Raw genomic sequence first — 115,343 nt, 5'->3', positions numbered from 1 at the left:
GGCCAGGCTTCGCTCGGGATCTTGACCAGATGCCACTACAAAGAGAAGGTCCGCCAGTTCTCATACCTGAACGGACAACCCAGCGGGCCATGCATTGTTCAGCTCAATCCTTCAGCACTCGTTCAGGCCTTCGCGAAACCGAATCGCCAGCCCCTTGAGGTTCTGACGCCAGCTCTCCAGCTCTTCCCGGCTCAGCTCTTGTGGAGCCTCTTCTTCATCCAGGTTTACGGCCAGGATCAGCGGTTGCGTCACGTCACCCTTGGGCTTGTGCGGCGCCCGTGGAGGTTGAAACAGTGCAGCATGGGCCGCAAGCAGTTTGGCCAGCCAGGTTTCCGAATTATTGACCAACTCCACCATCTCGGCCATTTCCGGAATCGCGATGGCTTCAAGCACTTCGCGAGTCAGCAACAACTCGGCCCGAGGTGCATTGGCCTGAGGCAAGCGGTAGAAACCGGCGATTTCATGGCACAGCCCCAACAGGGCACCGTACAGGTGAAACAACGCCGACTCGCGTCCGGCCTGAATCAGCGCAAGGGAGTTCATCGCCCGCCCCTCTTCGGCTCTGGCGAGCGCTTCCAGAGACAGACCGGCGAAGTAAATCTTCTGGTTGGTACGGGTATAGAGTTCGTGGGCCATGACGGCAGCCTCCACAACGAAATAATTGCTTCACGCAGGTCAGACAGTGTCGTGGATCAGCTCCGCTTCCCGCAAGTACAAAACAAAAGGCCGCATGAAAACCCGAGGGTTGTCATGCGGCCTTTTCAGTACAGCACCTGTTAAGCCTTGGCAGCCTTCGCCGGGCGCTTGTCTTCAACCGTCCACTTGCCGCCGTCGTAGTACGCTTTCCAGCCAGTCGGCTTACCGTCGACTTCAGTCTGCACGTACTGCTCTTTGGTTTTACGGCTGTAACGGATCACAGCAGGCAAGCCGTCTGGATCTTTCTTCGGCGCTTCGCAGAGGAAGTGGTACTTCGGATCGATCTCATCCTTGTGCGGCACAATTTCCATGACCAGCGGAGCACGCGTCTCGCGGTTTTTCGGAAATTGACTGGCCGCCAGGAACAGGCCGGAAGCACCGTCGCGCAGGATGTAGGTGTCGTTGACCTTTTCGCACTTCAGCTCAGGCATCTTCACCGGATCCATCTTCGGCGGTGCTGCATCACCGCTTTTCAGCAGTTTGCGGGTGTTCTTGCACGTCGCATTGGTGCAACCGAAGAACTTGCCGAAACGGCCGGTCTTGAGCTGCATCTCGCTGCCGCACTTGTCGCATTCCAGGCTCGGACCTTCGTAGCCTTTGATGCGATAAGTGCCCTCTTCGATTTCGTAGCCAGAGCAATCCGGGTTGTTGCCGCAGATGTGCAGCTTGCGCTTCTCATCCAGCAGGTAAGCGTCCATCGCCGTGCTGCAGATCGGGCAGCGGTGCTTGCCACGCAGCACCAGCGATTCCGATTCACCCTCGTCGTCCGCAGCGATTTCATCACCCGGCACGAGGTTGACGGTGGCCTTGCAGCGCTCTTTCGGCGGCAGGCTGTAGCCCGAGCAGCCGAGGAACACGCCGGTCGATGCGGTACGAATTTGCATCGGACGACTGCACAGCACACACGGAATGTCAGTCATCACCGGTTGGTTGGCACGCATGCCGCCTTCGGCGCTTTCGGCTACTTCAAGTTTCTTCTTGAAGTCACCGTAGAACTCGTCGAGCACGTTCTTCCAGTCGCGCTCACCCTGAGCAACGTCATCGAGGTTCTCTTCCATGCCGGCGGTGAAGCCGTAGTCCATGAGATTGGAGAAGCTCTCGGCCAGACGCTCGGTAACGATGTCGCCCATCTTTTCCGAGTAGAAACGACGATTGTGCAGCGCTACGTAGCCACGATCCTGGATGGTCGAAATGATCGCCGCGTAGGTCGAAGGACGACCGATGCCGCGCTTTTCCATTTCTTTAACCAGGCTCGCTTCCGAGTAACGCGCCGGCGGCTTGGTGAAGTGCTGGGTCGGATCAAGCTTGATCAGCTTCATCGCGTCGCCCTGAGCCATGTCCGGCAACACGTCGTCATCACCAGGCTTGGCAATTTGCGGCATGACGCGGGTGTAACCGTCGAACTTCAGGATGCGGCCTTTGGCGCGCAACTCGAAGTCACCGGCACCGACGGTGACAGTGGTCGACAAGTATTGGGCCGGCAGCATCTGGCAAGCGAGGAACTGGCGCCAGATCAGCTCGTAGAGCCGCTCTGCATCGCGCTCCATGCCCGACAACTTGCTTGGCTCGGTATTGGCATCGGAGGGACGAATCGCTTCGTGAGCCTCTTGTGCGCCTTCCTTGCTGCTGTAGACGTTCGGGTTTTCCGGCAGGTATTTCTTGCCGAACTCGCCTTCAATATAAGTACGCGCCATCGTCACGGCATCGACCGAGAGATTGGTGGAGTCGGTACGCATGTAAGTGATGTAGCCGGCTTCGTACAGACGCTGGGCCATCATCATGGTTTTCTTCACGCCGAAGCCCAGGCGGTTACTCGCAGCCTGTTGCAGAGTGGACGTGATGAAAGGTGCCGATGGTTTGCTGCTGGTCGGCTTGTCTTCGCGCTTGACGATGCTGTAGCTGGAAGCCTTGAGCTTCTCCAGCGCGGCCATGGCCTGCGCTTCGTTAAGCGGCTTGAAGGCTTCGCCTTTCTCGCGAGCCACGTCAAAGCGCACGGTTGCGCCCTTCGCGGTGCCGAGGTCGGCATGAACTTCCCAGTACTCTTCCGGGTTGAACGCGCGGATTTCACGCTCACGCTCGACCACCAGCTTCACGGCAACCGACTGCACACGACCGGCGGACAGGCCACGAGCGACCTTGGCCCACAGCAGTGGCGAAACCATGTAACCCACCACGCGATCGAGGAAACGACGCGCCTGTTGGGCGTTTACACGGTCGATGTCTAGCTCGCCCGGCTTGGAGAAGGCTTCCTGAATCGCCTTCTTGGTGATTTCGTTGAACACCACGCGCTTGTAGCGGCTGTCGTCACCACCGATGGCTTCGCGCAGGTGCCAGGCAATGGCTTCCCCCTCGCGATCCAAGTCGGTTGCGAGATAGATGGTGTCAGCATCTTTGGCGAGCCGGCGCAGCTCTTCGATGACCTTTTCCTTGCCCGGGAGGATCTCGTACTTGGCTTTCCAGCCATGATCGGGATCGACCCCCATGCGCGAGACCAGCTGCTTGCGCGCCTTCTCTTTTGGCGTGAGCACCGGACCTTCACCCGCAGCGGCCTTGCCGCGCTTGGCGGCTGGCTCTTTGCTGGCGCTAGCCGAACCGCTGGTGGGCAGGTCTCGGATATGGCCGATACTCGACTTCACCACGTATTGGTTACCCAGATACTTGTTGATGGTCTTGGCCTTAGCCGGGGATTCCACAATGACCAGCGATTTGCCCATGGATCAGAAAATTCCTGAATTCTAGAAGTGAAAGGCGGTTGGCGCCTGACGCGGCACCGCTATATATAGTGGCTACAAGGTGAGGTCAAGCGCAGGGTATTGCGCGCACTCAGCTTATGGCTTGGAAAAAAGGCTCGGTTCGGCTTGCACCAAAGCAAAGCGTGGCACCTGTTCGCCGTCAACCTCGACCGACTCCAGGAACATGCTCAAGGGACGCACCCAAAAGCCGTAATCGCCATACAGGGCTTGGTAGAAGACCACTTCTTCTTCAGTTTCCGAATGCCGCGCAACACTGAATACGCGGTACTGCGGACCTTTGTAATGTTGGTAGAGCCCAGGTTGTATCGGCATGGTTTGGCCCTCGCTCAAATCTTTTCAAAATAAAAACAAAAATAAATTCAGAAAAACAAAAACCGGGGCACTTGGCCCCGGCTTCCTTCAACGAAAACGCTTAAACGCGTTCGAAGACGGTGGAGATGCCTTGGCCGAGACCAATGCACATGGTAGCTACCCCGAAGGTGCCGCCATTTTGCTTCATCACGTTCAGCAGAGTGCCGGAGATACGCGCACCGGAGCAACCAAATGGGTGACCCAGGGCGATCGCGCCGCCGTGCAGGTTAACCTTCTCGTTCATCTTGTCGAGCACTTTCAGATCTTTCAGCACTGGCAGGGCCTGTGCGGCGAAAGCTTCGTTGAGCTCGAAGAAGTCGATATCGTTAATGCCAAGACCCGCGCGCTTCAGTGCTTTTTGTGTGGCCGGTACTGGACCATAGCCCATGATTGCCGGATCTACACCTGCCACCGCCATCGAACGAATCACCGCCATAGGCTGAATGCCCAGGTCCTGTGCACGTTGCGCCGACATCACGATCATGCACGAAGCACCATCGGTGATTTGCGACGAAGTACCGGCTGTCACGGTACCGCCCTTAGGGTTGAACGCTGGCTTCAGAGCCGCCAGGCTTTCCAGGGTAGTTTCCGGACGAATGGTTTCGTCGTAGTCAAACAGTTTCAGGAAACCGTTCTCGTCGTAGCCCTGCATCGGGATGATTTCGTCTTTGAACTTACCTTCCAGGGTCGCCTTGTGGGCGAGCTGGTGGGAGCGCACGCCGAAAGCGTCCTGTTGTTCGCGAGTGATGCCGTGCATTTTACCCAGCATTTCAGCGGTCAAACCCATCATGCCCGACGCTTTCGCCGCGTACAGCGACATGTGCGGGTTCGGATCGACACCGTGCATCATGCTCACGTGACCCATATGCTCGACGCCGCCAACCACGAACACGTCACCGTTGCCGGTCATGATCGCTTGCGCAGCAGTGTGCAGAGCGCTCATCGACGAACCACACAGACGGCTGACGGTCTGGCCGGCAGCGGTGTGCGGGATCTGCGTCATCAGGGATGCCATGCGGGCGATGTTCCAGCCCTGCTCCAGGGTCTGGTTCACACAGCCCCAGATCACGTCTTCGACTTCGCTCGGATCAACCTTGACGTTGCGTTCCAGCAGTTTACTGATCAGGTGCGCCGACATGTCTTCGGCGCGGGTGTTGCGGTGCATGCCGCCCTTGGAGCGGCCCATCGGAGTACGACCGAAGTCGACTATCACGACGTCTCTAGGATTCAAGCTCATATATTCACTCTCACTCTAGTTGGGGGCGCTTAACCGAAGAACCGCTGGCCGGTTTTGGCCATTTCACGCAGTTTTGCGGTCGGGTGGTACAGCGCGCCCAAATCAGCGTACCGGTCAGCCAGGGCAACGAACTCTGCAACACCGATCGAATCGATGTAGCGCAGTGCACCGCCACGGAATGGAGGGAAACCAATACCGTAGACCAGACCCATGTCGGCTTCGGCTGCGGTTTCGACAATGCCGTCTTCCAGGCAACGCACGGTTTCCAGGCACAGCGGGATCATCATCCAGTTGATGATGTCTTCGTCAGTGACTTCGCGCTGTTCAAAGACGATCGGCTTGAGCACTTCCAGCACCGACGGATCGGCGACTTTCTTCTGCTTGCCGCGCTTGTCGGTCTCGTAGGCGTAGAAGCCCTTGCCGTTCTTCTGGCCCAGGCGCTTGGCTTCGTACAGCACGTCGATGGCCGAACGACGGTCGTCTTTCATGCGGTCCGGGAAGCCTTCAGCCATCACGTCGCGACCGTGGTGGCCGGTGTCGATACCGACCACGTCCATCAAGTACGCCGGGCCCATTGGCCAGCCGAATTTTTCCATGACCTTGTCGATGCGGACGAAGTCCACGCCGGCGCTGACCAGTTTGGCGAAACCGCCGAAGTACGGAAACAGCACGCGGTTGACCAGAAAGCCCGGGCAGTCGTTGACGACGATCGGGTTCTTGCCCATTTTCTTGGCGTAGGCAACGGTGGTGGCAACGGCCACTTCGCTGGACTTCTCGCCACGAATCACTTCAACCAGCGGCATCATGTGCACCGGGTTGAAGAAGTGCATGCCGACGAAGTTTTCCGGACGCTTGAGGGCTTTGGCCAGCATAGTGATGGAAATGGTCGAGGTGTTGGACGCGAGGATGGTGTCCTCTTTGACTTTGTCTTCCACTTCAGCCAGAACAGCTTGCTTGACCTTAGGGTTCTCGACGACCGCTTCAACCACAAGGTCAACGTGACCGAAATCACCGTAGGACAAGGTCGGGCGAATGCCGTTGAGCACTTCAGCCATTTTTGCCGGGGTCATGCGACCTTTATCAACGCGGCCCACCAGCAATTTGGCGGCTTCGGCCAGACCTTGCTCGATGCCGTGCTCGTTGATGTCCTTCATCAGGATCGGCGTCCCTTTGGAAGCCGACTGATAAGCGATACCGCCACCCATGATGCCGGCGCCCAATACGGCAGCCTGCTTCACGTCCTTGGCGATTTCGTCGTAGGCCTTGGCCTTTTTCTTCAGTTCCTGATCGTTCAGGAACAGACCGATCAAGCTCTGCGCGGCAGAGGTCTTGGCCAGTTTGACGAAACCGCTGGCTTCGACTTCCAGCGCCTTGTCGCGACCGAAGTTCGCGGCTTTCTGGATAGTTTTGATCGCTTCGACCGGTGCCGGGTAGTTCGGGCCCGCTTGACCGGCCACGAAACCCTTGGCGGTTTCGAACGACATCATTTGTTCGATGGCGTTGAGCTTGAGCTTTTCAAGCTTCGGCTGACGCTTGGCCTTGTAGTCGAACTCGCCTGAGATGGCGCGTTTGATCAGCTCCAGAGCAGCTTCCTGCAGTTTCTCGGGAGCAACCACTGCGTCGACTGCGCCGACTTTCAGCGCATCTTCAGGACGGTTTTCCTTGCCGGCGGCAATCCATTCGATGGCGTTGTCGGCACCGATGATGCGCGGCAGGCGCACGGTACCGCCGAAGCCCGGGTAGATGCCCAGCTTGACTTCCGGCAGACCGATCTTGGCCTTGGTGGACATGACGCGGTAGTCCGCCGCCAGGCACATTTCCAGACCGCCACCCAGGGCGATGCCGTTGATCGCGGCGACAGTCGGGACGTTGAGGTCTTCGAAATCGCTGAAAATCTTGTTGGCTTCCAGGTTGCCAGCAACAAGCTCTGCATCAGGCAGCTTGAAGTTCTCGACAAATTCGGTGATGTCGGCGCCGACGATGAACACGTCCTTGCCACTGCTGACGATCACACCCTTGATCGAAGCATCTGCCTTGATGGTGTCTACGGCCTGACGCAGTTCGTTCAGGGTTAGACGGTTGAACTTGTTGACGGACTCACCCTTGAGGTCGAATTTCAATTCGACGATGCCACTTTCAAGAGCCTTAACCGTGATGGCTTTACCTTCGTAAATCATCAACTGATCTCCACGATATGGAAGCTGAACAGTACACGTCGGACGCAGGCGAATGGCTCGGCAAGGACGTTTAACGTCAATGCTACGCCCATTCACCCGGCACACCCGCCAACGCGATAGTCGGGATTCTGTAGGAGCGGTCTGTAATACAAACGCTCAATTCATACGCCCGTTTGATTTGGGTATGTCACCTTCACGGAATTTCCGACAATTGTCAATCGCCCAAAATACGGGTTGAAATGCGACTTTCCGGTCATTTCCGTACCGCGAAGCCCTGCAACACGCGGCTGCATGTGATTCCATTCATAGGATCAATAGTTAGAAAAGTCGCCCTAATTCGCTGCAGCCTTTGTTTAACAAGCTACGCTGGCGGAACCTTGAGGAAAAAACATGAACGCTTTGGGCGAATGCCGAGCGTAATACCAGCGCCACACAGAATTACCGGCCTGCCTGGCCAACTCCAGCCCGATGATGATGTCGGGCTTTTTATTGCCCGTCTGCCGGACGTTTCGCGCCATTGCGGCCGAAATTTCCGCGATTTATGCCAGCGCCTTCAGCACCGCATCAATATCCTGCAAAACCGTCGCTTCGCCCTTTTCGCCCCAATACAACGTGATCATCTGCTTGTCTGCTTCGACCTTGTAAACGTTGTCTGGCAACTTTTCGAAATGAATCAGCAACGTCGGTTCCTCGCAAACCTCCTGCCATTGATTGACCCACACACCCGGCGCTTTTTGCCAGTAACTCCAGCACGCCGGCCGATTGCCACGCCGCGGTCGATGGTATTGGGCGCAAGGGCTCGGCGGCTCTTTGCTCAGCCAGTGCGGCCAGTCCTGAGGCGCTAGCTGCATCGCCAAACCGATGCGTCGCGCCTCCATGCGCAGGGCCATGCGGCCGCTCTGGTGACGCGACGGTCGCAACCATGCCAGCGGACTCAGTACCACCAACAGGATTGACACCACTATCCAGACCGTCATATCTGTACCCCCGATTCTTGATGAGCGCATTGGGTCACTTTGAAAACAATGCGCTTGAAACCAGCCATACTTACCAATATTGCAACCCTCAGGAGGAGCACCTCATGCCCTACAACCACATTCTGGTCGCTGTAGATCTAACCGAAGAGTGCGATCCTGTAATCCACCGCGCTCGCGAACTGTCGGTGAGTAACGGGGCGAAGTTGTCCCTGGTACACATTGTCGAGCCGATGGCCATGGCCTTTGGCGGCGACGTCCCCATGGACCTGTCACAACTGCAACAACAGCAGTTCGATCAGGCCAAGGAACGCCTGGACCGGCTGATCGTGAAGTATCCGGAACTCTCCAAGGAATACAGCCACTTGACCTACGGCCAGCCACGCCAGGAGATCCATCACCTGGCCAAGGAACAAACCTGCGACCTGATCGTGGTGGGCAGCCATGGCCGACACGGCCTGGCATTGCTGCTGGGTTCGACTGCCAATGACGTGCTGCATGGTGCGCCCTGTGATGTACTCGCGGTGCGCCTGATCAAAAGCTAAACCACAGCTCCTGCGAAAAGCCCGGCGCTCATCACTGAACGCCGGGCTTTTTTTATAGCAGGATCAATCAGGCGTCCAGCTCGGCCCAGCGCTCGACCATTACGTCGTGCTCTGCTTGCAACTGTTCCAACTGAGCGATCACTGCAGCAGTCTCGGCAGCAGGACGCTGATAGAAACCGGCATCGGCCATTTGCGCCTCAACGGTAGCAATCTGCTGTTCCATGGCTTCGATCTGGCCCGGCAACATTTCCAGTTCACGCTGCAACTTGTAGCTGAGCTTCTTCTTCGCCACCGGTGCTTCGACGACAGCAGCTTCGGCTGTGACGACCGCGGAGGTCAGGTCGGCCTTGCCGGACTTGCTCTCGGTCACGCCCAACAGGCGCGGCGAGCCGCCCTGACGCAGCCAGTCCTGATAACCACCGACGTATTCGCGAACCTTGCCTTCACCTTCGAAGACCAGGGTGCTGGTGACCACGTTGTCGAGGAATGCCCGGTCGTGGCTGACCATCAGCACGGTGCCGTTGAAGGTCAGCAAGACCTCTTCCAGCAACTCGAGGGTTTCGACGTCAAGGTCGTTGGTCGGTTCATCGAGGACCAGCAGGTTCGCCGGTTTGCTGAACAGTTTCGCCAGCAACAGACGCGCACGTTCACCACCTGACAGCGCCTTCACCGGCGTGCGGGCACGCTGCGGGCTGAACAGGAAATCGCCGAGGTAGCTCAGCACGTGGCGGCTCTGACCATCGATATCGATGAAGTCGCGACCTTCTGCAACGTTGTCAATTACGGTCTTTTCCAGGTCCAGCTGATGGCGCAACTGGTCGAAGTAGGCCACGTCGATGCGCGTCCCCTCTTCCACTGTGCCGCTGGTCGGTTGCAGACCGCTGAGCATCAGCTTCAGCAGAGTGGTTTTGCCGGTACCGTTGGCGCCCAGCAGACCGATACGGTCGCCGCGCGTCAGGACCATCGAGAAATCCTTGATCAGGAACGGGCCGCCCGGGTGAGCAAAGCTCACGTTGTCGAGGACCATTACCTGCTTGCCAGACTTGTCAGCAGTGTCCAGCTGAATGTTGGCTTTGCCGGTGCGCTCACGACGTTCGCTGCGCTCGACGCGCAAGGCTTTCAATGCGCGGACGCGGCCTTCGTTACGGGTGCGACGGGCCTTGATGCCCTGGCGGATCCAGACTTCTTCCTGGGCCAGTTTTTTGTCGAACAGCGCGTTGGCGGTTTCTTCAGCGGCCAGCGAGGCCTCTTTGTGCACGAGGAAACTCGCGTAGTCGCCGTTCCAGTCGATCAGGCCACCGCGATCCAGTTCGAGAATGCGGGTTGCAAGGTTTTGCAGGAATGAACGGTCGTGCGTGATGAACAGCACGGCGCCCTGGAAATCCTTCAGCGCTTCTTCGAGCCAGGCAATTGCACCGATGTCCAAGTGGTTGGTCGGTTCGTCGAGCAGCAGCAGATCGGGTTCGGAAACCAGAGCCTGGGCCAGCAGGACGCGACGACGCCAGCCGCCGGACAATTCGGCGAGGGTCTTGTCGGCCGGCAACTGCAGACGGCTCAAGGTGCTGTCGACCAATTGCTGCAAACGCCAGCCGTCACGGGCTTCGAGGTCGTGCTGGACGTGCATCAGTTTGTCCAGGTCGGCGTCGGTGACGATGTTCTGGCTCAGGTGGTGATACTGCGCGAGCAGCTCGCCGACACCGTCCAGACCTTCGGCTACCACGTCGAACACGGTCCGCTCGTCGGCTACCGGCAATTCTTGCGGCAATTCGCCAATCTTGAGGCCAGGTGCGCGCCAAACGGAGCCGTCATCAGGCTTCTGGTCGCCCTTGACGAGCTTCATCATGCTGGACTTGCCAGTGCCATTGCGGCCGATGATGCACACCCGCTCACCACGGGCGATCTGCCAGGACACCTTGTCCAACAACGGCATAGCGCCGAAAGCAAGGGACACATCGCTGAATTTGAGCAGGGTCATGAGCTTCTCCAAAAACCGGGCGCGCATTCTACCTGACTTGAGGCTTCAGAAGGCCGGCAATTTCACCTTCGCGACACTCTGCATGACAAATGTTGCGAACTGATGCTGACAGGCCGGCAAAGCTTTCGCCCGCTGCTGGCAAAAGGCTAAGCTACAGATAATTCAGCGCGGGCATTGTCCGCGCTTGTCATGATTTCTCTGCCCGGACGTCTCATGCGCAGTCGCCTTTTCAGTCTTTTATCCTGTTTTCTTCTTTCTGCCACTGCCGTTCAAACCGCCCAGGCGGTGGACCTGTCCACCCAACGCCAGTATTACGATGAAGCCAAGCGTGCCCTCGCCAAGGGGGATACCGGCCCTTATTTCCGTTACAGCCAGGCCCTCAGCGATTACCCGCTGGAGCCGTACCTGGCGTATGACGAACTGACCGCTCGCCTTAAAACCGCGAGCAATGCCGAAATCGAGAAATTCCTCGCCGAGCACGGTGACCTGCCCCAGGCCAACTGGATGAAGTTGCGCTGGCTGCGTTGGCTGGCCGAACGCGGCGACTGGGCGACCTTCGTCAAGTACTACGACCCCAAGCTCAATTTCACCGAACTGGACTGCCTGAACGCGCAGTATCAGATCGGGCATAACCAGAAAGCCGAGGGCTACGCCAACGCCAATAAACTCTGGCTGACCGGCAAATCCCAACCCGCCGCGTGCGATGCGCTGTTCGGGCAATGGGCTGCCCAAGGCCAGTTGACCGAGCAGAAACGCTGGGAGCGCACCAAACTTGCCGCCCAGGCGCGCAACTATCCGCTGGCCAACAGCCTGGTCAACGGCCTGACCACCCTCGCCCCTCGCGGTCGCTTGCTGATTGATGTGGCACAGAAACCCGAACTGCTCAACCAGCCGTCGCGCTTCACCCCGGCTGACGAACCGATGTCCGACGTGGTCAGCCTCGGCCTGCGCCGCCTGGCCAAACAAGACCCGGACAAGGCCATGGCGATGCTCGACGGTTATGCCAGCAGCATGCACTTCTCCCGTGACGAAAAAGTCGCGATCGCCCGGGAAATCGGGCTGACTCTCGCCAAACGCTTCGACGGCCGCGCGCTGGACGTGATGACCAAGTACGACCCGGAACTGCGTGATAACACGGTGTCCGAATGGCGTATGCGCCTGCTGCTGCGCCTGGCCCGCTGGGACGATGCCTACCAGTTGACTCGTCGCCTGCCGCCGGATCTGGCGACCACCAATCGCTGGCGCTATTGGCAGGCCCGCAGTCTGGAATTGGCGCAGCCGCAGAACCCGGAAGCGCAGACGCTGTATCAGGGCCTCGCCCGCGAGCGTGATTTTTACGGTTTCCTCGCCGCGGATCGCTCGCAGCTGCCCTACTCGCTGAACAACAAACCGCTGGTGCTCAGCCAGGCGCTGATCAACAAGGTTCGCAATACCCCAGGTGTGCGTCGGGCGCTTGAGTTTCATGCTCGCGGACAGATCGTCGATGGTCGCCGCGAGTGGTACCACGTCAGCCGCCACTTCAGCCGCGACGAAATGGTCGCCCAGGCGAAACTGGCCTACGACCTGAAATGGTATTTCCCGGCGATCCGTACTATCAGTCAGGCGAAGTACTGGGACGACCTGGACATCCGCTTCCCGATGGCCCACCGCGAAACTCTGGTGCGCGAAGCCAAGGTTCGCGGCCTGCATTCGAGCTGGGTGTTCGCGATCACCCGTCAGGAAAGTGCCTTCATGGCCGACGCCCGTTCCGGCGTTGGCGCCAGCGGTCTGATGCAACTGATGCCCGGCACCGCCAAGGAAACTGCGCGCAAGTTCAGCATTCCATTGGCCTCGCCGCAGCAAGTGTTCGACCCGGACAAAAACATCCAGCTCGGCGCCGCTTACCTGAGCCAGGTCCACAGCCAGTTCAACGGCAACCGCGTCCTCGCCTCCGCCGCCTACAACGCCGGCCCCGGTCGCGTACGTCAGTGGCTGCGCGGTGCGGACCACCTGAGCTTTGACGTGTGGGTGGAAAGCATTCCGTTCGACGAAACCCGCCAGTACGTGCAAAACGTGTTGTCGTATTCGGTGATCTACGGCCAGAAGCTCAACTCACCGCAACCGCTGGTGGATTGGCATGAGCGCTACTTTGACGATCAATGAACCTGCTTTGAAGCACTGACAAAAATGCCCGCATCGATTGATGCGGGCATTTTTTTTTCGCGCCCAGAACGTCTACACCGACTTGAGCCGTGCGGCAATCCGTTTGCCATGCTGGGTCAGACGATATTTTTGAGCCGGGCTGCTTGGCGACTCGGGATTGGTCATTTCAATCAAATCGGCAGCCAATGCGGGCCTGAGGTAGTTAGCCCGAAAGGTCGCTTTGTGAACCAAACCGACCTCGGTCATTAAGTCGCTGATTTTAAGCGGGCCGTTAACATGGAGCGCTGAAAGCAATTTCCCTACTGGGTCGCTTACCAGGTCGCTTACTGGGTCGCTTACTGATTCACTAAGGACCGCTTCCTCAAGCGCGAGACTCAACGCCTGTAGCATGAACTCAACAAAAGGCGTCGATTCAGCCAACTGATCGGCCGCCGACAATACCGCGTAATAAGCGTCCTGCTGCTTCATATCCTTTTCCAGGCTCGCAACTGAGGCCGACATAATGCCCGACCCTGGAAGCATTCAGCAGCTCTCATTCACGCGGCCTCATGCCCAGCGCTAAACTGCAACGCCGCCAACCGCGCATACAGCGCGTTGCTCGCAATCAATTCCTGATGCGTCCCCACCGCCACTAGTTTCCCTTGGTCCATCACCGCGATCCGGTCAGCGTTTTTCACCGTGGCCAACCGGTGGGCGATGACCAGCGTGGTGCGGTTTTTCATCAGGCTCGGCAGGGCTTGCTGGATCAGGTGTTCGCTCTGGGCGTCAAGGGCGCTGGTGGCTTCGTCCAGCAGCAGGATCGGCGCGTCCACCAGCAGCGCCCGGGCGATGGCCAGGCGCTGACGTTGACCACCGGACAAACCGAGGCCAGCGTCGCCCAAGTGAGTCTGGTAGCCGTTGGGCATTTGTTCGATGAAGTCGTGGGCGTATGCGATTTTCGCCGCTTCCTGAACCTGGGCCAGGGTGGCCGTCGGGTTGCCGTAGCGGATGTTCTCTTCGATGCTGCCAAAGAACAGCGCCGGGGATTGCGAGACCAGCGCGAAGCAGCGGCGCAGGTCCAACGGATCGAGTTGAGTCAGAGGCACGCCATCGAGCAGGATGCGACCTTCGGCCGGGTCGTAAAAGCGCAGCAGCAAGTCATACACCGTCGACTTGCCGGCACCGGACGGCCCGACTAACGCGAGGGTTTCGCCGGCATTGATCGTCAGATTCAAACCATCGACCGCAAAGCTTTCGGGACGCGACGGGTAGGAAAAGCGCACGTCTTGCAGCTCCAGGTCACCTTTCACCCGTTCAGGCAAAGTCACCAGACCAGTAGTCGGTGACTGGATAATGTTTTCCGAGCGCAGCAACTCGGCAATCCGCTCGGCGGCGCCAGCGGCACGCTGCAGTTCGCCGATCACTTCGCTCAACGTGCCGAATGCGCTACCGACAATCAGGCTGTAAAACACAAACGCTGCCAGCTCGCCCGCGGAAATCCGCCCGGCGATGACATCCATTCCGCCGACCCAGAGCATCACCCCGACCGCACCAAGCACCAGCACGATCACCACGGTAATCAGCCAGGCACGCTGGAAGATCCGCTTGCGAGCTGTGTCGAAGGCCTCCTCCACCGTTACGGCAAAGCGCTGCTCGTCCTGGACCTGATGGTTGTAGGCCTGCACGGTTTTGATCTGGCCCAGGGTTTCGGAAACATAGCTGCCGATATCGGCAATCCGGTCCTGGCTCAGGCGCGACAGGCTACGCACCCGACGGCCGAAGATCAGGATCGGCGCGATCACCAACGGCAACGCGACCACCACGATGCTGGTGAGCTTAGGGTTGGTGATGAACAGCAGGACGATCCCGCCGATCACCATCAACAGATTGCGCAAAAACAGCGACAGCGAAGAGCCGATCACCGATTGCAGCAGTGTGGTATCAGCGGTCAACCGCGACTGGATCTCGGAGCTGCGGTTGTCTTCGTAGAACCCAGGATGCAGGTAGATCAGATGGTTGAACACCTGACGACGGATGTCCGCGACAACCCGCTCGCCGATCCATGAGACAAGGTAGAAACGCGCAAAGGTGCCAATCGCCAGCCCGACCACCAGCAACATAAACAAGCCGATGGACTGGTTGAGCAAATGCGGTGACTGGGTCATGAAACCCTGATCCACCAGCAGGCGAATCCCCTGCCCCATGGACAAGGTGATGCCCGCCGTGACGATCAATGCGAGCAAGGCGCCGACGGCCGGCCAGCGATAAGGCGCGATGAAACGCAGGGCCAGGCGCATGGCACGCCGTTGACGGGATGAGAGGATGGAGATCATTCGATGGCGCAACCAGTAGGGTTTGACGTGATCAAGCCTACACCGGTCGATGAGATTGAACGCTGTAAATCATAATGAGTCAGGTTAAATATGACCGCAAAGACTAGGTCCTAGACGGTATTGGTCTAAAGTCCGGGTGGCAACACCGCCGTATTTCTGGTGGACTGATGTGACCGCCCCTGGAAAGATCGCAGGGAGTTGTCACAGCCCGGTCACCTGGCGGTTCTACAGTAAGCACACAACCTGATGAGGAGACAGGCAATGTCCTTGCAAAACAGCAGCGAAGGCAAGATTGAAGTGATCCGCACACAGCCAGACCAGTCTCTGGGTTGCTCGATTATCGATAAGGATGGGCACGAAGTACCGATCACCGAAGGCATGATCCAGGACGCTTGCCGCGAACTGGAAAAGCGATTGGTCAAGCCTGCCGAACAAGAGTGATATAGCCACCGTCTTCTTGACCCGGCCTCTGATGGCCGGGTTTTTTATGGGTGCTGATCCGGGATTTGCGGTGCGGCCTTCGCGGGCAAGCCTTGCGCCTACAGGTTTTATGTCGCTCGCCATATCGTGAACGACGCAACCCCGTAGGAGCAAGGCTTGCCCGCGATAGGGCCAGCGCTAATTACGGAATAATGTGCGCACCCAACGCCACCACGATCTGCTGCAATGCCGGCGAATCTCCATCGATCCGCACCGCCAACCCATCAATCTCACGCCGCAGCGGATAATGCTTGCGCAGTGAATCGAACGCCGCACGCTGTTCGTTCACATTGCCTACAAGGCTGCGACGGAAATCCGCATCGTCGCGGCGCGGGTCGTACACGCCACGGCACAACATGGCCAGCGACCAGGCCGGATCACTGTTAGCGTTCAAGGTCACTTGCGACAACCAGGGGGCGGGCAGCAAATCGTTCAAGCTGATCTGTGCCGGTTGCCCGAGAAAATCGCAATACGCCTGATAAATCTGCGCAGTGCCACGCTGTCTGCCATCGAGGCTGTAACCGGCAATGTGCGACGTCGCCAGCACACAGAGTTCGGCCAGTGCCACATCGACCTCAGGCTCACCTTCCCAAACATCCAGCACTGCTTGCAGGTCTTCGCGTTGCAGCAGCACCTGGCGCAGCGCGGCATTGTCCACCACCGGGCCACGACTGGCGTTGATCAGCCAGGTGCCGGGTTTGAGCTGGCTCAAACGGTTTTTATCGAGCAGATGCCAGGTCAACTGGGCGCCGTGTTTCTTCAACGGCGTGTGCAGACTGATGACATCGCACTGCTCGATGATCTGTTCGAGGTTGACGTAATCGCCACCTTCAGCGGCATGCCTTGGCGGATCGCAGACCAGCACTTTCCAGCCCAGACCTTGCAGAACCTTGACCAACCGACCGCCCACTTCACCGGCACCGACGATGCCGTAGGTGCGTTGAGTCAGGTCGGCGCCTTCGATTTCGGCCAGGGTCAGCAGACTGCCGAGCACGTAGTCGACCACGCCCCGGGCGTTGCAGCCGGGTGCGCTGGACCAGGTGATGCCGGCCCGCTGAAAGTAATCCAGATCCAGGTGATCGGTGCCGATGGTGCAAGTGCCGACAAAGCGTACCTTGCTGCCTTCGAGCAACGCGCGGTTAACGTTGGTCACCGAGCGCACCAGCAGCACATCGGCCTGTTCGACGGTGGCGCGGTCAATGGAACGTCCCGGCACCCGGCGGATTTCACCGAAACCTTCGAAGAAGGCATCGAGCAGCGGGATATTTTCGTCGGCAACAATCAGCATGGCAGGCTCCTTTGGCGGATCGGCAGTGTAGGCGGAGATGGCCAGTGTGAGCCAGCAAGCATTGCACAGCCCCTGTAGCAGCTGGCGAAGCCTGCGTTCGGCTGCGCAGCAGTCGTGAAATCAGGCAGCACGGTGTATCAGGTAAACCGCGAGCACAGGGTTTACGACTGCTGCGCAGCCGAACGCAGGCTTCGCCAGCTGCAGGGACCGCGTTGTCGCAACGTCCGGGCATCGATTACAAATCCGCAACACAGGACTTTTCCTGACCACTGCGTCAGGGCGTAGAATGCGCCGCCTTGCGCATCAACATCTTTGGACGTTTCGCCCTTGAATTCCGTGACTGACCGCCCCGCCGCTATTTCTCTCACCCGTCCGGCCCGGGTTCGCCTGGAGCTGAAAAACCTGCTCGGCCTGGCCTTGCCGATCATGATCGCGCAATTGGCGACCACCGCCATGGGCTTCGTCGATGCGGTGATGGCGGGCCGGGTCGGGCCACGGGATCTGGCGGCGGTGGCGCTGGGCAACTCGATCTGGGTGCCGGTGTTTCTATTGATGACCGGCACGCTGCTGGCCACGACCCCGAAAGTCGCCCAGCGTTTCGGTGCCGGAACCCACAGCGAAATCGGCCCGATCGTGCGTCAGGCACTGTGGCTGGCGCTGGTGGTGGGGTTGATGGCGACCGGCATGCTGTTCAGCGCCGAACCGATTTTGCACATCATGAAGGTCGACCCCGAATTGATCGGCCCGTGCATGCAGTACCTGCATGGCATCGCCAGCGGTTTGCCCGCCGTCGCGCTCTACCATGTGCTGCGCTGCTTCAGTGACGGCCTGGGGCGCACGCGTCCGGCCATGGTGTTGGGGCTGTGCGGGCTGGCGCTGAACATTCCGCTGAACTACGTCTTCATCTATGGCCACTTCGGTGTGCCGGCCATGGGCGGTGTCGGTTGCGGCTGGGCCACGGCGATCGTGATGTGGGTGATGGCGCTGGGCATGGCCGGGTGGGAGCGCTGGGCGCCGGCGTATCAGTCGAGTGAGTTGTTCAGCCGTTTTGACTGGCCGCAATGGTCAGTGATCAAACGCCTGCTGGGCATCGGCCTGCCGATCGGCATCGCGGTGTTCGCCGAGTCGAGCATCTTCGCGGTGATTGCGCTGCTGATCGGCAGCCTCGGCGCGACGGTAGTGGCCGGGCATCAGATCGCGCTGAACTTCAGCTCGCTGGTGTTCATGATCCCCTACTCCCTCGGCATGGCCGTGACCGTGCGGGTCGGCCAGGCGCTCGGCCGTCAGGAGCCGCGTGAAGCCCGCTTCGCCGCCGGTGTCGGCATGGGCACCGCCCTGGCGTATGCGTGCCTGTCGGCGAGCATGATGCTGTTGCTGCGTGAACCCATCGCTGCGATTTACACCGCCGACCCGACGGTGATTCATGTCGCGGCGATGCTGATTGTGTATTCGGCGCTGTTCCAGTTTTCCGATGCGATCCAGGTCACTGCTGCCGGCGCATTGCGCGGCTATCAGGACACGCGGGTGACGATGATCCTGACGCTGTTCGCTTACTGGGGGATTGGTTTGCCGGTGGGTTACGCGCTGGGCCTGACCGATTGGTTCGGCGCGCCGAGCGGCCCGAGCGGGCTGTGGCAGGGTTTGATCGTGGGCTTGAGTTGCGCGGCACTGATGCTGTCGATCCGCCTGACGCGCAGTGCACGCAAGCGGATCCGCATCAGCCATTCGGCGGGTTAAGCGAGTTTCTTGCGGATCCAGTAGAGGTAGGTGCCTGCCTCTTCGTGCTGCGCCACCAGTTCGTGGTCGAGAAACACACAGAACTTGGGAATGTCGCGACGGGTCGACGGGTCGGTGGCAATCACCTTGAGCAGACCGCCGGGCACCAGGTCACGGATGTGCTGGTGCAACATCATCACCGGTTCCGGGCAGTTGAGGCCGGTGGCGTCGAGGGTGCCGTCAACCGGCGTATCAATCATTTCACTCATGATTCACTCCTGAAACTTGCCGGCATTGTCGCGCATTGCCGGGTGTTCGGTCATCTGTGGCGTTACACCGATCCCTGTGGGAGCGAGCCTGCTCGCGATAGCGCTGTATCAGTCAACAAAGATGTTGAATGTAATGGCCTCATCGCGAGCAGGCTCGCTCCCACATAGGTCCGTGTGTATCAGCGGGACTTGGGCTTCTTTACGTCGATCCGGCGCAGGTGGCAGGTCACTTCTTCACGGTCGTGATACAGCTGCTTGCAGCCGATCTCGACCCGAATGCCGCGTTCCTTGAACCCGTCGGCGATGCGTTCCAGCAAGCGCTTCACTTCGGCGTAACGCTGTTTCATCGGCAGCTTGAGGTTGACCACCGCTTCGCGACAATGCCCCTCGCCAATCCACTCTTCCAGCATTGCGGCGTTGCGCGCCGGTTTCTCGACGATGTCGCAGACCATCCAGTCCACCGGCTGCTTGGGCTTGAAGGTGAAGCCGTCAGCCATCAAGTGTTGCACCAGACCGGTGTCCATCAGACTTTCGGCCATTGGGCCGTTGTCGATCGCGGTCACCAACATGCCGCGGTTGACCAACTGCCAGGTCCAGCCGCCGGGAGCAGCGCCAAGGTCGACGCCGGTCATGTCGCTGTGCAGGCGCTCATCCCACTGATCGCGAGGAATGAAGTGGTGCCACGCCTCCTCCAACTTCAGCGTCGAACGACTCGGCGCTTCACGCGGGAACTTAAGGCGCGGAATGCCCATTGGCCACATCGCCGAGTTGTTCGACTCGGCAAGCCCCATGAACACTTCGCGACCACTTTTGAAGGTCAGCAGCAGCCGTGGCTTGTGGGCGTCTTCCACCAGTTTGCCAGCGGCCATCAGCGCCTTGCGCAGGTGACCTTCGAACTTCTTGCAGAAGTTCGACAGTTCCTTGCCATCGTTGGTGTCGACCATTTCCAGCCACAGGCTGCCGCACAGCGGGAAGTCCGCCATGTGCGCGAGGATCACGCTGATGCGGTCGGTTTCCGGCAGATCGATGAAAATCCCGCGAGCCCACTGGCGCGGGAAGATCAGATCGGCAAAACGCTGACCACGCATCAGGCGCTCGGCGCCGTCTTCTTCGGTGCAGATGAATTCGGCGAAGGCGCTGGCGGTCTTGGCCTTGGCATAACCGGCCACGTTCAGCCGCGCGGCGTGTTCGGAAATCTCGGAACAGACTTCGCTTTCGAAGCCCGGCCGGCAATGCATAAAGAGGGTGTTCATTCTTACTCCTGGGCAGATGGCGAGACATTCAACCACTGCGCGATGCCCAGACTTGCGTTGAAGCAAAGCCTGTCACGAAAACGGGCGCATGATAGCCGAGTTCGGAACCTCGGACTTGTCGATAGAGTCCAGTTATTAGCCAGCTACTTAAAACAGGGCTAGTTTTAATGCTCTGTTCGTTCCCTCAGTCCGTAGCCGTGCGGACTCAAAGGAGTCATTTCAATGCCGTCCCTCGATAGCCTGAAAACCCTTAAAACCTTACAAGTCGACGACAAGACCTATCACTATTTCAGCTTGCCGGATGCCGCCAAAAGCCTGGGCGATCTGGATAAGCTGCCGATGTCGTTGAAAGTGCTGCTGGAAAACCTGCTGCGCTGGGAAGATGAAAAAACCGTCACCGGTGCCGACCTCAGGGCGATTGCCGCCTGGCTCAAGGAACGTCGCTCCGACCGTGAAATTCAATACCGTCCCGCGCGGGTATTAATGCAGGACTTTACCGGCGTTCCCGCCGTGGTCGACCTGGCCGCCATGCGTGCCGCGATGGCCAAGGCTGGCGGCGACCCGCAGCGAATCAATCCGCTCTCCCCCGTGGATCTGGTGATCGACCACTCGGTGATGGTCGACAAATTCGCCAGCGCCAGCGCCTTCGAACAGAACGTCGACATTGAAATGCAGCGCAACGGTGAACGTTATGCGTTCCTGCGCTGGGGCCAAAGCGCCTTCGACAATTTCAGCGTGGTGCCGCCGGGCACCGGGATCTGCCATCAGGTGAATCTGGAATACCTGGGGCGCACGGTCTGGACCAAGGATGAAGACGGGCGCACGTATGCCTTCCCCGACACCTTGGTTGGCACCGACTCCCACACCACCATGATCAACGGCCTCGGCGTGCTCGGCTGGGGCGTTGGCGGGATCGAAGCAGAAGCGGCGATGCTCGGCCAACCGGTGTCGATGCTGATCCCGGAAGTGATCGGCTTCAAACTCACCGGCAAGCTCAAGGAAGGCATCACCGCCACCGATCTGGTGCTGACTGTCACCCAAATGCTGCGCAAGAAAGGCGTGGTCGGCAAATTCGTCGAGTTCTACGGTGACGGCCTCGCCGACCTGCCACTGGCCGACCGCGCGACCATCGCCAACATGGCCCCGGAATACGGCGCCACCTGCGGCTTCTTCCCGGTGGACGACATCACGCTGGAATACCTGCGCTTATCCGGTCGCCCCAGCGCAACCGTGAAACTGGTCGAGGCTTACAGCAAAGTCCAGGGCCTGTGGCGTCTGCCGGGCCAGGAACCGGCGTTCACCGACAGCCTGGCGCTGGACATGGGCAGCGTCGAAGCCAGCCTTGCCGGACCGAAACGCCCACAGGACCGGGTATCGCTGCCGAATGTCGCGCAAGCGTTCAGTGACTTCGTCGACCTGCAATTCAAACCCACCAGCAAGGAAGTCGGTCGTCTCGAAAGTGAAGGCGGCGGTGGCGTCGCGGTGGGCAATGCCGATCTGGCCGGTGAAGCCGACTACGAATACGACGGTCAGACCTATCGATTGAAAAACGGCGCGGTGGTGATTGCCGCGATCACCTCCTGCACCAACACCTCCAACCCGAGCGTGATGATGGCCGCCGGCCTGGTGGCGAAGAAAGCCGTGGAGAAAGGCCTCAAGCGCAAACCGTGGGTCAAGAGTTCGCTGGCGCCAGGCTCGAAAGTGGTCACCGACTACTACAAGGCTGCCGGCCTGACCCAGTACCTTGACGAACTGGGTTTTGCCTTGGTCGGCTACGGCTGCACCACCTGCATCGGCAACTCCGGGCCATTGGCGGAGCCGATCGAAAAAGCCATTCAGGCCGCCGACCTGACCGTCGCCTCGGTGTTGTCGGGTAACCGTAACTTCGAAGGTCGCGTGCATCCGCTGGTGAAAACCAACTGGCTGGCCTCGCCGCCGCTGGTCGTCGCCTATGCGCTGGCCGGGACGGTGCGCATCGACATCAGCAGCGAGCCTTTGGGTACCGACAAGGAGGGCAATCTGGTTTATCTGCGGGACATCTGGCCAAGCACCAAAGAGATTGCCGACGCGGTGAGTCAGGTCAACACCGCGATGTTCCACAAGGAATACGCCGAAGTGTTTGCCGGCGACGAGCAATGGCAGGCGATTGAAGTGCCGCAAGCGGCGACGTATGTCTGGCAGGACGATTCGACGTACATCCAGCATCCACCGTTCTTCGATGACATCGGCGGGCCGCCGCCGGTGGTCAAGGACGTCGCCGGTGCCAGAGTCCTCGCGCTGCTGGGTGATTCGGTGACCACCGACCACATCTCCCCGGCCGGCAACATCAAGGTCGACAGCCCCGCAGGCCACTACTTGCGCGAGAAAGGCGTGGAACCACGGGACTTCAACTCCTACGGCTCGCGACGCGGCAACCACGAAGTGATGATGCGCGGCACCTTCGCCAACATCCGCATTCGTAACGAAATGCTCGGCGGCGAAGAAGGCGGCAATACGATTTACATCCCCACCGGGGAGAGGATGCCGATCTACGACGCGGCGATGCGTTATCAAGCCTCGGGCACGCCGCTGGTGGTGATTGCCGGGCAAGAATACGGCACCGGCTCGAGCCGCGACTGGGCGGCCAAGGGCACCAATCTGCTGGGGGTCAAAGCGGTCATCGCCGAAAGTTTTGAACGGATTCACCGCTCCAACCTGGTGGGCATGGGCGTGTTGCCATTGCAGTTCAAGCTGGATCAAAACCGCAAGAGCCTGAACCTGACCGGCAAGGAGACGCTGGATATTCTGGGTTTGACCGCCGTCGAGCTGACACCGCGGATGAACTTGACGCTGGTGATCACCCGTGAAGACGGCAGCCGCGAGAAAGTCGAGGTGTTGTGCCGGATCGATACCCTGAATGAGGTGGAGTACTTCAAATCGGGGGGGATTTTGCATTACGTGTTGCGACAGTTGATTGCCTCGTAACAGCCTGCTGACACAGACACCGCCTTCGGGCGGTGTTTTTGTTTGGGTCGCAAGCGTCCTTATAATCGCGCGCCGCTTGATGGGTGTTGTTCACAATGCTGTACCCGACACAAAACCACTGTGGGAGCGAGCCTGCTCGCGAAGGGGCCCCATTCAAAATCATCGCTGGCTGATACAACGCATTCGTCGGAACGCCGCCCGGAGCCGGCTCGCTCCCACATGAAAAGGGGGCAGCCCGCAGAATCCCGACACCGTTTTGGTGGTTTGGGTGCGGCCATCGCCACCCATTTCGGCCTGAACCTGCTGCACTTCGGCCTGTTCACGTATCCGATGCTCGCCGGGTGACGCAAGGGTCGTTTTGCGACGAACCACTGATTATTGAAAAATAATTCAATAAATTCCCGATCATGCCGACACCCTGTCAAAGCCTTGCGGATTGAAACAGCCATGCGTAATAACCAACCCACTACACAACGCGAACGGACCTTCCCGGCTCAGCAACGGTTGATTTCCACCACCGATGCCAAGGGCGTGATCACCTACTGCAACGACGCCTTCGTCGAGATCAGCGGGTATTCTCGTGAGGAACTGATCCGTGCGCCGCATAACCTGGTCCGTCACCCTGACGTCCCGGCCGCGGTATTCGCGCACATGTGGGGCACACTGAAACAAGGCTTGCCATGGATGGGCATTGTCAAGAATCGCTGCAAGACCGGTGATCACTACTGGGTTAACGCCTATGTCACGCCGGTTTTCGAAGGCAATCAGGTGGTCGGTTACGAATCGGTGCGGGTCAAACCCACCGCCGAGCAGATCCGCCGTGCCGAAGCGCTCTACCAACGCATCAACCAGGGCAAGTCGGCGATTCCTTCAACGGACAAATGGCTGCCGGTGCTGCAGGACTGGCTGCCGTTCATCCTCGTCAGCCAACTGAGCTTCATGATCGGTGCGTCACTCAATTCCCAATGGGGTTTTGCGTTGGCCGCCGGCCTGTCGGTGCCATTGGGCCTGTTGGGCTTGAGCTGGCAACAGCGCGGCCTCAAGCGTCTGCTGCAGCTGGCCGGGCAGACCACCTCCGACCCGCTGATCGCGCAGATGTACACCGACAGTCGCGGCGCTCAAGCACGTCTGGAGATGTCGATCCTCAGCCAGGAAGCCCGCCTGAAAACCTGCCTGACCCGTCTGCAGGACACCGCCGAGCATCTGAGCGACCAAGCGAAACAGTCCGACGCCCTGGCGCATAACAGCTCCAACGGCCTGGAACGCCAACGCGTCGAAACCGAGCAAGTGGCCACCGCCGTCAATCAGATGGCCGCCACCACGCAGGAAGTCGCCAGCCACGTGCAGCGCACGGCCGATGCGACTCAGGAAGCCAATCGCCTGACCGGTCGCGGCCGCGACATTGCCGGGGAAACCCGCGAAGCCATCCAGCGCCTGTCGGTGGTGGTCGGTGAAACCGGGCTGACCGTGACCCAACTGGCCAAGGACAGCGACGAAATCGGTGGCGTGGTCGATGTGATCAAAGGCATCGCCGACCAGACCAACCTGCTGGCCTTGAACGCCGCCATCGAAGCGGCCCGTGCCGGTGAGATGGGTCGCGGGTTTGCGGTGGTTGCCGACGAGGTCCGTCAACTGGCGCAACGCACCAGCGAATCCACCGGGCAGATCCACGCCCTGATCGCCAAGCTCCAGCAAACCGCCAGCACGGCGGTGCAAACCATGGAAGCCGGGCATCGCCAGGCCGAAGAAGGTGTGGCGCGGGTTCTGGAAGCGGATCAGGCACTGGTGGGGATCAGCGAAGCGGTGGCCAACATCACCGACATGACCACCCAGATCGCCGCCGCGACCGAAGAACAAAGCGCTGTCGCCGAAGAGATCAGCCGCAATATCAGCAACATTTCACAATTGGCTGACCAGACTTCGGAACAGGCTCAACACTCGGCGTTGTTGAGTGAAGAGCTGACCAAAACCGCGAATACCCAGTATTCGTTGGTGGAGCGGTTTAACCGCTGATTTCTGCAAGCAGGGCAAAAACCCGGAAGGTGATACTTCCGGGTTTTTTATTGCCTCATGGAAAGCATTACCGAGACGCACGATTGGACTTTGGCAAGCGTCATACACATCTAAAACCCGGTGTATAGCTGTCAGATTTGACAGTAGACGCACTCGCGTGGGCGGGATATCAATCGAGTGCCAACATACCCGTCGGCATTTGCTTCATACCCATGTGGACAGAGAAGGATTTCGCAATGAGCACAAAAGATATTTTCATCCCGAAAGCGAACAGTATTCAGGCACCAGGAAACGCTTTTCACTGGAACTTCGGGGGTGACCCGATACCTGCCGAGCACACCACTTTTTACCGAAGCCTGTTCGAGCCTACCGGCGAAAAAAGCTGGGTCTTCAACGGTTCGACTGGCTCAGGCGATGAAGAGAACTTCTACAGTTTTCTGTTGATGGTGCCTTACATCGACGACAACGTGCTGGAAAACACTTACAAGCTGGGAGACGGTCAAAAGCTGCATTTTTCCCATACCTACTCTATTCCAGCTCCTCCCGGATTCACCGGATTCAGAGTCGTCGATGCCGATGATGCGGAACTGACTGTACGACTCGACCCGATTGAGGGAATTGTTCATGGCGATTTTAATGCAACGTTTAAAACCCATCGTTTGAATCCGAACGGCACGTTCCAATTGAAAAGAGACGACCAGTAAATCCGGTTGACCAGGGACAGTGTGCGCTGTCAGTCAGATCGTTATTGCGAGCAGGCTCGCTCCCACAGGGGTCACGCATTCCACTGTGGGAGCGAGCCTGCTCGCGATGAGGCAATGTGCAACACCGCAGAGATCACCGAAGGAATGTAGCAACCTTTTGCGCCGCAGCCGCCAAATGCTGCTCATGAGTAAACCCGGACGCCTTCAACGGCTTCAAGTCATGATCCCCCGCTGCCAGCCAGAACACCTCGATCCCCGGTGACAACGTGTAAGCCTCGACCGCCTCACGATTCCCCAGCGCATCCCGCTCGCCTTGCACGATTAACGTCGGTGTCTTGAGCACGGCCAAATGCTCGACCCGAGGCTTCTCCGGTTTCCCCACCGCATAAAACGGATACCCGAGACACACCAACCCATCCGCCCCCAATTCATCCGCCAACAAACTGGCCATCCTCCCGCCCATGGACTTGCCGCCAATCGCCAGACGCCCAGCGACATGGCGTCGCACCACGGCATACACCTCACGCCAGCACTCGAGCAGTTTCGGCGCCGGGTTCGGTGGACGTTTGCCGCCATCAACACGTCGTTGCGACATGTACGGAAACTCGAAGCGCAACACGTTGACGCCTTTATCCGCAAGGCGTACAGCCATGTCGTTCATCCAGCCACTGTCCATCGGCGCACCGGCGCCATGGGCGAGTATCAGCGTCGCCGATGCCGGCACTGAAGCGGCATTCCACAACCATCCATGATCCCGCACACACCGTGCCCATTGATCCCCGTCAATACTGGCCTTGTGCTCTTTGTCCATGCTTGCCTCGCTTTTAGTCTGCCTATAACTCCAGGCGAAGGAAGCGTCTGCCGTGCGACTTACTCGCAAAGGCGGGCCTTCACTTCGGCTGAACCGTGGATGGGGAACCATGAACACTTCTATCAGTACCGCCTACAACTACAAGGTGGTCCGCCAATTCGCCATTATGACGGTGGTGTGGGGCATCGTCGGCATGGGGCTCGGGGTTTTTCTCGCGGCTCAATTGGTCTGGCCTGAACTCAACTTCGATCTGCCGTGGACCAGTTTCGGGCGTTTGCGCCCGTTGCACACCAACGCAGTGATCTTCGCCTTCGGCGGTTGCGCCTTGTTCGCCAGTTCGTTCTATTCGGTGCAACGCACCTGCCAGACCCAATTGTTTGCGCCAAAAATCGCCGCGTTCTGCTTCTGGGGCTGGCAAGTCGTGATTCTGCTAGCGGCTATCAGCTTGCCGCTGGGTTACACCAGTTCCAAGGAATACGCCGAACTGGAATGGCCGATCGACATCCTGATCACCATCGTCTGGGTCGCCTACGCCGTGGTGTTCTTCGGCACGCTGGCCAAGCGCAAGACCAAGCACATCTACGTCGGCAACTGGTTCTTTGGTGCGTTCATCATCACTGTGGCGATTCTGCACATCGTCAACAACCTTGAGCTGCCGGTGAGTTTCACCAAGTCCTACTCGGTGTACGCCGGTGCGACCGATGCCATGGTTCAGTGGTGGTACGGCCACAACGCCGTGGGCTTTTTCCTCACCGCCGGTTTCCTCGGGATGATGTACTACTTCGTGCCGAAACAGGCCGAGCGTCCGGTGTATTCCTATCGCTTGTCGATCGTGCACTTCTGGGCGCTGATCACCCTGTACATCTGGGCCGGCCCGCACCATTTGCACTACACCGCGCTACCGGACTGGGCACAGTCGCTGGGCATGGTGATGTCACTGATCCTGCTGGCGCCGAGCTGGGGCGGGATGATCAACGGCATGATGACGCTCTCGGGCGCCTGGCATAAGTTGCGCAGCGACCCGATCCTGCGCTTCCTCGTGGTCTCGCTGGCGTTCTACGGCATGTCGACCTTCGAAGGGCCGATGATGGCGATCAAAACGGTCAACGCCCTCTCCCACTACACCGACTGGACCATCGGCCACGTTCACGCCGGCGCCCTCGGTTGGGTCGCGATGATCTCCATCGGCGCGCTGTACCACATGATCCCGAAAATCTTCGGCCGCACGCAGATGCACAGCATCGGCCTGATCAACGCGCACTTCTGGCTCGCGACCATCGGCACCGTGCTGTACATCGCGTCGATGTGGGTCAACGGCATTGCCCAGGGCCTCATGTGGCGCGCTGTCAATGAAGACGGCACGCTGACCTACTCCTTCGTCGAAACCCTGGTGGCCAGCCACCCAGGCTTCGTCGTGCGTCTGGTAGGCGGTGCGATCTTCTTCAGCGGCATGTTGCTGATGGCCTACAACACCTGGCGCACCGTGCGGGCCTCGCAGCCTGCCGAAGCCGCCGCTGCCGCGCAGATCGCCTGAGGAGGCCGCCATGAAACACGAAACAATCGAGAAAAACGTCGGCCTGCTGATGTTGCTGATGGTACTGGCCGTGAGCATTGGGGGCCTGACCCAGATCGTCCCGCTGTTCTTCCAGGACGTGACCAATAAACCGGTGGAAGGCATGAAGCCCTACACCGCGCTGCAACTGGAAGGTCGCGACATCTACATCCGCGAAGGCTGCGTCGGTTGCCATTCGCAGATGATCCGGCCGTTCCGCGCCGAGACCGAACGCTACGGCCACTACTCGGTAGCCGGTGAAAGCGTCTGGGATCACCCGTTCCTGTGGGGCTCGAAACGTACCGGTCCGGACCTCGCCCGAGTCGGCGGTCGCTACTCCGAAGACTGGCACCGCGCGCACTTGTACAACCCGCGCAACGTGGTGCCGGAATCGAAAATGCCCGGCTATCCGTGGCTGGTGGCCAATCAACTCGACAGCAGCCACACCGAAACCAAGATCCGCGCCATGCGCACGTTGGGCGTGCCGTACACCGACGACGACATCGCAGGCTCAGTCGCCTCGCTCAAGGGCAAGACCGAAATGGACGCGCTGGTCGCTTACCTGCAAGTGCTCGGCACATCCATCAAGAGCAAGAGGTGAGCCATGTCCATGCCCTTTGAAATCGTAAGCGTAATGAGCAGCGGAATGATCCGCGGCCTGGGCACGGTCGTGGTGTTCGTGGCCTTCGTCGGCCTGACGCTGTGGGTGTTCAACCGCAAGCGCAATCCGGAATTCGCCGAAGCACGCTTGCTGCCGTTCGCCGATGAACCGCTACCCGATGACGCCACCCAAGAACCTGAAACAAGGAGTACCCGGCCATGACCACCTTCTGGAGTACGTGGATCTGCGTACTGACCATCGGCAGCCTGATCGGCCTGACCTGGCTGCTGATCGGCACTCGCAAGGGCGAAACCAAGGGCAGCGTCGACCAGACCATGGGCCACAGCTTCGACGGCATCGAGGAATACGACAATCCGCTGCCGCAGTGGTGGTTCATGCTGTTCGCCGGCACGCTGGTGTTTGCCGTGGGTTATCTGGTGCTTTACCCCGGCCTGGGCAACTGGAAAGGCATTCTGCCGGGTTACGAGGACGGCTGGACCGGCGTCCACGAGTGGGAAAAGGAGATGAACAAGGCCGATGCGAAGTTCGGGCCGATCTTCGCCAAATTCGCAGCGATGCCCGTGGAAGAAGTGGCCGCGGACCCGCTAGCGTTGAAAATGGGCGGTCGCCTGTTTGCCTCCAATTGCGCGGTCTGCCACGGCTCGGATGCCAAGGGCGCTTTTGGCTTCCCCAACCTGGCGGATAACAGCTGGCGCTGGGGCGGCAACGCCGACACCATCAAAACCACGATCATGGGCGGTCGCATGGCGGCGATGCCGGCCTGGGGTGAAATCCTTGGTGATGCCGGGGTGAAGAACGTCGCGGCCTATGTGCGCCATGACCTGGCCGGCATGCCGTTGCCTGCCGACAGCGGTGCCGACCTGCAGGCCGGACAGCAAGCATTCAGCACGATGTGCGTAGCCTGTCATGGCGCAAACGGCCAGGGCACTGAAGCCATGGGTGCGCCAAATCTGACGCAACCGACCGGTTTTATCTACGGAACAAGCCTGGCGCAACTGCAACAGACCATTCGTCATGGCCGTCAGGGCCATATGCCGGCGCAGAACGAACTGCTCGGCAACGACAAGGTGCAACTACTGGCCGCTTACGTTTACAGCTTGTCTCATGGGTTGAGCACCGAGCGTTTGCAGGCTGAAGGCAAACACGAATAATTCTCGACCGCTCTGCTGCCGCATTCTCCCGAATGCGGCAGTTCCCTGCCTCTTTGCGACCAAGTGTCGCACCCCTCCGTTGGTCCTCCTTTCGGTTCACCAGATTCGGGTCTAAACTTCCCCGGATGCGGACTGGCATGAGCCGGTTCCAGGTCAACCCAACCCGATGTGTTCGACGAATCTGCTCGATGACAGGCCGCAAAGGCTGGTAGATAACGGCTGTCATGCCAATTGCCATCTGTCACCTGATCGTTATGTTTGAACACACCCAGTTACATCCGACCTGACCCCCTCACCATTTTCGTCTGCTGCGACATTTGCCCTTGGGCAATTTTGTCCCTACGCGGCGCATGGAAAGGCCGCAGAATCAGCTTTTGAAAGCATTGACCCAGGTCATGGCGCGTTGCAATGACCCCCCGCTTTCTCCATACTTGCGGCCGATTTTTACTCCTAATAAAACACCTAAACCGTGGAACCTTAGAATGAGCACAGCAATCAGTCCGACTGCTTATAACTATAAGGTAGTCCGCCAGTTCGCCATCATGACGGTGGTCTGGGGGATCCTTGGCATGGGGCTTGGTGTCTTCATCGCCTCACAGCTTGTATGGCCGGAATTGAACTTCGGTCTGCCGTGGACGACTTTTGGACGCTTACGCCCGTTGCACACCAACCTGGTGATTTTCGCCTTCGGTGGTTGTGCTCTGTTTGCCACTTCTTATTACGTCGTGCAGCGAACCTGCCAAACGCGACTGATTTCCGACAGCCTCGCCGCCTTCACCTTCTGGGGTTGGCAAGCGGTGATCGTCGGCGCGATCGTTACCTTGCCGCTGGGTTACACCACCACCAAGGAATACGCGGAACTGGAATGGCCCCTGGCTATTCTGCTGGCCATCGTCTGGGTGACTTACGGTCTGGTGTTCTTCGGCACCATCACCAAGCGCAAAACCAAGCACATCTATGTGGGTAACTGGTTCTACGGTGCCTTTATCGTTGTGACGGCGATGCTGCACATCGTCAACCACGCGTCCCTGCCGGTCAGCTTCTTCAAGTCCTACTCGGCCTACGCCGGTGCGACTGACGCGATGATCCAGTGGTGGTACGGCCACAACGCGGTGGGTTTCTTCCTGACCACCGGCTTCCTGGGGATGATGTACTACTTCGTTCCGAAGCAGGCCGAGCGTCCGATCTATTCCTATCGCCTGTCGATCGTGCACTTCTGGGCGCTGATCACCCTGTACATCTGGGCCGGTCCGCACCACCTGCACTACACCGCGCTGCCGGACTGGGCTCAGTCGCTGGGCATGGCGATGTCGATCATCCTGCTGGCACCAAGCTGGGGCGGCATGATCAACGGCATGATGACCCTGTCGGGCGCCTGGCATAAGCTGCGCACCGACCCGATCCTGCGCTTCCTGGTTGTGTCGCTGGCCTTCTACGGCATGTCGACCTTCGAAGGCCCGATGATGGCCATCAAGACCGTCAACTCGCTGTCTCACTACACAGACTGGACTATCGGCCACGTACACGCCGGTGCCTTGGGCTGGGTAGCGATGATCTCGATCGGCGCGATCTACCACATGATCCCGAAACTGTTCGGTCGTGTGCAGATGCACAGCATCGGCCTGATCAACACGCATTTCTGGCTCGCGACCATCGGTACCGTTCTGTACATCGCTTCGATGTGGGTCAACGGCATCACCCAGGGTCTGATGTGGCGTGCAATCAACGACGACGGCACCCTCACCTACTCGTTCGTTGAAGCGCTGCAAGCCAGCCATCCTGGTTTCATCGTTCGCGCCCTGGGCGGTGCGTTCTTCGCCAGCGGCATGCTGTTCATGGCCTACAACGTATGGCGTACCGTACGTGCCTCGAACCCGGCTGAAGCCAAAGCTGCTGAACAGATTGCTGTAGTTGGAGCTCACTGATGAAGCATGAAGCAGTCGAGAAGAACATTGGCCTGCTGGCCTTCTTCATGGTTATCGCCGTCAGCATCGGCGGCCTGACCCAGATCGTTCCGCTGTTTTTCCAGGACGTCACCAACAAGCCGGTCGAAGGCATGAAGCCTCGCACCGCCCTTGAGCTGGAAGGCCGCGACATTTACATCGCCAACGGTTGTGTCGGCTGCCACTCGCAGATGATCCGCCCGTTCCGTGCTGAAACCGAACGTTACGGCCACTACTCGGTCGCCGGTGAAAGCGTCTGGGACCACCCATTCCTGTGGGGTTCCAAGCGTACCGGTCCGGACCTGGCCCGTGTTGGCGGTCGTTACTCCGATGACTGGCAGCGTGCGCATTTGTACAACCCGCGCAACGTGGTGCCTGAGTCGAAAATGCCGGCTTACCCGTTCCTCGTGGAAAACAAGCTCGACGGCAAAGACACCGCCAAGAAAATGGAAGTCTTGCGCACGCTCGGCGTCCCTTACACCGACGAAGACATCGCCGGCGCCAAGGATGCTGTGAAGGGCAAAACCGAAATGGACGCGTTGGTGGCCTATCTGCAAGGCCTGGGCACCATCATCAAAAGCAAACGGTGATTTAGATGGATATCGGGATGATTCGTGGCCTGGGCACCGTTGTTGTGATGGTGGCCTTCATCGGTCTGGCGTTGTGGGTATTCAGCCCCAAGCGCAAGTCGGAGTTTGAAGACGCGACCTTGCTGCCTTTCGCGGATGATCCCGAAGCCATCAAGCACGTCGAGCAAGCTTCTAGGAGTAACAAAGAATGACTACGTTCTGGAGTCTGTACGTCACAGTCCTCAGTCTCGGCACGATCTTCGCCCTGACCTGGCTGCTGCTGTCCACCCGCAAGGGTCAGCGCAGCGAAGCCACCGAAGAAACGGTTGGCCACTCCTTCGACGGGATCGAGGAGTACGACAACCCACTGCCAAAATGGTGGTTCATGCTGTTCGTGGGCACCATCATCTTCGCCCTGGGCTACCTGGTGCTGTACCCGGGCCTGGGTAACTGGAAAGGCCTGCTACCGGGTTACAACTACCTCGATAACGAAAAGCAGACCGCGTTTGCCAACGGTCAGAGCGGCTGGACCGGCGTCCACGAGTGGGAAAAGGAAATGGCCAAGTCGGACGCCAAGTTCGGCCCGATCTTCGCCAAGTTTGCTTCCATGCCGATCGAAGAAGTCGCCAAGGACCCGCAAGCCCTGAAGATGGGTGGCCGCCTGTTCGCCTCCAACTGCTCGGTCTGCCACGGTTCTGACGCTAAAGGCGCATATGGCTTCCCTAACCTGACCGACGCCGACTGGCGCTGGGGCGGCGAGGCAGAAACCATCAAGACCACCATCATGGGCGGTCGTCACGCTGTGATGCCGGCGTGGGATCAACTGAAGGACCAGGGCATTCGTGACGTTGCTGCATTCGTCGTGACCAACCTGCATGGCCGCAAACTGCCAGAAGACGCGAAGGCCGACCCGGCTGCCGGTCAAAAGCTCTTCGCTGCCAACTGCGTGGTGTGCCACGGTCCGGCAGGCAAAGGCACCCCAGCCATGGGCGCTCCTGACCTGACCCACCCGGCCGGCTTCATCTACGGTTCGAGCTTCGCTCAACTGCAGCAGACCATCCGTTACGGCCGTCAGGGCCAGATGCCTGCGCAAGAACAGCTGCAAGGCAACGACAAGGTTCACCTGCTGGCCGCTTACGTCTACAGCCTTTCTCACGGTGAGAAAGCGCCCGTGGCGGACGCCCAGTAAGGCAAACGCTTGAAGCAACAAAAAACGGCCCCGCCAATGTGAATTGGCGGGGCCGTTTTGGTTTCAGGGATCTGTGCGACTTAACGCTGAACCGCAATGGTCGACTCAAGCTTGCGGCTCGGCCAGTTATTTCCCGTCACGCGGTAGATCATCAACTTGTCCCTTTCCTTGGAGAAGCTCGCAATCAGGTACGTCTGTTGCGAAGCCGCCCCACTCAGGAACAATGGCACGTCACCAAACTCGCTGGAGGCGCTGTAGTATTGGCCATTAAACCAGTGGTAGTGCCCGGCAAACACCGCCGTCACCTTGTAATCTTTGATCATCTTACTGAAGCGACTCAATTGCTGGTCGCTGCCATCCCACCGGGGCTTGTGCATATTCAGGATAATGATCTGGCCTTTTTCACGGGCGTCCTTCAAATCCTGTTCCAGCCAGTCAAGTGCGTCCGTCAGGTGATATCTCTTCGGCGTAAGCCAGTTATAAGCGGTGAAGCTGACCGAGTAAGTAGGCTCGTTATTCAACTGCACCATATGAACATCCCCAAAATTCTTGGAGTACGCCAGACTACCGAATACACTACTTCCTATTCCCCCCTCCGAGACTCGAACATCAATATTTTCCGCCCGGCCATCTTTACCGGCATAGCGTGCCAGAAAGTCCTCAACACTCCCTGCGGCACAATTATTAAAAAGGCAATCATCGACATTATTCTCATAGTCGTGATTACCCAGACCATAGTCATACATACCGAGCAGTTTACTGTCCAGAATCGGCTTGACCACCGAGCGCTGCCAGCCATGGCCATAGGCAGTGATATCGCCGTTGATCATCACCGGCACCTGCGCGGCGCCGCCGAAGTTCTGCCTGAAACTGGCAATATCATTATATTGGGTTTCGATCAGCCACTTAGAGCGCGAATCCCGGTACGAGTCGGTCTGGGTTTCACCGGCATCGGTTTTCTCAGTCCATGGATATTGCGGATCTGAGGTAAACACCATATTCATCGGAGATACAGTTGTTGCTGCCGAATGCGCAAAAGGGGTCATGACAGCAAAGGCCAGACACGCCAGCAAACTGCCAGAATTTGATAAGTTCATAGAATTCCATTTCCATCTAACATTAATAATAGAGCGACAGGCAACTTGCCTGAGCACGAACATACGACAGACTTCGAACACACACAAACATCCAACACCCGACAATTAATTAACTATGTTTCCAACCAAAAATAAACGCACCAACAAAACCACACCCAAACGCCTTTATATAGGCCCAACAATAATATGAAAATTAAAGCAACAAACTCACACTCATTGAATCGCCAGCATGCATCAGGCTCGCCGGAACAGACGGATAGTGTGTGGAAGGCAGTGCGCGAAAAACCGTCCATACTTCACAAGTCAATTGATCTGCATCACGATTTGTTACATTTGCTACACCATCCACGAATTTTCCCCAACGCGACCAAAGGTCGCACCCTTGACCTAGAGCGAGAGGCGTATCATTGCGCCACTGCAACACCACTTTTTGACCGCGGTCGGCACGTACTGACCGAGGCATTTTTCCACTGCCGTGGGATGCAATGATGAGCAACCAGATTCCGGTACACGACGTCACCCCTGCCAAGAACGCGAACAACAGCGTCGACCTCTACGCCTCTCGAGAAAAAATCTACACCCGCGCCTTCACCGGCCTGTTCCGCAACTTGCGGATGATGGGTGGTGCCGGGCTGTTTCTGCTGTATTTCGGTACGGTCTGGCTGAGCTGGGGTGGCCATCAGGCCGTCTGGTGGAACCTGCCGGAACGCAAATTCTTCATCTTTGGCGCAACCTTCTGGCCTCAGGACTTCATCCTGCTCTCGGGGATCCTGATCGTCAGCGCCTTCGGCCTGTTCTTCATTACCGTGTACGCCGGGCGCGTCTGGTGCGGCTATACCTGCCCGCAGAGTGTCTGGACCTGGATTTTCATGTGGTGCGAGAAGGTCACCGAAGGCGACCGCAACCAGCGCATCAAGCTCGACAAAGCGCCCATGAGCGCCAACAAATTCCTGCGCAAGTTCAGCAAACACATGATGTGGCTGTTGATCGGCTTCGTGACCGGCATGACCTTTGTCGGTTACTTCTCGCCCATTCGCGAGCTGACCATCGACTTTTTCACCGGCGAAGCCGACGGCTGGTCGTATTTCTGGGTAGGCTTCTTCACCCTCGCCACCTACGGCAATGCCGGCTGGTTGCGCGAGCAGGTGTGCATTTACATGTGCCCGTACGCGCGCTTCCAGAGCGTGATGTTCGACAAAGACACCCTGATCGTTTCCTACGACCCGCGTCGCGGCGAAGGCCGTGGCCCGCGCAAGAAAGGCGTCGACTACAAGGCCATGGGCCTGGGCGACTGCATCGACTGCACCATGTGCGTCCAGGTTTGCCCGACCGGTATCGACATCCGCGACGGCCTGCAAGTCGAATGCATCGGCTGTGCGGCCTGCATCGATGCCTGCGACAGCATCATGGACAAGATGGATTACCCGCGCGGTCTGATCAGCTACACCACCGAGCACAACCTGTCCGGGCAAAAAACCAATAAACTGCGTCCGCGCCTGATCGGCTATGCCACGGTGCTGCTGGCGATGATCGCTTTGCTGATGACCGCGTTCTTCATGCGCTCGCTGGTCGGTTTCGACGTCAGCAAGGACCGCGTGCTGTACCGCGAGAACGCCGAAGGCCGGATCGAAAACGTCTACAGCCTGAAGATCATGAACAAGGATCAGCGCGACCACACCTACGTGCTCGAGGCCACTGGCCTGCCGGACCTCAAGCTGCAAGGCAAGCGCGAAATCAAGGTCGCCGCCGGGGAGATTTTCAGCCAGCCGGTCGAACTGTCCAGCGCACCGGAGAAACTGCCATCGAGCACCAACGAGGTGAAATTCATCCTCAAGGATGCCGATGACGACAGCGTCCACATTGAAGCCAAGAGCCGGTTCATCGGCCCACAAGTTCGTTGAGAGAAGTGATCATGCCCACAGCAACTGCCGCAAGTCCCTGGTACAAGCACCTTTGGCCATGGATCATCATCGCCATCCTGGCGTGTTCCGTGACCCTGACCTTGTCCATGGTAACGATCGCGGTGAACAACCCGGACAACCTGGTCAACGACAACTATTACGAGGCCGGCAAAGGCATCAACCGCTCCCTCGACCGTGAGCTGCTGGCGCAGACCCTGCTGCTGCGCGCCAGCGTTCATCTGGACGGCGTGACCGGCGAAGTCGACCTGCGCCTGAGCGGCAACAGCCAACCGAAAACCCTGGAGCTGAACCTGATCTCGCCGACCCAGCCGGAGAAGGATCGCAAGATCACCCTGGCACGCAGCGAAACCGAACAAGGCCGCTACATTGGCCAGTTGAACGACAAGGTCGACGGTCGCCGCTTTGTGGAACTGCTGGGCGTTCAGGACGACAAGACCTGGCGCATGTTCGAAGAAGAACAGGTCAGCCATGACAAGGATCTGCTGCTGGGTGACGAACCGCTGCAAGGCGCCGAAGACCTGAAGAAGTAAAAGCCTGCGCTTCGCGCATCGCGAGCAGGCTCGCTCCCACAGGGTTTTGTGAACGCCACAAATCCAATGTGGGAGCGACGGTGCGACGATTCGACCTGCTCGCGATGAGGCCCTTCCGGACGATATAGACTTCACCTCATGACCACTCCACTCCCCTGCTACCACTGCGCCCTGCCCGTCCCGGCCGGCAGCCGCTTCACCGCTGCCGTCCTCGGTGAAACCCGCGAGTTCTGCTGCCCGGGTTGTCAGGCCGTGGCCGAAGCCATCGTGTCCGGTGGACTGGAAACCTATTACCAGCATCGCAGCGAGTCATCGGCCAACCCCGAAGCGCTGCCGGTGCAGTTGGTGGACGAACTGGCGCTGTACGACCGCGCCGACGTGCAAGCCCCCTTCGTCCGCCACGAAGGCGAACTCGCCGAAACCACCCTGTTGATGGAGGGCATCAGTTGCGCCGCTTGCGGCTGGCTGATCGAGAAACACCTGCGAGGCTTGCCGGCAGTGGCCGAAGCGCGCCTGAATCTGTCCAACCATCGTCTGCACGTACGCTGGGCCGATGCGCAACTGCCGCTGAGCCAGGTCCTCAGCGAATTGCGCCACATCGGTTACGCCGCGCACCCCTATCAGGCCGACCGCGCCAGCGAACAACTGGCCAGCGAAAATCGCCTGGCCCTGCGCCAACTCGGCGTGGCCGGGTTGCTGTGGTTCCAGGCGATGATGGCGACCATGGCCACCTGGCCGGAATTCAATATCGACCTCAGTCCCGAGCTGCACACCATCCTGCGTTGGGTCGCGCTGTTCCTCACCACCCCGATCGTGTTCTACAGCTGCGCGCCATTCTTCAAAGGCGCGATGCGCGACTTGCGCACTCGCCACCTGACCATGGACGTCTCGGTGTCGCTGGCGATTGGCAGCGCCTACATCGCCGGGATCTGGACCTCGATCACCGGCGTCGGTGAACTGTATTTCGACGCGGTCGGCATGTTCGCACTGTTCCTGCTGGCCGGGCGTTATCTGGAACGTCGCGCGCGCGAACGCACCGCCGCCGCCACCGCACAACTGGTCAATCTGTTACCCGCCTCGTGCTTGCGGCTAAGTGCCGACGGCCAGAGCGAGCGGATCCTGCTGAGTGAACTGCGCGTTCGCGATCAGGTGCTGGTGCATCCCGGCGCGATCCTCCCGGCTGACGGCAAGATCCTCGACGGCCAGTCGAGCATCGACGAATCCCTGCTCACCGGCGAATACCTGCCGCAACCGCGCACGCCGGGCGATGCCGTCACCGCTGGCACCCTGAACGTCGAAGGTGCGTTGACCGTGGAAGTCCTGGCGCTGGGCCAAGACACCCGACTGTCCGCCATCGTCCGCCTGCTGGACCGCGCCCAGGCCGAGAAGCCGCGACTGGCAGAAATTGCCGACCGCGCCGCGCAATGGTTCCTGCTGCTATCGCTGATTGCCGCTGCCGTCATCGGCCTGATCTGGTGGGAACTGGATTCGTCGCGAGCCTTCTGGATTGTGTTGGCAATGCTCGTTGCGACCTGCCCGTGCGCCTTGTCCCTGGCCACGCCGACCGCCCTCACCGCCGCCACCGGCACCCTGCACAAACTCGGTTTGCTGCTGACTCGCGGCCATGTGCTGGAAGGCCTCAATCAGATCGACACGGTGATTTTCGACAAGACCGGCACGCTCACCGAAGGGCGTCTGGCGTTGCGTTCGATCCGCCCGCTCGGCGCGCTCAACAGCGATCAATGCCTGAGCCTGGCCGCCGCCCTGGAAAACCGTTCCGAACACCCGATCGCCCGCGCGTTTGGTCGGGCGCCGCTGGCCGCCGAAGAAGTCCACAGCACGCCGGGGCTGGGCCTCGAAGGTTTGGTCGGCGAGCAACGCCTGCGCATCGGCCAACCGGGTTTTGTCTGTGAACTCAGTGGCGCTGCCGTGCCATCGATGCCGGATGAAGCCGGTCAATGGTTGTTGCTCGGCGACAGCCAAGGACCGTTGGCATGGTTTGTTCTCGACGACCGCCTGCGTGCCGACGCGCCCACCCTGCTCGCGGCCTGCAAGGCTCGCGGCTGGCGCACACTGCTGCTGTCCGGCGACAGCTCGCCGATGGTCGCCAGTGTCGCCGCGGAACTGGGCATCGATGAAGCCCGTGGCGGTTTGCGCCCGGACGACAAATTGCGGGTCCTGCAGCAGCTGCACAAGGAAGGCCGCAAGGTGTTGATGCTCGGTGATGGGGTCAACGACGTGCCAGTGTTGGCCGCCGCCGACATCAGCGTCGCCATGGGTTCGGCTACCGACCTGGCGAAAACCAGTGCCGACGCGGTATTGCTGTCGAACCGCCTCGATGCATTGGTCCAAGCCTTTAGTCTGGCTCGACGCACCCGCCGGGTAATCATCGAGAACCTGCTGTGGGCCGGGTTGTACAATGGCCTCATGTTGCCGTTCGCCGCCCTCGGCTGGATCACTCCGGTATGGGCCGCGGTCGGCATGTCCATCAGTTCGTTGACCGTGGTGCTGAACGCCCTGCGCCTGACTCGCATGCCAAACACGCCTGTGATCAGCGCCACGCCAGAAACCCGTCCGCTGCCGGCCTGAGCCGCGCGGGCATGGAGTCCACATGCCAGCTCTCTACGTGATGATCCCGGCCGCGCTGCTGATCGTGGCCATCGCCATTTACATCTTCTTCTGGGCAGTCGACAGCGGTCAGTACGACGACCTCGACGGCCCGGCCCACAGCATCCTGTTCGACGATCAGGATCCAAACCACAAGGCCGCAGTCGACGAAGCCAGCGGTCATCCAGCCAAACCGGACGACAAGGCGCCCCCTCATGCTTGAGTTGGCGCCGCTGCTGGTGTCTGCGGTGATTCTCGGCCTGCTCGGTGGCGGGCATTGCCTGGGCATGTGCGGCGGTTTGATGGGCGCGTTGACCCTGGCGATTCCCAAGGAGCAATGCAGCCGTCGCTTTCGACTGTTGCTGGCCTACAACCTGGGGCGAATTCTCAGCTATGCAACGGCCGGCCTGCTGATCGGCCTGGCCGGTTGGGCAGTGGCCAACAGCCCGGCGGCGATGTTCATGCGCGTCATTGCCGGACTGCTGTTGGTCGCCATGGGCCTGTACCTCGCCGGTTGGTGGAGCGGCCTGACCCGAATCGAAAGCCTCGGTCGCGGCCTGTGGCGGCACATCCAGCCCGTTGCCAACACACTGCTGCCGGTGTCGAATGTACCCCGCGCGTTACTGCTGGGCGCGCTCTGGGGCTGGCTGCCGTGCGGGTTGGTTTACAGCACGTTGCTGTGGTCGGCGAGTCAGGGCAATGCGCTGGACAGTGCGCTTTTAATGCTCGCGTTCGGGCTCGGCACCTGGCCGGTGTTGCTCGCCACCGGGTTGGCGGCAGAGCGAGTCACCGCGTTGTTGCGCAAACGTAGCGTGCGGATGACGGGCGGATTACTGGTCATCCTGTTCGGCATCTGGACCTTGCCGGGGCCGCATCAGCACTGGCTCATGGGCCATTAGATCGGCGGCGCATCTATCGCGAGCAGGCTCGCTCCCACTTTGAATGCATTCCCCTGTGGGAGCGAGCCTGCTCGCGATGTGGCCGGCACCAACAACACAAATCCTGACCGTTGATGCAAATCAAGATGCCCCACCGCGCCGTCCCCTAGACTCGCTGACACTGCCAGCCTATCCGGGGGAATGCCCGCATGATGCTCGACGCCATTCGTTGGGATACCGATCTGATCCGCCGTTACGACCTGGCGGGACCGCGCTATACCTCCTACCCGACCGCGGTGCAATTCGACGGTCAGGTCGGCACGTTTGACCTGTTCCACGCCCTGCGCGACAGCCGTAAAGCCCTGCGCCCGTTATCGCTGTATGTGCACGTACCGTTCTGCGCCAACATTTGCTATTACTGCGCCTGCAACAAAGTCATCACCAAGGACCGCGGCCGGGCCCAGTCCTATTTGCAACGCCTTGAGCAAGAAATCCAGCTGATCGCCTGCCACCTCGACCCCGCGCAGAAAGTCGAGCAACTGCATTTCGGCGGCGGCACCCCGACCTTTCTCAGCCACGATGAACTGCGCCAGTTGATGGCCCAGTTGCGCAAAAGCTTCAACTTGCTGGACGACGATTCCGGCGACTACGGCATCGAAATCGACCCTCGCGAAGCCGACTGGTCGACCATGGGATTGCTCCGTGAACTGGGCTTCAACCGGGTCAGTATCGGCCTGCAAGACCTCGACCCGGCGGTGCAACGGGCAGTCAATCGCCTGCAAAGCCTGGAAGAAACCCGTGCGGTGATCGACGCTGCCCGCACGCTGCAATTTCGCTCGATCAACATTGACCTGATCTACGGCTTGCCGAAGCAGACACCCGAGAATTTCGCCCGCACGGTTGATGAAGTGATCAACCTGCAACCGGACCGCCTCTCGGTGTTCAACTACGCGCACCTGCCGGAACGCTTCATGCCGCAACGGCGAATCAACAGCGACGAACTGCCGACACCGGCGCAAAAACTGGAAATACTCCAGCGCACCATCGAACAACTGACCCAGGCCGGTTACCGCTATATCGGCATGGATCACTTCGCGCTGCCCGACGATGAACTGGCGATCGCTCAGGAAGAATCGACCCTGCAACGCAACTTCCAGGGCTACACCACCCACGGTCATTGCGACCTGATTGGCCTGGGCGTGTCGGCCATCAGCCAGATCGGCGACTTGTATTGCCAGAACAGCAGCGACCTGAATCAGTACCAGAACACCCTGGCCAGCGCGCAGCTGGCCACCAGCCGTGGTCTGCTGTGCAACGCCGATGACCGCCTGCGACGTGCGGTCATCCAACAACTGATCTGTAACTTCAGCCTGGAATTCGCCGAGATCGAGCACGCCTTCAACATCGACTTTCAGGGTTACTTCGGCGAACTCTGGCCACAGTTGCAGGGAATGGCCGACGACGGCCTGATCGAACTTGATAACGAACGGATTTCCGTACTGCCCGCCGGACGATTGCTGGTCCGTTCGGTGTGCATGGTGTTCGACGCATACCTGGAACAGCAAAATCGCCAGCGGTTTTCGCGGGTGATCTAGCCATCACCTCACCGGCCGGTCTGCGAAACGCTGACGTTACGACCCTGCGACAAAATCGCCGCGTGCCTGAATGTCCTCCCGTGGGTTACCCTTACGGCTTATGTGTGTTTTCCCACAAGGATTGAAGAAATGTCCGAGCCAGTAAAGCTGCGCGCTCATAGTCAGGCCCATTGCAAGGATTGCAGCCTGGCCCCCCTCTGCTTGCCACTTTCTTTGAATCTGGAAGACATGGATGCGCTGGACGAAATTGTCAAACGTGGCCGCCCGCTGAAAAAGGGCGAATTCCTGTTTCGCCAGGGCGATACCTTCGATTCCGTTTATGCAGTACGTTCTGGCGCTCTGAAGACGTTCAGCCTGAGCGATGGCGGCGAAGAACAACTCACCGGTTTCCACCTGCCGAGCGAACTGGTCGGCCTGTCGGGCATGGACACCGAAAAACACCCGGTCTCGGCGCAAGCCATGGAAACCACATCGGTGTGTGAAATCCCTTTCGAACGCCTCGACGAACTGGCACTGCAACTGCCGCAACTGCGCCGTCAGTTGATGCGCGTGATGAGTCGCGAGATTCGTGACGATCAGCAAATGATGTTGCTACTGTCGAAGAAAACCGCCGACGAGCGCATCGCCACGTTCCTGGTCAACCTGTCAGCCCGTTTTCGCGCGCGGGGTTTTTCGGCCAACCAGTTCCGCCTGAGCATGTCTCGCAACGAAATCGGCAATTACCTGGGCCTGGCGGTGGAAACCGTGTCCCGGGTGTTCACGCGCTTCCAGCAAAACGAACTGATTGCCGCTGAAGGCAAGGAAATCCATATCCTCGACCCGATCCAGCTCTGCGCCCTGGCCGGCGGTTCGCTAGACGGCTGATTTCGGCGATGGCGGCTGAGCGAAACGGTTCAGCCGCCGTTATACTGCGTCGTTTGCAGCCTGCCAGGACACCCGACGATGGTCTTCGACTCCTTCGACATCAAATCCCTCATCCGCCCTGTGATCGACTTTCCCAAGCCGGGCGTGATCTTTCGCGACATTACCCCATTGTTCCAGTCGCCCATGGCCCTGCGCCTGGTGATGGACAGTTTTGCCCATCGTTATGTCGAGGCTGACTTCACCCACATCGGTGCGATGGACGCCCGCGGCTTTCTGATCGGTTCGGTCCTGGCCTATCAGTTGAACAAGCCGCTGGTATTGTTCCGCAAGCAAGGCAAACTGCCGGCCGACGTGCTGGCCGAAGGTTATGCGACCGAATACGGCGAAGCCTTCCTCGAAGTCCACGCCGACAGCCTGTGCGAGGGCGATTCGGTGGTGATGTTCGATGACCTGATCGCCACGGGCGGGACGCTGATTGCGGCGGCGAATCTGGTTCGACGCATGGGCGCGCGGGTTCATGAAGCGGCGGCGATCATTGATTTGCCGGAGTTGGGCGGGTCGCAGCGTCTGGAAGATATGGGGATTCCGACGTTTTGCCTGACGCAGTTTGCGTTGTCTGATAAGTAATCCGGCGCCTGGACTGACGCCATCGCGAGCAGGCTCGCTCCCACAGGGGATTTTCTGTGTACACAAGTTTTGTGCAGGACAGAGATTAACTGTGGGAGCGAGCCTGCTCGCGATAGCGTCAGCCGCTACACCGCAGATTAAAGCCCCATCTGCTTGCTGATGATCTCGTTCATCACTTCCCGCGTACCGCCGCCGATCGACAAAATCCGGTTATCCCGATACAGCCGCTCCACCAGGCTCTCGCGCATATAACCGAGGCCACCCAAAATCTGCACCGCATCGGTCGTAATCCGATCAGCCGTGTCAGTCGCAAAATTCTTGGCCATGGAAATCTCCTTGATCACACTCTGCCCCGCCGCCATTTTCGCCGCCTGGCGGTAGGTAAACTCCCGTGACACCTCCAGCGCCGTGGCCATTTCGGCAAGGCGATGCTTGAGCACCTGAAACTTGCCGATGGGTTTACCGAAGGCTTCGCGTTGGCGAGCCCATTTCAGGCTCTCTTCCAGCGCCAGTTGTGCGGTCATGTTGGCCATCAGCGCCAGCGCCAGGCGTTCGCTCTGGAAGTTGCCCATGATGCAGGCGAAGCCCATGTTTTCGGCGCCAATCAGATTGCTTACCGGCACCCGGCAATCGTCGAAGAACAGTTCGGCAGTGTCCGACGCCCACCAACCCATTTTCTTCAACTGACGGCCGACGGTAAAACCGGGCGTACCCTTCTCGATCAACAGCAGGCTGATTCCAGCGAATCCCGGCGCACCGGTGCGCACCGCGACGGTGTAGAAATCCGCGCGGATGCCGCTGGTGATAAAGGTTTTACTGCCGCTGACCCGGTAGAACTCGCCGTCACGCACGGCGCGGGTTTGCAGGTTGGCGACGTCAGAGCCACCGCTGGGCTCGGTCACGGCCAGGGCACTGATCTTCTCGCCGGCGAGCACCTGAGGCACAACGCGATCGCGAATTTCAGGCCTGGCCCATTTGAGGATCGGCGGCAAGCCGATGTCCAGCGAGCCAAGCCCCGCCACCAAGCCGCCGGAGCCACAGCGCATCAGCTCTTCGCTGGCGGCGACCTTGGCGAACACATCACCTTCGTGACTGCCGCCCAGGGCTTCTGGATAACCGATCCCCAGAATCCCCGCCGCGCCAGCCTTGAGGTAGAGCTCGCGGGGAAAGTTTTCGGCTTCTTCCCACTGGTCAATGTCCGGCAAGATCTCGCGCTCGACGAAACGTCTGACGCTGTCGCGGACCAATTGGTGACTGGGGTCGAAGTATTCCTGAAAGGCAGGCATCGGCGAGCTCCACTGAAGGTTCAGCGAAGTTAACCGAGCGCTTGCTTGGCACTCAAGAAGATTGTGTGAATCAGATAACCGAGGCGTCTGCATCGCGGGCAAGCCTTGCTCCTACAAAAGCAACGCGCTACCTGTAGGAGCCGAGCTTGCTCGCGATGGCGTCAGTCCAGACACTACAAAACGATCGGCTTACGTCCGGCAAACGAATGCGCCAACGTCCCGCCATCCACCAATTCCAGCTCGCCGCCCAATGGCACGCCGTGGGCGATGCGCGAGGCGATCAGGCCTTTGTTGCTGAGCAACTGGGCAATGTAATGCGCTGTGGCTTCACCTTCCACAGTCGGGTTGGTCGCGAGAATGACTTCAGTGAACGTACCCGCCTCTTCGATCCGCGCCAGCAGCTGCGGAATACCGATGGCCTCAGGCCCGAGTCCGTCGAGTGGCGACAGATGGCCCTTGAGCACGAAGTAGCGACCACGGAAACCGGTCTGTTCCACCGCGTAGACGTCCATCGGCCCTTCCACCACGCAGAGCAAGGTGTCGTCGCGACGGGTATCGGCGCACTGCGGGCAGAGGTCGTCTTCAGTCAGCGTGCGGCACAACCGGCAATGGCCCACTCCTTCCATGGCCTGGCTCAACGCCAACGCCAGGCGAGAGCCGCCGCTGCGATCACGCTCGAGCAGCTGCAACGCCATGCGTTGGGCAGTTTTCTGACCCACACCTGGCAAAATTCGCAGGGCGTCGATCAGTTGGCGAATCAAAGGGCTGAAGCTCATGGGGAAAAGTCCGACAAAACAACGAGACGCGGTTTATACCCGCGCCTCTGTTTAGCGTCAATTACTCAGTCCTGGGCGACCCGCACAACCAGTTTGCCGAAGTTGCGTCCTTCCAGCAGACCGATGAACGCTTCGGGTGCCTGCTCCAGGCCATCGACCACGTCTTCGCGGAACTTCACCTTGCCGTCGCGCACCCACGGCGCCATGGCGCTGACGAATTCCGGCTGACGATCACCGTAGTCGTCCAACACGATGAAGCCCTGGATTCGCACGCGTTTGGTCAGCAGCGTGCGCTGCAATTGCGGCAGACGATCCGGACCGGTCGGTGCTTCGTGGGCGTTGTAGGACGCGATCAGACCGCAGAGTGGAATTCGCGCCTTGGGATTGAGCAACGGCAGCACCGCATCGAACACCTTGCCGCCGACGTTTTCGTAATAGATGTCGATGCCTTCGGAGCACGCCTTGGCCAATTCATCGGCGAAGTTCGGGCTCTTGTGGTCGATGCAGGCATCAAAACCCAACTCCTCGACCACATACCGGCACTTGTCCGCGCCACCGGCCACGCCGACCACGCGCAAGCCCTTGATCTTCGCCACCTGGCCGACCACCGAACCCACGGCGCCGGATGCAGCTGCAACCACCAGGGTTTCGCCGGCCTTGGGCTGGCCGATGTCCATCAGGCCCATATACGCAGTCATGCCGGGCATGCCCAACACGCCCAACGCCATTGACGGGCTCGGCAGCCCGGATGGCACCGGAATGATGTCGCGACCGTCGCTGAGGCTGTGGCTCTGCCAACCGGTGGAACCGACCACCAGATCACCTTCATGGAATTTAGGATTCAGCGAGCGCTCGACCCGGCTGACAGCGCCCCCGGTCATCACCTCGCCGATTTCAACCGGTGCGGCGTAGGACGGCGCGTCGCTCATGCGTCCGCGCATGTAGGGATCGAGTGACAGGTAAAGGGTCTTGAGCAGCACCTGACCGTCGGCCAGGTCCGGCAGGGCAACGCGCTCCAGGCGGAAATTTTCCGGCGTCGGAGCGCCGACCGGGCGGGACGCCAGGACGATACGTTGGTTGAGGGTCAATGCTTGTGGCATGTGAGCTTCTCCTTTGATCGATGAATTCGGCGGTATAGGGAGCAGACCTTTATGCAGGTGTCGCGTTCGATGTTTCTGCCTGAGACCGAGTCGACTTCTTCGCGAGCAGGCTCGCTCCCACAGGTGACCGCGTTCCCAAGTGGGAGCGAGCCTGCTCGCGAAGGCGGCCTCACATCCGCCACATATCCCAAAGCCAGAAACAAAAATGCCAGGCGCGATGCCTGGCTTTTTTTTGTAGCCCATCCGACGCGCGTTGGCGAATCAGAATGGCAGTTTCATACCCGGTGGCAGTTGCATGCCAGCGGTCATGCCGGACATTTTGTCCTGGCTGTTGGCTTCGATCTTGCGCACGGCATCGTTGACGGCGGCGGCGAACACGGCCTCCAGCATCTCTTTGTCGTCTTCGCTCAAGCCTTCGACCAGGCTTGGATCGATGGTCACGCGCTTGACGTCGTGACGACCGGTCATCACCACGGTGACCATATCGCCTCCGGCTTTACCGGTGACTTCGGCGTTGGCCAGTTCTTCCTGCATCTTGGCCATTTTTTCTTGCATCTGCTGTGCCTGCTTCATCAGGCCGGCCATGCCACCTTTCATCATGGGAATCACCTCAAAAGTACTTGGATAAATACAGCGCCCGGCCCTTTTGGCCGAACACCTTCAGTTATTAGCCCTGAGTGACCAGGGTCTCGACAGGTTCAATAGTATCGTTACGGACCACCGCACCGAACTGCTGCATCATTTGCTGGATGAACGGATCACCGTGGATCGACTCTTCGGCCTCGCGCTGACGGTTCGCACGGCGGCGGGACGCGGCCTGGGCCGGGGTTTCCTGCTCGGGCTTGATCAACTCCATGCGCAAGGTCAGCGTACGCCCGTGAAACTGGTTCAACGCATCGTTCAAGCGACGCTGTTGAGTCGCGTTGAACAACGCGCTGTGGGCCGGGTCCAGGTGCATCAGCCAATTGTCACCTTCGACGGCGATCAGCGTGCAGTTGGCGGCAATGCTGCCGGTCATGCCGGAGATCGGCAGTTTCGGGAACAGCTCCAGCCATTGCGCCGCCAGACCGGTGGCCGGCATGGCGGCCGGTTCAGGTTCGGCTTCCGGCGCTGGCTCGGCGGTGTGTTCGCTGGCCAGTTCGTCGAGGTAGCTGTAGGCCGATTCGATGTCTGGCTCGATGTAATCCTCATCAAGCGGCGGCTCGTCGTCCAGGTCCATGCCCGGCGTGGCTGCATCGACTTCGGCTACCGACGGCTCCGGAATCGGCGCAGCGGCCCATTCCGGCGCGTCCGGCACCACGCTGTCGGGGGTTGGCAATGGCATCGGCGCCAATTCGGGCTGTTCGCTGGCGGTTTCCAGCACCGGCTCGACGGCGGGTTGTTGAACGACGTCGGGTTCTATCGGGTCGTTCCAGGGCAAATCGACGACGGCTTCGACCGCTGCTGCTACAACGACAGGCTCTGGCGCATCGACGGGTGCAACCGGCTCAGGCTCGGGCGCTTGCACTGGAGCAACCACCGCGACAACCGGTGCAGGCGTGACGGGTGCAACTGCCGCAGCGACTACCGGCGCAACAACGGACGCGGCAGCCACTGAATTTGCGGAATCAACTGTGGCCTGGCTGATCCCCACTGGCTTTAGCGGTTGCCTCGGAGCGTCCTCGGTGTCTGCCGGGCGGAACGCAAGCATGCGCAGCAGGACCATTTCGAAACCACCGCGCGGGTCAGGCGCCAGCGGCAAGTCGCGGCGACCGATCAGGCCCATCTGGTAATAAAACTGCACGTCTTCGGCTGGCAGAGCCTGGGCCAGTGCCAGCACCCGGTCACGGTCGCCGTGACCGTTGTCGACGCCTTCAGGCAGGGCCTGGGCGATGGCGACACGGTGCAGCACGTTGAGAATTTCCGAGAGCACGCCGTTCCAGTCCGGGCCTTGTTCGGCCAGGTGACGGACGGCTTCGAGCAAGGCCTTGGCGTCGCCCTCGATCAGCGCATGCAGAACGTCGTAGACCTGACCGTGATCGAGCGTGCCGAGCATCGCCCGTACGTCGGCGGCCATGACTTTGCCTTCACCGAAGGCGATGGCCTGGTCGGTCAGGCTCATGGCGTCGCGCATCGAACCGTCGGCAGCCCGGCCCAGCAGCCACAGAGCGTCGTCTTCGAACGGCACGTTCTCGACGCCCAGCACGTGGGTCAAATGCTCGACCACACGCTCCGGCGTCATGTTCTTCAGAGAGAACTGCAGGCACCGCGAAAGAATCGTTGCAGGAAGTTTCTGCGGATCGGTGGTCGCCAGGATGAACTTGACGTAGGGCGGCGGCTCTTCAAGGGTTTTCAACAGCGCATTGAAGGAATGGCTGGAGAGCATGTGCACTTCGTCGATCAGGTAGACCTTGAAGCGCCCGCGGCTCGGTGCGTACTGCACGTTGTCGAGCAGTTCGCGGGTGTCTTCGACCTTGGTCCGGCTCGCGGCGTCGATTTCGATCAGGTCGACGAAGCGGCCTTCATCGATCTCGCGGCACACCGAGCACTCGCCGCAAGGTGTTGAAGTGATACCTGTTTCACAGTTCAGGCATTTGGCGATGATCCGCGCGATGGTGGTCTTGCCGACCCCGCGGGTACCGGTAAACAGATAGGCGTGGTGCAGCCGCTGGCTGTCCAAGGCATTGATCAGAGCCTTGAGCACATGGGTCTGGCCGACCATTTCGCGGAACGAGCGCGGACGCCATTTACGTGCAAGAACCTGATAACTCATCGAAAACCGTCGCAACGAAGGAACAGAAGCGGCTAATGCTATCGGAGCAAGGCCAAAATTGCATCCGGTGCGCTCGTCTAATCTGGCTAAGATGGTCTTTGGGGGGCTTTTATCGGCTCGGGTTTTATCAGCACCGGAGCGTTTATGCGGCTGGCCTTGGGGGCACTGCTGTTGATCAGCCTGAATGTCGCTGGCGCCGAGGCGCCGTTGCGCTTCGTGGTGCCCGACAGCTGGGCGATGCCAATGGTGCAACTGGACCGCGGCCGCCCCACCCAAGGCATCCTGCACGACGTGATGGTCAGCCTCGCGACCCAGGTCGGCGTGCCGGCTGAATTTCACGTGCTGCCTCGCACGCGAGTGCAAAACGCCATGGAGCACGGCGAAGTCGATATCCGCTGCTATGCGGCGCAGTCCTGGCAGCCGAATCAGTCCGGGGACTACATCTGGAGCATTCCACTCTGGTTTCAGCGCGACCTGCTGATCAGCCGGGCAGATCCGCTGATTTCAGTGACGCCTGCGGACTTGTCGCGACAATCCATCGGTACGGTACTCGGCTACAGCTACCCAACCCTGCAACCCCTGTTCGACGCCGACCGACTGCATCGCGAAGACGCACGCAACCAGGAACAGGTGCTGGAAAAACTCCTGGCCGGACGCTATCACTACGCCGTGAGCAATCAATGGACGCTGGACTGGTTCAATCAGCGTCTGCTGCCTGACCGGCAACTGCAAGGCGTTGCGGTTTTGCAGGAGCAGAGTGTCGGTTGTTATGTGCGCAACGACCCCAAGGTGCCCGTGCAGCGTATTTTGCGCACCTTGGTGCGAATGAAAATGTCTGGGGAAATCGACGACATTATCCGGCTCTACATTGGTTCGGAGCCCAGCACACCCTAAGCGAATGTTCTGATCGACACGAGATTATTGTGGGAGCGAGCCTGCTCGCGATAGCGGCATGTCAGTCCCCATCAATGTTGAATGTCAGACCGCTATCGCGAGCAGGCTCGCTCCCACATGGGTTCGGTGTTGATCACAAAACTTCAGCCTGCTTGATCCAGCACCTGCCATTGCGCCGGAGCTACAAAACCCTCGACCCAGCCCGCCACCTCTGCGGGCGGCATCGGCCGGGCAATGAAATGGCCTTGAGCAACTTCGCAGCCCAGACGCAGCAGCAATTCACCGTGCTCGATACTTTCCAGCCCTTCGGCGATCACCTGCCGACCAAAGGCCCGAGCCAGGCCAATGACCGCCATGGTCAGTGCCATATCATCACGGTCATTAAGGATGTCGCGCACGAACGACTTGTCGATCTTGATGGTTTGGGTTTGCAAACGCTTGAGGTAGCTCAGGGACGAATAGCCGGTGCCGAAGTCTCCCAGCGAAAACTGCACCCCCAGTGCCTGACAGGCCTGCAAACAGGCGCTGACATGCTGAATGTTCTCGATCGCCACCGACTCGACAATTTCCAGATCGAGCATCTGCGGAGCCACCTGGACATGCCGGGCAAGCACGTGTTTGAGCCGGTCGACAAAATCCGTGCGCTGGAAATGTCGTGCCGCAATATTAATGCTGACCGGCCAGCCCTGCCCCGCTTGCTGCCAATGGTGCAACTGCGACAGAACCTGATCCATCACCCATTCACCAATGTCGATGATCAGGTCCGTTTCTTCCACCAGCGGCAAAAACTCCCGGCCCGGCACCATGCCGTGTTGCGGATGCTCCCAACGTAACAACGCCTCGAAGCCGACAACCTCGCCACGACGCATGTTCACCTTGGGCTGGAAATGCACACGCAACTCACCGGCAGCCAGCGCCTGGCGCACTCGCGCGACCGTCTGGTGAGTGGCCTTGACCTCCTGATCCCGGGACACGTCGAACAAATGAAAGCGATTGCGACCGCGTTGTTTCGCCACATACATGGCCTGATCGGCATGACGCAACAAGGTTTCGGCATCTTGATTGTCGTCGGGGAACAGGGTGACGCCGATACTGGCAAACACATTAATGCCCTTGCCATGCAACGAGTACGGCGCCGAAATAGCGCCGAGCACCCGGTTCAACGCCGCACGCAGTTCCGGCAGATCCCGCACGTAACGCAACACCAGCACAAACTCGTCACCGGCCAGCCGCGCCACCACATCTTCGCCGCGCACAATGGTGCGCAAACGCTTGGCCACCTCGACCAACAGCAGATCGCCACTGGCATGCCCGTAGCCATCGTTGACCGCCTTGAAGCCGTCGAGGTCGAGCATGCATACCGCCAGCGGGATGTTTTCGTGACGGGAGAACTCCAGCGCCTGATCCAGCAAATCCGAGAGGAACGCGCGATTCGGCAGCCCGGTCAGCACGTCATGCCCCACCCGCCATTGCAGTGAGTGCAGCAATTGGTGTTTTTCGCTGATGTCGAAACGAATCGAAAGATAACGATCAACCCGCCCGGTGACATTATCGAGCACCGGCACCATGGTGCTGTCGACCCAATACAGGCTGCCGTCCTTGGCGCGATTACAAATCTCGCCTTTCCAGACCTTGCCCAAGGCGATGGTGCGCCACATGGCTGCGAAGAAATCAGCGGAATGCAGACCCGAGTTGAGGAGACGATGATTCTGCCCGAGCAGTTCTTCGCGGCTGTAGCCGGACACGGCACAGAACTGATCGTTGACGTGGGTAATCCGGCCGCTCAGATCGGTCTCGGAAAAAATCGCGGCTGCATCCACGGCCCAGCGGTATTTCTCATCCATGAGTCAGGCTCGTTGTGGCTAGCGGTGGTACCGCTCGACCCGTGCAGGATGCCCGGAAGAGGTGTTTTCATAGGTAATGCGCAGCAACACGATATCGCTCCATGAACAGTGGTTGATGGCCTCCCGACAGCAGAGATCAACTAACCTTAAAGGCCCAAAATACCTATTTTGAGCGGCAATTCTACGAAACGCATCACATTTTGCAAAGCAAGGTGATGGATCATGCAGTTGTCTAATGCAAAAATCTATCGTTAAGTTCTTGATTCTAAATGGGAATTAAGCGATGCAAATTTCAAGTTTGGGTGCGGCCATTCGGCGCTACCGCAAGGTCGCTGGGCTTACTCAGGCTGAACTCGGTGAAAAAACCGGTTTTGACCCTAAAACCATCAGCCGCTTCGAAACCGGCACCTACACCCCCAGCGTGGAAGCGTTGTTTCTGTTTGCCGATGTGTTGGGTGTGAAGCTGAAAGCCTTTTTCGCAGATTTAGGCGATGAAGATGAACAGCGGGCGTATCTGTTCGGTGTCATACATAAAGCCACCCCGAAGGATCTGGGAAAGCTGATTGCAGCGGTTGACCAGGCCTTGTCCAAGCCTTAGCGCCAGAAATAAAAAAGGAGGCCGAGCCGTCGCATTCGACAGCTCGGCCTCCTTTTATGTGTTCGCTTGAAAACCGGAAACGAAAAAACACCGCCCTGGACAAAGTCCATGGCAGAGCAACAAGCACGTATTTTTAGACAGATAACGCGAAAGAGGACTCGCGGTTCGTTATGGAGGCAACCCCACCAGCCACACCCCGGCACACAATGTTCCCGCTGTGGCTGCTTCCTTCCGGATCTGACCAGGTTCACGGGTAATCGTTGCGGGGGGACCGATGGGGTCACCATAACGACACTCACCTGACGGCGAGCCGCGCCATTGTACCTATCTGAGACGAAGTTACAACCGTTCGATCCAGATTAAAAATATGAATCAGGTCAAGGACATGCACAGAACACGAAACACTACTGTCCGTAGCAGCTGTCGAGCCTGCGAGGCTGCGTTCGGCTGCGAAGCAGTCGTCGATCTGGTACTCGCCGTTTACCTGCAAAACTGCGTGGCCTGATTTTACGACTGCTGCGCAGCCGAACGCAGCCTCGCAAGCTCGACAGCTGCTACAAGCGGACGCAGGCGGCTAGAGGTCTTGCAATACCTCATCCGCCCGGCCGCCCTCTTGCTGGATCACCAGGTGGATGAAGTGCAGCTTGGCGATCACTGCCGGCGGCAGGACGAACGGATAGAAATCCGGTTGCCCCATGCTGCGTGACAGTTCATTCAGCATGCCGGCCAGTTCGATCCACGCATTGACGAACGACAGGAACGCCGCGCCGCCGGGATGCTTTGGATCGTAGAGGGTGCTTGGGGGAAACGGCTGATAGTCGAAGTCCATCTCCCTGGCACTCATCCCGAACCCCAACGCCGTATCCACCGCGTCCATCATGTGCAGGTAGTGAGCCCAGGTTTCGGCCCAATCCTCCCACGGATGCATGGTCGCGTAGGCGCTGACGCAATGTTGCTGCCAGTCGAGCGGCGCACCTTGCTGGTAATGCCGTTCGAGGGCGTCGGCATAGCTGGCGCGCTCGTCGCCGAACAGGCCGCGGAACGGCTCCAGCCAATGACTGTTGGCAATCAGCCGATCCCAGTAGTAATGCCCGACTTCATGACGAAAATGCCCGAGCAACGTGCGATAAGGTTCGTGCATCTGCACCCGAATCTGCTCGCGATGAGCGTCATCGGCTTCTTTGATATCGAGGGTGATCAGACCGTTGGCGTGACCCGTGGTCGGCGGTTTGCCTTCGAGGTCGACACCGATGAAATCGAAAGCCAGGCCCGTCTCTTCGTCCACGGTTTTGGGAATCACCTGTAAACCCAAGCTGACCAACTGTGCGACCAGACGCCGCTTGGCCGTTTCGACCTTGCGCCAGCGTTCGTGGTTTTCGGCAATCGACAGGTCGGGGATGGTGTGGTTCAGGCTACAGGCGATGCATAACGCATCGTGGTCATTGGCGGGCAATAACCAATTGCACGCGGCAGGGGAATCGAGGTTGGCGCAGCGGCGCCAGACGCCTGCTTCGGGATCGGCGTCGAGCAACCAAGTGTCAGCCTGCACGCCGGGCTGCAGCGACGATAGGCGACTCTGCTCCGGTTGATAACCCAACGCCGCCGAACACGCCAGGCACTGGCTGTTGCGAAAAAACAACGACTGCCCGCAGCGGCATTGCCAGACCTTGCTGTTACGCGGGCTTTCGCCGATGAAGGGGGCAGCGATGCGTGAACTGAGCTGTTCGAAGAAGCGGTACATGGCGATCTCTCCCTGAGGCTTGCCAAGACTAGATCATTCCCGCGCGAAGATCGTTCCCACTCTAAACACACCTGCGTGAATTGCTTTTGTGGCGAGGGGATTTATCCCCGTTGGGTTGCGAAGCAGCCCCAGATCCGGCAACTGCATTATCACAGACAGATTGCGTGCGCCGGTTTTGCGACGACTGCGTCGCCGAACGGGGATAAATCCCCTCGCCACAGGTCCAGCGTCAGACCGGGATGCCGTGTTTCTTCAGGAATTCAACAAACGCCTCTTCATCCAGAACCTTCAATCCCAGCTCATTGGCCTTCGTCAACTTGGAACCCGCACCCGGCCCAGCGACCACACAGTGAGTCTTCGCCGACACCGAGCCCGCCACCTTGGCACCGAGGCTTTCAAGTTTGTCCTTGGCGATGTCGCGGCTCATCAACTCCAGCGAACCGGTCAGCACCCAGGTCTGCCCAGCCAGCGGCAAACCTTCAACGACTTTCTTTTCGCTCTGCCAATGCATGCCGAAATCGCGCAGCTGTTTCTCGGCGGCTTCAGCAATGTGACGATGTTGCGCAATCGCAAAGAACTCCCGAACCGAAGTAGCCTGCTTCTCCGGCAGCGCCTGACGCATATCCAGCCAGTCGGCGCTGAAAACCCCTTCAAGCGAACCAAACTTGTCCGCCAGTTTCTGCGCCCCACCCGGCCCGACCGAAGGAATATGCAGCTTGTCGAGGAAACCACCCAACGTAGTGCTGGCGGAAAACTCGGCACCCAGCTCGCCCTGATCCTGAATCTGCATACCGTGCTTGAGCAGGTCCTTGATCACCTGCTGGTTATGCGCATCTTCGAAGAAGCTGTGAATCTCGTGAGCCACTTCCAGGCCAACGTCCGGCAAGTACGTGAGCACTTGCGGCAATGCCTGCTGAACCCGCTCCAGCGAGCCGAGAGAACGCGCCAGGACCTTCGCCGTCTCTTCGCCGACATCGGGAATACCGAGGGCGTAGATGAAGCGTGCCAGGCTCGGCTGCTTACTGTCTGCGATGGCGCTGAGCAAGTTCTTGCTCGACAGTTCGGCAAAGCCTTCGAGGTCGACGATCTGCTCGAACGTCAGGGCGTAAAGATCGGCTGGCGAATTCACCAGACCTTCGTCCACCAACTGCTCGACGCTCTTCTCGCCCAGGCCTTCGATGTCCATGGCGCGACGGGAGACGAAGTGAATGATTGCCTGCTTGAGTTGCGCACCGCAGGCCAGACGACCGACGCAGCGGTACACTGCGCCTTCGCTGACGGTCTCGCGACCTTTGCTGCGCTTGACCAGTTGCGTGCGCTCGACATGCGAGCCGCACACCGGGCATTTCTCGGGAATCTGTACGGGCCGTGCGTTGTCCGGACGGCGCTCGATGACCACTTGCACCACTTGCGGAATCACGTCCCCGGCGCGACGGATGATCACCGTGTCGCCGATCATCAGCCCCAGACGCGCCACTTCGTCCATGTTGTGCAGCGTCGCGTTGGCCACGGTCACACCCGCCACCTTGACCGGTTTCAAGCGCGCCACGGGCGTCACCGCACCGGTACGACCGACCTGGAATTCCACGTCGAGCAATTCGGTGAGTTCTTCCATCGCCGGGAATTTGTGCGCGATCGCCCAGCGCGGTTCACGAGCACGGAAGCCCAGCTCACGCTGAGAGGCAATGCTGTTGACCTTGAATACGACGCCGTCGATTTCGTAGGGCAGCGAATTTCGGCGCTCACCGATGTCGCGGTAATAATCCAGGCATTCAACGATGCCATGAGCCAGTTTCATTTCATGACTGATCGGCATGCCCCAAGCCTTGAGCTGCTTGAGATTGCCAATGTGCGTATCAGCAATGTCGGCCGAAATCTGGCCGATGCCGTAGCAGCAAAATTCCAACGGACGGTTGGCGGTGATCTTCGAATCGAGCTGACGCAAGCTGCCAGCCGCCGCGTTGCGCGGGTTAGCGAAGGTCTTGCCGCCGACTTCCAGTTGCGTGGCATTGAGCCGCTCGAATCCGGCCTTGGACATGAACACTTCGCCGCGTACTTCCAGGGTCGCTGGCCAGCCAGTGCCATGCAGCTTGAGCGGAATGTTGCGCACGGTACGCACGTTGACGCTGATGTCTTCACCGGTGGTGCCATCGCCGCGAGTCGCGCCGCGCACTAGCACGCCGTCCTGATACAGCAAGCTGACCGCCAGGCCATCAAGCTTGGGTTCACAGCTGTATTCCACCGCCGCGCCGCCGCCAAACAAGTCGCCAACCGGCAGGTCGAGACCTTCAGTTACCCGGCGATCAAACTCGCGCATGTCGGTTTCTTCGAAGGCGTTGCCGAGGCTGAGCATCGGCACTTCGTGACGCACCTGAGTGAACGCCGACAGCGCCGCGCTGCCGACACGCTGGGTTGGCGAGTCGCTGGTGATCAGTTCGGGATGGGCCGCTTCGAGGGCCTTGAGCTCGTGGAACAACCGATCGTATTCGGCGTCCGGAATGCTCGGCTCGTCCAGCACGTGGTAGCGATAGTTGTGCTGATCCAGCTCAGCACGCAGCTCTGGAATGCGGTTTTTGGCGGCGGTCATGGGTGTTCTCTCATAAAGCAAAAGAGCAGCCGAGGCTGCTCAATCTGTTGATGCGGCTAAAGCTCATTGTAGGAGCTGAGCTTGCTCGCGATGGCGATCCTGAGAACGCTATCGCCGGCAAGCCGTGCTCCTACAGATCAACGCTTCTGGGTCAAGGCGCGACGTTCGAACTCAACGATGCGCTGACGGTAATGCTCGATCGTCTGGGCAGTCAGCACGCTGCGCTGGTCGTCTTTCAGTTCGCCGTTCAGCTCCTGAGACAGTTTGCGCGCCGCGGCCACCATCACGTCGAAGGCCTGCTTCGGATGACGCGGGCCTGGCAGACCGAGGAAGAAGCTCACTGCCGGCGTGCTGAAGTGGTCGATGTCGTCCAGATCGAAGACGCCCGGCTTGACCGCATTGGCCATCGAGAACAGGACTTCGCCGTTGCCAGCCATGCTTTCGTGGCGGTGGAAGATGTCCATCTCGCCGAAACGCAGACCGCTTTCCAGAATGTTCTGCAACAGCGCCGGGCCTTTGAAGCCGGCAGCGTCGCGGCAGATCACGCTGATCACCAGCACTTCTTCGGCTTGCGGTTGTTCCTTGTCGCTGGCCGAACTCGAAGCCTTGGTGTCATCCGGGAAGTCGTCGTCACGGCTGCTGAAGCTCGGGCCGCCGTCCAGATCCAGGCTGAGGTTCATATCGCCCTGGGAAGGCTCACCATGGCCACGCTTGCCGCGCTTGGAACCCGACTCACGCGGCTCACGAGCAGGCATGCTCACCGACGGCAGATCGTGCTCGTCCAGATGCGGCTCTTTATGCGTATCCAGCACACGGGGCGGGCCCAACAGCTCGGCGCTGGCGTCCTCTTCCGGCAAGCTGGACAAACTTCGGTCGAGACGGAATTTCAGTTTCCCCTTGCCGCCGCGCATGCGACGCCAGCCATCAAAAAGAATACCGGCAATGACAATAATGCCGATGACGATCAGCCACTCGCGCAGACCGATTTCCATGTAATCCCGTGCCTCTATAAAAAATGCTGAAAAATAAGGGGTTTACAACTCGCAAACCGCTTTAAAACGTGGCGCCAACTCTATGTTCTGACAGGCGTTTTGCCCACGTATACGAAAAATTGACATTAAACTAGCACGACCAAAGGCAACTTTACACCGTCTGTCACAACGGCTTGCGCGAATATGTCGATTGGCCAGCAAGTCAGGGCAGGTAAATAAGTCCTACAGACCAAAAATACTTGCCCTACAAGCGCCACATCAGGCATCCACCATCGCCATCGCCTCCTCGACATCCACTGCCACCAGACGCGAACAACCCGGCTCGTGCATCGTCACCCCCATCAGTTGCTCGGCCATTTCCATGGCGATCTTGTTGTGGGTGATATAGATGAACTGCACCGTCTGCGACATCTCTTTGACCAGCCGCGCGTAGCGTCCAACGTTAGCGTCATCCAATGGCGCGTCAACTTCATCGAGCATGCAGAACGGCGCCGGATTCAACTTGAAGATGGCAAAAACCAGAGCCAGGGCAGTCAGGGCTTTTTCGCCACCGGAGAGCAAATGGATGGTGCTGTTCTTCTTTCCTGGCGGCTGCGCCATGATCGTTACCCCTGTATCGAGTAGATCTTCGCCCGTCAGTTCCAAATAGGCGCGTCCTCCACCGAAAACTTTTGGGAAAAGAGCCTGTAAACCGCCATTGATCTGATCAAAGGTATCTTTGAAGCGGTTTCGGGTTTCCTTGTCGATCTTGCGAATCACGTTCTCGAGCGTATCCAGCGCCTCGACCAGATCGTCGTTCTGCGCATCCAGATAACGTTTACGCTCGGATTGTTGCTGGTATTCGTCGATGGCCGCCAGGTTGATCGCACCGAGGCGCTGAATCCGCGCGGCAATGCGTTCCAGCTCTTCTTCGGCGTCCTTTTCATTGGCTTCAGCCGCCAGCGTGGCGAGCACGCCATGCAGATCGTAGCCGTCTTCCAGCAGCTGATCTTCGAGCGCCTTGCGGCGCACGGTCAGGGCTTGCCATTCCATGCGCTGGGTTTCCATCTGGCCGCGAATCAATTGCGATTGCTGCTCCGCCTGACTGCGACGTTTTTCCGCGTCGCGCAGTTCACGGTCGGCGTCTTCCAAGGCGATCTGCGCAGTCTTGAGTTCTTCGTCGACGGTCATGCGCTTGTCGAGCAACTCTTCGAGTTTGAGGCGCAATTCTTCCAGCGGCGCCTCGCCCTCCTCCAGATTGAGGCTGAGCTGCTCGCGCTTCTCGGTCAGGCGCTCGGACTGCATTTCCAGACGTTCCAGCGCCTGACGCGTCGAGTCGTGCTGAGCCTTGAGCGAACCCAGGCGAACCGCCAGTTGATGAGCGTGATCCTTGTGCTGCCGGGCTTCCTGCCGCACCCGATCAAGTCGCTCGCGCAAGCTGTCGCGCTGGGCCAGCAGCAATTCGCGCTGCTCGGTGTCCAGCGCCATGCTGTCGAGGGCTTCCTGCAATTGCAGGCGTGCTTCGCCGATATTTTCGTGTTCCAGAGCGCGCTGCTCAGCCAGCTCGGTGAGCTCTTCGTCCAGGCGTGTACGGCGCAAGGTCAGTTGTTCGGCCTTGGCTTTGCCGGCCGACAACTGAGCTTTCAACTCACCTTGCTGACGGGCTTCGTCTTGCAGCAGACGGCGCAGATGTTCGCGACCGTTTTCCTGCTGACGCTGTTGCGCCCTGAGATTCTGAAGTTGGGTTTCCAGGGTTTCGACCGTGGCTTCGCGCTCTTCGCGCTCAAGGCCCAGACGCTGGATTTCCTGACCACGAGCCAGTACACCGCTTTCCGCTTCGCTGGCCCGGCGCACGCGCAAAAAGTGCCGACCGACCCAGTAACCATCGCGGCTGATCAGACTCTGGCCGGCGGTCAATTGATTGCGCTGAGCCAACGCCTGTTCGAGGCTGTCGACCGGTTTGACCTGCCCCAACCATGGCGCCAGATCGATCTGCGCTTCGACCTTATCGAGCAAGCTGCCGGGCACGCGCACGCCATCACTGGCGGGGCTGAGCAAACGCAAATCACCCTGGGCAAAACCGGCCAGATCGAAGGCACCAAAGTCATCCACCAGCACCGCTTGCAGGTCGGCGCCGAGCACGGTTTCCACCGCCAGCTCCCAACCGGCCTCGACTTTCAGACCTTCGGCCAGACGCGGACAGTCAGCCAAGTGTTGTTCGCGCAGCCATTCAGCGGTGCCGGTGCCCGGATCGAGCGCGGCTTGTTGCAAGGCTTCAAGGGAGGCGAGGCGACCGTTCAGACGCTGCAAATCGCCCTGAGCCTGCTGCTGATTTTGCAGCGCTAATTGCAACTCCTGACGCAGTTGCTCGAGGCGTTCGACCTGGGCTTCTTCACTGGCCTGCAAATCTTCCAGCGTCGCTTCACTCGCGGCCAATTGCTCGCTGAGTTCCATGATCGCCGCGTCTTCCGGGTCTGCCGAGAGCAAGGCGCGCTCTTCGCCGAGACGCTTCTGACGATCGGCCAGGCGCTCCATGCTGGTTTCCAGCTGCTGGATGCGCGACTGCTGAACTTCGGATTGGCGACGCGGCTCGGCGGCCGTCAAGTTGAAGGCGTCCCATTGCTCTTGCCAGGCGTGCATGGTGGTTTCGGATTCTTCCAGCGCGGCGGCAGACTCTTCGGCGGCGGCGCTGGTGACTTCCTGCTCGGGGGTGAGCATGTCCAGCTCTTCGCCGAGGGTCAGCAGCAAGGTGCGGTCGTGGCCCAGGTGCGACTCGGTTTCCAGACGCGCGCGCTCGGCTTCTTTCAGATCATCCTGCAACTGACGGAGTCGTTGCTGACCGTGCTGGATGCTCTGCTCGACCCGGGCGATGTCGCCGCCGACCGAATAGAAGCGTCCCTGCACCAGATTGAAGCGTTCGGACAGGTCGTGGTGCCCGTCACGCAAGCGTTCGATAGCTGCATCGGCATTGCGCTGCTCGGCGACCAGCGCTTCGAAGGTGACTTCCTGATTGCCGATGACTGCTTCGCGCTGACCGACCTGCTCATTCAACGCCTGCCAACGCAGGGCCGACAATTGGGCCTTGAGCTGACGCTCCTCGCCCTTGTATTCCTGATACTTCTTGGCGGCTTCGGCCTGGCGGTACAAACGTTCAAGCTGACGCTCGAGTTCTTCGCGCAGGTCGGTCAAGCGAGCCAGGTTTTCGTGGGTGCGGCGTATGCGGTTTTCAGTCTCGCGCCGGCGCTCCTTGTACTTCGAGATGCCCGCCGCTTCTTCAATGAAGTTGCGCAAGTCTTCGGGCTTGGACTCGATCAGCTTGGAGATCATCCCCTGTTCGATAATCGAGTAGCTGCGCGGGCCGAGGCCGGTGCCGAGGAAGATATCGGTGATATCGCGACGACGGCATTTGGTGCCGTTGAGGTAGTAAGTGGTCTGGCTGTCGCGGGTCACTTTGCGGCGAATGGAAATTTCCGCGTAGGCCGCGTATTCGCCGAGCAGGGTGCCGTCGGAGTTATCGAACACCAGCTCGATGCTGGCCTGGCTCACCGGTTTACGGCTGGTCGAGCCGTTGAAGATGACGTCGGTCATCGACTCGCCGCGCAGGTTCTTGGCCGAACTCTCGCCCATCACCCAACGCACGGCGTCGATGATGTTCGACTTGCCGCAACCATTGGGCCCGACCACCGCCGCCATGTTACTGGGGAAGTTCACCGTGGTCGGGTCGACGAAGGATTTGAACCCCGCCAGTTTGATGCACTTTAGCCGCACGCTTAAGCGTCCGTCAGGGCGGAGACCACCAGATCACTGCTGCGCTGGGCATACGCCGTCAGCACAATGCGGATCTGCGGAAAATCGCGGGCCAGCACGGCGGCGAGCAAACGTTCAAACAACTCCAGGAACTCGCTCATCGAGGCCTTGCGTTGTTCCAGCGCGAGGAAATACGCGCGGCTCATGGCCGGCTGCAGATTCTCGACAGTTTCCTGCAAGTACGGGTTGTTGGCGAACGGGTACGCGGCGCGCATCACACTGAAGCTGTCGTCGACAAAGGTGCGAATGTCCTGACGCTCGTAGCTGGCGGTCAGTCGCTGCTGGATCTGCACGAATGGCGCCATGTCGGACTGGACTTGCCAGCCGCTGGCCACTGCATTGCCCAGCAGGATGTAAAGCTCGCTCATCAGCGTGCACAGGCTCCGGACCTTGTGAACCGTGAGCTCGGTCACGTGAGCGCCGCGTCGCGGCAGGATCGCGATCAGGTGGCGGCGCTCGAGGATCAGCAAGGCTTCACGGACCGAACCGCGGCTGACATTGAGGGCCAGCGTGACCTTCTGTTCCTGGATGCGCTCCCCGGGCTTCATTTCGCCACGAATGATGCGTTCGGCGAGGTGGTGAGCAATTTGCTCGGCGAGGCTGTCCGGCGCCTTGAACGTCATGGTTGTCCCTTCAAACTCTTCGATCTGCACAAGCGGCGCAGTGTAACGCACATGAAGGGTCATGGCGGAGTGCCCACTCGGCGGTTTTTGGCACGATTCAAGCAAAAAGCAGGCTATCCCGTGAGGGTCAATAATAAAGGAACGAGTCGTTGATCGACAAAATGCCATTTCCTGACCTTTAAGTCAGAAAATCATTGACCACAAAGTCAGACCTGATAAATTCGGTTCAAGTCGGTTAACAACAATAATGAGTCTGCGAGGCCTTCCGTGATCCAGTTTTTACTTAACCAGGAACTCCGTAGCGAGCACGCCCTGGACCCAAACCTGACCGTGCTCAATTATCTGCGCGACCATGTGGGCAAACCCGGCACCAAAGAAGGCTGCGCCAGCGGTGACTGCGGCGCGTGCACCGTGGTGGTCGGCGAGCTGCAAACGGATGACGATGGCCGCGAACACATTCGCTATCGCAGCCTCAACTCGTGCCTGACGTTCGTTTCGTCACTGCACGGCAAACAATTGATCAGCGTTGAAGACCTCAAGCACCAAGGCGAACTGCACAGCGTGCAAAAAGCCATGGTCGAGTGCCACGGCTCGCAATGCGGCTTCTGCACCCCGGGCTTCGTGATGTCGCTGTTCGCGCTGCAAAAGAACAGCGATCAACCGGATGCTCATAAAGCCCACGAAGCACTGGCCGGCAACCTCTGCCGCTGCACCGGTTATCGGCCGATTCTGGCGGCCGCCGAACAATCCTGCTGCGGCAAGCAAACGGACCAGTTCGACGCGCGTGAAGCCGACACCATTGCTCGCCTGAAGGCCATCGCCCCTACCGATATCGGCGAACTCAACAGTGGCGACAAGCGCTGCCTGGTGCCGTTGACCGTCGCCGATCTGGCAGACCTCTACGACGCTTACCCACAGGCTCGGCTGCTGGCTGGCGGTACGGACCTGGCGCTGGAAGTCACGCAGTTCCACCGCACCTTGCCGGTGATGATCTACGTCGGCAACGTCGCCGAAATGAAGCGCATCGAGCGTTTCGACGATCGCCTGGAAATCGGCGCCGCCACTGCCCTCTCCGATTGCTATGAAGCCTTGAAAGCCGAGTACCCGGACTTCGGCGAATTGCTGCAACGCTTTGCTTCCCTGCAGATCCGCAACCAGGGCACCCTCGGCGGCAACATCGGCAACGCCTCGCCGATCGGTGACTCCCCGCCCCTGCTGATTGCTCTCGGCGCGCAGATCGTTTTGTGCAAAGGCGACGTCCGTCGCACGATGGCGCTGGAAGACTACTTCATCGATTACCGGGTTACCGCGCGCCAGGAAAGCGAGTTCATCGAAAAGATCATCGTGCCGCGTGCCAGCGCCGAGCAATTGTTCCGCGCCTACAAAGTCTCCAAACGTCTGGACGATGACATTTCCGCCGTCTGCGCCGCGTTCAACCTGCGCATCGACAACGGCGTGATCGCCGACGCCCGCGTCGCCTTCGGCGGCATGGCGGCTACACCAAAACGTGCCAAGGCTTGCGAAGCCGTATTGCTCGGTGCTACCTGGGGCTCTCCATCTCAAGTGCACGACACCGTCGAACGCGCCTGTGCCGCACTGGCCGAAGATTTCACGCCACTCTCGGACTTCCGCGCGAGCAAGGAATACCGCCTGCTCAGCGCGCAAAACCTGCTGCGTAAATACTTCATCGAACTGCAAACACCGCACATCGAGACTCGGGTGACCGCTTATGTCTAATCATCACGCCGTAGAGAAGACCCAGGCCGAACTGGCTGAACTGTTCGCCAAGGACCTGACTACCGGTGTCGGCCGCAGCGTCAAGCACGACAGTGCCGCCAAGCACGTGTCCGGTGAAGCGCAGTACATCGACGATCGGCTGGAATTTCCGAACCAGTTGCATGTTTACGCACGCCTGTCGGACCGCGCCCACGCGAAAATCATCAGCATCGATACCAAGCCCTGTTACGCCTTCGAAGGCGTGCGCATCGCCATTACCCACGAAGACGTGCCGGGCCTGAAAGACATCGGCCCATTACTGCCGGGCGACCCGCTGCTGGCCATCGACGACGTGCAATTCGTCGGTCAGCCGGTGCTTGCCGTCGCCGCAAAAGATTTGGAAACCGCACGCAAAGCCGCCATGGCCGCGATCATCGAATACGAAGATCTGGAGCCGGTACTGGACGTGGTCGAAGCGCTGCGCAAACGCCACTTCGTGCTCGACAGCCACACGCATCAGCGCGGTGATTCGGACGGTGCCTTGGCCACCGCCGAGCATCGTATCCAGGGCACGTTGCACATTGGCGGCCAGGAACACTTCTATCTCGAAACCCAGATCTCTTCGGTGATGCCGACTGAAGACGGCGGGATGATCGTCTACTGCTCGACGCAGAACCCCACCGAAGTACAGAAGCTCGTCGCCGAAGTGCTGGACGTATCGATGAACAAAATCGTCGTCGACATGCGCCGCATGGGCGGTGGTTTCGGCGGTAAAGAAACCCAGGCCGCGAGCCCGGCGTGCCTGTGCGCAGTGATCGCGCACCTCACCGGCCAGCCGACCAAAATGCGCCTGCCGCGCGTCGAAGACATGCTGATGACCGGCAAGCGTCACCCGTTCTACGTCGAGTATGACGTCGGCTTCGACAGCACCGGTCGCCTGCACGGCATCGCCCTGGAACTGGCCGGCAACTGCGGTTGCTCGCCGGACCTGTCGGCGTCGATTGTCGACCGCGCGATGTTCCACGCCGACAACTCGTACTACCTGGGTGACGCCACCATCAACGGTCACCGCTGCAAGACCAACACCGCCTCAAACACCGCTTACCGTGGTTTCGGTGGCCCGCAAGGCATGGTCGCTATCGAAGAAGTGATGGACGCCATCGCCCGCCATCTGGCCCTCGATCCGCTGGCGGTGCGCAAGGCCAATTACTACGGCAAGACCGAGCGCAACGTCACCCATTACTACCAGACCGTCGAGCACAACATGCTCGAGGAAATGACCGCCGAACTCGAAGAAAGCAGTCAGTACGCCGAGCGCCGCGAAGCGATTCGTCGCTACAACGCCAACAGCCCGATCCTGAAAAAAGGCCTGGCGCTGACCCCGGTGAAATTCGGTATTTCCTTCACTGCCAGCTTCCTCAACCAGGCCGGTGCGCTGATCCATATCTACACCGACGGCAGCATCCACCTGAACCATGGCGGCACCGAAATGGGCCAGGGCCTGAACACCAAAGTCGCGCAAGTTGTGGCCGAAGTGTTCCAGGTGGAAATGGACCGCGTGCAGATCACCGCAACCAACACCGACAAGGTGCCGAACACCTCGCCGACCGCCGCTTCCAGTGGCGCCGACCTGAACGGTAAAGCCGCGCAGAACGCGGCGGAAATCATCAAGAAGCGCTTGGTTGAATTTGCCGCGCGGCAGTACAAGGTCAGCGAAGAAGACGTGGAATTCCACAACGGTCATGTACGCGTTCGCGATCACATCCTGACCTTTGAGGCGCTGATCCAGCAGGCGTATTTCGCTCAGGTGTCGCTGTCGAGCACCGGGTTCTACAAAACCCCGAAAATCTTCTACGACCGCAGCCAGGCGCGTGGTCGGCCGTTCTACTACTACGCCTTCGGCGCAGCGTGCTGCGAGGTGATCATCGACACCCTGACCGGCGAGTACAAAATGCTGCGCACCGACATCCTCCACGACGTCGGCGACTCACTGAACCCGGCGATCGACATCGGCCAGGTCGAGGGTGGTTTCATTCAGGGCATGGGCTGGCTGACCATGGAAGAACTGGTGTGGAACAACAAGGGCAAACTGATGACCAACGGCCCGGCCAGCTACAAGATCCCGGCGGTGGCAGACATGCCGTTGGACCTGCGCGTGAAGCTGGTGGAAAACCGCAAGAACCCGGAAGACACGGTGTTCCATTCCAAAGCCGTGGGTGAGCCGCCGTTCATGCTGGGTATCGCCGCGTGGTGTGCGATCAAGGATGCCGTGGCGAGCCTCGGTGACTACAAGCATCAACCGAAGATCGACGCGCCGGCGACCCCGGAGCGGGTGTTGTGGGGCTGTGAGCAGATGCGGCAGTTGAAAGTGGCGAAGGCTGTTGAAGCCGAAGTTGAGTTGGCTTCGCTCTGATACCGAGGCGCGGCCAATCGCTAGCAGGCTAGCTCCCACAGGATTCGTGAGGAATCCAAAATGTGTGGACACCACAAAACCATGTGGGAGCTAGCCTGCTAGCGATGAGGCCCGGATAGACAACAGAAATGTTGAGGTGAAACATGTACAACTGGATCGACGCCCTCGCCGACCTGCAATCCCAGGGTGAACCCTGTGTGTTGGTGACCATCATCGAAGAGCTCGGCTCGACGCCGCGTAACGCCGGTTCGAAGATGGTCATCAGCGCCACCCAGACCTTCGACACCATCGGTGGCGGGCATCTAGAGTACAAGGCCATGCAGATCGGCCGCGAGATGCTGGCCAGCGGTAAGCAGGAAACGCATCTTGAGCGCTTCAGCCTCGGCGCCAGCCTGGGTCAGTGCTGCGGCGGCGTGACCGTGTTGCTGTTCGAACCGATGGGCCAGGTCCAGGCGCAGATTGCCGTGTTCGGTGCCGGCCACGTCGGCCGGGCGCTGGTGCCGCTGCTCGCCAGCCTGCCCTGCCGGGTGCGCTGGATCGACTCGCGGGAAGCCGAATTCCCCGAACAAATTCCCCACGGCGTACGCAAAATTGTCACCGAAGAACCGGTGGATGAAATCGACGATCTGCCCGCCGGCAGCTACTGCATCGTCATGACGCACAACCACCAGCTCGACCTCGAACTTACCGCCGCGATCCTCAAGCGCAACGACTTCGCCTACTTCGGCCTGATCGGTTCGAAGACCAAACGGGTGAAGTTCGAACACCGCTTGCGCGACCGTGGTTTCGACAGCGCCGTGCTGCAACGCATGCGCTGCCCGATGGGCATCGGCGAAGTCAAAGGCAAGTTGCCTGTGGAAATCGCCATCTCCATCGCCGGCGAAATCATCGCCACCTATAACGCCAATTTCGGCCAGCACACCGCCAGCGCCGGATCATCGATTGCCAAACTGCTGCCCGCGTCACGCCGCAGCCAAGCTTCGAATTAAAAAGCCACGAACTGAGAATTCCCATGCCTCTGACTCGCAAAGCCTACCGCGCCGCCATTCTGCACAGCATCGCCGACCCCGCCGAAGTGGGCATCGAAGCCTCGTATGAGTATTTCGAAGACGGTTTGCTGGTGGTCGATAACGGCCAGATCAGCGCCATCGGTCACGCCAGCGACTTGCTGCCAACCCTGCCGGCTGACATCGAGATCACCCATTACCAGGACGCGCTGATCACCCCGGGCTTCATCGACACCCACATTCACTTGCCGCAAACCGGCATGGTCGGTGCTTACGGCGAGCAACTGCTGGACTGGCTCAACACCTACACCTTCCCGTGCGAAAGCCAGTTCGCCGACAAGGCTCACGCGGATGAAGTCGCGGGCATTTTCATCAAGGAACTGCTGCGCAACGGCACCACCACCGCGCTGGTGTTTGGCAGCGTGCATCCACAATCGGTGAACTCGTTCTTTGAAGCCGCCGAGCAACTGGACCTGCGGATGATCGCCGGCAAGGTGATGATGGACCGCAACGCGCCGGACTACCTGACCGACACCGCCGAATCCAGCTATGTCGAAAGCAAGGCACTGATCGAACGCTGGCACGGCAAGGGTCGCCTGCACTACGCGGTCACCCCGCGTTTTGCCCCGACCAGCACCCCGGAACAACTGACCCTCGCCGGACAGTTGCTCAGCGAATTCCCAGACCTGTACATGCAGACGCACATCAGCGAAAACCTCAAGGAAGTCGAGTGGGTCAAGGCGCTGTTCCCGGAGCGCAAGGGTTATCTGGACGTCTACGATCACTACAAACTGCTCGGCGAACGCTCGGTATTCGCCCACGGCGTGCACCTGTGCGATGACGAGTGCGCGCGACTGGCGGAAACCGGCTCGGCGATCGCCTTCTGCCCGACCTCGAACTTCTTCCTTGGCAGCGGTTTGTTCAACCTGCCGATGGCCGAGAAGCACAAATTGAATGTCGGCCTCGGTACGGACGTCGGTGGCGGCACCAGTTTCTCGCTGCTGCAAACCTTGAACGAAGCCTACAAGGTCATGCAGATGCAAGGCGCACGGTTGAGCCCGTTCAAATCGCTGTACCTGGCCACCCTCGGTGGTGCGCGTGCGCTGCGTCTGGAAGACAAGATCGGCACCCTGCAACCGGGCACCGATGCGGACTTCCTGGTGCTGGATTACAACGCCACGCCGCTGCTGAGCTATCGCTTGAAGCAGGCCAATAACATTGCCGAAACGTTGTTTGTATTAATGACGCTTGGGGATGACCGGACCGTGTTGCAGACGTATGCGGCGGGGAATCAGGTGCATCAGCGCTAGTTTTCTTCGGGCATAAAAAATCCCCCGTACTCTTCAGTCCGGGGGATTTTTATTGCCTGTCAGATTGCTATCGCGAGCAGGCTCGCTCCCACAGGGGATTTGTGAACGACACAGATCAATTGTGGGAGCGAGCCTGCTCGCGATGGGCGCGACTCGGTCTGACTTAAAGCTTGGCAGCAGGACGCCCTGGCTTCTTGGTCTGCAACAAATGCGAGAACACCGCATGCAAATCATCCGACGCGCTTTCTTCGTCGAGGTTGAGTTTGCTGTCGATGTGATCCATGTGATGCATCATCAGGTCCACCGCCAGCTCAGCGTTGCGCGCTTCGATGGCGTCGATCAGCTGGGTGTGCTCGTCGTAGGAACAGTGGGAGCGATTACCGCTTTCATACTGGGCAATGATCAACGACGTCTGGGACACCAGGCTGCGCTGGAAGCTGATCAGCGGTGCGTTTTTCGCCGCTTCGGCCAACTTCAAGTGAAACTCGCCCGACAGACGAATACCAGCGCCGCGATCGCCACGGGAGAAGCTGTCGCGCTCGTCGTTGACCATCTGGCGCAACTCGGCAATCTGCTCGGCCGTGGCGTGCTGCACCGCCAATTCAGTGATCGCACGCTCCACCAGACGCCGGGCCATGAACACCTGGCGCGCCTCTTCGACACTTGGGCTGGCGACGACAGCGCCACGGTTCGGCCGCAGCAGCACGACACCTTCATGGGCCAGGCGCGAGAGCGCGCGGCGAATGATGGTGCGACTGACCCCGAAAATTTCCCCCAGCGCTTCTTCGCTCAACTTCGTGCCGGGCGCCAGACGCTGTTCGAGGATGGCCTCGAAGATATGCGCGTAGACAATATCGTCCTGGGTACCGCTGCGGCCGGCTTTGCCTGCTCGCGGTTGTTTCTTTAGGGGTTGCAACTGTTCGTTCATGGGCACTCGAGTCGGAAGAACTGCGGCGAATTGACCGTGACTGTAATACGGCACAGTGGGTCGCTGGCAAGTATCGCGTAAAAAACACCGCGATTGTACACAATGGAGGGTGGCAACACGACTGTACGGCTGTTTGTCACTTCCGCTGTATTGCAACGACTGGTTACTTTTGAGTTTAGGCTTGAACGCAGAATCCGCAGCCCGAACACAATCCCTGTAGGAGCCGAGCTTGCTCCGGGCGGCGCTCCGACGATGGCGGAGGGTCAGTCAACATTAATGTTGAATGTTAAACCGCCATCGTCGGAGCGCCGCCCGGAGCAAGCTCGGCTCCTACAAGGGACCACCAGAACAAGGAACACCGCTGTCATGAACGACATCACGCACACGCAGCTCCGCCCTTTGGCCGATACATCGCCTTCTGCGATCGTCGCCGGCTTCATCGCGATGATGACCGGTTACACCAGCTCGCTGGTCCTGATGTTCCAGGCCGGGCAAGCGGCGGGCCTGACCAGCGGGCAGATTTCCTCGTGGATCTGGGCGATCTCGATTGGCATGGCGGTGTGCTCTATTGGCTTGTCTTTGCGTTATCGCACACCGATCACCATCGCCTGGTCGACCCCCGGCGCGGCGTTGCTGATCACCAGTCTGGGCGGCGTGACCTACGGCGAAGCCATTGGCGCCTACATAACTTGCGCGGTGCTGGTGACGATTTGTGGTTTGACCGGCAGCTTCGAGCGGCTGGTGAAAAAGATTCCTGCGTCATTGGCCGCCGCCCTGCTGGCGGGGATTCTGTTCAAGATCGGCAGCGAAATCTTCGTCGCCGCCCAGCATCGCACTGCATTGGTGCTGGGGATGTTCTTCACGTATTTGGTGGTCAAACGCCTGTCGCCGCGTTATGCCGTGCTGGCCGCGTTGTTGATCGGCACCGCATTATCGGGATTCATGGGCCTGTTGGATTTCAGCGGTTTCCACCTGGAAGTGGCGACGCCGGTCTGGACCACACCGCACTTCTCCCTGGCCGCTACCATCAGCATCGGCATCCCGCTGTTTGTCGTCGCGATGACCTCGCAGAACATGCCGGGCATCGCCGTGCTACGCGCCGACGGCTACACCGTGCCAGCCTCGCCGCTGATAACCACCACGGGCATAGCCTCGTTGCTGCTGGCGCCGTTCGGTTCCCACGGGATCAACCTGGCGGCCATCAGTGCGGCGATTTGCACCGGGCCGCATGCCCATGAAGATCGCAACAAACGCTACACGGCGGCCGTCTGGTGCGGGATTTTCTACGGGATCGCCGGGGTGTTCGGCGCGACGCTGGCGGCGCTGTTTGCCGCGCTACCGAAAGAATTGGTGCTGTCGATTGCGGCACTGGCGTTGTTCGGCTCGATCATTAATGGCTTGAGCATCGCCATGAGCCAGGTGAAGGAACGTGAGGCAGCACTGATTACCTTTATGGTCACGGCGTCGGGGCTGACGCTGTTTTCCATCGGTTCGGCGTTCTGGGGGATTGTCGCGGGAGTTCTAACGATGGTGATTCTGAATTGGCGCAAGGCCCTGTAGGAGCGGGGGGACGCCCAGTCCTTGCCCGCGATGGCGATCTCAGGCGCGCCATCGCGGGCAAGCCATGCTCCTACAAAAGCAGGTATAAAAAAACGGCGACCCTAGGGTCGCCGTTTTTTACAACATCAAGCTACCGGATTGATCGGCTTTTCCGGGTACCAGACGTCGATCAGCGGGCTGACAGTCGCTTCAGTCAGTTCGCTGCGGCCTTTGAGCCAGGCTTCAACAGCGGCACGCTGCTCTTCGGACACCGAGCCACGCTTCTGCAGGCAAACCAGACCGAAGTCGTCGCCGCCAACATAACCCAGACCGTTGGCTTCCATGGCTTCTTTCAGGAACGCGTCGAGGAAAGCATCAATGGCTTCATCAGCCAAATCTTCTTTGAAATCCAGGTTCAGTTCGAAACCCAGCTCTTGAAATTCATCGACGCACAGTTTTTTGCGCAGACGCTGGGAACGGTTAGTCGCCATTGGAACAATCCTCATAAGTAATAACGGGCGGCACTTTAGCAGTTTAAGGCGCCGATTGCCCGTCTCTCTGGGTTGCAAGCCCTACCGTCGGTAAAAAATAGCGAATTAGAAGGCCAGGGCACGGCACAAGCCGCTACACCTTGGGGCATAATGCCGACACTTTCATGACCACTGAGGGAATTTATCTTCATGCCCTCGTTTATTTCCCCCTCGGCTGTAGGGTTTTATTTCAGATGATCAAATCTTTGCGTCCATTGTTATTGGCCGGTTTTCTGCTTCCCCTGGCCTTCTCCGTTTCCGCTGCCCCCATCAACACCGGGCTGACGCCCAACGTTGAAAAGGCCATCAAAGCCAGCAAAATGCCGAACAACGCCCTGTCGCTGGTGATGATCCCGCTCAACGGCCCTGGCACCCCCACCATTTACAACGCTGACGTCTCCGTCAATCCGGCCTCGACCATGAAACTGGTCACCACTTACGCGGCGCTGGAAATGCTCGGCCCGAACCACCAGTGGAAAACCGAGTTTTACACCGACGGCACGCTCAGCGGCGGCATCCTCAACGGTAACCTCTACCTCAAGGGTGGCGGCGATCCGAAGCTGAACATGGAAAAACTCTGGTTGCTGATGCGTGACCTGCGCGCCAACGGCGTGACGCAAATCACTGGCGATCTGGTGCTGGACCGCAATTTTTTCGTACAACCGCAATTGCCGCAGTTCAACGACGACGGCAATGACGACAACAAGCCGTTCCTGGTCAAACCTGACGCGCTGATGGTCAATCTCAAGGCCCTGCGCTTTGTGGCGCGTAACGACAATGGCCGGGTGCTGGTGTCGGTAGAACCGCCGATTGCCACCATTCGCATCGAAAACCAGGTCAAAGCCGTCAACTCCAAGCAATGCACCGGTGGCGTGCGTTACAACCCGGTGCCCCAGGCCGATGGCAGCGTGACCGTGACGGTCGGCGGCCAGTTGGGCGAGGGCTGCAGTTCCCAGACTTACCTTTCACTGCTCGACCACGCGACCTACACCGCAGGCGCCGTGCGGGCAATCTGGAAGGAACTGGGCGGCAGCATTCAGGGCGTGGACCGTTTGGCGCCAACACCTAAAAATGCCAAGGTCCTGGCTCGGGCCTTCTCTCCGGACCTGGCGGAAATCATCCGCGACATCAACAAATACAGTAACAACACCATGGCCCAGCAGCTGTTCCTGAGCCTGGGCGCGCAGTTCCGCACCGAGGCCGACGGTGACGATGCCAAGGCTGCACAGCGGGTCGTGCGTCAGTGGCTGGCGAAGAAAGGCATCACCGCGCCGCACCTGGTGATGGAGAACGGTTCCGGTTTGTCCCGTGCCGAACGTGTGAGTGCGCGTGAATTGGCTGGCATGCTGCAAGCGGCCTGGAGAAGCCCGTATTCGGCCGAGTTCATCAGTTCGATGCCGATTGCAGGCACCGACGGCACCATGCGCAAACGCCTGAAGACCACTGCGATGCGCGGTGAAGCTCACGTCAAGACCGGCACCCTGAATACGGTTCGGGCGATTGCCGGATACAGCCGCGACATCAACGGCAATACCTGGGCGGTGGTGGCGATCCTCAACGACAAGGCACCGTTTGGCGCGTCGTCGGTGCTGGATCAGGTGCTGCTGGACCTGTATCGCCAGCCGAAATTGCCGGAAACGGCTTCGGTGTTGTAACCGGATCTACCAGACACCAAAGATCCAATGTGGGAGCGAGCCTGTGTGGTGAGGGGATTTATCCCCTCACCACACAAGCTCGCTCCCACAGGGGTGAGCATGCAGCTCTAGTTCATCTCCCCCTCAACCCGATCCCGTCCTGCCTGCTTCGCCGCATACACCCCCGAATCCGCCCGCAGCAGCAGCGCATCCGCGCCCTCCCCGACTCGCCAACTGGCAATTCCGAAACTGGCGGTCACGGTCCCGACGCCTTCGATCGGCGAACTGCGCAACCCTTGCCATAGCTGCAAGGCCAGGACATGGGCATGCTCGCCGTTGATATCCGGGCAAAGCACCATGAATTCCTCACCACCCAAGCGACAGAACACGTCGGTGCGCCGCAGCCGATGGCCGATACGTTCGCACACGATCTGCAACACCTGATCGCCGACAGCATGGCCATGTTGGTCATTGATACGTTTGAAGTGGTCGATATCGAGCATGATCACCGACAGTTCGCCGCCACCGCGTTCGACCCGGACCATTTCGGTGGTCAGGCGTTCCTGGAAATAGCGGCGGTTGTGGATCCCGGTCAGGGAGTCGGTGATCGATAGCGCCCGCAGTTCTTCTTCCACCCGTTTCAAGTCGGAGATGTCCGAGATATAGCCGTGCCAGAGCACGCCGCCACCGGGCAGTTCCTCCGGCGTCGCCTCACCACGAACCCAGCGCAAGCCGCGCAGGGGCAGCTGCACGCGGTATTCCTCGCGCCAAGGGCTGAGGGTGTCCGCCGACGCCCGGATCGAAGCGCGGACCCGGGTGGTGTCCTGCGGATGAATCCGCGTGAAAATCGCTTCGGCGTTGAACAACAGCACATCCGGTTCAAGTTCGTAGATCTCGCGAATACCGTCGCTGGCGTAGATCACGCTGAAGCGCCCATCGAACTCCATTTTGAACTGATAGATCCCGCCGGGCACATGGGCGCTGAGTTTCTTCAGCAACAAATCCCGTGCCGCCAGGGCCTCGTGGACGCGCTTGCGTTCAGTGATATCGATACAGATCGCCAGGTGACCGACCCACAAACCTTGCTCGTCGAGGACCGGGGTCGCCAGCATGTTCACCGTCAAATGGCTGCCGTCGCTACGCAGCAGCGTCCATTCCCGCGCTTCGTGACCGCCCTCCTCGCCGCCCTCGACCAACATCGCCTGGCAGGTCGGAATCGGTTTGCCATAGCGCGCGCTCAACTCCGCCGAACGTGCCACGAGCTCTCGGGGCAGGTGCAGGTTTTCCAGGGTCATGTGGCCCACCACTTCGGCGCTGGTGTAGCCAAGCATTTGCTCGGCACCGGCATTAAAGGTTTGGATAACCCCGCGCAGATCAGTGGCGATGATCGCGACTTGGGTCGCGGCATTCAGCACGCCGCGCAACTGACCATGAGTGCCGCGCAACTCCTGCTCGCGAGCGCGCAGTTCCTGGGTCCGTTGCTCGACCATTTTCAGCGCCCGTTGACGCTGACTGACCAGCACATAGAGCAATGCACTGAGCAACAGACTGAGCAAGCTGCCCAGCACCACCAGGGTGGTCACCGAAGAGTGATTGGCTCGCAGGAAGGCATCGCTGGGCTGAATGTCGACTTGGTAGTTATGGTCGGCAAGCCGTAGCAGCCGGGTCGCGGCCAACTCACTGGGGGACGGCGTGTTGGGGGATTCATAAAGCACTTCGTGCTGATCATCTGTGGATAAGTCGAGGATGCGCACCGAAAGGTAGTCACGGCCCGCCTCCGGCAGCCCGTCCGCCAGCAACTGATGCATGCTGATTACGGCCATGACATAACCGTACGGTTTCACCCCCGCCGTAGCCGGACTATTGCGCAGCAACACCGGTGCGACCAGCAGCACGCCGCGCGCATAGGCCGGCTCGATACTGACCAGATGCATCGGCTGCGATACCGCCATGCCGCCGTGCTGATCGGCCCGTTCAAGGGTGGCACGGCGCAAGGGTTGAGCCCACAAGTCGTAGCCCAGCGGCGAACCCAGTTTGCTTTGGGTCTGGCTATACAGCACCGGCACGTACTCATCCCGTTCGGCCGCCAGTTGCAGTTGGCCGTCGGCATTGAGTTCGCGCAGGGTGAAGTCGGGTAAACCCTCTGCACGCACCTGGCGTTCAAATTCCGCCCGTTCGGCACCGGCTATCCGTTTGGCAAAGGAATAGGCCTGAGTCCGGTGCAGCAGCGGTTGAGTGTAACCGTCGAACTCAGCGCGGGAGACCGAATTGGAATTGGCAAAGAACCGACGCAGGCCATCGAGGCGCTGCTCCTGATCTTCGAAGCGTTCTTCGATACGGCTGTAACGTTCACTGGCCAGCAGTTGGAAACGTTGCCGCAATTGATGGTGGAACAGATTCAGCGTCGACCATGCGAGCAATCCCGTGAGAATCCCGCCGATAACCAATACCAGCAATGCGACCAGCCAGGCCGAGACATCTTCACTGATAAAACCCAGGATCTTCGGGCGCACGGCGTGCAACGACATAGACGCAACTCAAAACGCCAGGTGCGGGAAAGCCCATTGGCCATGCGTTGAGTTATAGCTATTAGCCATCAATTTGACCAGCACAGAAAGAAGCCAAGAGCCTTTAAAAATCAAGGCTCTGTGGATCCAATCACATTAACCGTCAACGAGCCGTGATTTTCCAGGCACGGTGGATTTTGCCATTACGGGCGAAATCCGGATCAATGGTCTGGGCGGTGATTTCCTCGACCGCATAACGCTCGGTGAGGTTTTCCTCAAGCTGGAACTTGCGGAAGTTGTTGGAGAAGTACAACACGCCGCCCGGGGCCAGACGCGCCATGGCCAGGTCGATCAATTGCACCTGGTCACGCTGCACGTCGAAGATCCCTTCCATGCGCTTGGAGTTGGAGAACGTCGGCGGATCGATGAAGATCAGGTCGAATTCGTCACGGCAGGCGTCGAGCCAAGCCATCACGTCGCCCTGCTCCAGACGGTTCTTCTCGGAGAAACCGTTCAGCGACAGGTTGCGACGCGCCCAGTCCAGATAGGTTTTCGACAGATCGACGCTGGTGGTGCTGCGCGCGCCGCCCTTGGCTGCGTGAACACTGGCGGTTGCGGTGTAGCTATACAGGTTGAGGAAGCGCTTGCCGGCCGCCTCTTTCTGGATTCGCATGCGCATCGGCCGGTGATCGAGGAACAGCCCGGTGTCGAGGTAATCCGTGAGGTTGACCAGCAGCTTCACGCCACCTTCGTTGACCTCGACGAACTTGCCCTGTGCCGCTTGGCGTTCGTACTGCTTAGTGCCGCTCTGACGCTCGCGACGCTTGACCACCACGCGGCTCTTGTCGATGTTCAGGGCCTGCGGAATGGCAGCCAGGGCATCGAACATACGCGCTGAGGCTTTTTCCGGATCGATGGATTTCGGCGCAGCGTATTCCTGGACGTGGACCCAATCCTGATACAGGTCGATGGCCATGGAATATTCCGGCATGTCGGCATCGTAGACGCGGTAGCAGTCGATGCCTTCACGCTTGACCCACTTGCCGAGGGCCTTGAGGTTCTTTTGCAGACGGTTGGCAAACATCTGCCCGCCTTCGCTCAAGCGCGGCTGCTCGATCACTACCGGTGCCGGTTTGATCGGGTTGCCGTTCTTGTTGTACTTCTCGTACTTGCCGGGTGCTACGTCGTTGTCTGCAACTTCGACTTCGGCTTGAACTTGTTCACGCTCGACCTGACGCTGTTCCGGAGTGCGACGTTCGCCGGTGACGAACTGGTCCGGCGTAACTTTGATCAGCAGTAACTTGCACGGCAGTGCGCCGTTCCAGAACGAATACTGTTTGTGGCTGCGGATGCCCATGCGCTTGCCCAGGTCCGGGGCGCCGGTGAATACAGCAGCTTCCCAGTTCAAGCAAGCCTGACGCAGACGTTCGCCGAGGTTCTGGTAGAGATAGAGCAAGCTCGCTTCGTCACCCAGACGTTCGCCGTACGGTGGGTTACAGATCACCAGGCCTTTCTGGTTCTGGTCCGGACGTGGCTCGAACGTCCCGACTTCGCCCTGGTAGATCTTGATCCACTCGCTCAGGCCGGCACGTTCAACGTTGTTGCGGCCCGGTTGAATCAGGCGTGGATCGGCTTCGTAACCGCGAATCCACAGCGGTGGCTTGGCCAGACCGGCCGCGCAACGCTCAGTGGCTTCTTCGTGAAGCTTTTTCCACAGCGCCGGGACGTGACCGAGCCAGGCCGTGAAACCCCACTGCTCGCGACGCAGGTTCGGCGCCATGTCGGCGGCGATCATCGCGGCTTCGACGAGGAACGTACCGACACCGCACATCGGGTCAGCCAGCGCGCCGCCATCGGCCGCAATGCGTGGCCAGCCGGAACGGATCAGGATCGCTGCCGCGAGGTTTTCCTTCAGCGGCGCCGCGCCCTGCTGCAAGCGATAGCCGCGCTGGTGCAGGCTGTGGCCGGAGAGGTCGAGGGACAGGATCGCTTCGCCACGATCCAGGCGCAGGTGAATGCGCAGGTCCGGGTTGAGTTTGTCGATAGACGGACGGTCGCCCTGCGGCGTGCGCAGTTTGTCGACGATGGCGTCCTTGACCTTCAAGGCGCCGAAGTGGGTGTTGTCGATGCCCGAGCCGTGACCGCTGAACTCGACGGCCAGGGTGCCGTCGTTGAGCATGTGGTCTTGCCACTCGATATCCAGCACGCCGTGATAAAGGTCTTCAGCGTCTTTCATCGGGAAACGCTTGAGCACCAGCAGCACCCGGTTCGCCAGACGCGACCACAGGCACAAGCGATAAGCGGTTTCCATGGTGGCCATGCCGCGCACGGCAGAGGTGTGCTCACGCGCGTCCTCAAGGCCAAGCCCGATGGCTTCCTCGATGAGCAGGCCTTCAAGGCCTTTGGGGCAAGTGAGGAAGAGTTCGAAACGATCGGACATGGTAATTCCAGAGCCTTTAGCTAAGTGAACCGGCAACGCATTGCCGGCCCGGTTTTCAATCAGGCGCTTTTCTAAAAGAGCGCCCGCGTGGCACGAAGGTGTGCCGTCCCACCCCTGCAAGCTCGGGTTAAAAGAGCTTAGATGCAAAGACAGATAAAAAAGTTGATGCAACAAAATGTCATAAGGCGACCCTTCGTCGAATAGTCCCCCTGCTCAACAGGAGGCATTCTCACTAAAGGATTAAACCCATCATGCAGCGCGGGGCTGATCATACCGGGGTTTTGCCAATAAACACGGGACAACATCGTGTTACTTATCGCCATACCATCTTTATCGTTACGTCCTTATGACAAAACGATCATTCCCTCGATGTGACGCATTGGTTAGAACTCAACACAGGTTGACGCCGCAATGACGTCAACACCTTGGCTCGCGACGCCGGCAGCGAGCCCCAACGGCAGGAGTTTTTCTGCCAGACCTCAATTGAGGTCGACGCGATGAATACAGTCAACAAGTGAGGGCAACACCCTATGAGAAGACTTAAGCGTGATCCGTTGGAAAGAGCATTTTTGCGCGGATATCAATATGGAGTTGGTGGCAAATCCCGTGAGCTTTGCCCATTTACTCTACCGTCGGTACGCCAAGCCTGGATTAACGGCTGGCGAGAAGGACGCGGCGACAACTGGGACGGTATGACCGGCACTGCGGGAATCCATAGACTCAACGAACTTCACGCCGTCGGCTAACACAGGGCACACATTCCGACACGACAATCTGATTACGTAACGACTTACCACGCACGCCCCATCCGGGCGGCGGGCTTCGGCCCAGGGGCTCCTTCGAGGAGCCCTTTTTTATGCCTGCTCTCTGGCCAAACACAATCCCTTGTAGGAGCACGGCTTGCCGGCGATGGCGATCTCAAGGACGCCATCGCCGGCAAGCCGTGCTCCTACGGGGATCAGCGGAGGGCGGCGATGGCGTCTACGGACTCACGAATCAGCGCCGGACCTTTATAGATGAAGCCGGAATAGAGTTGCACCAGGCTGGCACCCGCAGCGATTTTCTCAGCCGCGTGCTTGCCTTCGGTGATGCCTCCCACGGCGATGATCGGCAAGCGACCGGCCAACTCGGCCGCCAGCACCTTCACGGTGTGGGTGCTCTTGTCGCGAACCGGTGCTCCGGACAAACCGCCCGCCTCGTCACCATGCTCCATGCCTTCTACACCGACGCGGCTCAGGGTGGTGTTGGTGGCGATTACCGCGTCCATCCCGGTTTCGATCAGCGCTTGCGCGACCTGAGCGGTTTCTTCATCGGTCATGTCCGGCGCAATCTTGATCGCCAGTGGTACATGTTTGCCGTGGCGCAGCGCCAGTTCTGCGCGGCGCGTCGCCAGGTCGGCCAACAACTGCTTCAGCGAATCGCCGAATTGCAGGCTGCGCAGGCCCGGGGTGTTCGGCGAGCTGACGTTGACCGTCACGTAGCTGGCATGGGCGTAGACCTTGTCCAGACAGATCAGGTAGTCGTCGACCGCCCGCTCAACCGGGGTATCGAAGTTTTTGCCGATATTGATGCCCAGCACGCCTTTGAACCTGGCCGCCGCCACTCGGGCCAGCAGGTGATCGACGCCGAGGTTGTTGAACCCCATGCGGTTGATGATCGCTTCGGCATCCGGCAGACGGAAAATCCGTGGCTTCGGGTTGCCCGGCTGCGGACGCGGGGTGATGGTGCCGATTTCGACAAAGCCAAAACCCAGTTGCGCAAAACCGTCGATGGCCGCGCCGTTCTTGTCCAGACCGGCCGCCAGACCCACCGGGTTCGGGAAGTCGAGGCCCATGACGGTCACTGGCATTTTCGCCGGCGCCTTGCACAGCAAGCCGTTGAGGCCCAAACGTCCGCCCGCGCCGATCAGGTCCAGGGACAGATCGTGGGAGGTTTCCGGGGAAAGTTTGAACAACAGCTGACGGGCCAGGGTGTACATGGGCGGGTTTGACTCTGGGCTACGAAAAGTGGCGGCGATTATAGCCGGGCATCGGGGTTGCAGGCGAGGCGCGCGACAAAATCAGCGTGCGATGGCATATGCCTTGCACCGTCACTGACATCAGCACTCATGCCAACGACGGGATGAGTCGAAAGACAAAGGCGTCGTCACTTGGCCTTGCCCCGGCAAGCAGCCCGGTACGGCGCTTTTTTATGGAAGGTGTTTACTGATGATTGAAGTTCCAGCCAACCCTCTGGCCTGGGTCAACGGCAGCGATGCCCCGGAAAAGACCGAAATCAACCTCGGCTTCATGGCCCTGAGCGACTGCGCCTCGGTAGTGGTCGCGGCCACGCAGGGCTTCGCCCAACCTTACGGCCTGACCCTGAACCTCAAGCGCCAGTCGTCCTGGGCCAATCTGCGGGACAAACTGGTCAGTGGCGAACTCGACGCCGCGCACAGCCTGTACGGTTTGATCTACGCCGTGCATTTGGGCATCGGCGGTGTCGCGTCGACCGACATGGCGGTGCTCATGGGCCTGAATCAGAACGGCCAGAGCATCAACCTCTCCCATGGCTTACAGGCGCTGGACGTGACCAGTCCTGAAGCACTGGAACGGCACGTGCACCAAAGTCGCCCAAAACTCACCTTCGCCCAGACATTTCCTACGGGCACCCACGCCATGTGGCTGTATTACTGGCTAGCGAGTCAGGGCATCCACCCGTTGCAGGACGTTGACAGCGTGGTTGTGCCGCCGCCGCAAATGGTCGCGCACCTGCAAGCCGGACGCATCGATGGTTTTTGCGTCGGCGAGCCGTGGTCCGCCAGTGCGGTGCAGCAAAACCTGGGGTTCACGATGGCCACCACCCAGACCATCTGGCCCGATCACCCGGAAAAAGTTCTCGGCTGCACCCGCGCCTTTGTCGAGCAATACCCCAACACCGCAAGGGCGCTGGTGATGGCGATCCTCGAAGCCAGCCGCTTCATCGAAGAAAGTACCGAAAATCGCCGCAGCACTGCGAAGCTGTTGAGTGCCCCGCAATACCTCGACGCCCCGCTCGACTGCATCGAACCGCGCTTGCTCGGTGACTACGCCGATGGCCTGGGTAATCGCTGGCAGGACCCGCACGCGCTGCGCTTCCATGGTGGTGGCGAGGTCAACTTGCCGTATCTGTCCGATGGCATGTGGTTCATGACCCAGTTCCGTCGCTGGGGTTTGTTGCGCGACGACCCGGACTACCTCAGCGTGGCCCGTCAGGTCCAGCAACTAGACTTGTATCGAGAGGCCGCCACCGCTGTCGGTGTGGCCGCGAGTGATCAGCCAATGCGCAGCAGCCAGTTGATCGACGGCAAGGTCTGGGATGGGCTGGACCCCGCCGGCTATGCCCGCAGTTTCAAGCTGCACGCCATGAGCGACAGCTCGCCCCTTCTCGCCAGCCGCTGACAGGAGACTACGAATATGTTGCGTATCCTGCTGATCAACGACACCGCGAAGAAAGTCGGTCGCCTGAAAGCGGCCCTGACCGAAGCCGGGTTCGAGGTGATCGACGAGTCGGGTCTGACCATCGACCTGCCCGCGCGCGTCGAAACGGTGCGTCCGGACGTGATTTTGATCGATACCGAGTCACCGAGCCGCGATGTGATGGAACAAGTAGTGCTGGTGAGCCGCGATCAACCGCGGCCGATCGTGATGTTTACTGACGAACATGACCCCGATGTGATGCGTCAGGCGATCAAGTCCGGGGTCAGTGCCTACATCGTCGAAGGCATCCACGCACAGCGCTTGCAGCCGATTCTCGATGTGGCCATGGCGCGCTTTGAAAGCGACCAGGCCTTGCGCGCCCAACTCAACGCCCGTGACCAGCAACTGGCCGAGCGCAAGCGCATCGAGCTGGCCAAAGGGCTGTTGATGAAAATGAAGGACTGCAACGAGGAACAGGCCTACACCCTGATGCGCCGCCAGGCCATGAGCCGCCAGCAGAAGCTGATTCAGGTGGCCGAGCAGATCATTGCCATGAGTGAGTTGCTGGGCTGAAGCTCTGTAGTGCCTGAAAGGACGCCATCGCGGGCAAGCCTTGCTCCTACAGTTTTTTGTGTCGTTCGCAGTATCCGAACTCACTCAAAACCCGTAGGAGCAAAGCTTGCTCGCGATTGGCCGCACACGGTTTCAGACTGTTGGCACAGATCTCGCTAGGTAATCGCTACAGGTAACCAACGGCGGTTGCCCCACCTACGACAAAGACGTCGCTCACCTCATTTGCCCTCTGGCGAATCCGGTGGCGGCGTTTTTTTGTTTTGGCCCCATAGACCGGGGCCGGTGGTGCGGCCGATGCGGCGCCCCACCTGCAAGCTCATGACTCCTTCTCGAGACTCCTAACAGCTGAGGTGCGCGATGAATTCAAGCTTCTGGAAATCTGGCCATACCCCGACATTGTTCGCGGCCTTCCTCTATTTCGACCTGAGTTTCATGGTCTGGTACCTGCTCGGTCCAATGGCGGTGCAGATCGCCGCCGATCTGCAGCTGACCACCCAACAGCGCGGACTGATGGTGGCCACGCCGATTCTGGCCGGGGCCGTGTTGCGCTTTGCGATGGGCCTGCTGGCTGATCGCCTGTCGCCAAAAACCGCCGGGATAATCGGCCAGGTGATCGTCATCTGCGCCCTGTTCGTCGCCTGGAAACACGGCATCCACAGCTACGAGCAAGCACTGCTGCTGGGCCTGTTCCTCGGCATGGCCGGTGCGTCCTTCGCTGTCGCCCTGCCACTGGCGTCGCAATGGTATCCACCCCAGCACCAAGGTAAAGCCATGGGCATCGCCGGTGCCGGTAACTCGGGCACCGTGCTCGCCGCACTGATCGCCCCGGTGCTGGCGGCTGCATTTGGCTGGAGCAACGTGTTTGGCTTCGCGCTGATCCCGCTGATCCTGACCATCATCGTCTTCGCCTGGCTGGCCAAAAACGCGCCTGAGCGGCCGAAAGCCAAGTCGATGTCCGACTACTTCAAGGCGTTGGGCGACCGCGACAGCTGGTGGTTCATGTTTTTCTACAGCGTGACCTTCGGCGGCTTCATCGGCCTGGCCAGCGCCCTGCCCGGCTATTTCAACGACCAATATGGCCTGAGCCCGGTGACCGCCGGTTACTACACCGCCGCCTGCGTGTTCGGTGGCAGCTTGATGCGCCCGTTGGGCGGCGCTCTGGCCGACCGTTTCGGTGGCATTCGCACCCTTTTGGGGATGTACACGGTGGCGGCGCTCTGCATCGCAGCGGTGGGTTTCAATCTGCCGAGTTCCTACGCTGCTCTGGCACTTTTCGTCTGCACCATGCTCGGTTTGGGTGCCGGTAACGGCGCCGTTTTCCAATTGGTGCCACAGCGTTTTCGTCGCGAAATCGGTGTGATGACCGGTTTGATCGGCATGGCCGGCGGTATCGGTGGGTTTGCACTGGCAGCGGGCATGGGCGCGATAAAGCAAAGCACAGGCAGCTATCAACTGGCCCTGTGGTTGTTCGCCAGCCTTGGCGTTCTGGCCTGGTTCGGTCTTCACGGCGTGAAACGTCGCTGGAGAACCACTTGGGGTTCGGCCGCCGTGACCGCAGCTCGGGTCTGAAGCCTTAATGAGCCTGCAACTGAGTTTTGCCGAAGCGAGCGCCATCGGGCCTCGCGAGGAGAATCAGGACGCCCTGCGCCTGGTGACTCCGGCCCCGGCGCTGGCGGCGAGCAAGGGTTACCTGTTCGCCATCGCCGATGGCGTCAGCCAGTGCGCCGATGGCGGTCTCGCCGCCCGCTCGACGCTGCAGGCCCTGGCGCTGGATTACTACGCCACGCCGGAAACCTGGGGCGTCGCGCAGGCATTGGATCGCCTGCTGCTCGCACAAAATCGCTGGTTGCAGGCCAATGGTGGTGGGCAACCGTTGCTCACCACTGTCAGTGCTTTGGTCATGCGCGGTAGGCGGTTTACCTTGGCCCATGTCGGCGATTGCCGGGTTTATCGCTGGCACGCCGACACGTTGCAGCGGGTCAGCGAGGATCACGTCTGGGACCAACCGGGCATGCAGCATGTGCTCAAGCGAGCACTGGGGCTCGATCAGCATTTGGTGCTGGATTTTCTCGATGGCGAACTGCGGCTGAACGAAAGTTTCGTATTGCTCAGCGACGGCATTTGGGCCGTGCTGGGCGACACCGCGATTGCGGCAATTCTGCGCGATCAACCGGATTTGAACAGCGCTGCGCAGACCTTGGTCAGTGCGGCGCATCTGGCCGGCAGCCAGGACAACGCCAGCGCCTTGCTGGTGCGGGTCGATGCCCTCGGTGAAACGAGCATCGGTGATGCGTTGGTTCATTTGCAGCAATGGCCGCTGCCGCCCGCCTTGAAACCAGGCCAGACTTTCGAGGGTTGGCAGGTCGAAGGGATACTCGGTCAGAGCCAGCAGTCATTGCTCTATCGGGTACGCGATGGGCAACAACAACCCTGGCTGCTGAAAACCTTGCCGGGCGCGCTGCGCGACGATCACTTGGCCGGGCAGGCGTTGCTGTCGGAAGAATGGTTTCTCAAGCGCGTGGCCGGACGGCATTTCCCTGAAGTCCATGCCGCCAGTCAGCGTCAGCATTTGTACTACGTGATGCGGGAATATTCCGGATCTACCTTGGCGGAACTGCAAGCAGATGTCGGACCGCTGCCTCTGCCCCAATGGCTGGATCTGGCCGAACGCCTGCTGCGCGCCGTTGGCATATTGCATCGACGACAGATTCTCCATCGCGACATCAAACCGGAGAACCTGCTGCTGGGGGACGACGGCGAATTACGCCTGCTGGACTTCGGTCTCGCCTTCTGCCCTGGCCTGTCTGAAGATCAGCCTTCTGCCCTGCCCGGAACGCCCAGCTATATCGCGCCGGAAGCCTTTCGCGGGGACGCACCGACACCGCAACAGGATTTGTATGCCGTCGGCGTGACCCTGTATTTCCTGCTCACCGGGCATTATCCCTACGGCGAAATCGAAGCCTTCCAGCGCCCACGGTTCGGGGTTTCTGTCAGCGCCAGCCGCTATCGACCCGACCTGCCGGAATGGATTGCGCAAAGTCTGGAGCGCGCCGTGGCGGCGGATCCGGGTCAGCGCTTTGAAACGGCGGAAGAATGGTTGCTGTTGCTGGAACAGGGCGAGCGATGCAGTTTGAGCGTGCGCCCCAGACCGCTGCTGGAGCGCGAACCGTTGAAGGTCTGGCGGACCTTGGCGCTGGTGTCGTTGCTGGCGAATCTGGTGCTGCTGTTTTTAGTATTTCACGGCTAACACCGATCCCTTGTAGCAGCAGGCTTCGCCAACTGCTACAGAGACCGCTCCAATTGCGGGCAACGTGCATTGATTCGGTGCAAAAACATCCGAATCAAATGGCGAGACCGCGACTAAACCCAGCAAATAGGGGGCGATGAAGAACTTGGCACAACCACTGCATTCCTTCTTTCAACTTACATAAAGCCCAACCTTCAACGTAGAAGGATGCGCTTCCCGAGAGAACGGGACCAGGACAAAGGCGTCCTCGCTAGGCAACTAGCGGGACGCCTTTTTTTGTTTGCGCAAAATTTTGTCGAGCAAGACCTGAAAGCCCTGATGAGGCGGGTCCGAGCTCCCCGGAGAACCTGATGAAAAAACTAAAACTGGTGATGATCGGCAACGGCATGGCCGGGGTTCGTACCCTGGAAGAACTGCTCAAGCTGAGCAATGAGCTGTACGACATCACGGTCTTCGGCGCCGAACCCCATACCAACTACAACCGCATCCTGCTATCGCCCGTGCTGGCCGGCGAACAAACCTTCGAAGAGATCGTGCTGAACGATCTGGACTGGTACCTGGACAACAACATCAAGCTGCTGCTCAACCGCAAAGTGGTGGAGATCGACCGGGTCAAACGCCGGGTGATTGCCGAAGACGGCAGCGAGGCCGAATACGATCGTCTGCTGATCGCCACCGGTTCGACCCCGTTCATCCTGCCGATCCCCGGCAACACCCTGGACGGCGTGATCGGCTACCGCGACATCGCCGACACCCAGGCAATGATCGACACCGCGAAAACCCACAAGCACGCCGTTGTGATCGGTGGCGGCCTGCTCGGCCTGGAAGCCGCCAACGGCCTGATGCTGCGCGGCATGCACGTCACCGTGGTGCACATCGGTGAATGGCTGCTGGAACGGCAACTGGACAAAACCAGCGGTCAGTTGCTGCAATCTGCCCTGGAAGCCCGCGGCCTGCACTTTCGTCTTTGCGAGCAAACCCAGGCCCTGCACGATGCCGGCAATGGCCGGGTCGGCTCGGTTGAGTTCAAGAATGGCGACATCATCCCCGCCGACCTGGTGGTGATGGCCGCCGGCATTCGCCCCAACACCGAACTCGCGGAAAAATCCGGCATTCCCTGCAACCGCGGGATTCTGGTCAACGACACCCTGCAAACCTACGACCCACGCATCTACGCCATCGGCGAATGCGCCAGCCACCGCGGCATCGCTTATGGCCTGGTGGCGCCGCTGTTCGAACAGGCCAAGGTCTGCGCCAACCACCTCGCTCAATTGGGCTTCGCCACCTACAAGGGCTCGGTGACGTCGACCAAATTGAAAGTGACCGGCATCGACCTGTTCTCCGCCGGCGACTTCATGGGCGGCGAAGGCACCGAAACCATCACCCTCTCCGACCCTATCGGCGGGGTCTACAAAAAACTGGTGATCAAGGATGACGTGCTGGTCGGGGCCTGTCTGTACGGCGATACGGCAGACGGTGGCTGGTATTTCCGGCAGATCCGTGAGAATCACGACATCGCGCAGATCCGCGATCACCTGATGTTCGGCGGCTCTTCATCCATGGAGCTGGCCCTAGGCGACGTAGGACATCAAGGCCAGGACAAAGCCATGAGCATGGCCGACACTGCCGAAGTCTGCGGCTGCAACGGCGTGTGCAAAGGCACCATCGTCAAGGCGATTCAGGAGCACGGGTTGTTCAGCGTCGACGACGTCAAGAAACACACCAAGGCTGCCAGCTCCTGCGGCTCCTGCGCTGGTCTGGTGGAACAGATCCTGATCAACACCGTGGGTGGCGCAGCAGACGTCAAACCGAAGAGCGAAAAAGCCATTTGCGGTTGCAGCGACCTGAATCACGGGCAAATCCGCCAGGCCATCCGCGAGCAGCATCTGCTGACCCTCTTCGGCACCCTGAGCTATTTGAACTGGCGCACGCCGAACGGCTGCGCCACGTGCCGCCCGGCGCTCAACTATTACCTGATTTCCACCTGGCCGGGCGAAGCCAAGGACGATCCGCAATCGCGCCTGATCAACGAACGCGCCCACGCCAACATTCAGAAAGACGGCACTTACTCTGTAGTCCCGCGGATGTGGGGCGGTGTGACCAATCCGTCGGAGCTGCGGCGCATTGCCGACGTGGCCGACAAATACAACGTGCCGATGGTCAAAGTGACCGGCGGCCAGCGTATCGATTTGCTGGGGATCAAGAAGCAGGACCTGCCGGGCGTCTGGAAAGATCTCGACATGCCGTCCGGGCACGCCTACGGCAAATCCATCCGCACCGTGAAGACTTGCGTCGGCAGTGAGTTCTGCCGCTTCGGTACCCAGAACTCCACGCAACTGGGCATCGAGCTTGAGCACGATCTGTTCAACATGTGGTCGCCGCACAAAGTGAAACTGGCCGTCTCCGGTTGCCCACGCAACTGTTCGGAAGCGGGCATCAAGGACGTCGGAATTATCGGCGTGGATTCGGGCTGGGAGATGTACATCGGCGGCAACGGCGGGATCAAGACCGAAGTCGCGGAATTCTTCGTCAAGCTCAAGACCGCCGAGGAAGTGCGCGAATACAACGGCGCGTTCCTGCAGCTCTATCGCGAAGAAGCTTTCTACCTCGAACGCACCGTGCACTACCTGCAACGGGTCGGTATGGAACACATCAAGAAAGCTGTGCTGGAAGACCCGGAGCGGCGCAAGGCGCTCAACGATCGCTTGCAATTCTCCTTGTCGTTCGAACAGGACCCGTGGAAGGAGCGCCTGGAACAACCGCTGCTGAAGAAAGAATTCGACGTCATCGAAGTGAAGAACCTGGAGGTGTCGGCATGAACTGGCTGGATATCTGTGCACTGGAAGAAATCAATGCCTTGGGCTCGCGGATCATCGCCGGCCCGAAAGGTGACATCGCGATTTTTCGTACCAGCGACGATGAGGTTTTCGCACTCGATGACCGCTGCCCGCACAAGGGCGGGCCACTGTCCCAAGGTTTGATCTACGGCAAACGGGTCGCCTGCCCGCTGCATAACTGGCAGATCGACCTGGAAACCGGCGAAGCCCAGGCTCCGGACGTCGGTTGCGCTCACCACCATTCAGCACGGGTCGAGAATGGCCGGGTGTTGCTGGCCCTGCGGGAAGCAAGCTGATGAACCAAATCACCGCTTCCACCTGCTGCTATTGCGGGGTCGGCTGCGGCGTGCTGATCGAGCATGACGGCGAGCGCATTCTCGGCGTCAGCGGCGATCCGGCCCACCCGGCCAACTTCGGCAAACTGTGTAGTAAAGGCTCTACCTTGCACCTGACCGGCGACCTCGCGGCCCGGGCGTTGTATCCCGAACTGCGCCTGGGCAAAGGCCTGGCCCGCAGCCGCACCGACTGGGACACCGCCCTCGATCACGCCGCCAGCGTTTTTGCCGAGACCATCACCGAACACGGCCCGGACAGCGTGGCGTTCTACATTTCCGGGCAATTGCTGACCGAGGATTACTACGCCTTCAACAAACTGGCGCGAGCGCTGGTGGGCACCAACAACATCGACAGCAATTCGCGCCTGTGCATGTCTTCGGCAGTGGTCGGCTACAAGCGCAGCCTGGGCGCCGACGCACCGCCGTGCAGCTATGAAGACCTGGAATTGAGCGACTGCGTGATGATCGTCGGCAGCAACATGGCCTACGCCCATCCGATACTTTTCCGTCGCCTGGAGGAAGCGAAATCCCGCCGACCACAAATGAAAGTCATCGTCATCGACCCGCGTCGTACCGACACCTGCGATCTGGCTGACCTGCATTTGGCCATTCTGCCGGGCACCGATGTCGCCTTGTTCCATGGGATTTTGCACCTGCTGCTGTGGGAAGACTGGGTCGACCGCGACTTCATCAAGGCCCACACCGAAGGCTTGGCCGAACTGAAGAACCTGGTGCGCGATTACACGCCGCAGATGGTTTCGCAGCTCTGCGGGATCAGCGTCGAGCAACTGCAGCAATGCGCCGAATGGGTTGGCACTTCACCGAGCTTCCTGTCGCTGTGGTGCATGGGCTTGAACCAGTCCACCGCCGGCAGCGCGAAAAACAGCGCACTGATCAATCTGCACCTGGCCACCGGGCAAATCGGCCGCCCCGGTGCAGGACCTTTCTCCCTGACCGGTCAGCCGAATGCCATGGGTGGCCGCGAAACCGGTAGCTTGTCGAACCTGCTGCCAGGCCATCGCGAAGCCGCCAATGCCGAACATCGCGCGGAAGTGGCGGCCTATTGGGGTGTGGATCAACTGCCTGCAAACACCGGGCTCACCGCTATCGAGTTGTTTGAGCAGGTGCGCAGCGGAAAAATCAAGGCACTGTGGATCGCCTGCACCAACCCTGCGCAATCAATGCCGGATCAAACCGCCGTGCGCGCGGCACTGCAAGCCTGCCCGTTCGTGGTGTTGCAGGAAGCGTTCCGCACCACCGAAACCGCAGCCTTCGCAGACCTGTTGCTGCCCGCCGCCAGTTGGGGCGAAAAGGACGGCACGGTGACCAACTCCGAACGGCGCATTTCCCACGTTCGCCGAGCGATCGTCGCCCCCGGCGAAGCCCGCTCGGACTGGGCGATCACCGTAGATTTCGCACAGCGCCTGGAAAAACATCTACGTCCCGGGCAAACCAGCCTGTTTGCCTTTGAAAACCCGGCGAAGGTCTTCGACGAGTACAAGCAATTGACCCGCGGACGTGATCTGGACTTGTCCGGCATCAGTCATGCACTGATCGACCGCCTCGGCCCGCAGCAATGGCCCTTCCCCACTGGCGCCAGCGAAGGCACGGCCCGGCTGTACCTGGACGGAGTTTTCCCGACGGCCAGTGGACGTGCGCAATTCGTGGCCGACCCGTACCGCGCCGCCAAGGAACAACGCGACGCGCGCTTCCCGCTGACCCTGATCACCGGCCGCCTGCGGGATCAATGGCACGGCATGAGTCGCACCGGCACCGCCGCACAGCTATTTGGCCACGTCAGCGAAGCCGTGTTGAGTTTGCACCCGGATGAACTGCGCCGGCATCGGCTGCAATCAGGTGACCTGGTCAGCCTGAAAAGTCGCCGTGGTGCGGTGATTGTCGCCGTCGGCGGTGACGACAGCGTACGACCCGGTCAAGCCTTTCTGCCGATGCATTGGGGAGACCGCTTCCTCAAGGGCGGCGTAAATACCCTCACTCTTCCCGCCTTCGACCCGCTCTCGAAACAGCCCGAACTCAAGCACAGCGGCGTGCGCCTGGAACCTGCAAATCTCCCATGGCAGCTATTCGCCCTGATTGAGGGCGATGTTCAACAGCACTTTGAGACGCTACGACCGCTCTGTGAGGCGTTTTCCTACGTCAGCCTCAGCTTGGCCGGCCGCGAACGCCCCGCGCTGCTGATACGTGCTGCCAGCGCCGTCGCGCCCGATCCGCAACTGCTGCGTGATATCGATCAATGCCTGAGACTCAACGATGGCCCGGTTTTGGCCTACGACGACCCACGGCGCTCCATCGGCAAACGCGTGCGGATCGAGAACGGCCGGATTACTGCCATTCGCCTGGCCGGTGAAACCCTTGCGCAACACTGGCTGCAAAGCCTGTGGCTGGAAGGTCGCGCCGACGAACAACTGCGGCGCTGGCTGCTGGCACCGCTGGGCGCCCCACCGGGCAACGCCAATACGCTGGCCGTCGGTAACAAAACCCTGTGCAACTGCAAAAACGTCAGCCAAAGCGCGGTCTGCGCCGGCATTAGCCGCGGTCTGGACCTGCAGGGTTTGAAACAAGAATTGGGCTGCGGCACGCAATGCGGCTCCTGCGTCCCGGAAATCAAGCGTTTGCTGGCCGCCACTGCGCAGCCGGTCGCCGTCACCTCGTGAGGAAAAACACTATGAGCGCGAAAGTCTGGCTGGTGGGTGCGGGTCCTGGCGATCCGGAATTGTTGACCCTCAAGGCCGTGCGGGCGTTGAGCGAAGCGGATGTGGTGCTGATCGATGACTTGGTCAATGATGCGGTGCTGGAGCATTGCCCGCAGGCGCGGATCATTCCCGTGGGCAAGCGCGGCGGCTGTCGCTCCACACCTCAGGCATTCATTCATCGCCTGATGCTTCGTTATGCCCGCCACGGTAAATGCGTGGTGCGGCTCAAGGGTGGCGACCCGTGCATTTTTGGCCGGGGCGGCGAAGAGGCGCAGTGGCTGCGTGAACATGGGGTCGAAGTGGAGCTGGTCAACGGCATCACTGCCGGGCTTGCCGGCGCAACGCAATGCGATATTCCGTTGACCCTGCGGGGCGTTGCGCGCGGCGTGACGCTGGTCACCGCCCACACTCAGGATGGCAGCAGCCTGAACTGGCAAGCCCTGGCCCAAGGTGGCACAACGCTGGTGGTGTATATGGGTGTCGCAAAACTGAGCGAGATTCGTGAGCAGTTGCTCGCCGGCGGAATGGCGGTGGATACGCCGGTGGCAATGATTGAAAACGCTTCCCTGCCACACCAACGGGAATGTCGGAGCGATCTGACAGCGATGGAAGAAGATGCCTACACCTTTGAGTTGAAGAGCCCGGCCATCCTCGTGATCGGAGCGGTCGCGGCCAGTGCAGAATTATCTCTGTCGGTGGCTGATTTCCCTTCGAATGCAGCTAATCAGTCAGCCTGACTCTCCCCGCTTCAACCCTGACCTCATCAAATCGCAGACAAAGAAAAGCCCGGCCTAAGCCGGGCTTTTCAGAGCTGCGCGCTAATTACTTAGCGTTAGCTTCAACCTGCGCTTCTACGCGACGGTTTACAGCTTGGCCAGCTTTAGTAGCGTTGTCAGCAACTGGGCGGGATTCGCCGTAGCCAACAGACTGAACGCGGGACGATTCAACACCGTACTGGTTGGTCAGAACTTGCTTAACGGCGTTTGCACGACGCTCGGACAGTTTCTGGTTGTAAGCGTCAGGACCGACGGAGTCAGTGTGACCTTCAACAGTAGTGCTGGTGGATGGGTACTGCTTCATGAAGTCAGCGAGGTTTTTGATGTCGCCGTAGCTGTTAGGCTTGACTACCGACTTGTCGAAGTCGAATTTCACGTCCAGCTCAACACGAACAACTTCAGCAACTGCTGGGCAGCCATCAGCGTCAACAGTTACGTTGGCTGGGGTGTCCGGGCACTTGTCAACGTTGTCGCAAACGCCATCGTTGTCGCTGTCGGCGCAGACTTCAGCTGGTGCTGGAACTGGAGCAGCAGCAGGCTTGGAGCCGCCACCGAAGTTCACACCGATACCGACGCTTGGAGCCCACTCGGTGTTGCCCTGGTCGATGTTGTATTGAGCTTCAACGCCAGCACGGGCGTAGAAGTTCTCGGTGAAGTACAGCTTGGCACCGCCGCCAACGTTGGCGAAAGTGGAACGGTCACGACCGCCGGAGCCATTCTGACCGATGCTTTGATCGGAGAAGCCAGCCGATACGTACGGACGCAGCATGTCGCCCGGGTTGTTGAAGTGGTACAGAGCGTCCAGAGCGGTGTTAGCGCCCTTGATGTTACGACCGTCGTCGGAACGCACGTTGTGCACTTCGTCGTAGGCCAGACGCAGTTCAACGTCGTCGGTCAGGAAGTAACCAACCGAACCACCGAAGAGGTTGCCGTTGTTCTTGAAGTTACGAGTGCTGTCGAATTGTTCTTTCTTGGCGAAGCCTTCGATTTCAACTGCGCCTTGGCCTTGTGCCAGAGCGCCGAACGAAGTGGCGGCAATCAAAGAACCAATGGCCAAGCCCAAGGTGTTTTTCAGTTTCATCCGTTAAATCCCCATCTGGTGATTGTGAAGCAGTCCCGCAAACCGGGGGACAACTCGGCGGCAAGTCTATCAGAACTTGCCTACACGTAAGAGATATTTGCGCCGAACTAAGTTTCAGCAATGCCTGCAAATTTCTCACGCAATTTATCTAGAGCACGTTTGTAACGCATTTTTGTCGCACTCAAACCCATGTGCATGATATCCGCGATCTCTTGAAATTCCAGCTCTGCGACAAATCGTAGCACCAGAATTTCACGGTCAATCGGGTTCACATACACTAACCAGCGATCAAGTCCACCCTTGTCCTCAGGTTTCGGCGTCTTTTCTTCAGACGCTTCCTCGAGGGGGTCCAGACTCAAAGCATCCATCAAGCGACGCTTTCGCCGTTCTTTCCGATACTGCGTGATGCACTCGTTGTACGTGATGCTATATAGCCATGTCTTGAACTTCGATTTGCCCTCGAAGTTCTTCAGGCCATACAGCACCTTCAACATCACTTCCTGACAGACATCGTCTGCGTCACGATCGTTCCCAAGATACCGGGCGCAGACGTTAAATAATGTTCGCTGGTAACGCCGCATCAGTTCTTCATAGGCGCGAGTTACGTGAAACAGCTCGGTATGCGAGCGCGCGACCAACTCCTCATCAGAGAGCTCGCGGGGGTCGTAGCGCGTGGACAGCGATTGAGCTTTATTCAAAACAAGTCGGGCCGACAGTCAGGTCAATGTCCGCCGCAACCCTTTTCAGGGCATTTTTGCGGCGGCATACATTAGCAGGGTTTGCCGGGTTAGCGGCTACTCACATGCTGTTCCAGGAGAATCCGATTGGAGAGAGAGACTAGCTCACCCTCATCGGTCAGCAATGTGGTCTTAACCGTGCCGATCTCTTCGATCTGACCTTCGACCTCGCCAACACGCACTTGTTGCCCAACCTGATACAACTCACGCACATAGATTCCCGCAAGAATCTGACCGGCAATTTCCCGGCTTCCCAACCCCATGGCCAGCGCAACCGCCAGACCAACGGTAATCAATACAATCACAATCACATGGTTGAGAAGGTCAGTCTTGACCTCCAACTGGCTGATTGCGACCGAAATACTGATGATAATCACCAAGCCCTGGGCAATTCGCCCCAGGCCCGCAGCGTAGTCCAGCCCTACGCCTTCTGCAGCCCCCCGCACCAGCCCGTTGGCCAATTGCGCGAGCAAAACACCCACCAGCAGCACCAGCGCGGCGCCAAATACTTTCGGCAAATACAGCGCAAGCATGTCAAGCGTAGCCGAAACTCGCTCAAGTCCAAGGGATTCTGCGGCAGAAACCAGAAAAATCAGCAGAACGAACCAATAGACGATCTTTCCGATCAAGGTCGAGATCGGCACTTGAAGGCCGGCCCGAGACAGCAATTTGGTCAGACCGGTGCCGCCCATCAGGCGATCGAGCCCCAGCTTGGCGAGCAACTTGGACAACAAAGTGTCCAAAAGTTTCGCAACGACGAAACCCAACAGCAGCACAACCAGTGCGCCGAAAAGGTTCGGGATGAAATTTGCAACCTTGGTCCATAACGCAGTCATTGCAGTGACGAGGCTCTGAGTCCAGAGATCAAGTTCCATATTCAATCAGCCTTATCAGCAGTGCGAACGGTAGGTTTACGGTGGCGGGAAACCGGAGCGACATGGGCCGATCCGTTGTTCAAGGCGATCATCAGCGCGGGCAGCCAGCGGCCCAGCAGGCTGAACAGATCACCGGCGCCGACCTGGCGGTTGGCGGTTTTCAGTACACGCCCAAGGCACGCATCGTCGTCGCGGGTGGACGGTGATGCCTTGAGCATGTCACGCAAAGACTGTTCAAACGGATCGTGCATACGCACCTCTCGTGATGTCTGTGAAAGACGCGGTCAAATTTGCTCGGGTCACATGGCTCACCCTCAGAACCAGCGCAAACGTCGGAACAACCACCACTGCCCCAGCGCCACCGAGACCATCAGCAGGCACGCGATCAGGAAGCCATAGGGGCTTGCAGAGAACGGAATCCCGCCGACATTGATACCTAAAAGCCCCGCCAGAAAACTCATCGGCAAAAAGATCCCGGTGATGATCCCGAAGCGGTACATCGTGCGGTTCATTCGCACGCTCAAACGTCTATCTTCGGCCTCGAGGACCAACCCCACCCGCTCCCGGGTCAACTCCAGCTCCTCGAGATACCGAGTCAGGCTGTTGTTCAATTCGTTCCAGTAATCACCGTCGTCTTCGACGAACCAAGGCAGTTTTATCCGTGTCAGCTGCCCGAATATTTCCCGCTGCGGTGCAAGAAAACGTTTCAGCGCAGCGGCCCTGCGACGGATCTGCAAAACGGCGCCGTGCTCGGGCGTATACCGTTCGTCGGTATCCAGCTTTTCTTCTTCCTCATCGACCACTTCCGAGAGGCAACTGACCAGATCCTGCACCTTGTTGGTGAGGTATTGCGCCATATAAAGGATGAGTTCCGACGCCGTTTTCGGTCCTTTGCCTTCGGCGAGCTGCACCAGCAACTCATCGGTGGCGCGCAACGGACGCAACCGCAGGGAAATAACCCGCTGGGCTGAACCAAAAATTCGCACCGAGACCATGTCTTCAGGCTCGGCGCCCGGATTCAGGTTGACCCCACGCAAAAATAGCAGCAGTTCGCTGTCGGAAAGCTGTAAAAGACGCGGCCGGGTGTTTTCTTCAAGTAGAAGATCACAGCTGAATTCGCTCAGACCGCTGGATTTTCGCAACCAGGTCCGGGTTTGCGGGTGACTGCGATCCCAGTGCAGCCACAGGCTTTCATGGGCCTGCAGCTGCAAGTCATCGAGTTCAGTCCGGGCTATCGAACGCGCACCGCCTTTACCGTCCAGCACCAGGGCATGCACCAGCCCCCACTGCGCGTTTGCTTCCTCGAACATCCTCACCCCTTTGTTGGCGTTGCGCTTTATTCAGGCATCTTCAGCGGGCTTGGCGAGATGATCACGCCGTTATTGTCCGCGTAGATGTAATGGCCTGGATGGAACGTCACACCGGCAAAAGTGACGGCAACGTTGAGATCGCCGAGCCCGCGCCGGTCGGATTTTCGCGGGTGGCTGGCCAGGGCCTGAACGCCCAGATCGGTCTGCGCGATGATATCTACGTCGCGGATGCAACCGTAGATCACCAGCCCTTCCCAACCGTTTTTCGCCGCTTTCTCGGCCAGCATGTCACCCAGCAACGCATGACGCAGGGAACCGCCACCGTCGACTACCAGCACCTTGCCATTCCCCTTGAGCTCGACCTGCTCCTTGACCCGCGAATTGTCTTCGAAACATTTGATGGTCACGATTTCGCCGCCGAAAGAATCACGGCCACCGAAATTGCTGAACATCGGTTCCAGCACCTGCACCAGCTCCGGATAGGCGTCGCAAAGGTCAGGCGTGATGTAATGGTTCATCGAGAAACTCCTGTAAAGAGGAAGACAATCGAGGGTGTCGAAACGTGACCAGAACAGCTCAATGCGTCATATCTTAGCCGCAAGCCGAACAGAGCGAAATGCCCTTGTTAGAGCATCAGCCTCAGATCGCCGCAGCCAGATCCGGTTTTTCACCCAGCAATGGTGTCTGCTGATCTGCCAACCAACGCGCCACCAGCGGCCAGACTTCAGTCTGCGCGACTTTGCTGACGAGCATCTCCACATGACCGAAATTATCGCCAAAGCCTTGATCGCGACCCAGGTTGATGAATTGCTTATGCTCGGAACCCACCTGATCGAACAGCTTGCGACAAGCCCAGGTCGGGTCCTGATGGTCACCTGCGGCACTCACGGCCAATACCGGTAACTGAACGTCGGCCAAACCGGCCCACCAATCCTTGTCGGCATCGCCAAAGCGCCCGAACAGGCCATACCAGCGCATGCTTTCCAGGGCCAGGCCAATGGGCTCGTCCTCCGGGCCGCGCTTGAGCCGTGAACCGGACAACTGGGCAAAACGTTTGAGAATGAAGCGTCCGCTCCACTCCACCGGCGGAATTTTCAACGGCCAGTAGTTGCGACTGATTTGTGTACCGAAAAACGCCGCGGAAGCCACTACCGGCTCGCCGATGTACTCACCACCCAGCGCCGCCGCCAGGGTAATCCCGCCCAGCGAGTGACCGATCCAGTGCGGGATCTGGCCGCTCTGCTCGCGCACGAACGCGCCAATGGCCGGCAAATCGTAACGGGCGTAGTCGGCAACGCGGTTCTTGCGGTAGTTATGGTTGCGCTGGGACAGGCCGTGGCCGCGCATTTCGGGAATCCATACATCGAATCCCAGACGCGTCAGATAGGCGCCCAGTCCAAGCCCCTTCGGGGAAAACCAGAACCGGCGATTGGAAAAGCTGCCGTGAAGCAAAATAACCGGAACGCCACGCGTGTCTGAGCCATCCGCCATGCCCAGGCGCGTCACAGCCAGTTCGACGGTGCCGTCAGGGCTGTTGCCGGGTTTCAGACGATAGACGTCTTCGCTCAGATCGCCGCGCCGCTCGGCGCTGATCAGGGCGACAGGAAATAGGTTGCTGCTGCTTTGCATAATGCTCTTGCACAAAAAAGGGCGGCTTCCAGAGGAGCCCGCCCTACTTGAATCTTAAAGGCAGCGTTCACCGACCACGCTGCCAATCATTGTAGGAGCGAGCCTGCTCGCGATGGTCGCCAACGATAACGCGTTCATGCTGAAAAAACGCGGTGTTCTGCAGTCCATCGCGAGCAGGCTCGCTCCTACAGGGTCAAGCCGGAGCTTGACCTTCAGCCAGGAAGAACCAGGTTTCCAGTACGGAATCGGGGTTCAACGAAACGCTTTCGATGCCCTGCTCCATCAGCCATTTGGCCAGATCAGGGTGGTCCGAAGGGCCCTGACCGCAAATGCCGATGTACTTGCCAGCCTTGTTGCAGGCCTGAATCGCGTTGGCCAGCAACTTCTTGACCGCCGGATTACGCTCGTCGAACAGGTGAGCGATGATCCCGGAGTCACGGTCCAGGCCCAGGGTCAGCTGGGTCAGGTCGTTGGAACCAATGGAGAAACCGTCGAAGAACTCGAGGAATTCTTCAGCGAGGATCGCGTTGGACGGCAGTTCGCACATCATGATGATGCGCAGACCATTCTCGCCGCGTGCCAGGCCATTTTCAGCCAACAGATCGATCACTTGGCTGGCTTCGCCCAATGTACGGACGAACGGCACCATGATTTCGACGTTGGTCAGGCCCATCTCGTTGCGCACGCGCTTGAGGGCGCGGCATTCGAGTTCGAAGCAGTCACGGAACGATTCGCTGATGTAACGCGAAGCACCGCGGAAGCCCAGCATCGGGTTTTCTTCTTCCGGCTCGTAGAGCTTGCCGCCGATCAGGTTGGCGTATTCGTTGGACTTGAAGTCCGACAGACGCACGATGACCTTTTTCGGGGTGAACGCAGCGGCCAGGGTGCTGATGCCTTCAACCAGCTTGTCGACATAGAAGCCAACCGGATCGTCGTAACCGGCAATGCGCTTGTCGACGCTGTCCTTGATGTCCTGCGGCAGACCGTCGTAGTTCAACAGCGCTTTCGGGTGAACACCGATCATGCGGTTGATGATGAATTCCAGACGGGCCAGGCCCACACCGGCGTTCGGCAGCTGAGCGAAGTCGAAGGCGCGATCCGGGTTGCCGACGTTCATCATGATCTTGAACGGCAGATCAGGCATGGCGTCAACGGAGTTTTTCTTGATGTCGAAGCCCAGTTCGCCTTCGAAGATGTAACCGGTGTCGCCTTCAGCGCAGGACACAGTCACGCCCTGGCCGTCTTTCAACAGCTGGGTAGCGTTGCCGCAACCGACCACGGCGGGGATGCCCAGCTCGCGAGCGATGATCGCCGCGTGGCAAGTACGGCCGCCACGGTTGGTGACAATGGCGCTGGCGCGCTTCATGACCGGCTCCCAGTCCGGGTCGGTCATGTCGGAGACCAGAACGTCGCCTGGCTGGACTTTGTCCATCTCGGACACGTCCTTGATGATGCGGACCTTGCCGGCGCCGATGCGCTGGCCGATGGCGCGACCTTCAACCAGCACGGTGCCGGTTTCTTTCAGCAGGTAACGTTCCATGACGTTGGCCTGGGTGCGGCTCTTCACGGTTTCCGGACGGGCCTGCACGATGTAGAGCTTGCCGTCGTCGCCGTCTTTGGCCCATTCGATGTCCATCGGGCACTTGTAGTGCTTCTCGATGATCATCGCTTGCTTGGCCAGCTCGCTGACTTCGGCGTCGCTCAGGCAGAAACGTGCACGATCGGCCTTGTCGACGTCGATGGTCTTGACCGATTTACCGGCCGTGGCCACTTCGCCGTAGATCATCTTGATGGCTTTGCTGCCCAGGTTGCGACGCAGGATGGCCGGACGACCGGCTTCCAGCGTGCCTTTGTGGACATAGAATTCATCCGGGTTCACCGCGCCTTGTACGACGGTTTCACCCAGGCCGTAGGCGCCGGTGATGAACACCACGTCACGGAAGCCCGATTCGGTATCAAGGGTGAACATCACGCCGGCGGTGCCGGTTTCGGAGCGGACCATGCGCTGCACGCCGGCCGACAGGGCAACCAGCTTGTGGTCGAAGCCCTGGTGGACGCGGTAGGAAATCGCGCGGTCGTTGAACAGCGAAGCGAACACCTCTTTGGCGGCGCGAATAACGTTTTCGACACCACGGATGTTCAGGAAGGTTTCCTGCTGACCGGCGAAGGAGGCGTCCGGCAGGTCTTCGGCGGTAGCGGAAGAGCGCACGGCCACGGCCATGTCAGGGTTGCCGGCCGACAGCGTGGCGAACGCGGTGCGGATCTCGGCGTTGAGCTTCTCGGGGAATTCCGCTTCCATGATCCATTGACGGATTTGAGCGCCGGTCCTGGCCAGGGCGTTGACATCGTCGACGTCCAGGGCGTCGAGCGCGGCGTGGATCTGATCGTTCAGGCCGCTCAGCTCGAGAAAATCACGATAAGCCTGAGCTGTCGTGGCGAAGCCACCGGGCACCGATACACCGGCACCTGCAAGGTTACTGATCATCTCGCCCAGGGATGCGTTCTTGCCCCCTACGTGCTCTACATCATGGACGCCGAGCTTATCGAGGGAAACTACGTACTCTACCAAGGTGATCTCTCCACTAACTGTGTTGGAAAAGCTCAGAAGCCGGCTGCTCTAAGGAGCGTTTGCCAGCTGTATGGCCTGGACCTGGAAAATAAGTGAGAATGCGGGCCATTGGTGGCCGGCAAATCGCGCCTATCATATCCAAGATTCGTCACAAGTGTCCTGTGTCGCAAGTGCGTGCCTTTTTGGCGAGTGACTGTTGTTGCCAGACAAGGCGCCGCGACAAGTCATAGCTGGCTATGGCGAGGAGCGGCAACGTAGTATGGCGACAACAGGCGCCGCCAAAAAGGTACGCACTTGTGATACAGGACACTCACTTAAGGCCCAAGGTGCAAATGAAACGATCTGCTTTCTTTATCTCCGATGGCACCGGCATCACAGCCGAAACCCTGGGTCAAAGCCTCCTGGCGCAGTTCGAAAACATTACCTTCAGCAAATTCACGAAGCCGTACATCGACAACGCGGAAAAAGCGCGGGTCATGGTACAACAAATCAACAAAGCCGCTGAAAACGATGGTTTTCGGCCGATCATCTTCGACACCATTGTCAATCAGGACATCCGTGAGATCCTCGCAACGTCCAATGGTTTCATGATCGACATTTTCTCGACCTTTCTGGCGCCTCTTGAACAGGAATTGACCGAGCATTCTTCCTACACCGTCGGCAAATCCCACTCGATTGGCAGCAACTCCAATTACATGGAGCGGATCGAGGCGGTGAACTTCGCCCTCGACAACGACGACGGTGCGCGCACGCATTATTACGACAAGGCGGACCTGATCCTAGTGGGCGTGTCGCGTTGTGGTAAGACGCCGACGTGTCTGTACATGGCGATGCAATTCGGCATCCGTGCGGCCAACTATCCGTTGACCGAAGACGACATGGAACGCCTGCAATTGCCAGGCACCCTGCGAGCCCACCAGCACAAACTGTTTGGCCTGACCATCGACCCGGACCGCCTCACCGCGATTCGCAACGAGCGCAAGCCCAACAGCCGCTATTCGAGCTATGCCCAGTGCGAATTCGAAGTGCGCGAGGTGGAGAATCTGTTCCGCCGCGAGAACATTCCGCACATCAATTCCACCCATTTTTCGGTGGAGGAGATTTCGGCGAAGATTCTGGTGGAGAAAGGCGTGGAGCGGCGGTTCAAGTAGTTCTGCGGTGCCTGTTACATCGCTATCGCGAGCAGGCTCACTCCCACAGGTGATCTTCAGTGAACACAAAATTTGTGTATGACAGAGATCAACTGTAGGAGTGAGCCTGCTCGCGATGAACGATCACTCGGTCTCAGTTAATGCCCCCACCAAAGCTTCAAACCCTTGCAGCAACAACCGATCATCCCCCGCCGAATTACACACACTCGCTCTGATGAACTGCGGCACCGCCCCATGCCCGACCGCAAACATCTCGGCGGTGGCCACCAGATAGTTGTTTTCCTTCAGCTCCTCAGCAATCTGCGAGGCCCGCCACGGCTCGGGCACTTCGATCCAGAAATGCGGGCTATGGGAATGGGTTTTGTACGCCAAGCCCTCCAGCACACCACTCACCAACGCCTTGCGCCGACCGATCTCGGCAATCTGCTGGCCCAGCAACTGCCCGGCAATGCCGTTTTCTATCCACAAACTCGCCACCTCCAGCGACAAGGGGCTGGCCATCCAGCACGTCCCACGCACAGCTGCGCTCAAGCGTCCGATCAACGGTTGCGGCGCATGCAGGTAACCGACTCGCAAACCCGCCGAAACCGCCTTGCTCAGGCTACCGATCAGCACCGAACGCTCCGGGGCGAAATGGCTCAAGGGTAACGGTCGCTGTTGAGCCAATACCGCGTGGGCTTCGTCTTCAAAGATCAACAGATTGTGCTGCCGACAGACCTCTGCAATCGCTTCCCGCCGTGCGACGGACATCAGTGCAGCCGTAGGATTCTGGATCGTCGGCGTGCAATACAGCGCCGAGACACGATGGTTGCGACAAACCTCCTCCAGGGCATCGGGCATCAGTCCTTCATCATCCATCGCGACACCGATGAGTTTTATCCCTAGCTGGCGTGCGACGATGATCAACCCCGGGTAGGTCAGGTGCTCCGTCACCAACGTATCGCCCGCCTTGAGCAACCCCATCAAGGCACACAACAGACCGTGCTGGCCGCCGTTCACGCAAACGACCTGCTCGGCGTTCGGGACAAACTCTTTATGCCTGAGCCAGTGCGCGCCCGACGCACGGTAGCGTGGCAATCCAGCCTCAGCGCTGTAGCCCCCGAGGTGTTGCAAGGCCTCAGGATCAAGGGACAACGCTTGCAGGCTCTGACTCAAAAAAAGCGCTTCCTGCCCCGGAATCGGTTGATTGCGGCTCATGTCAAAAAACGCCCGCGGTTCATCACTGACATTGCGAAAGCCACCGTCCCGCGGTCGTTCCATCCCGCGCTGACGCACATACGTGCCGTCTCCTACGCGCGCGACCACCAATCCCACGCGTTCGAGTTCACCGTAAGCGCGGCTGATGGTGCCGATGGTCACGCCGAGGCTATCCGCCAGCAGCCGATGAGGCGGCAATTTGCGGCCGGGCTCGATCAGCCCGTCAGCGATGCCTTTTTCGATCGCGTCGGCGAGGCGTTTGTATTTCACGCCCAGACCATTGGTGAGACCGTCGCGCAGGATTGACACCATGGCAATACTTGTTTTGACAGTCATTGCAGCCCCGAATAGCGTGCTTGGAACAGGTTCAATCAGGGATAGACCTTTTGCAGATGAAGGTCAATTCCGACGACAAAAGGAATTCAATCATGTCCATCGCCATCAGCGTACCTTCACGTACTGCCAAACCCTGGCTGGCCGCCCTGATCACCAGCGTGTTATTCCTGATCGTGTGCCTGAGTTGGGGCACCACGTGGCTCGGGATCAAGATTGCCGTTGAAAGCGTGCCGCCACTGACCGCCGCAGGCCTGCGATTCCTCATCGCCTTCCCGCTCTTTCTCGGCTTCGCCCTGCTCCGTCGTGAACCGTTGCTGTTTCCCAGGGAAAGCCGCTGGTTCTTTGTCTTCGTCACGCTGACGTATTTCAGCCTGCCGTATTACTTGCTCAACTACGGCGAGATGCACGTTTCGTCCGGTCTGACGGCGCTGCTGTTCAGCTGCATGCCGGTGTTCATCCTGCTGTTTTCCGCGCTGTTTCTGCGGGAGAAAATCTACCCCTCGCAAGTGCTCGGCATCGCCATCGGTTTCGGCAGTTTGTTCATGATCATCCGCAGCCAAGGGTTGCATCTGGACCATGCCGAATTGTTCGGGGTATTGGCGATTCTCTGCGCGGCGGTGATGCATGCCCTGTGTTACGTGGTGACTAAAAAGCACGGTACGGCGATCAGCGTCATTACCTACAACACGCTGCCAATCGGCATCGCCGGGCTGATGCTGTTTGTCGCCGGATTGAGTGTCGAAGCACCGGTGTTCGATGCCATCACCGCGCGTTCGTGGAGCGCCCTGCTCTATCTGGGGCTGGTGGCGTCGGTGGGCGGGTTTATCGTTTACTTCCTGCTGCTCAAGCGACTGAGCCCGATCATTCTGTCGTTTGTGTTCATCATTTTTCCGGTGTTCGCGGTGGTCATCGGTGCCTGGTACGAGGGGCAAGCGTTGTCCCGGGAACTGATGATGTACTCGGCGATTCTGCTGACGGGGTTTGCGATCACCAAGTTGCCCATCACCCGTCTGTAGGAGCAAAGCTTGCTCGCGATGGCGTCTTCAAGATCGCCATCGCGGGCAAGCCATGCTCCTACAGGGATTTGCGTCAGATCACGAAGAGGTCCATGAAGCGGTTGACTGGTGTCGCCTCAAGCGCAGCCTGGTTCTTGCACAACGCAAAGATCTCGGCGCTGCGCTGGGCGTTGAAGCGGGTCGCCAGGTTGGCCTTGAACTTGTCTTCCAGCAGCGCAATGCCGTCGGTGCGGCGACGGCGATGGCCGATCGGGTATTCCACCAATACGTTCTCGGTGCTAGAGCCGTCCTTGAAGAACACCTGTATCGCATTGGCGATGGAGCGTTTATCGGCCTCCAGGTATTCGCGGGTGTAGCGCGGGTCTTCGATGATGACCATTTTTTCGCGCAGCACGTCGATGATCGGATGCGCCGCGTGGAAGTTGTCTTCGTATTGCTCGGCCACCAGATTGCCGAACGCCAGCGGTACGGCGGTCATGTACTGGATGCAATGGTCACGGTCCGCAGCGTTGGCCAGCGGGCCGACCTTGGAGATGATGCGGATCGCCGATTCGTGAGTGGTGATGACGATTTTGTCGATTTCGTGCAGGCGATTTCTGACTTGCGGATGCAACGTCACTGCCGCTTCGCAGGCCGTTTGCGCGTGGAATTCGGCGGGGAAGCTGATTTTGAACAGCACGTTTTCCATCACGTAGCTGCCATACGGCCGGGAGAAGCTGAACGCGCGCTTTTCTTCGGGCTTGAGCGCCAGGTCTTTGTTGGTATGGCTGAACAGCACGTCGTAGAAGCCCCATTGTTTGGCGGTCAGTACGCCGGGGACGCCCATTTCGCCACGCATCGCGATGTCCGCCAGTCGCACGCCGCGACTGGACGCATCGCCGGCTGCCCAGGATTTACGCGATCCGGCATTCGGCGCATGACGGTAAGTGCGCAGCGCCTGACCGTCGGCGAACGCGTGGGACAACGCCGACAACAACTGCTCGCGATTGGCGCCCATCAGCTTGGCGGTCACAGCGGTCGAGGCGACTTTCACCAGGATGACGTGATCCAGGCCTACGCGATTGAAGGAGTTTTCCAGCGCGATCACGCCCTGGATCTCGTGGGCCATGATCATGGCTTCGAGCACAGAGCGAACGGTCAGCGGCGCATCGCCATTAGCCAGGTATTTTTGCGACAAGTGGTCCGCCACCGCGAGAATGCCGCCGAGGTTATCGGACGGATGGCCCCATTCGGCCGCGAGCCAGGTGTCGTTGTAGTCGAGCCAGCGAACGATGCAACCGATGTCCCACGCCGCTTTGACCGGGTCGAGGCGATAACTGGTACCGGGGACGCGGGCGCCGAACGGGACGACGGTGCCTTCCACCATGGGGCCGAGGTGTTTGGTGCATTCGGGGAAACGCAGAGCCAGCAGGCCACAGCCCAACGTGTCCATCAGGCAGTTGCGGGCGGTGTCGAGGGCTTCGGTGGATTGGATCTTGAAGTTGAGGACGTAGTCGGCAATGTCCTGCAGGACCGTGTCGTAGTCGGGGCGGTTGTTCTGGTCGACGTTGGTGCTCATGTTCGATTCACTCTTGAAGTGGTTCGTTGATGGGACCTCGGTTCAGGGCAATCTGATTCTTATTATTGAATTGCGAACCTCTGTAGGAGCCGAGCTTGCTCGCGATGACGGTTTGACATTCAACATTGGTGTCGACTGATACACCGCTATCGCGAGCAAGCTCGGCTCCTACAAAGGGATGTGTCGGTTAGAAGGAATCACCCGGCACGCGGACGTAACCTTCCATCAGAACCCGCGCACTGCGGCTCATGATGGCTTTGTTCACGGTCCATTCACCGTTCACCTGGCTCGCCTCAGCACCCACACGCAACGTGCCGGACGGATGCCCAAAGCGCACGGCATTGCGTTCGATACCGCCCGCTGCGAGGTTCACCAGCGTGCCGGAAATCGCCGCTGCCGTGCCAATCGCCACCGCCGCCGTGCCCATCATCGCGTGGTGCAATTTGCCCATGGACAGTGCCCGCACCAGCAGATCGACATCGCCCGCCGCAATCGCTTTGCCACTCGAAGCAACGTAGTCCGCAGGCTTGGCCACAAAGGCAACCTTAGGCGTGTGCTGACGCTTGGCCGCTTCGTCCAGATTCTTTATCAGGCCCATGCGCAATGCGCCGTAGGCCCGAATGGTTTCAAACATCAGCAGCGCTTTCGGATCGCTGTTGATCGCACCTTGCAGCTCCGTGCCCGTGTAACCGATGTCTTCGGCATTGACGAAAATCGTCGGAATACCGGCATTGATCATGGTCGCCTTGAAGATGCCGACGCCGGGCACTTCGAGGTCATCGACCAGGTTGCCGGTAGGAAACATCGAACCACCGCCACCCTCTTCTTCCGCTGCCGGGTCCATAAATTCGACCTGCACTTCAGCGGCCGGAAAGGTCACGCCGTCGAGTTCGAAATCACCGGTTTCCTGCACTTCACCGTTGGTGATCGGCACGTGGGCGATGATGGTCTTGCCGATGTTGGCCTGCCACACGCGAACCACGGCAACGCCGTTGTGCGGGATGCGGCTGGCGTCCACCAAACCATTGCTGATGGCGAACGAACCGACCGCCGCCGACAGGTTGCCGCAGTTACCGCTCCAGTCGACGAAAGGCTTGTCGATGGACACCTGGCCGAACAGGTAATCGACGTCGTGATCGGCCTTGATGCTTTTCGACAGAATCACGGTTTTGCTGGTGCTGGAGGTCGCGCCGCCCATGCCGTCGATTTGCTTGTCGTACGGGTCGGGGCTGCCGATCACGCGCAGCAACAAGGCATCGCGCGCCGGGCCTGGAACCTGTGCCGCTTCGGGCAGGTCTTTCAGGCTGAAGAACACGCCTTTGCTGGTGCCGCCGCGCATGTAGGTGGCGGGGATTCTAATTTGAGGGGCGATTTGAGGTGCGTGAGCCATGATGTTCCTTTTAGGATCGAGCGGGACCGCATGGCCCCGCCCGAACTCATCGTGTTAAACGGCAACCGCCGATTCTTCGAGGAAGTCCTGAGCGAAGCGTTGCAGCACGCCACCGGCCTCGTAGATCGACACTTCTTCGGCGGTGTCGAGGCGGCAGGTCACCGGCACTTCGACGCGTTCGCCGTTCTTGCGGTTGATCACCAGCGTCAGTTCAGCACGCGGGGTGCGCTCACCGATCACGTCGTAGGTTTCGCTGCCGTCGATGCCCAAGGTCTTGCGGTCGGTGCCCGGTTTGAATTCCAGCGGCAACACGCCCATGCCCACCAGGTTGGTGCGGTGAATGCGCTCGAAACCTTCGGCCGCAATCGCTTCCACACCCGCCAGCCGCACGCCTTTGGCTGCCCAGTCGCGGGACGAACCCTGACCGTAGTCGGCGCCGGCGATGATGATCAGCGGCTGCTTGCGCTCCATGTAGGTTTCGATGGCTTCCCACATGCGCATGACCTGGCCTTCCGGCTCGACGCGAGCCAGCGAACCCTGCTTGACCTTGCCGTTTTCCTGAACCATTTCATTGAACAGTTTCGGGTTGGCGAAGGTGGCGCGCTGCGCAGTCAAATGGTCACCCCTATGAGTTGCGTAAGAGTTGAAGTCCTCTTCCGGCAAGCCCATTTTCGCCAGGTATTCGCCGGCGGCGCTGTCGAGCATGATCGCGTTCGACGGCGACAGGTGATCGGTGGTGATGTTGTCCGGCAGCACCGCCAGCGGGCGCATGCCCTTGAGCGGACGAGCGCCGGCCAACGCGCCTTCCCAGTACGGCGGACGGCGAATGTAGGTGCTCATCTCGCGCCAGTCGTACAACGGCGTCACTTTCGGACCGGTGTCTTCGTGGATGGCGAACATCGGAATGTAGACCTGACGGAACTGCTCCGGCTTGACCGATGCCTTGACCACTGCGTCAATTTCTTCGTCGCTCGGCCAGATGTCTTTCAGACGAATTTCCTTACCGTCGACCACACCCAACACATCTTTTTCGATGTCGAAACGGATGGTGCCTGCGATGGCGTAAGCCACGACTAACGGTGGCGAAGCAAGGAACGCGTTCTTGGCGTACGGGTGGATCCGGCCGTCAAAGTTGCGGTTGCCGGACAACACAGCAGTGGCGTACAGGTCGCGGTCGATGATCTCTTGCTGGATCACCGGATCCAGCGCACCGGACATGCCGTTGCACGTCGTGCAAGCGAAGGCGACGATGCCGAAGCCGAGTTGCTCCAGCTCAGTGGTCAGGCCGGCTTCGTCCAGGTACAGCGCCACGGTTTTCGAGCCTGGCGCCAGGGACGACTTGACCCAAGGCTTGCGAGTCAGCCCGAGCTTGTTGGCATTGCGCGCCAGCAGGCCGGCGGCGATGACGTTGCGCGGGTTGCTGGTGTTGGTGCAACTGGTGATGGCGGCGATGATCACTGCGCCGTCCGGCATCTGGCCGGGCACTTCGGTCCATTGACCGGAGATGCCTTGGGCGGCGAGGTCCGAGGTGGCGACGCGGGCGTGCGGGTTGCTCGGGCCGGCCATGTTGCGCACCACCGAGGACAGGTCAAACGTCAACCCGCGCTCGTATTGTGCATTCTTCAAGCTGTCAGCCCAGAGGCCGGTTTGCTTGGCGTAGTTCTCGACCAACTGCACTTGCTCGTCTTCACGGCCGGTGAGTTTCAGGTAGTCGATGGTCTGCTGATCGATGTAGAACATTGCAGCAGTGGCGCCGTATTCCGGGGCCATGTTGGAAATGGTCGCACGGTCGCCCAGAGTCAACGCAGAGGCGCCTTCGCCGAAGAACTCCAGCCACGCACCGACGACTTTTTGCTGACGCAGGAACTCGGTCAGCGCCAGCACCATGTCGGTGGCGGTGATGCCCGGTTGCAGCTTGCCCGTCAATTCGACGCCGACACTTTCCGGCAGACGCATCCACGACGCGCGGCCGAGCATCACGCTTTCCGCTTCCAGGCCGCCGACACCGATGGCGATTACGCCCAGTGCATCGACGTGCGGGGTGTGGCTGTCGGTGCCGACGCAGGTGTCGGGGAACGCCACGCCGTCGCGCACCTGGATCACCGGAGACATTTTCTCCAGGTTGATCTGGTGCATGATTCCGTTGCCCGGCGGGATCACATCAACGTTCTTGAAGGCCTTTTTGGTCCAGTTGATGAAGTGGAAACGGTCTTCGTTACGACGGTCTTCGATGGCGCGGTTCTTCTCGAACGCCTCCGGATCGAAGCCACCGCGCTCGACGGCCAGGGAGTGGTCGACGATCAGTTGTGTCGGCACCACCGGGTTCACTTGCGCCGGGTCGCCACCTTGCAGGGCGATGGCGTCACGCAGGCCGGCGAGGTCGACCAGCGCGGTCTGGCCGAGAATGTCGTGGCACACCACGCGGGCTGGAAACCACGGGAAGTCGAGGTCGCGTTTGCGCTCGATGAATTGCTTCAGGGATTCGGTGAGCGTGGCCGGGTCGCAGCGACGCACCAGGTTTTCCGCCAGCACGCGGGAGGTGTACGGCAGGGTGTCGTAGGCGCCGGGCTGGATGGCTTCGACAGCCGCACGGACGTCGAAGTAATCCAGATGGCTGCCGGGCAGCGGTTTACGGAATTCAGTGTTCATCGTCAGGACTCGGTCACGGTAGTTTCAAAAGGTGGGGCCTGGCATTTGAAGTGAGACCGGTCCCCTGTAGGAGCCGAGCTTGCTCGCGATGACGGACTGACATTCAACATTGATGTCGACTGATACACCGCTATCGCGAGCAAGCTCGGCTCCTACAGGTTCCCGGTTCAGCCGGCCCTCCCCGGTCAGCGTTGTTCGATTGGCACGAACTTGCGCTGTTCGACGCCGACGTACTCGGCGCTCGGGCGGATGATGCGGTTGTTGGCACGTTGTTCGAACACGTGCGCCGCCCAGCCGGTCAGGCGCGAGCAGACGAAGATCGGTGTGAACAACTTGGTCGGGATGCCCATGAAGTGATACGTCGACGCATGGTAGAAGTCGGCGTTCGGGAACAGTTTTTTCTGTTCCCACATGGTCTTGTCGATGGCTTCGGAAACCGGGAACAACACGGTGTCGCCCACTTCGTCAGCGAGTTTTTTCGACCAGCCCTTGATCACCTCGTTGCGCGGATCGTTGTCCTTATAGATCGCGTGGCCGAAGCCCATGATCTTGTCCTTGCGCTCGAGCATGCCGAGGGTGCCTTTGATCGCCTCTTCCGGCGAGCTGAAGCGCTCGATCATTTCCATCGCCGCTTCGTTGGCGCCGCCGTGCAGCGGACCGCGCAGTGAGCCGATGGCCGCGGTGACGCAGGAATACATGTCCGACAGCGTCGATGCACAAACCCGTGCGGTGAACGTCGAGGCGTTGAACTCGTGTTCCGCGTAGAGGATCAGCGAAACGTTCATCACTTTGACGTGCAACTCGCTCGGCTTCTTGTCGTGCAGCAGGTGCAGGAAGTGGCCGCCGATGGTCTGTTCGTCGCTCACGCAGTTGATGCGTTTGCCATCGTGGCTGAAGCGATACCAGTAGCACATGATCGCCGGGAACGCGGCCAACAGGCGGTCGGTCACGTCGTGTTGTTCGGAGAAGTCTTTCTCCGGTTCGATGTTGCCCAGGAACGAGCAACCGGTGCGCATCACGTCCATCGGGTGGGCGTCGGCGGGGATGCGTTCCAGCACTTCTTTCAGTGCTTGCGGCAGGTCGCGCAGCTTGCTCAGTTTGCTGATGTAAGCGGCGAGTTGTGTTTTGGTCGGCAGTTCGCCGTAAAGCAGCAGGTAGGCCACTTCTTCGAATTGTGCGTCAGCCGCCAGTTCGCGAACGTCGTAGCCACGATAGGTCAGGCCTGCGCCCGACTGGCCCACGGTGGACAGTGCGGTTTGCCCGGCAACCTGGCCACGGAGCCCGGCGCCACTGAGTACTTTTGCTTCGGCCATTGCTGTCTCCAGTTTTCTTGAATTTGTTAGGGAAACTTGTAGGAGCGAAGCTTGCTCGCGAAAGCGGTGTATCAGACGACATTAATGTTGAATGTCAGTGCGTCTTCGCGAGCAAGCTTCGCTCCTACAGGGCTTTCGTTACTTCTTCGCGGCGAACAACGCATCGAGCTTCTGCTCGAAGGTGTGGTAGTCGATGCGATCGTAAAGCTCCATGCGGGTCTGCATGGTGTCGATGACGTTCTGTTGCGTGCCGTCGCGGCGGATCGCGGTGTAGACGTTTTCTGCGGCTTTGTTCATCGCACGGAACGCCGACAGCGGGTACAGCACCAGCGACACATCGGCAGCGGCGAGTTGCTCGGTGGTGTACAGCGGCGTCGCGCCGAATTCGGTGATGTTGGCCAGGATCGGCGCTTTCACGCGATTGGCGAACAGCTTGTACATGTCCAGTTCGGTGATGGCTTCCGGGAAGATCATGTCGGCGCCGGCCTCGATGCACGCGGCAGCGCGATCCAGTGCAGATTCCAGACCTTCTACCGCGAGGGCGTCGGTGCGGGCCATGATCACGAAGCTGTCATCGGTGCGCGCATCGACGGCTGCCTTGATCCGATCGACCATTTCCTGCAGAGACACGATCTCTTTATTAGGACGGTGACCGCAGCGTTTGGCGCCGACCTGGTCTTCGATATGAATCGCCGCCGCGCCGAATTTGATCATCGACTTGACGGTACGCGCCACGTTGAACGCCGAGGAACCGAAACCGGTGTCCACGTCCACCAGCAGCGGCAGGTCGCAGACGTCAGTGATGCGGCGCACGTCGGTCAGCACGTCGTCCAGGCCGGTGATGCCCAGGTCCGGCACGCCGAGGGAGCCGGCAGCCACCCCGCCACCCGACAGATAAATAGCCTTGAAACCGGCGCGCTTGGCCAGCAGCGCGTGATTGGCGTTGATCGCGCCGACCACTTGCAGCGGATGTTCGCTGGCGACCGCATCGCGGAAACGCTGGCCTGGAGTGCTCTTGTTGGAACTCATGACTCACCTCGTTCAGTGGCTGTCTGGTGTGTGCCGTCCTGGTAGTGACGGGCGATATTGCGTTTGGAGGCGCCGATGTGGCGGCGCATCAACAACTCGGCTAGCTCACCGTCACGGTCGGCGATGGCGTCGAGAATTCGATGGTGCTCGGCAAAGGCCTGACGCGGGCGATTGGGCGTGGTGGAAAACTGGATGCGGTACATGCGCACCAGTTGATAGAGCTCGCCGCAGAGCATCTGCGTCAGGGTGCGGTTGCCGCTGCCCTGGATGATTCGGTAATGGAAGTCGAAATCGCCTTCCTGCTGGTAGTAGCCGACACCGGCCTGAAACGCCGCATCGCGCTCATGGGTTTCGAGGACCCGGCGCAGTTCATCGATTTCTTCGAGGGTCATGCGCTCGGCCGCCAGACGGCAGGCCATGCCTTCGAGGGATTCGCGGATTTCGTAGAGTTCCAGCAGTTCGGCATGGCTCAATGAAACCACCCGCGCCCCGACGTGCGGCACGCGAACCAGCAGGCGCTGGCCTTCCAGGCGGTGGATAGCCTCACGCAGCGGCCCGCGGCTGATGCCATAGGTACGCGCCAGTTCCGGCTCGGAGATCTTGCTGCCCGGGGCGATCTCGCCCTTGACGATGGCCGCCTGAATGCGCCGGAAGACGTTCTCGGAAAGTGTCTCCGAATCGTCTTGGGCTATTACCGGGGGATCGAGTTGATCCAGCATATTGTCGACACCTTGAAAGCTGATGCCGCAAAAACTAGCGAATACAGACCTTTTAGTCAAAGGATAAATAGGTATTGTCGACAATCGTCTAATAACCGACTGCACCTTAACGATGGAGCCCCTCTGTTTATAGCCGCCTCCCGGCGCTGGCGCCATAAAACCACCGTGCTAGAATGCCGGCCGCATTTGTTTGTGACATCTGCACTGCTTGTCATAAACAGTTGATAGGCATACGAGGGAGCTTGCGCAGCGATGCCAGGGCCTTGAATCGAAGTACGGACCGCTGCGCACCAGGATTTATGAGACTCAAGCCTTTCCCCACCTTCCTTTATCTTCTTTGCCTGCCCGGTTTCGCCGCGGCGGGGGAAAAGACTGTCTACGGCCTCAACGAGTACGCCGCCCTGGACGGCATCGACCTGGAAGTCGCCGCCAAACTCGACACCGGGGCGAAAACCGCGTCCCTGAGTGCCCGTGACATCAAACGCTTCAAACGCAATGGCGAATCCTGGGTGCGCTTCTATCTGGCAATCGACGCTGCGCACTCGCACCCGATCGAACGGCCACTGGCCCGCGTCAGCAAGATCAAGCGCCGGGCCGGCGACTACGACCCGGAAGAAGGCAAGAAGTACACCGCTCGTCCGGTGATCGAGCTGAATATCTGCATGGGTTCGGCTTTACGCAGTATCGAAGTGAACTTGACCGACCGTAGCGCCTTCCATTACCCGCTCCTGATCGGCTCCGAAGCGCTGAAACGTTTCGATGCGCTGGTCGACCCCAGTCTTAAATACGCTGCTGGCAAACCCGCCTGCGCCACCGACGCTCATACCGCAGAGTAATTCCAATGCGCTCTCTTACCCTTCACCTGAAATTCCTGATCGCCATCCTGGTGGTGCTGGGTATTTCAGTCACGGCCTATCAGATCTTCGTGCTCGGTATCCCCGTGACCGAAGACGCCACCGACGACTTGTGGAACATCGACGCCAAAGTCGAGTTCGTCGCCAGTACCAAGGACCCGGTCAAGATTCAGATGTTCGTGCCGCCGCTGAGCCGCGATTACGTCAGCCTCAACGAAAGCTTCATTTCCAATAACTACGGCGTGGCCGTGAACCGTGCCGACGGCAACCGCAAAGTCACCTGGTCGGCACGTCGGGCCAAGGGCAATCAGACCCTTTATTACCGCCTGGTGCTGACCAAACGCTACACCGGTGAAAAATCCAAGCTCAAAGGCCCGACCTTCCGCGACAGCATCGCCGTCGAAGGCGCGGAAAAAGTCGCCGCCGAAGCCCTGCTCGCACCGATCCGCCAGCACTCGGCCGACGTCGAAACCTTCATCGGCGAAGCCATCAAGCGTGTCAACAATCTCAACGACGACAATGTGAAGCTGTTGCTGGGCGGCGATCCGTCCCCCGGGCACAAGGCGAAAATCGTCGAATTGGTGCTGTCCATCGCCCACGTGCCGGTGGAAAAGGTCCACACCATTCGTCTGGTGGCCGACCAACCGCAAATACCGGAACTGTGGTTGCGCAGTTTCAACGGCACCGATTGGCTGTACTTCAACCCGGAAACCGGTGAACAGGGCCTGCCGACCGACCGCCTGCTGTGGTGGACCGGCGACGAAAACCTGATCACCGTCGATGGCGGCAAGAAGGCCACCGTGACCTTCAGCCTGAACAACAGCGAAATGAACGCGATTCGCCTGGCCAAACTGACCGACGAAAACACCGACGCCAACTTCCTCGAATACTCGCTGTACGGCCTGCCGCTGCAAACCCAGCAGACGTTCATGATCATGGTGATGATCCCGATCGGTGTGCTGGTGATTTTGATCCTGCGCAACCTGATCGGCATTCAGACCCTCGGCACCTTTACTCCGGTGCTGATCGCCCTCGCCTTCAGGGAAACCCAGCTCGGCTTCGGTATTGTGCTGTTTACGGTCATCACGGCGTTGGGCCTGTCGCTGCGCTCCTACCTTGAGCACTTGAAGCTGCAAATGCTGCCGAGGCTGTCGGTGGTGCTGACGTTCGTGGTGGTGTTGATCGCGGCGATCAGTCTGTTC

At 59.5% G+C, this 115,343-nt stretch carries 89 protein-coding genes, 1 other RNA gene and 1 pseudogene (1 of these 91 running past the window's edge); 45 read left to right on the top strand and 46 right to left on the bottom strand.

What is annotated here, in order from left to right:
* Positions 1-111: 111 nt before the first annotated feature.
* The 6 genes from ACYZUA_RS12065 to ACYZUA_RS12040 form a co-directional block, all read right to left on the bottom strand.
* Positions 112-636, bottom strand: coding sequence for a DUF6586 family protein (locus ACYZUA_RS12065; RefSeq protein ID WP_461963264.1), 525 nt, complete (start codon positions 634-636; stop codon positions 112-114).
* Positions 637-776: 140 nt separating this feature from the next.
* A complete protein-coding gene (topA, locus tag ACYZUA_RS12060; protein WP_283190372.1) occupies positions 777-3,410 on the bottom strand; it encodes a type I DNA topoisomerase in 2,634 nt (877 codons plus the stop codon).
* Between the two features lie 114 nt (positions 3,411-3,524).
* Complete coding sequence (locus ACYZUA_RS12055) at positions 3,525-3,761, bottom strand: DUF1653 domain-containing protein (RefSeq protein ID WP_007953059.1); 237 nt, start codon at positions 3,759-3,761, stop codon at positions 3,525-3,527.
* Positions 3,762-3,861: 100 nt separating this feature from the next.
* Positions 3,862-5,037, bottom strand: coding sequence for an acetyl-CoA C-acyltransferase FadA (gene fadA / locus ACYZUA_RS12050; protein WP_008007076.1), 1,176 nt, complete (start codon positions 5,035-5,037; stop codon positions 3,862-3,864).
* Positions 5,038-5,066: 29 nt separating this feature from the next.
* On the bottom strand, positions 5,067-7,214 hold the full coding sequence (gene fadB / locus ACYZUA_RS12045) for a fatty acid oxidation complex subunit alpha FadB (RefSeq protein WP_461963263.1): 2,148 nt from the start codon (positions 7,212-7,214) through the stop codon (positions 5,067-5,069).
* Between the two features lie 539 nt (positions 7,215-7,753).
* Positions 7,754-8,191 carry a hypothetical protein gene (locus tag ACYZUA_RS12040; RefSeq protein WP_461963262.1) on the bottom strand — a complete coding sequence of 146 codons (438 nt, stop codon included), beginning with the start codon at positions 8,189-8,191 and terminating at the stop codon, positions 7,754-7,756.
* Between the two features lie 104 nt (positions 8,192-8,295).
* Between ACYZUA_RS12040 and ACYZUA_RS12035 the strand changes: the two genes are divergently transcribed.
* A complete protein-coding gene (locus ACYZUA_RS12035) occupies positions 8,296-8,733 on the top strand; it encodes a universal stress protein (protein ID WP_008151425.1) in 438 nt (145 codons plus the stop codon).
* 67 nt (positions 8,734-8,800) lie between these two features.
* Here ACYZUA_RS12035 and ACYZUA_RS12030 read toward each other — a convergent pair whose 3' ends face one another.
* Complete coding sequence (locus tag ACYZUA_RS12030; RefSeq protein WP_461963261.1) at positions 8,801-10,708, bottom strand: ATP-binding cassette domain-containing protein; 1,908 nt, start codon at positions 10,706-10,708, stop codon at positions 8,801-8,803.
* Positions 10,709-10,921: 213 nt separating this feature from the next.
* On the opposite strand from ACYZUA_RS12030, the gene ACYZUA_RS12025 reads away from it, so the two are divergent.
* On the top strand, positions 10,922-12,850 hold the full coding sequence (locus ACYZUA_RS12025) for a transglycosylase SLT domain-containing protein (RefSeq protein ID WP_461963260.1): 1,929 nt from the start codon (positions 10,922-10,924) through the stop codon (positions 12,848-12,850).
* Between the two features lie 72 nt (positions 12,851-12,922).
* On the opposite strand, the gene ACYZUA_RS12020 is transcribed toward ACYZUA_RS12025, so the two are convergent.
* Positions 12,923-13,318, bottom strand: coding sequence for a Fic family protein (locus ACYZUA_RS12020; protein ID WP_461963259.1), 396 nt, complete (start codon positions 13,316-13,318; stop codon positions 12,923-12,925).
* Between the two features lie 68 nt (positions 13,319-13,386).
* A complete protein-coding gene (locus tag ACYZUA_RS12015) occupies positions 13,387-15,162 on the bottom strand; it encodes an ABC transporter transmembrane domain-containing protein (RefSeq protein ID WP_461963258.1) in 1,776 nt (591 codons plus the stop codon).
* Between the two features lie 261 nt (positions 15,163-15,423).
* On the opposite strand from ACYZUA_RS12015, the gene ACYZUA_RS12010 reads away from it, so the two are divergent.
* Positions 15,424-15,603 (top strand): PA1571 family protein, encoded by a 180-nt coding sequence (locus ACYZUA_RS12010; protein WP_461963257.1) that lies wholly within the window; start codon positions 15,424-15,426, stop codon positions 15,601-15,603.
* Positions 15,604-15,784: 181 nt separating this feature from the next.
* On the opposite strand, the gene pdxB is transcribed toward ACYZUA_RS12010, so the two are convergent.
* Positions 15,785-16,930 (bottom strand): 4-phosphoerythronate dehydrogenase PdxB, encoded by a 1,146-nt coding sequence (gene pdxB / locus ACYZUA_RS12005; protein ID WP_461963256.1) that lies wholly within the window; start codon positions 16,928-16,930, stop codon positions 15,785-15,787.
* Between the two features lie 327 nt (positions 16,931-17,257).
* On the opposite strand from pdxB, the gene ACYZUA_RS12000 reads away from it, so the two are divergent.
* The gene (locus tag ACYZUA_RS12000) at positions 17,258-18,667 is read left to right on the top strand and encodes an MATE family efflux transporter (protein ID WP_461963255.1); all 1,410 of its coding nucleotides are present in this window, start codon (positions 17,258-17,260) and stop codon (positions 18,665-18,667) included.
* Here ACYZUA_RS12000 and tusA read toward each other — a convergent pair.
* Positions 18,664-18,915, bottom strand: a complete 252-nt coding sequence (tusA, locus tag ACYZUA_RS11995; RefSeq protein ID WP_007907805.1) for a sulfurtransferase TusA — start codon at positions 18,913-18,915, stop codon at positions 18,664-18,666. The two genes, ACYZUA_RS12000 and tusA, sit on opposite strands and share 4 nt — an antisense overlap.
* A 179-nt stretch (positions 18,916-19,094) precedes the next feature.
* Positions 19,095-20,168 (bottom strand): 23S rRNA (cytidine(2498)-2'-O)-methyltransferase RlmM, encoded by a 1,074-nt coding sequence (gene rlmM, locus ACYZUA_RS11990; protein WP_461963254.1) that lies wholly within the window; start codon positions 20,166-20,168, stop codon positions 19,095-19,097.
* 222 nt (positions 20,169-20,390) lie between these two features.
* Here rlmM and acnA point away from each other — a divergent pair, with 222 nt between their 5' ends.
* The 4 genes and pseudogenes from acnA (at position 20,391) to ACYZUA_RS11970 (ending at position 25,849) form a co-directional block, all read left to right on the top strand.
* On the top strand, positions 20,391-23,132 hold the full coding sequence (acnA, locus tag ACYZUA_RS11985; RefSeq protein WP_461963253.1) for an aconitate hydratase AcnA: 2,742 nt from the start codon (positions 20,391-20,393) through the stop codon (positions 23,130-23,132).
* Positions 23,133-23,381: 249 nt separating this feature from the next.
* Positions 23,382-23,477, top strand: a pseudogene (locus ACYZUA_RS11980) (CPBP family intramembrane glutamate endopeptidase); the annotation flags it as partial.
* A gap of 102 nt (positions 23,478-23,579) precedes the next feature.
* Complete coding sequence (locus ACYZUA_RS11975; RefSeq protein ID WP_461963252.1) at positions 23,580-25,145, top strand: methyl-accepting chemotaxis protein; 1,566 nt, start codon at positions 23,580-23,582, stop codon at positions 25,143-25,145.
* 236 nt (positions 25,146-25,381) lie between these two features.
* On the top strand, positions 25,382-25,849 hold the full coding sequence (locus tag ACYZUA_RS11970; protein WP_461963251.1) for a hypothetical protein: 468 nt from the start codon (positions 25,382-25,384) through the stop codon (positions 25,847-25,849).
* Positions 25,850-25,982: 133 nt separating this feature from the next.
* On the opposite strand, the gene ACYZUA_RS11965 is transcribed toward ACYZUA_RS11970, so the two are convergent.
* Positions 25,983-26,660, bottom strand: coding sequence for an alpha/beta family hydrolase (locus tag ACYZUA_RS11965; protein ID WP_461963250.1), 678 nt, complete (start codon positions 26,658-26,660; stop codon positions 25,983-25,985).
* Positions 26,661-26,769: 109 nt separating this feature from the next.
* Between ACYZUA_RS11965 and ccoN (ACYZUA_RS11960) the strand changes: the two genes are divergently transcribed.
* The 8 genes from ccoN (ACYZUA_RS11960) (at position 26,770) to ccoP (ACYZUA_RS11925) (ending at position 33,686) form a co-directional block, all read left to right on the top strand.
* The gene (gene ccoN / locus ACYZUA_RS11960; RefSeq protein ID WP_461963249.1) at positions 26,770-28,194 is read left to right on the top strand and encodes a cytochrome-c oxidase, cbb3-type subunit I; all 1,425 of its coding nucleotides are present in this window, start codon (positions 26,770-26,772) and stop codon (positions 28,192-28,194) included.
* A 10-nt stretch (positions 28,195-28,204) separates the two neighbouring features.
* Positions 28,205-28,813 (top strand): cytochrome-c oxidase, cbb3-type subunit II, encoded by a 609-nt coding sequence (gene ccoO / locus ACYZUA_RS11955; protein ID WP_150655306.1) that lies wholly within the window; start codon positions 28,205-28,207, stop codon positions 28,811-28,813.
* A gap of 9 nt (positions 28,814-28,822) precedes the next feature.
* Complete coding sequence (locus tag ACYZUA_RS11950; protein WP_461963955.1) at positions 28,823-29,035, top strand: cbb3-type cytochrome oxidase subunit 3; 213 nt, start codon at positions 28,823-28,825, stop codon at positions 29,033-29,035.
* Positions 29,032-29,985: a cytochrome-c oxidase, cbb3-type subunit III gene (gene ccoP, locus ACYZUA_RS11945; protein ID WP_461963248.1), complete on the top strand. Its 954-nt coding sequence runs from the start codon at positions 29,032-29,034 to the stop codon at positions 29,983-29,985. The genes ACYZUA_RS11950 and ccoP (ACYZUA_RS11945) overlap by 4 nt, the downstream gene beginning before the upstream one ends.
* 482 nt (positions 29,986-30,467) lie before the next feature.
* Complete coding sequence (ccoN, locus tag ACYZUA_RS11940) at positions 30,468-31,910, top strand: cytochrome-c oxidase, cbb3-type subunit I (protein ID WP_008157290.1); 1,443 nt, start codon at positions 30,468-30,470, stop codon at positions 31,908-31,910.
* A complete protein-coding gene (gene ccoO, locus ACYZUA_RS11935; protein ID WP_018925301.1) occupies positions 31,910-32,518 on the top strand; it encodes a cytochrome-c oxidase, cbb3-type subunit II in 609 nt (202 codons plus the stop codon). The genes ccoN (ACYZUA_RS11940) and ccoO (ACYZUA_RS11935) overlap by 1 nt, the downstream gene beginning before the upstream one ends.
* Positions 32,519-32,523: 5 nt before the next feature.
* A complete protein-coding gene (locus tag ACYZUA_RS11930; RefSeq protein WP_003175465.1) occupies positions 32,524-32,709 on the top strand; it encodes a CcoQ/FixQ family Cbb3-type cytochrome c oxidase assembly chaperone in 186 nt (61 codons plus the stop codon).
* Positions 32,706-33,686 carry a cytochrome-c oxidase, cbb3-type subunit III gene (ccoP, locus tag ACYZUA_RS11925; protein WP_461963247.1) on the top strand — a complete coding sequence of 327 codons (981 nt, stop codon included), beginning with the start codon at positions 32,706-32,708 and terminating at the stop codon, positions 33,684-33,686. Before ACYZUA_RS11930 ends, ccoP (ACYZUA_RS11925) begins: the two co-directional genes overlap by 4 nt.
* An 80-nt stretch (positions 33,687-33,766) precedes the next feature.
* Here ccoP (ACYZUA_RS11925) and ACYZUA_RS11920 read toward each other — a convergent pair whose 3' ends face one another.
* Positions 33,767-34,783, bottom strand: a complete 1,017-nt coding sequence (locus ACYZUA_RS11920; protein WP_461963246.1) for a metallophosphoesterase family protein — start codon at positions 34,781-34,783, stop codon at positions 33,767-33,769.
* A 488-nt stretch (positions 34,784-35,271) separates the two neighbouring features.
* On the opposite strand from ACYZUA_RS11920, the gene ccoG reads away from it, so the two are divergent.
* The 8 genes from ccoG (at position 35,272) to ACYZUA_RS11880 (ending at position 43,806) form a co-directional block, all read left to right on the top strand.
* Positions 35,272-36,684, top strand: a complete 1,413-nt coding sequence (ccoG, locus tag ACYZUA_RS11915; RefSeq protein ID WP_461963245.1) for a cytochrome c oxidase accessory protein CcoG — start codon at positions 35,272-35,274, stop codon at positions 36,682-36,684.
* Between the two features lie 11 nt (positions 36,685-36,695).
* The gene (locus ACYZUA_RS11910; protein ID WP_095128768.1) at positions 36,696-37,235 is read left to right on the top strand and encodes a FixH family protein; all 540 of its coding nucleotides are present in this window, start codon (positions 36,696-36,698) and stop codon (positions 37,233-37,235) included.
* Positions 37,236-37,373: 138 nt separating this feature from the next.
* Positions 37,374-39,824, top strand: coding sequence for a heavy metal translocating P-type ATPase (locus tag ACYZUA_RS11905; protein WP_461963244.1), 2,451 nt, complete (start codon positions 37,374-37,376; stop codon positions 39,822-39,824).
* Positions 39,825-39,846: 22 nt separating this feature from the next.
* Positions 39,847-40,065 carry a cbb3-type cytochrome oxidase assembly protein CcoS gene (gene ccoS, locus ACYZUA_RS11900; RefSeq protein WP_007905420.1) on the top strand — a complete coding sequence of 73 codons (219 nt, stop codon included), beginning with the start codon at positions 39,847-39,849 and terminating at the stop codon, positions 40,063-40,065.
* On the top strand, positions 40,058-40,741 hold the full coding sequence (locus ACYZUA_RS11895; RefSeq protein WP_461963243.1) for a sulfite exporter TauE/SafE family protein: 684 nt from the start codon (positions 40,058-40,060) through the stop codon (positions 40,739-40,741). Before ccoS ends, ACYZUA_RS11895 begins: the two co-directional genes overlap by 8 nt.
* Positions 40,742-40,932: 191 nt before the next feature.
* Positions 40,933-42,315 (top strand): oxygen-independent coproporphyrinogen III oxidase, encoded by a 1,383-nt coding sequence (gene hemN / locus ACYZUA_RS11890; protein ID WP_461963953.1) that lies wholly within the window; start codon positions 40,933-40,935, stop codon positions 42,313-42,315.
* A 129-nt stretch (positions 42,316-42,444) separates the two neighbouring features.
* Entirely contained in the window at positions 42,445-43,179 is a 735-nt protein-coding gene (gene fnr / locus ACYZUA_RS11885) for a fumarate/nitrate reduction transcriptional regulator Fnr (RefSeq protein WP_046047868.1), read from the top strand.
* 78 nt (positions 43,180-43,257) lie between these two features.
* Positions 43,258-43,806: an adenine phosphoribosyltransferase gene (locus ACYZUA_RS11880; RefSeq protein WP_461963241.1), complete on the top strand. Its 549-nt coding sequence runs from the start codon at positions 43,258-43,260 to the stop codon at positions 43,804-43,806.
* Positions 43,807-43,943: 137 nt separating this feature from the next.
* On the opposite strand, the gene ACYZUA_RS11875 is transcribed toward ACYZUA_RS11880, so the two are convergent.
* The 5 genes from ACYZUA_RS11875 to dnaX form a co-directional block, all read right to left on the bottom strand.
* Positions 43,944-45,092, bottom strand: a complete 1,149-nt coding sequence (locus ACYZUA_RS11875; protein ID WP_461963239.1) for an acyl-CoA dehydrogenase family protein — start codon at positions 45,090-45,092, stop codon at positions 43,944-43,946.
* Between the two features lie 173 nt (positions 45,093-45,265).
* A complete protein-coding gene (gene recR, locus ACYZUA_RS11870) occupies positions 45,266-45,868 on the bottom strand; it encodes a recombination mediator RecR (protein WP_046047871.1) in 603 nt (200 codons plus the stop codon).
* A gap of 65 nt (positions 45,869-45,933) precedes the next feature.
* A complete protein-coding gene (locus ACYZUA_RS11865) occupies positions 45,934-46,968 on the bottom strand; it encodes an NADP-dependent oxidoreductase (protein WP_461963238.1) in 1,035 nt (344 codons plus the stop codon).
* 261 nt (positions 46,969-47,229) lie between these two features.
* Entirely contained in the window at positions 47,230-47,568 is a 339-nt protein-coding gene (locus ACYZUA_RS11860; RefSeq protein WP_008028561.1) for a YbaB/EbfC family nucleoid-associated protein, read from the bottom strand.
* A 67-nt stretch (positions 47,569-47,635) separates the two neighbouring features.
* Positions 47,636-49,720, bottom strand: coding sequence for a DNA polymerase III subunit gamma/tau (gene dnaX / locus ACYZUA_RS11855; protein WP_461963237.1), 2,085 nt, complete (start codon positions 49,718-49,720; stop codon positions 47,636-47,638).
* 144 nt (positions 49,721-49,864) lie between these two features.
* Between dnaX and ACYZUA_RS11850 the strand changes: the two genes are divergently transcribed.
* A complete protein-coding gene (locus ACYZUA_RS11850) occupies positions 49,865-50,614 on the top strand; it encodes a substrate-binding periplasmic protein (protein WP_461963235.1) in 750 nt (249 codons plus the stop codon).
* 143 nt (positions 50,615-50,757) lie between these two features.
* Here ACYZUA_RS11850 and ACYZUA_RS11845 read toward each other — a convergent pair whose 3' ends face one another.
* Positions 50,758-52,458: a putative bifunctional diguanylate cyclase/phosphodiesterase gene (locus ACYZUA_RS11845; protein ID WP_461963234.1), complete on the bottom strand. Its 1,701-nt coding sequence runs from the start codon at positions 52,456-52,458 to the stop codon at positions 50,758-50,760.
* Between the two features lie 283 nt (positions 52,459-52,741).
* On the opposite strand from ACYZUA_RS11845, the gene ACYZUA_RS11840 reads away from it, so the two are divergent.
* Positions 52,742-53,056 carry a helix-turn-helix domain-containing protein gene (locus ACYZUA_RS11840; RefSeq protein ID WP_008146799.1) on the top strand — a complete coding sequence of 105 codons (315 nt, stop codon included), beginning with the start codon at positions 52,742-52,744 and terminating at the stop codon, positions 53,054-53,056.
* A gap of 180 nt (positions 53,057-53,236) precedes the next feature.
* On the opposite strand, the gene ffs is transcribed toward ACYZUA_RS11840, so the two are convergent.
* From ffs to ACYZUA_RS11810, 6 genes are all read right to left on the bottom strand, one after another.
* An RNA gene (ffs, locus tag ACYZUA_RS11835) (signal recognition particle sRNA small type) lies at positions 53,237-53,333 on the bottom strand.
* Positions 53,334-53,630: 297 nt separating this feature from the next.
* Entirely contained in the window at positions 53,631-54,797 is a 1,167-nt protein-coding gene (locus ACYZUA_RS11830) for a zinc-binding metallopeptidase family protein (protein ID WP_461963233.1), read from the bottom strand.
* Between the two features lie 229 nt (positions 54,798-55,026).
* Positions 55,027-57,384, bottom strand: coding sequence for an NAD-dependent DNA ligase LigA (gene ligA / locus ACYZUA_RS11825; protein WP_461963232.1), 2,358 nt, complete (start codon positions 57,382-57,384; stop codon positions 55,027-55,029).
* Between the two features lie 137 nt (positions 57,385-57,521).
* Complete coding sequence (zipA, locus tag ACYZUA_RS11820) at positions 57,522-58,376, bottom strand: cell division protein ZipA (protein ID WP_461963231.1); 855 nt, start codon at positions 58,374-58,376, stop codon at positions 57,522-57,524.
* Between the two features lie 258 nt (positions 58,377-58,634).
* Complete coding sequence (gene smc / locus ACYZUA_RS11815) at positions 58,635-62,123, bottom strand: chromosome segregation protein SMC (protein WP_461963230.1); 3,489 nt, start codon at positions 62,121-62,123, stop codon at positions 58,635-58,637.
* 2 nt (positions 62,124-62,125) lie between these two features.
* The gene (locus ACYZUA_RS11810; protein ID WP_461963951.1) at positions 62,126-62,785 is read right to left on the bottom strand and encodes a GntR family transcriptional regulator; all 660 of its coding nucleotides are present in this window, start codon (positions 62,783-62,785) and stop codon (positions 62,126-62,128) included.
* Positions 62,786-63,052: 267 nt separating this feature from the next.
* On the opposite strand from ACYZUA_RS11810, the gene xdhA reads away from it, so the two are divergent.
* From xdhA to guaD, 4 genes are all read left to right on the top strand, one after another.
* Positions 63,053-64,522, top strand: a complete 1,470-nt coding sequence (gene xdhA, locus ACYZUA_RS11805; protein WP_461963229.1) for a xanthine dehydrogenase small subunit — start codon at positions 63,053-63,055, stop codon at positions 64,520-64,522.
* Positions 64,515-66,914 (top strand): xanthine dehydrogenase molybdopterin binding subunit, encoded by a 2,400-nt coding sequence (gene xdhB / locus ACYZUA_RS11800; RefSeq protein ID WP_461963228.1) that lies wholly within the window; start codon positions 64,515-64,517, stop codon positions 66,912-66,914. Before xdhA ends, xdhB begins: the two co-directional genes overlap by 8 nt.
* Before the next feature lie 143 nt (positions 66,915-67,057).
* Complete coding sequence (gene xdhC / locus ACYZUA_RS11795) at positions 67,058-67,903, top strand: xanthine dehydrogenase accessory protein XdhC (protein WP_461963227.1); 846 nt, start codon at positions 67,058-67,060, stop codon at positions 67,901-67,903.
* 23 nt (positions 67,904-67,926) lie between these two features.
* Positions 67,927-69,231, top strand: a complete 1,305-nt coding sequence (guaD, locus tag ACYZUA_RS11790; RefSeq protein WP_461963226.1) for a guanine deaminase — start codon at positions 67,927-67,929, stop codon at positions 69,229-69,231.
* A gap of 163 nt (positions 69,232-69,394) precedes the next feature.
* On the opposite strand, the gene ACYZUA_RS11785 is transcribed toward guaD, so the two are convergent.
* On the bottom strand, positions 69,395-70,159 hold the full coding sequence (locus tag ACYZUA_RS11785; RefSeq protein ID WP_008146364.1) for a GntR family transcriptional regulator: 765 nt from the start codon (positions 70,157-70,159) through the stop codon (positions 69,395-69,397).
* Between the two features lie 366 nt (positions 70,160-70,525).
* Between ACYZUA_RS11785 and ACYZUA_RS11780 the strand changes: the two genes are divergently transcribed.
* Positions 70,526-71,719 (top strand): benzoate/H(+) symporter BenE family transporter, encoded by a 1,194-nt coding sequence (locus ACYZUA_RS11780; RefSeq protein WP_461963225.1) that lies wholly within the window; start codon positions 70,526-70,528, stop codon positions 71,717-71,719.
* Positions 71,720-71,844: 125 nt separating this feature from the next.
* On the opposite strand, the gene ACYZUA_RS11775 is transcribed toward ACYZUA_RS11780, so the two are convergent.
* A complete protein-coding gene (locus ACYZUA_RS11775) occupies positions 71,845-72,189 on the bottom strand; it encodes a YggL family protein (RefSeq protein ID WP_007896965.1) in 345 nt (114 codons plus the stop codon).
* A 233-nt stretch (positions 72,190-72,422) separates the two neighbouring features.
* Between ACYZUA_RS11775 and dacB the strand changes: the two genes are divergently transcribed.
* Positions 72,423-73,883, top strand: a complete 1,461-nt coding sequence (gene dacB, locus ACYZUA_RS11770; RefSeq protein WP_461963224.1) for a D-alanyl-D-alanine carboxypeptidase/D-alanyl-D-alanine endopeptidase — start codon at positions 72,423-72,425, stop codon at positions 73,881-73,883.
* Positions 73,884-73,990: 107 nt separating this feature from the next.
* Here dacB and ACYZUA_RS11765 read toward each other — a convergent pair whose 3' ends face one another.
* A complete protein-coding gene (locus tag ACYZUA_RS11765; RefSeq protein WP_461963223.1) occupies positions 73,991-76,390 on the bottom strand; it encodes a sensor domain-containing diguanylate cyclase in 2,400 nt (799 codons plus the stop codon).
* A gap of 142 nt (positions 76,391-76,532) precedes the next feature.
* A complete protein-coding gene (gene rlmKL, locus ACYZUA_RS11760) occupies positions 76,533-78,809 on the bottom strand; it encodes a bifunctional 23S rRNA (guanine(2069)-N(7))-methyltransferase RlmK/23S rRNA (guanine(2445)-N(2))-methyltransferase RlmL (RefSeq protein WP_461963222.1) in 2,277 nt (758 codons plus the stop codon).
* A gap of 530 nt (positions 78,810-79,339) precedes the next feature.
* Here rlmKL and rmf point away from each other — a divergent pair.
* On the top strand, positions 79,340-79,555 hold the full coding sequence (rmf, locus tag ACYZUA_RS11755) for a ribosome modulation factor (protein WP_003223300.1): 216 nt from the start codon (positions 79,340-79,342) through the stop codon (positions 79,553-79,555).
* 212 nt (positions 79,556-79,767) lie between these two features.
* Here the strand turns inward: rmf and ACYZUA_RS11750 are convergent, their stop codons facing one another.
* Positions 79,768-80,787 (bottom strand): quinone-dependent dihydroorotate dehydrogenase, encoded by a 1,020-nt coding sequence (locus ACYZUA_RS11750; protein WP_461963221.1) that lies wholly within the window; start codon positions 80,785-80,787, stop codon positions 79,768-79,770.
* Between the two features lie 229 nt (positions 80,788-81,016).
* Here ACYZUA_RS11750 and ACYZUA_RS11745 point away from each other — a divergent pair, with 229 nt between their 5' ends.
* The 8 genes from ACYZUA_RS11745 to cobA all read left to right on the top strand — a co-directional run bounded on the left by ACYZUA_RS11745 (position 81,017) and on the right by cobA (position 92,689).
* Entirely contained in the window at positions 81,017-82,228 is a 1,212-nt protein-coding gene (locus tag ACYZUA_RS11745) for a CmpA/NrtA family ABC transporter substrate-binding protein (protein WP_461963220.1), read from the top strand.
* Positions 82,229-82,243: 15 nt separating this feature from the next.
* Positions 82,244-82,819, top strand: a complete 576-nt coding sequence (locus ACYZUA_RS11740) for an ANTAR domain-containing response regulator (protein WP_461963219.1) — start codon at positions 82,244-82,246, stop codon at positions 82,817-82,819.
* A 357-nt stretch (positions 82,820-83,176) separates the two neighbouring features.
* A complete protein-coding gene (locus ACYZUA_RS11735; protein WP_095128793.1) occupies positions 83,177-84,388 on the top strand; it encodes a nitrate/nitrite transporter in 1,212 nt (403 codons plus the stop codon).
* Between the two features lie 7 nt (positions 84,389-84,395).
* Positions 84,396-86,066, top strand: coding sequence for a protein kinase domain-containing protein (locus ACYZUA_RS11730; protein ID WP_461963217.1), 1,671 nt, complete (start codon positions 84,396-84,398; stop codon positions 86,064-86,066).
* A gap of 350 nt (positions 86,067-86,416) precedes the next feature.
* Positions 86,417-88,885, top strand: a complete 2,469-nt coding sequence (gene nirB, locus ACYZUA_RS11725) for a nitrite reductase large subunit NirB (RefSeq protein WP_461963216.1) — start codon at positions 86,417-86,419, stop codon at positions 88,883-88,885.
* Positions 88,882-89,199 carry a nitrite reductase small subunit NirD gene (nirD, locus tag ACYZUA_RS11720; protein WP_461963215.1) on the top strand — a complete coding sequence of 106 codons (318 nt, stop codon included), beginning with the start codon at positions 88,882-88,884 and terminating at the stop codon, positions 89,197-89,199. Before nirB ends, nirD begins: the two co-directional genes overlap by 4 nt.
* Positions 89,199-91,913: a nitrate reductase gene (locus ACYZUA_RS11715; protein WP_461963213.1), complete on the top strand. Its 2,715-nt coding sequence runs from the start codon at positions 89,199-89,201 to the stop codon at positions 91,911-91,913. Before nirD ends, ACYZUA_RS11715 begins: the two co-directional genes overlap by 1 nt.
* Before the next feature lie 11 nt (positions 91,914-91,924).
* Positions 91,925-92,689, top strand: coding sequence for a uroporphyrinogen-III C-methyltransferase (gene cobA / locus ACYZUA_RS11710; protein WP_461963211.1), 765 nt, complete (start codon positions 91,925-91,927; stop codon positions 92,687-92,689).
* Between the two features lie 85 nt (positions 92,690-92,774).
* Here cobA and ACYZUA_RS11705 read toward each other — a convergent pair whose 3' ends face one another.
* The 8 genes from ACYZUA_RS11705 to ppsA form a co-directional block, all read right to left on the bottom strand.
* The gene (locus ACYZUA_RS11705) at positions 92,775-93,809 is read right to left on the bottom strand and encodes an OmpA family protein (protein WP_461963210.1); all 1,035 of its coding nucleotides are present in this window, start codon (positions 93,807-93,809) and stop codon (positions 92,775-92,777) included.
* Positions 93,810-93,916: 107 nt separating this feature from the next.
* Positions 93,917-94,507: an RNA polymerase sigma factor SigX gene (gene sigX, locus ACYZUA_RS11700; RefSeq protein WP_010456518.1), complete on the bottom strand. Its 591-nt coding sequence runs from the start codon at positions 94,505-94,507 to the stop codon at positions 93,917-93,919.
* An 89-nt stretch (positions 94,508-94,596) separates the two neighbouring features.
* Entirely contained in the window at positions 94,597-95,421 is an 825-nt protein-coding gene (locus tag ACYZUA_RS11695; protein ID WP_008027407.1) for a mechanosensitive ion channel family protein, read from the bottom strand.
* Positions 95,422-95,423: 2 nt separating this feature from the next.
* Positions 95,424-95,672: a hypothetical protein gene (locus ACYZUA_RS11690; RefSeq protein ID WP_008146303.1), complete on the bottom strand. Its 249-nt coding sequence runs from the start codon at positions 95,670-95,672 to the stop codon at positions 95,424-95,426.
* Positions 95,673-95,735: 63 nt separating this feature from the next.
* Positions 95,736-96,731: a zinc transporter ZntB gene (locus ACYZUA_RS11685; RefSeq protein WP_461963209.1), complete on the bottom strand. Its 996-nt coding sequence runs from the start codon at positions 96,729-96,731 to the stop codon at positions 95,736-95,738.
* A gap of 26 nt (positions 96,732-96,757) precedes the next feature.
* Positions 96,758-97,249: a ribonuclease E activity regulator RraA gene (gene rraA, locus ACYZUA_RS11680; RefSeq protein ID WP_008146309.1), complete on the bottom strand. Its 492-nt coding sequence runs from the start codon at positions 97,247-97,249 to the stop codon at positions 96,758-96,760.
* 121 nt (positions 97,250-97,370) lie between these two features.
* Positions 97,371-98,360 carry an alpha/beta fold hydrolase gene (locus ACYZUA_RS11675; protein ID WP_461963208.1) on the bottom strand — a complete coding sequence of 330 codons (990 nt, stop codon included), beginning with the start codon at positions 98,358-98,360 and terminating at the stop codon, positions 97,371-97,373.
* Between the two features lie 193 nt (positions 98,361-98,553).
* Entirely contained in the window at positions 98,554-100,929 is a 2,376-nt protein-coding gene (gene ppsA / locus ACYZUA_RS11670; protein ID WP_461963207.1) for a phosphoenolpyruvate synthase, read from the bottom strand.
* Positions 100,930-101,261: 332 nt separating this feature from the next.
* Between ppsA and ppsR the strand changes: the two genes are divergently transcribed.
* Entirely contained in the window at positions 101,262-102,080 is an 819-nt protein-coding gene (ppsR, locus tag ACYZUA_RS11665; protein ID WP_461963206.1) for a posphoenolpyruvate synthetase regulatory kinase/phosphorylase PpsR, read from the top strand.
* 123 nt (positions 102,081-102,203) lie between these two features.
* Here the strand turns inward: ppsR and ACYZUA_RS11660 are convergent, their stop codons facing one another.
* Positions 102,204-103,613 carry an aminotransferase-like domain-containing protein gene (locus tag ACYZUA_RS11660; protein ID WP_461963205.1) on the bottom strand — a complete coding sequence of 470 codons (1,410 nt, stop codon included), beginning with the start codon at positions 103,611-103,613 and terminating at the stop codon, positions 102,204-102,206.
* Between the two features lie 137 nt (positions 103,614-103,750).
* Between ACYZUA_RS11660 and ACYZUA_RS11655 the strand changes: the two genes are divergently transcribed.
* Entirely contained in the window at positions 103,751-104,629 is an 879-nt protein-coding gene (locus ACYZUA_RS11655) for a DMT family transporter (RefSeq protein WP_461963949.1), read from the top strand.
* 73 nt (positions 104,630-104,702) lie between these two features.
* Here ACYZUA_RS11655 and prpD read toward each other — a convergent pair whose 3' ends face one another.
* The 6 genes from prpD to ACYZUA_RS11625 form a co-directional block, all read right to left on the bottom strand.
* Entirely contained in the window at positions 104,703-106,187 is a 1,485-nt protein-coding gene (gene prpD, locus ACYZUA_RS11650; protein WP_461963204.1) for a 2-methylcitrate dehydratase, read from the bottom strand.
* Between the two features lie 187 nt (positions 106,188-106,374).
* Positions 106,375-107,577: a 2-methylaconitate cis-trans isomerase PrpF gene (prpF, locus tag ACYZUA_RS11645; RefSeq protein ID WP_461963203.1), complete on the bottom strand. Its 1,203-nt coding sequence runs from the start codon at positions 107,575-107,577 to the stop codon at positions 106,375-106,377.
* A gap of 54 nt (positions 107,578-107,631) precedes the next feature.
* Positions 107,632-110,226 (bottom strand): Fe/S-dependent 2-methylisocitrate dehydratase AcnD, encoded by a 2,595-nt coding sequence (gene acnD / locus ACYZUA_RS11640; RefSeq protein WP_461963202.1) that lies wholly within the window; start codon positions 110,224-110,226, stop codon positions 107,632-107,634.
* Between the two features lie 185 nt (positions 110,227-110,411).
* Positions 110,412-111,539 carry a bifunctional 2-methylcitrate synthase/citrate synthase gene (gene prpC / locus ACYZUA_RS11635; RefSeq protein ID WP_461963201.1) on the bottom strand — a complete coding sequence of 376 codons (1,128 nt, stop codon included), beginning with the start codon at positions 111,537-111,539 and terminating at the stop codon, positions 110,412-110,414.
* A gap of 138 nt (positions 111,540-111,677) precedes the next feature.
* Positions 111,678-112,568 carry a methylisocitrate lyase gene (gene prpB, locus ACYZUA_RS11630; RefSeq protein ID WP_010456549.1) on the bottom strand — a complete coding sequence of 297 codons (891 nt, stop codon included), beginning with the start codon at positions 112,566-112,568 and terminating at the stop codon, positions 111,678-111,680.
* The gene (locus ACYZUA_RS11625; RefSeq protein ID WP_176471555.1) at positions 112,565-113,284 is read right to left on the bottom strand and encodes a GntR family transcriptional regulator; all 720 of its coding nucleotides are present in this window, start codon (positions 113,282-113,284) and stop codon (positions 112,565-112,567) included. Before ACYZUA_RS11625 ends, prpB begins: the two co-directional genes overlap by 4 nt.
* Before the next feature lie 302 nt (positions 113,285-113,586).
* Here ACYZUA_RS11625 and rloA point away from each other — a divergent pair, with 302 nt between their 5' ends.
* Positions 113,587-114,123 (top strand): retropepsin-like aspartic peptidase RloA, encoded by a 537-nt coding sequence (rloA, locus tag ACYZUA_RS11620; protein WP_461963200.1) that lies wholly within the window; start codon positions 113,587-113,589, stop codon positions 114,121-114,123.
* Between the two features lie 5 nt (positions 114,124-114,128).
* On the top strand, positions 114,129-115,343 hold the 5' portion of the coding sequence (gene rloB / locus ACYZUA_RS11615; protein WP_461963199.1) for an osmotic stress tolerance membrane protein RloB. Its footprint extends 321 nt past the window's final position; only the first 1,215 of its 1,536 coding nucleotides appear in the window; the start codon lies at positions 114,129-114,131; its stop codon lies beyond the right edge, outside the window.

The organism is Pseudomonas sp. LS2P72 (genome assembly GCF_054897865.1).
The sequence above is the reverse complement of the archived record's forward strand: the minus strand, read 5'-3'. Positions and strand labels throughout refer to the sequence as shown.

What these genes read in the sequence shown, in the direction of transcription:
- ACYZUA_RS11780 (WP_461963225.1), top strand. Translation starts at nt 70,526, where the DNA reads ATGAACGACATCACGCACACGCAGCTCCGCCCTTTGGCCGATACATCG.
- ACYZUA_RS11975 (WP_461963252.1), top strand. Translation starts at nt 23,580, where the DNA reads ATGCGTAATAACCAACCCACTACACAACGCGAACGGACCTTCCCGGCT.
- tusA (WP_007907805.1), bottom strand. Translation starts at nt 18,915, where the DNA reads ATGAGTGAAATGATTGATACGCCGGTTGACGGCACCCTCGACGCCACC.
- ACYZUA_RS11695 (WP_008027407.1), bottom strand. Translation starts at nt 95,421, where the DNA reads ATGGAACTTGATCTCTGGACTCAGAGCCTCGTCACTGCAATGACTGCG.
- prpF (WP_461963203.1), bottom strand. Translation starts at nt 107,577, where the DNA reads ATGGCTCACGCACCTCAAATCGCCCCTCAAATTAGAATCCCCGCCACC.
- ACYZUA_RS11880 (WP_461963241.1), top strand. Translation starts at nt 43,258, where the DNA reads ATGGTCTTCGACTCCTTCGACATCAAATCCCTCATCCGCCCTGTGATC.
- cobA (WP_461963211.1), top strand. Translation starts at nt 91,925, where the DNA reads ATGAGCGCGAAAGTCTGGCTGGTGGGTGCGGGTCCTGGCGATCCGGAA.
- ACYZUA_RS11785 (WP_008146364.1), bottom strand. Translation starts at nt 70,159, where the DNA reads ATGAACGAACAGTTGCAACCCCTAAAGAAACAACCGCGAGCAGGCAAA.
- fadA (WP_008007076.1), bottom strand. Translation starts at nt 5,037, where the DNA reads ATGAGCTTGAATCCTAGAGACGTCGTGATAGTCGACTTCGGTCGTACT.
- ACYZUA_RS11690 (WP_008146303.1), bottom strand. Translation starts at nt 95,672, where the DNA reads ATGCACGATCCGTTTGAACAGTCTTTGCGTGACATGCTCAAGGCATCA.
- ACYZUA_RS11705 (WP_461963210.1), bottom strand. Translation starts at nt 93,809, where the DNA reads ATGAAACTGAAAAACACCTTGGGCTTGGCCATTGGTTCTTTGATTGCC.
- ligA (WP_461963232.1), bottom strand. Translation starts at nt 57,384, where the DNA reads ATGACCGCCGCCAAAAACCGCATTCCAGAGCTGCGTGCTGAGCTGGAT.
- ACYZUA_RS11865 (WP_461963238.1), bottom strand. Translation starts at nt 46,968, where the DNA reads ATGCCACAAGCATTGACCCTCAACCAACGTATCGTCCTGGCGTCCCGC.
- ccoN (WP_461963249.1), top strand. Translation starts at nt 26,770, where the DNA reads ATGAACACTTCTATCAGTACCGCCTACAACTACAAGGTGGTCCGCCAA.
- fadB (WP_461963263.1), bottom strand. Translation starts at nt 7,214, where the DNA reads ATGATTTACGAAGGTAAAGCCATCACGGTTAAGGCTCTTGAAAGTGGC.
- ccoP (WP_461963247.1), top strand. Translation starts at nt 32,706, where the DNA reads ATGACTACGTTCTGGAGTCTGTACGTCACAGTCCTCAGTCTCGGCACG.
- ACYZUA_RS11965 (WP_461963250.1), bottom strand. Translation starts at nt 26,660, where the DNA reads ATGGACAAAGAGCACAAGGCCAGTATTGACGGGGATCAATGGGCACGG.
- ACYZUA_RS11685 (WP_461963209.1), bottom strand. Translation starts at nt 96,731, where the DNA reads ATGTTCGAGGAAGCAAACGCGCAGTGGGGGCTGGTGCATGCCCTGGTG.
- ACYZUA_RS11810 (WP_461963951.1), bottom strand. Translation starts at nt 62,785, where the DNA reads ATGACGTTCAAGGCGCCGGACAGCCTCGCCGAGCAAATTGCTCACCAC.
- ACYZUA_RS11745 (WP_461963220.1), top strand. Translation starts at nt 81,017, where the DNA reads ATGATTGAAGTTCCAGCCAACCCTCTGGCCTGGGTCAACGGCAGCGAT.
- dacB (WP_461963224.1), top strand. Translation starts at nt 72,423, where the DNA reads ATGATCAAATCTTTGCGTCCATTGTTATTGGCCGGTTTTCTGCTTCCC.
- ACYZUA_RS12055 (WP_007953059.1), bottom strand. Translation starts at nt 3,761, where the DNA reads ATGCCGATACAACCTGGGCTCTACCAACATTACAAAGGTCCGCAGTAC.
- nirB (WP_461963216.1), top strand. Translation starts at nt 86,417, where the DNA reads ATGAAAAAACTAAAACTGGTGATGATCGGCAACGGCATGGCCGGGGTT.
- ACYZUA_RS12065 (WP_461963264.1), bottom strand. Translation starts at nt 636, where the DNA reads ATGGCCCACGAACTCTATACCCGTACCAACCAGAAGATTTACTTCGCC.
- ACYZUA_RS11845 (WP_461963234.1), bottom strand. Translation starts at nt 52,458, where the DNA reads ATGGATGAGAAATACCGCTGGGCCGTGGATGCAGCCGCGATTTTTTCC.
- ACYZUA_RS11660 (WP_461963205.1), bottom strand. Translation starts at nt 103,613, where the DNA reads ATGACTGTCAAAACAAGTATTGCCATGGTGTCAATCCTGCGCGACGGT.
- ccoP (WP_461963248.1), top strand. Translation starts at nt 29,032, where the DNA reads ATGACCACCTTCTGGAGTACGTGGATCTGCGTACTGACCATCGGCAGC.
- ACYZUA_RS11905 (WP_461963244.1), top strand. Translation starts at nt 37,374, where the DNA reads ATGACCACTCCACTCCCCTGCTACCACTGCGCCCTGCCCGTCCCGGCC.
- rloA (WP_461963200.1), top strand. Translation starts at nt 113,587, where the DNA reads ATGAGACTCAAGCCTTTCCCCACCTTCCTTTATCTTCTTTGCCTGCCC.
- ACYZUA_RS12035 (WP_008151425.1), top strand. Translation starts at nt 8,296, where the DNA reads ATGCCCTACAACCACATTCTGGTCGCTGTAGATCTAACCGAAGAGTGC.
- rraA (WP_008146309.1), bottom strand. Translation starts at nt 97,249, where the DNA reads ATGAACCATTACATCACGCCTGACCTTTGCGACGCCTATCCGGAGCTG.
- prpC (WP_461963201.1), bottom strand. Translation starts at nt 111,539, where the DNA reads ATGGCCGAAGCAAAAGTACTCAGTGGCGCCGGGCTCCGTGGCCAGGTT.
- ACYZUA_RS12025 (WP_461963260.1), top strand. Translation starts at nt 10,922, where the DNA reads ATGCGCAGTCGCCTTTTCAGTCTTTTATCCTGTTTTCTTCTTTCTGCC.
- zipA (WP_461963231.1), bottom strand. Translation starts at nt 58,376, where the DNA reads ATGGAAATCGGTCTGCGCGAGTGGCTGATCGTCATCGGCATTATTGTC.
- ACYZUA_RS12020 (WP_461963259.1), bottom strand. Translation starts at nt 13,318, where the DNA reads ATGAAGCAGCAGGACGCTTATTACGCGGTATTGTCGGCGGCCGATCAG.
- ACYZUA_RS11675 (WP_461963208.1), bottom strand. Translation starts at nt 98,360, where the DNA reads ATGCAAAGCAGCAGCAACCTATTTCCTGTCGCCCTGATCAGCGCCGAG.
- ccoO (WP_150655306.1), top strand. Translation starts at nt 28,205, where the DNA reads ATGAAACACGAAACAATCGAGAAAAACGTCGGCCTGCTGATGTTGCTG.
- recR (WP_046047871.1), bottom strand. Translation starts at nt 45,868, where the DNA reads ATGAGCTTCAGCCCTTTGATTCGCCAACTGATCGACGCCCTGCGAATT.
- nirD (WP_461963215.1), top strand. Translation starts at nt 88,882, where the DNA reads ATGAACTGGCTGGATATCTGTGCACTGGAAGAAATCAATGCCTTGGGC.
- ACYZUA_RS12015 (WP_461963258.1), bottom strand. Translation starts at nt 15,162, where the DNA reads ATGATCTCCATCCTCTCATCCCGTCAACGGCGTGCCATGCGCCTGGCC.
- ACYZUA_RS11750 (WP_461963221.1), bottom strand. Translation starts at nt 80,787, where the DNA reads ATGTACACCCTGGCCCGTCAGCTGTTGTTCAAACTTTCCCCGGAAACC.
- dnaX (WP_461963237.1), bottom strand. Translation starts at nt 49,720, where the DNA reads ATGAGTTATCAGGTTCTTGCACGTAAATGGCGTCCGCGCTCGTTCCGC.
- ACYZUA_RS11860 (WP_008028561.1), bottom strand. Translation starts at nt 47,568, where the DNA reads ATGATGAAAGGTGGCATGGCCGGCCTGATGAAGCAGGCACAGCAGATG.
- rlmM (WP_461963254.1), bottom strand. Translation starts at nt 20,168, where the DNA reads ATGAACACCCTCTTTATGCATTGCCGGCCGGGCTTCGAAAGCGAAGTC.
- prpB (WP_010456549.1), bottom strand. Translation starts at nt 112,568, where the DNA reads ATGAGTTCCAACAAGAGCACTCCAGGCCAGCGTTTCCGCGATGCGGTC.
- ccoN (WP_008157290.1), top strand. Translation starts at nt 30,468, where the DNA reads ATGAGCACAGCAATCAGTCCGACTGCTTATAACTATAAGGTAGTCCGC.
- ACYZUA_RS11775 (WP_007896965.1), bottom strand. Translation starts at nt 72,189, where the DNA reads ATGGCGACTAACCGTTCCCAGCGTCTGCGCAAAAAACTGTGCGTCGAT.
- acnA (WP_461963253.1), top strand. Translation starts at nt 20,391, where the DNA reads ATGCCGTCCCTCGATAGCCTGAAAACCCTTAAAACCTTACAAGTCGAC.
- ACYZUA_RS11920 (WP_461963246.1), bottom strand. Translation starts at nt 34,783, where the DNA reads ATGAACTTATCAAATTCTGGCAGTTTGCTGGCGTGTCTGGCCTTTGCT.
- ACYZUA_RS11840 (WP_008146799.1), top strand. Translation starts at nt 52,742, where the DNA reads ATGCAAATTTCAAGTTTGGGTGCGGCCATTCGGCGCTACCGCAAGGTC.
- prpD (WP_461963204.1), bottom strand. Translation starts at nt 106,187, where the DNA reads ATGAGCACCAACGTCGACCAGAACAACCGCCCCGACTACGACACGGTC.
- ACYZUA_RS11735 (WP_095128793.1), top strand. Translation starts at nt 83,177, where the DNA reads ATGAATTCAAGCTTCTGGAAATCTGGCCATACCCCGACATTGTTCGCG.
- ACYZUA_RS11730 (WP_461963217.1), top strand. Translation starts at nt 84,396, where the DNA reads ATGAGCCTGCAACTGAGTTTTGCCGAAGCGAGCGCCATCGGGCCTCGC.
- guaD (WP_461963226.1), top strand. Translation starts at nt 67,927, where the DNA reads ATGCCTCTGACTCGCAAAGCCTACCGCGCCGCCATTCTGCACAGCATC.
- hemN (WP_461963953.1), top strand. Translation starts at nt 40,933, where the DNA reads ATGCTCGACGCCATTCGTTGGGATACCGATCTGATCCGCCGTTACGAC.
- ccoS (WP_007905420.1), top strand. Translation starts at nt 39,847, where the DNA reads ATGCCAGCTCTCTACGTGATGATCCCGGCCGCGCTGCTGATCGTGGCC.
- ppsR (WP_461963206.1), top strand. Translation starts at nt 101,262, where the DNA reads ATGAAACGATCTGCTTTCTTTATCTCCGATGGCACCGGCATCACAGCC.
- ccoO (WP_018925301.1), top strand. Translation starts at nt 31,910, where the DNA reads ATGAAGCATGAAGCAGTCGAGAAGAACATTGGCCTGCTGGCCTTCTTC.
- ACYZUA_RS11930 (WP_003175465.1), top strand. Translation starts at nt 32,524, where the DNA reads ATGGATATCGGGATGATTCGTGGCCTGGGCACCGTTGTTGTGATGGTG.
- ACYZUA_RS11830 (WP_461963233.1), bottom strand. Translation starts at nt 54,797, where the DNA reads ATGTACCGCTTCTTCGAACAGCTCAGTTCACGCATCGCTGCCCCCTTC.
- ACYZUA_RS11765 (WP_461963223.1), bottom strand. Translation starts at nt 76,390, where the DNA reads ATGTCGTTGCACGCCGTGCGCCCGAAGATCCTGGGTTTTATCAGTGAA.
- rmf (WP_003223300.1), top strand. Translation starts at nt 79,340, where the DNA reads ATGAGAAGACTTAAGCGTGATCCGTTGGAAAGAGCATTTTTGCGCGGA.
- ACYZUA_RS12040 (WP_461963262.1), bottom strand. Translation starts at nt 8,191, where the DNA reads ATGACGGTCTGGATAGTGGTGTCAATCCTGTTGGTGGTACTGAGTCCG.
- ACYZUA_RS11910 (WP_095128768.1), top strand. Translation starts at nt 36,696, where the DNA reads ATGCCCACAGCAACTGCCGCAAGTCCCTGGTACAAGCACCTTTGGCCA.
- rlmKL (WP_461963222.1), bottom strand. Translation starts at nt 78,809, where the DNA reads ATGTCCGATCGTTTCGAACTCTTCCTCACTTGCCCCAAAGGCCTTGAA.
- ACYZUA_RS11850 (WP_461963235.1), top strand. Translation starts at nt 49,865, where the DNA reads ATGCGGCTGGCCTTGGGGGCACTGCTGTTGATCAGCCTGAATGTCGCT.
- xdhB (WP_461963228.1), top strand. Translation starts at nt 64,515, where the DNA reads ATGTCTAATCATCACGCCGTAGAGAAGACCCAGGCCGAACTGGCTGAA.
- ACYZUA_RS11950 (WP_461963955.1), top strand. Translation starts at nt 28,823, where the DNA reads ATGCCCTTTGAAATCGTAAGCGTAATGAGCAGCGGAATGATCCGCGGC.
- fnr (WP_046047868.1), top strand. Translation starts at nt 42,445, where the DNA reads ATGTCCGAGCCAGTAAAGCTGCGCGCTCATAGTCAGGCCCATTGCAAG.
- ACYZUA_RS12010 (WP_461963257.1), top strand. Translation starts at nt 15,424, where the DNA reads ATGTCCTTGCAAAACAGCAGCGAAGGCAAGATTGAAGTGATCCGCACA.
- acnD (WP_461963202.1), bottom strand. Translation starts at nt 110,226, where the DNA reads ATGAACACTGAATTCCGTAAACCGCTGCCCGGCAGCCATCTGGATTAC.
- ACYZUA_RS11895 (WP_461963243.1), top strand. Translation starts at nt 40,058, where the DNA reads ATGCTTGAGTTGGCGCCGCTGCTGGTGTCTGCGGTGATTCTCGGCCTG.
- ACYZUA_RS11740 (WP_461963219.1), top strand. Translation starts at nt 82,244, where the DNA reads ATGTTGCGTATCCTGCTGATCAACGACACCGCGAAGAAAGTCGGTCGC.
- pdxB (WP_461963256.1), bottom strand. Translation starts at nt 16,930, where the DNA reads ATGCTGATTGTTGCCGACGAAAATATCCCGCTGCTCGATGCCTTCTTC.
- ACYZUA_RS11875 (WP_461963239.1), bottom strand. Translation starts at nt 45,092, where the DNA reads ATGCCTGCCTTTCAGGAATACTTCGACCCCAGTCACCAATTGGTCCGC.
- topA (WP_283190372.1), bottom strand. Translation starts at nt 3,410, where the DNA reads ATGGGCAAATCGCTGGTCATTGTGGAATCCCCGGCTAAGGCCAAGACC.
- ACYZUA_RS12030 (WP_461963261.1), bottom strand. Translation starts at nt 10,708, where the DNA reads ATGACCCTGCTCAAATTCAGCGATGTGTCCCTTGCTTTCGGCGCTATG.
- ccoG (WP_461963245.1), top strand. Translation starts at nt 35,272, where the DNA reads ATGAGCAACCAGATTCCGGTACACGACGTCACCCCTGCCAAGAACGCG.
- xdhC (WP_461963227.1), top strand. Translation starts at nt 67,058, where the DNA reads ATGTACAACTGGATCGACGCCCTCGCCGACCTGCAATCCCAGGGTGAA.
- ACYZUA_RS11970 (WP_461963251.1), top strand. Translation starts at nt 25,382, where the DNA reads ATGAGCACAAAAGATATTTTCATCCCGAAAGCGAACAGTATTCAGGCA.
- ACYZUA_RS11715 (WP_461963213.1), top strand. Translation starts at nt 89,199, where the DNA reads ATGAACCAAATCACCGCTTCCACCTGCTGCTATTGCGGGGTCGGCTGC.